The organism is Chryseobacterium camelliae (assembly GCF_002770595.1).
GTDB lineage: Bacteria > Bacteroidota > Bacteroidia > Flavobacteriales > Weeksellaceae > Chryseobacterium > Chryseobacterium camelliae.
In genome coordinates, this window is the sequence record NZ_CP022986.1 from 173015 (window position 1) to 288357 (window position 115343).

89 protein-coding genes (1 of these 89 cut by a window edge) are annotated in these 115343 nt (G+C 43.4%); 72 read left to right on the forward strand and 17 right to left on the reverse strand.

Annotation, left to right across the window (positions count from 1 at the left end; genetic code table 11):
• The 5 genes from gpmI to CGB83_RS00830 all read left to right on the forward strand — a co-directional run.
• Positions 1-917, forward strand: the 3' portion of a protein-coding gene (gpmI, locus tag CGB83_RS00810) for a 2,3-bisphosphoglycerate-independent phosphoglycerate mutase (RefSeq protein WP_100074058.1). It extends 625 nt beyond the left edge of the window; 917 of the gene's 1542 nt are visible here — the last part of the coding sequence; its start codon lies beyond the left edge, outside the window; its stop codon occupies positions 915-917.
• 132 nt (positions 918-1049) lie between these two features.
• Positions 1050-2027, forward strand: coding sequence for an acyl-ACP desaturase (locus CGB83_RS00815; protein WP_100074059.1), 978 nt, complete (start codon positions 1050-1052; stop codon positions 2025-2027).
• Between the two features lie 90 nt (positions 2028-2117).
• Positions 2118-2549: a BT0820 family HAD-type phosphatase gene (locus CGB83_RS00820; RefSeq protein ID WP_100074060.1), complete on the forward strand. Its 432-nt coding sequence runs from the start codon at positions 2118-2120 to the stop codon at positions 2547-2549.
• Between the two features lie 91 nt (positions 2550-2640).
• Positions 2641-3450 (forward strand): type I methionyl aminopeptidase, encoded by an 810-nt coding sequence (map, locus tag CGB83_RS00825; RefSeq protein WP_100074061.1) that lies wholly within the window; start codon positions 2641-2643, stop codon positions 3448-3450.
• Positions 3450-4232 (forward strand): class I SAM-dependent methyltransferase, encoded by a 783-nt coding sequence (locus CGB83_RS00830; RefSeq protein ID WP_100074062.1) that lies wholly within the window; start codon positions 3450-3452, stop codon positions 4230-4232. The genes map and CGB83_RS00830 overlap by 1 nt, the downstream gene beginning before the upstream one ends.
• Before the next feature lie 30 nt (positions 4233-4262).
• Here CGB83_RS00830 and CGB83_RS00835 read toward each other — a convergent pair whose 3' ends face one another.
• The 3 genes from CGB83_RS00835 to CGB83_RS00845 form a co-directional block, all read right to left on the reverse strand.
• Positions 4263-4970 (reverse strand): T9SS type A sorting domain-containing protein, encoded by a 708-nt coding sequence (locus CGB83_RS00835; protein ID WP_100074063.1) that lies wholly within the window; start codon positions 4968-4970, stop codon positions 4263-4265.
• 43 nt (positions 4971-5013) lie between these two features.
• Positions 5014-5340 carry a DMT family transporter gene (locus tag CGB83_RS00840; RefSeq protein ID WP_100074064.1) on the reverse strand — a complete coding sequence of 109 codons (327 nt, stop codon included), beginning with the start codon at positions 5338-5340 and terminating at the stop codon, positions 5014-5016.
• 168 nt (positions 5341-5508) lie between these two features.
• Positions 5509-6072 (reverse strand): Crp/Fnr family transcriptional regulator, encoded by a 564-nt coding sequence (locus CGB83_RS00845; protein WP_100074065.1) that lies wholly within the window; start codon positions 6070-6072, stop codon positions 5509-5511.
• A 337-nt stretch (positions 6073-6409) separates the two neighbouring features.
• On the opposite strand from CGB83_RS00845, the gene CGB83_RS00850 reads away from it, so the two are divergent.
• From CGB83_RS00850 to CGB83_RS00885, 8 genes are all read left to right on the forward strand, one after another.
• A complete protein-coding gene (locus CGB83_RS00850) occupies positions 6410-7408 on the forward strand; it encodes a LacI family DNA-binding transcriptional regulator (protein ID WP_100074066.1) in 999 nt (332 codons plus the stop codon).
• A 34-nt stretch (positions 7409-7442) separates the two neighbouring features.
• Positions 7443-8351: a carbohydrate kinase family protein gene (locus CGB83_RS00855; protein ID WP_100074067.1), complete on the forward strand. Its 909-nt coding sequence runs from the start codon at positions 7443-7445 to the stop codon at positions 8349-8351.
• An 11-nt stretch (positions 8352-8362) separates the two neighbouring features.
• Positions 8363-9610: an L-fucose:H+ symporter permease gene (fucP, locus tag CGB83_RS00860; RefSeq protein WP_100074068.1), complete on the forward strand. Its 1248-nt coding sequence runs from the start codon at positions 8363-8365 to the stop codon at positions 9608-9610.
• Positions 9611-9614: 4 nt separating this feature from the next.
• Positions 9615-11018, forward strand: coding sequence for a carbohydrate porin (locus tag CGB83_RS00865; protein WP_100074069.1), 1404 nt, complete (start codon positions 9615-9617; stop codon positions 11016-11018).
• A 36-nt stretch (positions 11019-11054) separates the two neighbouring features.
• Positions 11055-11894, forward strand: a complete 840-nt coding sequence (locus CGB83_RS00870) for a sugar phosphate isomerase/epimerase family protein (protein ID WP_100074070.1) — start codon at positions 11055-11057, stop codon at positions 11892-11894.
• Between the two features lie 79 nt (positions 11895-11973).
• Positions 11974-12849 carry a GTPase Era gene (gene era, locus CGB83_RS00875; protein ID WP_100074071.1) on the forward strand — a complete coding sequence of 292 codons (876 nt, stop codon included), beginning with the start codon at positions 11974-11976 and terminating at the stop codon, positions 12847-12849.
• Positions 12850-12915: 66 nt separating this feature from the next.
• Entirely contained in the window at positions 12916-13344 is a 429-nt protein-coding gene (locus tag CGB83_RS00880; protein WP_100074072.1) for a DoxX family protein, read from the forward strand.
• A gap of 243 nt (positions 13345-13587) precedes the next feature.
• Complete coding sequence (locus tag CGB83_RS00885) at positions 13588-15990, forward strand: alpha/beta hydrolase family protein (RefSeq protein ID WP_100077437.1); 2403 nt, start codon at positions 13588-13590, stop codon at positions 15988-15990.
• Between the two features lie 153 nt (positions 15991-16143).
• Here the strand turns inward: CGB83_RS00885 and CGB83_RS00895 are convergent, their stop codons facing one another.
• Positions 16144-16830 carry an HAD family hydrolase gene (locus CGB83_RS00895; protein ID WP_100074074.1) on the reverse strand — a complete coding sequence of 229 codons (687 nt, stop codon included), beginning with the start codon at positions 16828-16830 and terminating at the stop codon, positions 16144-16146.
• A gap of 88 nt (positions 16831-16918) precedes the next feature.
• Here CGB83_RS00895 and CGB83_RS00900 point away from each other — a divergent pair, with 88 nt between their 5' ends.
• A complete protein-coding gene (locus CGB83_RS00900; RefSeq protein ID WP_100074075.1) occupies positions 16919-17515 on the forward strand; it encodes a Crp/Fnr family transcriptional regulator in 597 nt (198 codons plus the stop codon).
• A gap of 38 nt (positions 17516-17553) precedes the next feature.
• Positions 17554-18057, forward strand: coding sequence for a GNAT family N-acetyltransferase (locus CGB83_RS00905; protein ID WP_172954669.1), 504 nt, complete (start codon positions 17554-17556; stop codon positions 18055-18057).
• Positions 18058-18440: 383 nt separating this feature from the next.
• On the opposite strand, the gene CGB83_RS00910 is transcribed toward CGB83_RS00905, so the two are convergent.
• The 8 genes from CGB83_RS00910 to CGB83_RS00945 form a co-directional block, all read right to left on the reverse strand.
• On the reverse strand, positions 18441-19808 hold the full coding sequence (locus tag CGB83_RS00910) for an MATE family efflux transporter (protein WP_100077439.1): 1368 nt from the start codon (positions 19806-19808) through the stop codon (positions 18441-18443).
• 150 nt (positions 19809-19958) lie between these two features.
• Positions 19959-21143, reverse strand: a complete 1185-nt coding sequence (locus tag CGB83_RS00915) for a sigma-54-dependent transcriptional regulator (RefSeq protein ID WP_100077440.1) — start codon at positions 21141-21143, stop codon at positions 19959-19961.
• Positions 21144-21200: 57 nt separating this feature from the next.
• Entirely contained in the window at positions 21201-21860 is a 660-nt protein-coding gene (locus CGB83_RS00920) for a YggS family pyridoxal phosphate-dependent enzyme (protein ID WP_100074076.1), read from the reverse strand.
• Positions 21861-22009: 149 nt separating this feature from the next.
• On the reverse strand, positions 22010-22231 hold the full coding sequence (locus CGB83_RS00925) for a hypothetical protein (protein WP_100074077.1): 222 nt from the start codon (positions 22229-22231) through the stop codon (positions 22010-22012).
• An 80-nt stretch (positions 22232-22311) separates the two neighbouring features.
• Positions 22312-23046, reverse strand: coding sequence for a DUF72 domain-containing protein (locus CGB83_RS00930; protein ID WP_100074078.1), 735 nt, complete (start codon positions 23044-23046; stop codon positions 22312-22314).
• A 34-nt stretch (positions 23047-23080) separates the two neighbouring features.
• A complete protein-coding gene (locus CGB83_RS00935; protein ID WP_100074079.1) occupies positions 23081-25933 on the reverse strand; it encodes a heavy metal translocating P-type ATPase in 2853 nt (950 codons plus the stop codon).
• Positions 25934-26038: 105 nt separating this feature from the next.
• Positions 26039-26599 carry a helix-turn-helix domain-containing protein gene (locus CGB83_RS00940; RefSeq protein WP_100074080.1) on the reverse strand — a complete coding sequence of 187 codons (561 nt, stop codon included), beginning with the start codon at positions 26597-26599 and terminating at the stop codon, positions 26039-26041.
• Positions 26596-26991 (reverse strand): acyl-CoA thioesterase, encoded by a 396-nt coding sequence (locus tag CGB83_RS00945; protein ID WP_100074081.1) that lies wholly within the window; start codon positions 26989-26991, stop codon positions 26596-26598. Before CGB83_RS00945 ends, CGB83_RS00940 begins: the two co-directional genes overlap by 4 nt.
• Positions 26992-27352: 361 nt before the next feature.
• On the opposite strand from CGB83_RS00945, the gene CGB83_RS00950 reads away from it, so the two are divergent.
• Positions 27353-27727, forward strand: coding sequence for an RNA recognition motif domain-containing protein (locus CGB83_RS00950; RefSeq protein WP_100074082.1), 375 nt, complete (start codon positions 27353-27355; stop codon positions 27725-27727).
• Between the two features lie 36 nt (positions 27728-27763).
• Here the strand turns inward: CGB83_RS00950 and CGB83_RS00955 are convergent, their stop codons facing one another.
• Both CGB83_RS00955 and CGB83_RS00960 read right to left on the reverse strand, forming a co-directional pair.
• A complete protein-coding gene (locus CGB83_RS00955) occupies positions 27764-28240 on the reverse strand; it encodes a BlaI/MecI/CopY family transcriptional regulator (protein WP_100074083.1) in 477 nt (158 codons plus the stop codon).
• Positions 28241-28249: 9 nt separating this feature from the next.
• Complete coding sequence (locus CGB83_RS00960; protein WP_100074084.1) at positions 28250-28852, reverse strand: phosphatase PAP2 family protein; 603 nt, start codon at positions 28850-28852, stop codon at positions 28250-28252.
• 125 nt (positions 28853-28977) lie between these two features.
• Here CGB83_RS00960 and pdhA point away from each other — a divergent pair, with 125 nt between their 5' ends.
• From pdhA to CGB83_RS01000, 8 genes are all read left to right on the forward strand, one after another.
• Positions 28978-29979 (forward strand): pyruvate dehydrogenase (acetyl-transferring) E1 component subunit alpha, encoded by a 1002-nt coding sequence (gene pdhA, locus CGB83_RS00965; protein WP_100074085.1) that lies wholly within the window; start codon positions 28978-28980, stop codon positions 29977-29979.
• 86 nt (positions 29980-30065) lie between these two features.
• Positions 30066-31685 (forward strand): pyruvate dehydrogenase complex dihydrolipoamide acetyltransferase, encoded by a 1620-nt coding sequence (locus tag CGB83_RS00970; RefSeq protein ID WP_100074086.1) that lies wholly within the window; start codon positions 30066-30068, stop codon positions 31683-31685.
• 176 nt (positions 31686-31861) lie between these two features.
• The gene (locus CGB83_RS00975) at positions 31862-32530 is read left to right on the forward strand and encodes an ABC transporter ATP-binding protein (protein ID WP_100074087.1); all 669 of its coding nucleotides are present in this window, start codon (positions 31862-31864) and stop codon (positions 32528-32530) included.
• A gap of 72 nt (positions 32531-32602) precedes the next feature.
• Complete coding sequence (radC, locus tag CGB83_RS00980) at positions 32603-33280, forward strand: RadC family protein (protein ID WP_100074088.1); 678 nt, start codon at positions 32603-32605, stop codon at positions 33278-33280.
• Complete coding sequence (locus tag CGB83_RS00985; protein WP_100074089.1) at positions 33277-34143, forward strand: hypothetical protein; 867 nt, start codon at positions 33277-33279, stop codon at positions 34141-34143. The genes radC and CGB83_RS00985 overlap by 4 nt, the downstream gene beginning before the upstream one ends.
• A gap of 77 nt (positions 34144-34220) precedes the next feature.
• Complete coding sequence (locus tag CGB83_RS00990; RefSeq protein ID WP_100074090.1) at positions 34221-34733, forward strand: DUF7935 family protein; 513 nt, start codon at positions 34221-34223, stop codon at positions 34731-34733.
• A gap of 16 nt (positions 34734-34749) precedes the next feature.
• Positions 34750-35361 (forward strand): inorganic pyrophosphatase, encoded by a 612-nt coding sequence (locus tag CGB83_RS00995; protein WP_100074091.1) that lies wholly within the window; start codon positions 34750-34752, stop codon positions 35359-35361.
• Between the two features lie 205 nt (positions 35362-35566).
• Positions 35567-38302 carry a sodium-translocating pyrophosphatase gene (locus tag CGB83_RS01000; protein WP_100074092.1) on the forward strand — a complete coding sequence of 912 codons (2736 nt, stop codon included), beginning with the start codon at positions 35567-35569 and terminating at the stop codon, positions 38300-38302.
• 75 nt (positions 38303-38377) lie between these two features.
• On the opposite strand, the gene CGB83_RS01005 is transcribed toward CGB83_RS01000, so the two are convergent.
• Positions 38378-39517: an aminotransferase class I/II-fold pyridoxal phosphate-dependent enzyme gene (locus CGB83_RS01005; RefSeq protein WP_100074093.1), complete on the reverse strand. Its 1140-nt coding sequence runs from the start codon at positions 39515-39517 to the stop codon at positions 38378-38380.
• Positions 39518-39605: 88 nt separating this feature from the next.
• Between CGB83_RS01005 and CGB83_RS01010 the strand changes: the two genes are divergently transcribed.
• The 29 genes from CGB83_RS01010 to CGB83_RS01150 all read left to right on the forward strand — a co-directional run bounded on the left by CGB83_RS01010 (position 39606) and on the right by CGB83_RS01150 (position 89064).
• Positions 39606-40646, forward strand: a complete 1041-nt coding sequence (locus CGB83_RS01010; RefSeq protein ID WP_100074094.1) for a M28 family peptidase — start codon at positions 39606-39608, stop codon at positions 40644-40646.
• A gap of 874 nt (positions 40647-41520) precedes the next feature.
• The gene (locus CGB83_RS01020; RefSeq protein WP_100074096.1) at positions 41521-42246 is read left to right on the forward strand and encodes an NUDIX hydrolase; all 726 of its coding nucleotides are present in this window, start codon (positions 41521-41523) and stop codon (positions 42244-42246) included.
• A 16-nt stretch (positions 42247-42262) separates the two neighbouring features.
• The gene (locus tag CGB83_RS01025; RefSeq protein ID WP_100074097.1) at positions 42263-43747 is read left to right on the forward strand and encodes a xylulokinase; all 1485 of its coding nucleotides are present in this window, start codon (positions 42263-42265) and stop codon (positions 43745-43747) included.
• A 121-nt stretch (positions 43748-43868) separates the two neighbouring features.
• Complete coding sequence (xylA, locus tag CGB83_RS01030; protein WP_100074098.1) at positions 43869-45197, forward strand: xylose isomerase; 1329 nt, start codon at positions 43869-43871, stop codon at positions 45195-45197.
• A gap of 78 nt (positions 45198-45275) precedes the next feature.
• Positions 45276-48170: a SusC/RagA family TonB-linked outer membrane protein gene (locus CGB83_RS01035; RefSeq protein ID WP_100074099.1), complete on the forward strand. Its 2895-nt coding sequence runs from the start codon at positions 45276-45278 to the stop codon at positions 48168-48170.
• Positions 48171-48181: 11 nt separating this feature from the next.
• The gene (locus CGB83_RS01040; protein ID WP_100074100.1) at positions 48182-50137 is read left to right on the forward strand and encodes a RagB/SusD family nutrient uptake outer membrane protein; all 1956 of its coding nucleotides are present in this window, start codon (positions 48182-48184) and stop codon (positions 50135-50137) included.
• An 88-nt stretch (positions 50138-50225) separates the two neighbouring features.
• Positions 50226-51404: a mannonate dehydratase gene (gene uxuA / locus CGB83_RS01045; protein ID WP_100074101.1), complete on the forward strand. Its 1179-nt coding sequence runs from the start codon at positions 50226-50228 to the stop codon at positions 51402-51404.
• A gap of 45 nt (positions 51405-51449) precedes the next feature.
• Positions 51450-52265: an SDR family oxidoreductase gene (locus CGB83_RS01050; RefSeq protein ID WP_100077441.1), complete on the forward strand. Its 816-nt coding sequence runs from the start codon at positions 51450-51452 to the stop codon at positions 52263-52265.
• 153 nt (positions 52266-52418) lie between these two features.
• A complete protein-coding gene (gene uxaC, locus CGB83_RS01055) occupies positions 52419-53837 on the forward strand; it encodes a glucuronate isomerase (RefSeq protein WP_100074102.1) in 1419 nt (472 codons plus the stop codon).
• A gap of 189 nt (positions 53838-54026) precedes the next feature.
• Positions 54027-55025, forward strand: a complete 999-nt coding sequence (locus CGB83_RS01060; protein ID WP_100074103.1) for a sugar kinase — start codon at positions 54027-54029, stop codon at positions 55023-55025.
• A complete protein-coding gene (locus CGB83_RS01065) occupies positions 55022-55660 on the forward strand; it encodes a bifunctional 4-hydroxy-2-oxoglutarate aldolase/2-dehydro-3-deoxy-phosphogluconate aldolase (protein ID WP_100074104.1) in 639 nt (212 codons plus the stop codon). Before CGB83_RS01060 ends, CGB83_RS01065 begins: the two co-directional genes overlap by 4 nt.
• Positions 55661-56932, forward strand: coding sequence for an MFS transporter (locus CGB83_RS01070; protein WP_100074105.1), 1272 nt, complete (start codon positions 55661-55663; stop codon positions 56930-56932).
• A 92-nt stretch (positions 56933-57024) separates the two neighbouring features.
• Positions 57025-59487: a glycoside hydrolase family 95 protein gene (locus CGB83_RS01075; protein ID WP_100074106.1), complete on the forward strand. Its 2463-nt coding sequence runs from the start codon at positions 57025-57027 to the stop codon at positions 59485-59487.
• 299 nt (positions 59488-59786) lie between these two features.
• Positions 59787-61505: a glycoside hydrolase family 43 protein gene (locus tag CGB83_RS01080; protein ID WP_100074107.1), complete on the forward strand. Its 1719-nt coding sequence runs from the start codon at positions 59787-59789 to the stop codon at positions 61503-61505.
• A 108-nt stretch (positions 61506-61613) separates the two neighbouring features.
• Entirely contained in the window at positions 61614-63236 is a 1623-nt protein-coding gene (locus CGB83_RS01085; protein WP_228420037.1) for a glycoside hydrolase family 43 protein, read from the forward strand.
• Positions 63237-63560: 324 nt separating this feature from the next.
• Positions 63561-65486, forward strand: coding sequence for an alpha/beta hydrolase-fold protein (locus CGB83_RS01090; RefSeq protein ID WP_100074108.1), 1926 nt, complete (start codon positions 63561-63563; stop codon positions 65484-65486).
• 208 nt (positions 65487-65694) lie between these two features.
• On the forward strand, positions 65695-68148 hold the full coding sequence (locus tag CGB83_RS01095; protein ID WP_100077443.1) for a glycoside hydrolase family 31 protein: 2454 nt from the start codon (positions 65695-65697) through the stop codon (positions 68146-68148).
• A gap of 9 nt (positions 68149-68157) precedes the next feature.
• Positions 68158-69537, forward strand: a complete 1380-nt coding sequence (locus CGB83_RS01100; protein ID WP_100074109.1) for a glycoside hydrolase family 43 protein — start codon at positions 68158-68160, stop codon at positions 69535-69537.
• Between the two features lie 133 nt (positions 69538-69670).
• Positions 69671-71689, forward strand: a complete 2019-nt coding sequence (locus CGB83_RS01105) for an NPCBM/NEW2 domain-containing protein (protein ID WP_100074110.1) — start codon at positions 69671-69673, stop codon at positions 71687-71689.
• 23 nt (positions 71690-71712) lie between these two features.
• Positions 71713-73671, forward strand: a complete 1959-nt coding sequence (locus CGB83_RS01110; RefSeq protein WP_100074111.1) for a glycoside hydrolase family 97 protein — start codon at positions 71713-71715, stop codon at positions 73669-73671.
• Between the two features lie 49 nt (positions 73672-73720).
• The gene (locus CGB83_RS01115) at positions 73721-75124 is read left to right on the forward strand and encodes a glycoside hydrolase family 43 protein (RefSeq protein WP_100074112.1); all 1404 of its coding nucleotides are present in this window, start codon (positions 73721-73723) and stop codon (positions 75122-75124) included.
• A 255-nt stretch (positions 75125-75379) separates the two neighbouring features.
• Positions 75380-76756 carry a glycoside hydrolase family 43 protein gene (locus CGB83_RS01120; RefSeq protein WP_100074113.1) on the forward strand — a complete coding sequence of 459 codons (1377 nt, stop codon included), beginning with the start codon at positions 75380-75382 and terminating at the stop codon, positions 76754-76756.
• Positions 76757-76758: 2 nt separating this feature from the next.
• Positions 76759-78699, forward strand: a complete 1941-nt coding sequence (locus CGB83_RS01125) for a glycoside hydrolase family 97 protein (RefSeq protein ID WP_100077444.1) — start codon at positions 76759-76761, stop codon at positions 78697-78699.
• A gap of 30 nt (positions 78700-78729) precedes the next feature.
• Positions 78730-80619, forward strand: coding sequence for a sialate O-acetylesterase (locus CGB83_RS01130; protein WP_228420039.1), 1890 nt, complete (start codon positions 78730-78732; stop codon positions 80617-80619).
• A gap of 247 nt (positions 80620-80866) precedes the next feature.
• Positions 80867-83395, forward strand: coding sequence for a glycosyl hydrolase 115 family protein (locus CGB83_RS01135; protein ID WP_100074114.1), 2529 nt, complete (start codon positions 80867-80869; stop codon positions 83393-83395).
• Positions 83396-83744: 349 nt separating this feature from the next.
• A complete protein-coding gene (locus tag CGB83_RS20560) occupies positions 83745-83867 on the forward strand; it encodes a hypothetical protein (RefSeq protein WP_257790667.1) in 123 nt (40 codons plus the stop codon).
• 77 nt (positions 83868-83944) lie between these two features.
• Positions 83945-84712 (forward strand): helix-turn-helix domain-containing protein, encoded by a 768-nt coding sequence (locus tag CGB83_RS01140; RefSeq protein WP_100074115.1) that lies wholly within the window; start codon positions 83945-83947, stop codon positions 84710-84712.
• Positions 84713-84742: 30 nt separating this feature from the next.
• A complete protein-coding gene (locus CGB83_RS01145; protein ID WP_100074116.1) occupies positions 84743-85129 on the forward strand; it encodes a VOC family protein in 387 nt (128 codons plus the stop codon).
• Between the two features lie 1211 nt (positions 85130-86340).
• On the forward strand, positions 86341-89064 hold the full coding sequence (locus tag CGB83_RS01150; protein ID WP_100074117.1) for a T9SS type A sorting domain-containing protein: 2724 nt from the start codon (positions 86341-86343) through the stop codon (positions 89062-89064).
• 559 nt (positions 89065-89623) lie between these two features.
• On the opposite strand, the gene CGB83_RS01155 is transcribed toward CGB83_RS01150, so the two are convergent.
• Complete coding sequence (locus CGB83_RS01155) at positions 89624-91342, reverse strand: S41 family peptidase (protein WP_100074118.1); 1719 nt, start codon at positions 91340-91342, stop codon at positions 89624-89626.
• 1107 nt (positions 91343-92449) lie between these two features.
• On the opposite strand from CGB83_RS01155, the gene CGB83_RS01160 reads away from it, so the two are divergent.
• The 19 genes from CGB83_RS01160 (at position 92450) to CGB83_RS01240 (ending at position 114415) form a co-directional block, all read left to right on the forward strand.
• Positions 92450-95086: a glycoside hydrolase family 3 C-terminal domain-containing protein gene (locus tag CGB83_RS01160; protein ID WP_100074119.1), complete on the forward strand. Its 2637-nt coding sequence runs from the start codon at positions 92450-92452 to the stop codon at positions 95084-95086.
• A gap of 68 nt (positions 95087-95154) precedes the next feature.
• Positions 95155-97143 carry an alpha-L-arabinofuranosidase C-terminal domain-containing protein gene (locus tag CGB83_RS01165; protein WP_100074120.1) on the forward strand — a complete coding sequence of 663 codons (1989 nt, stop codon included), beginning with the start codon at positions 95155-95157 and terminating at the stop codon, positions 97141-97143.
• A 150-nt stretch (positions 97144-97293) separates the two neighbouring features.
• Entirely contained in the window at positions 97294-99006 is a 1713-nt protein-coding gene (locus CGB83_RS01170; RefSeq protein WP_100074121.1) for a ribulokinase, read from the forward strand.
• Complete coding sequence (locus CGB83_RS01175; RefSeq protein ID WP_100074122.1) at positions 98993-99691, forward strand: L-ribulose-5-phosphate 4-epimerase; 699 nt, start codon at positions 98993-98995, stop codon at positions 99689-99691. The genes CGB83_RS01170 and CGB83_RS01175 overlap by 14 nt, the downstream gene beginning before the upstream one ends.
• 100 nt (positions 99692-99791) lie before the next feature.
• On the forward strand, positions 99792-101288 hold the full coding sequence (gene araA, locus CGB83_RS01180; protein ID WP_100074123.1) for an L-arabinose isomerase: 1497 nt from the start codon (positions 99792-99794) through the stop codon (positions 101286-101288).
• 23 nt (positions 101289-101311) lie between these two features.
• Entirely contained in the window at positions 101312-102472 is a 1161-nt protein-coding gene (locus CGB83_RS01185) for an aldose epimerase family protein (protein WP_100074124.1), read from the forward strand.
• Positions 102473-102475: 3 nt separating this feature from the next.
• Positions 102476-104203 carry a sodium:solute symporter family transporter gene (locus tag CGB83_RS01190; RefSeq protein ID WP_100074125.1) on the forward strand — a complete coding sequence of 576 codons (1728 nt, stop codon included), beginning with the start codon at positions 102476-102478 and terminating at the stop codon, positions 104201-104203.
• Positions 104204-104288: 85 nt separating this feature from the next.
• Positions 104289-104825, forward strand: a complete 537-nt coding sequence (locus tag CGB83_RS01195) for a hypothetical protein (RefSeq protein WP_100074126.1) — start codon at positions 104289-104291, stop codon at positions 104823-104825.
• Complete coding sequence (locus tag CGB83_RS20060; protein ID WP_157761261.1) at positions 104815-104979, forward strand: hypothetical protein; 165 nt, start codon at positions 104815-104817, stop codon at positions 104977-104979. The genes CGB83_RS01195 and CGB83_RS20060 overlap by 11 nt, the downstream gene beginning before the upstream one ends.
• 8 nt (positions 104980-104987) lie before the next feature.
• Positions 104988-105584, forward strand: a complete 597-nt coding sequence (locus CGB83_RS01200) for a Crp/Fnr family transcriptional regulator (RefSeq protein ID WP_228420041.1) — start codon at positions 104988-104990, stop codon at positions 105582-105584.
• A 64-nt stretch (positions 105585-105648) separates the two neighbouring features.
• On the forward strand, positions 105649-106005 hold the full coding sequence (locus CGB83_RS01205; RefSeq protein ID WP_100074127.1) for a DUF4260 domain-containing protein: 357 nt from the start codon (positions 105649-105651) through the stop codon (positions 106003-106005).
• A 161-nt stretch (positions 106006-106166) separates the two neighbouring features.
• Positions 106167-107711 carry a hypothetical protein gene (locus CGB83_RS01210; RefSeq protein ID WP_100074128.1) on the forward strand — a complete coding sequence of 515 codons (1545 nt, stop codon included), beginning with the start codon at positions 106167-106169 and terminating at the stop codon, positions 107709-107711.
• Positions 107712-107809: 98 nt separating this feature from the next.
• Positions 107810-109267: a hypothetical protein gene (locus tag CGB83_RS01215; RefSeq protein WP_100074129.1), complete on the forward strand. Its 1458-nt coding sequence runs from the start codon at positions 107810-107812 to the stop codon at positions 109265-109267.
• A 241-nt stretch (positions 109268-109508) separates the two neighbouring features.
• Positions 109509-110153, forward strand: a complete 645-nt coding sequence (locus tag CGB83_RS01220) for a 3'-5' exonuclease (RefSeq protein ID WP_100074130.1) — start codon at positions 109509-109511, stop codon at positions 110151-110153.
• A gap of 4 nt (positions 110154-110157) precedes the next feature.
• A complete protein-coding gene (locus CGB83_RS01225) occupies positions 110158-112062 on the forward strand; it encodes a DUF294 nucleotidyltransferase-like domain-containing protein (RefSeq protein ID WP_100074131.1) in 1905 nt (634 codons plus the stop codon).
• A 22-nt stretch (positions 112063-112084) separates the two neighbouring features.
• Positions 112085-112873, forward strand: coding sequence for a helix-turn-helix domain-containing protein (locus CGB83_RS01230; protein WP_100074132.1), 789 nt, complete (start codon positions 112085-112087; stop codon positions 112871-112873).
• A 58-nt stretch (positions 112874-112931) separates the two neighbouring features.
• On the forward strand, positions 112932-113090 hold the full coding sequence (locus CGB83_RS20065) for a hypothetical protein (RefSeq protein WP_157761262.1): 159 nt from the start codon (positions 112932-112934) through the stop codon (positions 113088-113090).
• Positions 113091-113123: 33 nt separating this feature from the next.
• Positions 113124-113594, forward strand: a complete 471-nt coding sequence (locus CGB83_RS01235) for a DUF6624 domain-containing protein (RefSeq protein ID WP_335621884.1) — start codon at positions 113124-113126, stop codon at positions 113592-113594.
• Between the two features lie 95 nt (positions 113595-113689).
• On the forward strand, positions 113690-114415 hold the full coding sequence (locus CGB83_RS01240; protein ID WP_100074134.1) for a DUF3108 domain-containing protein: 726 nt from the start codon (positions 113690-113692) through the stop codon (positions 114413-114415).
• Positions 114416-114622: 207 nt separating this feature from the next.
• Here the strand turns inward: CGB83_RS01240 and CGB83_RS01245 are convergent, their stop codons facing one another.
• Positions 114623-115309: an NUDIX hydrolase gene (locus tag CGB83_RS01245; RefSeq protein WP_100077447.1), complete on the reverse strand. Its 687-nt coding sequence runs from the start codon at positions 115307-115309 to the stop codon at positions 114623-114625.
• Positions 115310-115343 lie beyond the last annotated feature (34 nt).

The following is a 115343-nucleotide window of genomic DNA, read 5'->3' on the forward strand; positions in this document are numbered from 1 at the left end:
GATTGCAGACAACCGATGCCATTGCAGCCATCCAGGCTTCTTATAAGGATAATGTAACCGATGAATTCATAAAGCCGATCATCCTTACCAAAACAACAGCCATAGGCAATATTGTGCCGATGGCGAAAATTGATGACAATGATGTGGTGATCTGCTTCAACTTCCGTACAGACCGAGGGCGTGAAATTACCGAAGTGCTTTCCCAGCAGGATTTTCCGGAGTATTTCATGAGGAAACTGCCTTTGTACTATGTGACTTTAACCAATTATGACAAGACATTCAAAGATGTTCACGTGGTATTTGACGAAGAAGTGCTGAAAGATACCATGGGAGAAGTGCTGGAAAGAAACGGCAGAAGCCAGATCCGTATTGCGGAAACTGAAAAATATCCGCATGTTACCTTTTTCTTTTCCGGAGGACGTGAAGAGGAATTTGAAGGCGAGCGCAGGCTGTTATGCCCAAGCCCGAAAGATGTGCCTACCTATGATCTGAAACCTGAAATGTCTGCTTATGACATTACCAATGCCATCATTCCTGAAATTGAGCACGGAACAGCTGATTTTATCTGTCTGAACTTTGCCAATACGGATATGGTGGGGCATACCGGTGTTTTCTCAGCAGCGGTAAAAGCAGCGGAAACCGTAGATGAATGCATCGGGAAAGTAGCTACAGCTGCCTATGAAAACGGGTACGCCGTTTTCATCCTTGCCGATCACGGAAATTCTGATGTGATGATCAATCCGGACGGAACACCGAACACCCAGCATTCCACTAACCTTGTGCCGTTCATCGTGATGGATAAAGACCATACCTGGAACCTGAAACCAGGTAAACTGGGAGATGTGGCTCCTACCATTCTCAACGTTATGGGAGTGGAGATCCCGGCTGTCATGACAGGAGACATATTAGTCAGCTAGACCAACAATATAATCCGAAAAATACCGTTATTTAAACCATAACGGTATTTTTTTATGATGAATATCACAGGAATGCTTGTTATGCTTACAATAATAAGTTATATCTTTGTCAATTAAATCTAAATAGTAATAATGTATCAGCAGCTAGTAAGGAAAGAAGTAATGGGGATGTTGGAAAAGGAAGTAGGTTCTTTTCTTGAGAAATTTTTGACGCCCATTGAGAAAATATGGCAGCCTTCCGATTACCTTCCAGACCCGTCAAGTGCAGATTTTAAATATGACCTGGAAGAAATACAGACTTTCGCCAGGGAAATGCCTTATGATCTTTTTGTAACCCTGATCGGTGACTGTATTACCGAAGAGGCACTACCTTCGTATGAATCCTGGCTGATGGGCGTAGACGGAGTGAACCAGGAAGAAAAAGTAGGCTGGGTAAACTGGGTAAGAGCCTGGACCGCTGAAGAAAACAGACACGGTGATTTACTGAACAAATATTTGTACCTGTGCGGCAGAGTGAATATGAGAGAGGTGGAAATCACTACTCAATATCTTATTAATGACGGTTTCGATCTCGGTACAAGCATGGATCCGTACAGGAACTTTGTATACACCAGTTTCCAGGAAACTGCCACCAATATTTCGCACAGAAGGGTAGGAACTCTTGCCAAACAGTCCGGAAACGGAAAGCTGGCTAAAATGTGCGGGGTGATTGCTGCTGATGAAGCACGTCACGCAAAAGCCTACAAATATTTTGTGGAAAAAATCCTTGAAATAGATCCTTCTGAAATGATTCTTGCCTTTGAAGACATGATGCGTAAGAAAATCGTGATGCCGGCTCACCTGATGAGACAGTCCGGGCAGAAAGCCGGAGAGCTTTGGGGACATTTCTCTGATGCTGCACAGCGTTGCATGGTCTATACGGGACAGGATTACATCAACATTCTGAAAGACCTGCTGGACGAGTGGAAAATTGAGCACGTGAAAGGGCTGACGGAAAAAGCGGAAAAAGCACAGGAATACCTGATGAAGCTTCCCGGAAGACTGCAGAAGATTACCGACAGGGTATCTACTCCGGATCTTCAGTTCCAGTTCAGCTGGGTGAAAAGCTAATTCCCGTACAAGTAAATAATAAAACTGAGAGTGCCCATATATACATGGCACTCTTTTTTTGTATCTTTGCCCATCTAAATCATAATCGAAATGATGAACAATAAGAAAATCGCCGTAGACTTTGACGGAACCATTGTTGATGATGCCTATCCCGCGATCGGCAAGCCGAAAATTTTCGCTTTTGAAACATTGAAGAGATTACAGTCTGAAGGATACCGCCTGATCCTGTGGACCTATAGGCACGGGAAGACCCTTGATGAGGCCGTAGAATTCTGCAGAAAGAACGGTGTTGAATTTTATGCCGTGAACTCAAGCTTTGAAGGGGAAGTATTCGATTGTGAAACCCAGTCCAGAAAACTGGATGCAGACTGGTTCATTGATGACAGGAACCTTGGTGGTTTCCCTGGTTGGGGCGAGATTTACAATATCATTCAGGACAGGATAGAATTCCGTGTGGAAGGAAAAGAGGTCCTGGCATATTCCAAACTTAAAAAAGAAAAGAAAAAAGGATTGTTCTGGTAAGAATGATCTGACTATGGATCAGCGTAACAGGATATCAGATTTTTAATCTGTTATTGTTGCACTGCCATATTGATAAATTGTCACATTATTTATGATTCATTTAAAAACGATAGACGAACTTCGTCTGATGAAGCAGAGTGCCCATCTGGTATCCCGTACGCTGGGTATGCTGGCCAAAGAAATAAAACCTGGCATCACCACGTTGCATTTGGATAAATTAGCCTACGAATTCATTAAGGACAATGGCGGAGAGCCTGCTTTCCTGGGGTACGGAGGATTTCCCAATTCATTATGTATTTCCCCGAATGAGCAGGTCGTACACGGGTTTCCCAATAAGGAAGAGGTAAAAGAAGGCGATGTACTTTCCGTGGACTGTGGGGCTATACTCAATGGCTTTGTAGGCGATCACGCCTATACCTTTGAGATCGGTGAAGTGAAGCCTGAAGTGAAAAAACTCCTTCAGGTAACCAAGGAATCTTTATATAAAGGTATTGAGCAGTGTGTCCGGGGAAAAAGGATAGGAGATATCTCCCATGCCATCCAGTCATATTGTGAAGGCCATGGATACGGAGTAGTAAGGGAGCTGGTAGGCCACGGGCTGGGCAGGAAGATGCATGAAGATCCACAGGTTCCCAATTACGGAAGGCAGGGAAGCGGGAAAGTCATCAAAGACGGACTTGCCATTGCCATTGAACCGATGATCAATATGGGAACGGAAAAAGTAAAATTCCACAGTGACGGCTGGACCGTTACGACGCTGGATAACCAGACGTCTGCCCATTTTGAACATGATGTGGCCGTTATCAATGGAAAACCGGTGTTGTTATCTACATTCAAATACATCTATGAGGCTTTGGGAATCGAAAGCGATGAGGAAAAGCCTTTCCAACTGGATTTTTAATGAAAAAGTTAACCAGGCTACTGCTGAATAAAATTCCCCGACCGATGCTGATCAAAATGAGCATCTGGGCAAGGCCGATCATTTACCGCCTTTTCCAGGGAAATGAATTTTATGATCCTATTGATGGTAGGTCCTACCGGAAATTCCTGCCTTACGGATATGGAAAGCAAAGGGAAAACGCCCTTTCTCCCGGTACCCTGAGCCTGGAAAGGCACCGGCAGATGTGGCTGTACCTTCAGAATGAAACAGATTTTTTCATCAGAAACCATAAAGTACTCCATATTGCGCCTGAACAGGAATTTCTCAGGAAATTCAAAAGGATGCGTAACCTGAACTATATTTCGGCAGACCTGTATTCGCCGATCGTGGATGTAAAAGCAGATATCCTGGATCTTCCTTTTGAAGATAACAGCTTTGATATCATTTTCTGCAATCATGTACTGGAACACATTCAGGATGATGCAAAAGCCATGAGTGAACTGTACCGTGTGATGCGTCCCGGCGGATGGGGGATTTTTCAGGTTCCGATGAAGAATACTCTGGAAAAAACCTATGAGGATTTCACCATTACGGATCCTAAGGAACGGCAGAAGCATTTCGGGCAGTATGACCATGTCCGCTGGTACGGGATGGACTATTTCGACCGGCTCAGGAAAGCAGGATTCAAAACAGAACCCAATTATTACTCCCAGAAATTCTCAGCAGAGGAAATCAGGAAATATGGATTGAGGCATAGCGAAATCCTTCCTGTAGTATATAAAAATAAAACGTCTTCTTACTGAAGACGTTTTTTATTTTTAGCTGCTTGTATATTATTCCCTGATAAAAGTATACGGCATATAAGCATCTATTGTTATGATATATTGTCCCTTCTGAAGGTATCCGGTCTCAAGCTGTATCCTTTCACCGGCACTTTTGGATTCAGAAACCAGTTTCCCCGAAGCATCATAAATCCTAACATTAAGATTCTTTTGAATGCCTTCTATCGTCAGACTCTCTTTTACCGGATTAGGGTAGGCTCTGAATATTTTGTTCTGAGTTTTGATGTCCGTTGTTCCAAGGGTAAAGCTATTGTAGGAAATTGTATTTCCTGACGGAGCTGTTATAGTCAGCATTTTCCCGCTTCCGTACTGTATAACCTGATAAGAATAAACGGTTCCGGCAGGAGTATTTTCGAACATATCACAATTTTTCTGGTCATAACTGTTCACAGCCACCTGGTTAGTTCCCATATAATATGCCAGTGTGCAGCCTGAACCGTTTTTGGAAAAGGTATTGGTCCCGGGGATAAAAGTAATGGATGCCGGTGCCGAATTGAAATACCTGGAATTAAAGATGTAATTATTCCCGCTGCCGTTAGCCGAAAAGGAAGATGCTCCCACGCCTACATCCATGGCCGGAGTATTGGTGGATTGTCCGTTCACAGTAATATTGGAAATGTACCAGCTGGCAGAGGTAAGATCAGGAGTCTGGGCTTGGGATAATACGCCTATCATCATCAAAAATAAAGCTTTTTTCATAGGGATAATTTTTCCAAATATAGTGAAAAAAACATCTTGTTGCTTAATTTGAAACTGCTTTTAATCCTATGACGGAACCGATTAGCGTAATGATAAAAAAGATCCTCCAGAAACTCACCGGATCTTTAAAAAAGAAAATGCCCATCAAAACCGTTCCCACTGCTCCGATTCCCGTCCATACTGCATAAGCAGTACCGATGGGCAGCGTCTGGGTAGCTTTGATCAGCAAGAGCATACTGATCGTTAATGAAATCAGGAAGCCTGCAAACCAGCAGTACATTTCACTTCCGGAAGTTTCCTTTACTTTGGCCAGGCATGAAGCAAAAGCCACTTCAAACAATCCGGCAATGACTAAAATCAACCAGTTCATAATTTAATTTTCAGGCAAAGTTCAGGATTTTAGCGGCAATATTATTTTACAATTGTTAAAAAACAACCTATCTACCTATCTTACTCATCTGTAGAATTCCTAAACCCTAGCACTCTCCACTCTCTCACCCTCAAACTCTCAAACCCTCAGACATTCTCACTCTATACCTCATTTCATCTCCGCCCTGATCCTGCTCAGCGTCACCTGGCTGATCCCGAGATACGAAGCGATATGCCCAAGCTGCACGCGCTGTAACAGATCCGGCTTATCCTGCATCAGATCCCTGTAGCATTCGGCAGCGGTTTTAAACTGCCTGGATAGGATCATTTCTTCCGTTTTCACCAGTTCTTTTTCGGCAAATCTTCTGCCCCAGTTGGCCATATGGATGTCATCCTCATACAATTTTTTCAGCCGGTCTGTTTCTATACGATATAAGCTGCAGTCTTCCAGGAGCTCTATATGTTCATAGCCTGGCCGGTCTTCCACATAGCTTTTCATGGAAACCACCGGATCTCCCTCTTTGCCGAACCAGAATGTAATATCCCGGTCTTCTGTTGCGGCGTAGGCACGTACCATTCCTTTTTTGATAAAATAGACATAGGGAACAACTTTATTGCCTTCCATCAGTACAAAATTTTTGGGATATGAAACTTCAGCAACAGCTTTTGCCAGCCTGACTTTAGATTGTTCAGGAAGAAAATAAATCCGGTCCAGGATTTCTTCAATATCCATAATTTTTTATTTAAGTCAAAAATAGAGTTTTACGATAGAATACTATGTTCTTTGCTATATGATTGTAGCTAAATAAAGGAATTGTTAAAAATATTTGGATAAACGTTTAACCTAAATATAATACGGGTCAGGGGAATTTTGTAAAGTTCTTTGCAATATATGAACATACTTCTTACTATATCTGTGTTTATATATATGTAAATCAGTATATTATAATTATATTTCTGTTTTAAATAAAAAGCTGCGAAAATACATTTATTTTAGGAATCTGCAAAAAAATGTATGTATTGTTTTATTACCAATTTATGAAATATTTTTGCCCACTTGACTTCCCCAAATGAAAAGAGCGTCCATTAAAGATATAGCAAAACTGGCCGGTGTTTCCGTGGCAACGGTTTCTTATGTCCTGAATAAAAAGGAAGGGAGCAGGATAGGAGAGGCGACCAGGGAAAAAATTTTGGAAATTGCTGAAACGATTAACTATATTCCCAACAAAATGGCCCGAAGCCTGAAAACGAATAAGAGCAAACTGATCGGATTGATCGTAGCTGATATTTCCAACGATTTTTATTCCGGAATGGCCAGATATATAGAAGACGAAGCCATGAAACTGGGCTATACACTCCTGATCGGCAGCTCAGATGAAAATCCCGCAAAATTTAAAAAGCTGACGGAACTTTTTTCGGAGCAGCAGGTGGACGGAATGATCATCGCACCGGTAATGAATTCGGATGAGACCGTACAGAAGCTGATCAATGATCAGTTCCCGGTTGTCACTGTAGACCGTTATCTTACCCATACAGCGGTTGCCGGGGTGCGGGTTAACAATGATGAGGTTTCGGAAGAGGTATGCCGGTTCCTTGCAGGTAAAAAATTTAAGGAGATCGCGTACGTAGGATACGATACCCGTTTGCCTCATCTGCTCGACAGGCAGCAGGGATTCGAGCAGCAAAGTGAAAAAGAAAAAGTGCAGATACAGAAAATTTTGGTGGGATTAGACAATATTGCCGGCGAAGTACACCAGGGCCTGGATCTGTATTTTCAAAACAGCAACAACAGAAAGGCTGTCTATTTTTCAAGCAATAAGCTTGCTGTGGCAGGACTGGCCTATTTTATACAGAAAAATATACGGGTACCGGAAGATGTTTCCGTTATTGCATTTGATGAAACAGATGCCTATTCGCTTTTTCCTGTTGAAATAGATTATATTCAGCAGCCGCTGGATGAAATGGCGAAAACAGCCGTAAAATTGCTCGATGATCAGATCAATGGTCAGCCTTCACGAAAAAGCATGATTTTTCCGGCCCGCTTAATTCATAAAAAATCAGTACAATAAAATTTTTTTAATACTAAACTTAAACGTTTAACCTATGATAGAACAGAAACCATATGTCGTTTGTTTCGGAGAAGTGCTCTGGGACATCTTTCCTCAGGGATCGAGGGCAGGAGGAGCTCCTTTTAATGCTGCATACAATATCTATAAAAACGGAATTGATGCCACGGTACTCAGCAGGGTAGGGAATGATGCTCTCGGCGAAAAGCTGCTGAAACAGATCAGCGGCTGGAATATGACCACCGATTTTATCCAGAATGATACAGATCACCCGACCAGTACCGTTATTGCCAGTATAGATGAGCACAACGAAGCCAGTTATGAGATCGTTAACCATGTAGCCTGGGATTATATTGATTTCCTTCCTGAGCACAAGAAGCTTATCTCAGAGGCAGGAGCTTTTGTTTTCGGGAGCCTTTCAGCCAGGAATGAAAAAACAAGAAATACATTGTTCCGGCTTCTGGAGCATGCAAAGCTTAAGATTTTCGATGTGAATTTCAGGCCGCCTTTCATCGATATTACCGTTGTTAAAGAACTGTTGCACCGCGCAGATATTGTTAAGATGAACAAAGCGGAAATGAGGAAGATCATGCAGTTCCTCAGCGAGGAGTTTGAAAGTGAGGATGAAAGTGCATCTTACCTGCAGGAACATTTCAATATCCATGAAATCATTCTGACCAAAGGAAGCAAGGGCGCCAGGTACTTTAAAGGCAACAGGAATTACGGTTTTCCGGCGGTTCCCGTAACGATCACCGACACGGTAGGCAGCGGCGATGCTTTCCTGGCCGGATTTATATCCAAAAGAATCCGGAATGCAGGTCCCGAAGAGATCATGAATGAAGCGACTGCACTCGGCGCATTCATCACCTCCAAGCCAGGGGCTTGTCCTGATTATGAAACTGAAGAATTTCAGAAGTTTAAGGCATCAAACAACCTGTTAACCTAAAGGCTCATCCTATGAACTCAGCTAAATTTACCGAAAAAAAGTATGTGATCGTACTCGCGTTCGTTACTTCCCTTTTCTTTTTCTGGGCCATTGCCCTTACGATGGGAGATGTCCTGAACAAACACTTTCAGAATGTGCTTCATATTTCAAAATCGAAATCAGGGCTGGTACAGCTGTCGATTTTCGGTGCCTATGCCCTGATGGGTATTCCGGCAGGATATTTCATGAAGAGATTCGGATACAAGATGGGAGTGATCCTAGGACTGGTATTGTTTGCAGGCGGATGCTTCCTGTTTGTTCCTGCGGCCAACCACGCTTCATTTGATTTCTTCAGAATTGCCCTGTTCATCCTGGCCCTCGGGATGGCTACGCTTGAAACGGTAGCCCACCCTTTCGTCGCCGCCCTTGGAAATGAAAAGACCAGTGACCAGAGGGTTAATTTTGCACAGTCATTCAACGGTCTCGGTGCTATCGTAGGACCCCTTTTAGGAGGTGTGTTCATTTTCGGAGGAGCAGGTGACGACCGTTCATTGGATTCTGTGAAAAGCCTGTATACCTGTATCGGGATTGTTATCCTTCTCCTGGCCGTTACGTTTTCATTGATAAAAGTACCGAGCCTTAAAGATCCCCACGCTGAAGAGGCAGAATTGCTGGACCATGCCGCAGGTAATGATGCTGGTGCATCTGAAAGCAATCCTGATGCCCCTTTATGGAAACAGAGGCATTTTATCTGGGCCGTTATCGCGCAGTTCTTCAATATTGCGGCACAGGGCGGTACATGGGCTTTCTTTATCAATTACGGTGTAGAAAAAATGCACCTTCAGGAAACCCAGGCATCGTATTACTTTTCTTTAAGCATGGCGATGATGATGATCGGAAGGTTCATCGGGACATTCCTGATGCGGTATATTGCACCCAACAAGTTACTGGCTATTTTTACGGCCTGTAACATTGTCCTGTGCCTGGTCATTTCCCAGAGCTTCGGATGGGTATCGTTTATCAGCCTCATCATGCTGAATTTATTCCTGAGCGTTATGTACCCGACTATTTTCAGCCTTGGTCTTAAGAGGCTTGGCAACAAAGTCCAGCAGGCCTCCTCGTTCCTGGTGATGGCCATGTTCGGAGGTGCTGTTTTCCCGCCGTTGATGGGACATATTGCCGAAACTGATGTAGCGCATGCCTACCTGCTGCCGATCATCTGTTATGTCATCATTATCCTGTTTGCTTTAAAATATTACCGTCCCAAAACTTTAAAGTAATCCAATGAAACATATCACGCTGAAAGGCTGCCTGGCAATCGTATTGCTGATCAGCCAGGTTACATATGCCCAGATTGTTATTACCAATAAGAAGTTTTCTTTCGGAACAACTGGAAGAATTGGCGCAGGATACTCGCCTAATGCAGATGGCAAAACGGGACGCCAGCTAAACCTGAACAATCAGGGCTCTCTGGGCGGAAGGATGGATCAGGGCGATTATGTGGATTTTCTGCCTGCCTTCCATTTCACGCCGGTAGTCGGAGGTGACAGTTCCCGAAGTACAAAAATTGACATGCAGGCGAGGTTAAGCTTTTATTCCGGAGGAACATTTCTCGGAAATGTGGATACCAAGTCCAACCAGGGAATGATCGTGGCTTTGCCCGAAGCTTTCGTAGAAGCCAGGAATATTATGGGAAGCGACTGGGATGTATGGGCAGGTTCCAGATGGCTGAGATATGATGACATCCACATTGCCGATTATTTTTATTTTGATGACCATTCGGCGACAGGCTGGGGAGTAAAGCATAAAAATACACGGTTTTCCATGTTCTTCCCGGCAGTGATCGATACGGCATCGAGCAATTCAACACCGTATTCTTACACCAATATCATCAGTGGTGCCAAAAACCTGATCTACCGGCAACGGGAAGTTTTTGTGCTGGAACATACGATCCCGTTCAAAAATAACAGCCTGAAACTGATGGCCGAATTCCATCACGTGGATGAAACCGGAAAAAATGCCGTAGAACAGTATCCGGCGGATAACGGATGGGTGATCGGTGCGAAGCTCAATACAGGAATAAAAACTGTTCTTCCCGGTTCTTTCAATCAGTTTTCCGTGCGTTACGGCACCGGAATCGCCAATGGCGGCGATAACGGAAATACCCAGACCTGGAGGACTTACGGAGCTCCGGATGCACAGACCCAAACCTACAAAGGAGCCTATTCGTTTACTGCAGTCGAACATGTGCTGTTCAATATCTCAAACCGCTGGTCGCTGAACGGATATGCTGTTTTTACGACCAGCAAAGGAGGATCGGATAGTAATAATAAAGCTGTTGATTATTATAAAAGGGAGATCTTCAATAAAAAATCCGAATTCAATACCGGTGTCAGGGCAACGTACTACTTTAACAACTGGTTCCATATCCTCACTGAACTGCATTACGGAGTCAGGAAAAACGGCACCAAGGATCCGGCTTCCATGGTGAAGCTTGTGCTGGCTCCAACTATTGTTCCTACGGCTGAAAGAAGCGTCTGGGCCAGGCCGCACATCAGGCTGATCGCCGAGCTTTCCCGATACAACAACGAAGCGATGAATACCCTTTATTCACCGTTCCTTCAACATTCCGGCGCTAAGAGATACGGAACCTACCTGGGCGTAAGGACAGAATGGTGGGTGTTTTAGCAAACAGTAAATAACTAAACCCAAAAATGAAATAGTATGAATATACAATTCGGAGCTTCACTGCTCTCCTGGATCACACCGGTATGGACGCCTGAAGCCGGAAAATACGCGATAGAAAAAACAGCCCATGCAGGATTTGACCTGATCGAAATCCTGCTTCCGCCTTCCATGGATTTCAATGCAGTGGAAGTCAAAAAACAACTTGATCAGCATGGTCTGAATGTAGTCTGTTCCCTGAACCTCCCGAAAGAAGCCCATATTGCTTTTTATCCTGAAAACGCAGAACGCCTGATGAAAAAAGCCGTTGACATCACAGCAGCACTTGATTCCGATCTGTTGGGCGGAGTATTGCACGGAGGCATCGGTGTTTTTTCAGGAAATCCGCTCACGGACCAGGAAGCTCGGATCATTACCGAAGTCTGGAGTCATGTGGCAGATTATGCCCGTGAAAAAGGGGTGGATATCGCCATTGAACCCATTAACCGGTATGAAAGCTATGTCTGCAATACCGCGCAGAATGTCCTGGACCTGATCAAGGCTACCGGGAAAGACAATCTCTTTGTCCATCTGGATACCTTTCACATGAATATTGAGGAGAACAATTTTTACGATCCCATTATGAAAGCAGGAACCAGGCTGAAACATATCCACATGACCGAATCGCACCGCGGAATGCTGGGCGAAGGTACCGTCAACTGGAATGAACTGTTCAGTGCATTGAAAGCCATTGATTTTACCGGAAATCTGGTGCTTGAAAACTTTTCATCATCCGTTCCGGGCATGCAGCAGATGGTTTCCTTGTGGCAGGAATCTCCATATGATGCGGATGAGCTTGCAGCAGGCAGCCTGGAATTTATGAAATCACACGGCCTGTAGTTTTTACCCGGAAAACCGGACTTATTTCAGGAGACCAATTTTGTTTTTACTAACTTTGCAGCTCACAATATAATTTTTTATGCACAAAGCAGGATTTGTAAATATAGTGGGTAAGCCCAATGCCGGAAAATCTACCTTGCTCAACCAGTTGATGGGGGAGAAGCTGGCTATTGTTACACAGAAGGCCCAGACCACAAGACACAGGATTTTCGGGATTTATAATGAGGAGGATCTGCAGATCGTATTTTCTGATACACCGGGAGTGCTGGACCCGAAATACGGGCTTCAGGAAAAGATGATGGATTTTGTAAAAGATTCTTTGCAGGATGCTGATGTATTCCTTTTTATCGTTGATGTTACAGATAAAGCGGAGCCTTCGGAATTCCTGATTGAAAAGCTTAACAAGATCCCCGTGCCCGTGCTGCTCCTGCTTAATAAAGTGGATCAGACCGATCAGGAAGGTCTTGAAAAGCTGGTTGAAGAATGGCATAACAGGATTCCAAAGGCAGAAATCCTTCCTATATCAGCCCTGAATGCCTTCAATACGGATGTCATCCTTCCCAAGCTGAAATCCATGCTTCCTGAAAACCCGCCTTATTATGACAAAGACCAGTATACCGATAAGCCGGAACGGTTCTTCGTGAATGAAGCGATCCGTGAGAAAATCCTTCTGAATTATGAAAAGGAGATTCCTTATTCCGTGGAGGTAGTGACCGAGCAGTTTAAAGAAAAGGAAGGCATCATCTTTATCGATTCCATTATTTATGTTGAAAGAGATACACAGAAAGGCATTATCATCGGCCATAAGGGAGAAGCGATCAAGAAAGTAGGGACTGAGGCAAGAATAGACCTTGAAAAATTCTTCAATAAAAAAATTCATCTGAACCTTTTTGTAAAAGTGAAAAAAGACTGGCGGAAAAACGACCGTGATCTAAAGAATTTCGGCTACCGGTAGACTAAACCGGCTGATATCCCGTTCTGATAAAAGATTTTTCGTTATCTTTAATCAAATTTTAGCTTAATGAACTCTTTAAACACGGCAAACTCCAATTCAGTTGTAAAGGATATTGTATTATTGGCAGTGAGGGTATTTATCGGCTTTGCTATGCTCTCGCATGGATTCCCAAAACTCCAGATGCTTATTGAAGGTAAAACCGACTTCTATAATTTTCTGGGCATGGGACCGCAGATTACTTTAGTGCTTACGGTTTTTGCAGAGTTTGTGTGTTCCATCCTGCTTATTCTGGGACTGTTTTCCAGGATCGCACTGGGGTTTCTGATTTTTACCATGACCATTGCCGGATTCGTGATACACTTAAATGAGCCTTTTGAAAGACAGGAGATGAGCCTGGTTTATCTCTCGATCTATCTGATGCTTCTGGTATTCGGGGTCGGTAAGTTTTCAGTAGACCATTTGATCGAAAAAAGAAAAAGAGCCAATGACTGGTAATCAGTTCAACCATAATACAGGCAGCAGGAAATCCCTGCTGCTTTTTTTATGTTTTAAAGAAAAGAAAGTTTGAGGATTAATTTAATTACTTCCATATGTTTTATTTCCGGTTTGATTCCAGACAGTAATACACAGTGTTTAAACCCCGAGTCTTTCCCATCAGATTTTTATATCTGCTGAAAACTTTCCCTTCTTTTGTCATTCGCCGTAAAATTCATTAAATTCGTCGCAAAAGAGATTATAATGAAAATAAAACTAACCATCTGCCTTCTGGCTTTCCTCAACTTTTATGAGGCCCAGGAAAGTATTACCTATCAGAAACCTTCGGCAGAAATCCTGAAACTCGCCGATTACGAACGACCGCCAAGCGTACTGATGAACAGTAAAAAAGACTGGATCGTTTTTACATACCGTCCGACATATAAAACCCTGGAAGACCTCAGCCAGCAGGAAATGAAGCTGGGAGGATTAAGGATCAACCCCGTAACCAATATCTCGAGTACAGCGAATTATGCCAATAATCTGAAAGTCAGGAAACTGAATGATAAAACAGAAGTTCAGGTAAAGAACCTGCCTTCCAGCCCGAAAATCACTTATACTTCCTTTTCACCGGATGAAAAGAAAATGGCATTTACCCACACTACGGCCAAAGGTGTGGAACTTTGGATTGTAGACCTGGAAACGGCAACCGCAAAGAAAATTACTTCCGATAACCTGAACGCGAACCTGGGAAGCCCTTATGTATGGAATAAAGATTCTCAGAACATTCTGATTAAAACACTTCCTCAGAACAGGCCTGCTTTAATTGATGCCAGCAAAGACCTTCCTACCGGACCGATTGTTTCCACAGCAGACGGAAAAGTTTCCCAGAACAGGACTTACCAGGACCTCCTGAAAAATCCGCAGGATGAAAAGAATTTTGAAATACTGACCGCTTCCGAGATCTACAATGTCGATCTCAACGGAAACATGAAGAAAATCAAAGATCAGGATATGTATACCGGATTGAGCTATTCTCCGGACGGGAGCTACCTGATGGCCACCACTATTAAGAAACCATTCTCTTACATCGTTCCTCTGAGCCGTTTCCCGATGACCACCACAGTGTATGACTTAAATGGAAATACCGTGAAAGTTGTCAATGAAATTCCTCTGAATGAAATTATGCCGAAAGGGTTCTCTTCGGTAAGAACCGGAAAAAGAGATATGGGATGGAGAAGCGACATGCCGGCCAGCCTGGTCTATGCGGAGGCGCTTGATGGAGGAGACCAGTCCAAGAACGCGGATTTCAGGGACGAGATTTTCACCTGGGAAGCACCGTTCAGTGCAGCACCAAAGTCATTTTTCAAAACTAAGCAACGGTATGAAGATGTAAGCTGGACAAACGATCATTATGCGATCGTTTCCGAAGGATGGTACGACACCAGAAATACAAAATCTTACCTGGTAGACCTGAACAACGGCCAGTCTAAAGTTATTGACGACCGCAATTACCAGGATGTATACAGTGATCCGGGAAATTTCAATACGACGAAGAACCAGTACGGAAGATATGTGGTAGACATAAAAGGCGGTAAATCATACCTGATCGGAGCCGGATTTACCAAAGACGGCCAGCATCCGTTCATTGATGAAATGGATATGGGGAGCCTGAAGAAAAAAAGACTGTATACATCCAATATCAGGAATGCTAAGGAAGAAATCATAGACATCCTGAATCCATCCAAAGGGGAAATCCTGACGATTCAGCAATCTGCGAGCCAGTATCCTAATTATTTCAGGAAGAGCATCAAGTCAGGGAAAGCATCGGCTGTTACTGCTTTTGCCAATCCTTTTGAAAGCATTAAGGACGTATACAAAGAAGTGATTTCCTATAAAAGGAATGATGGCGTTACGCTGACAGGAACCCTTTATCTTCCTGCCAATTATGACAGAAAAGCCAAAACAGAAAAGCTTCCATTGCTGATCTGGGCCTATCCTACGGAGTATAAGGATAAAAACACGGCGGGACAGAATACCCAGAACCCGAATGACTTCACTTTCCCATATTACGGTTCTTTCGTGTACTGGACAACCAAAGGATATGCTGTGCTTGATGACGCTGCATTCCCGATCATCGGTGAAGGAAAGACGGAACCGAATGACACGTTTATCCCACAGCTGGTAGCCAATGCACAGGCAGCAATTGATGCGGTAGACCAACTAGGATATATCGACCGTAAAAAAGTTGCGGTAGGAGGCCATTCGTACGGTGCGTTTATGACCGCTAACCTTCTGACCCATTCCAAGCTTTTTGCCTGCGGAATTGCCAGAAGCGGTGCCTACAACAGGACGCTGACGCCGTTCGGTTTCCAGAGCGAGCAGAGGAATTACTGGGATGTACCGGAAATTTATAATACGATGTCCCCGTTCATGAATGCCGATAAAATGAAAACCCCATTATTGCTGGTTCACGGAGATGCCGATAACAACCCGGGAACATTCACATTGCAGACCGAAAGGTATTTCCAGGCCCTTAAAAACCTGGGGGCACCGGTAAAAATGGTGCTGCTGCCAAAAGAAGCGCATGGGTACGCTGCGAAAGAAAACATCCTGCACCTGCTATGGGAACAGGATCAGTTCCTTGAGAAATGCCTGAAAAAATAAGGAAAAACCGTTCATCTGAACGGTTTTTTCGTTTTACTTTGGGTTTCCAGACTGATTTCTATCTGATTTTACTGATTTATCTTTGTACACTTAAATTGATCTATTACAATAATGCTTTAACCCATAAAATCAGGTTAAAAGAAGGCATCAGTTTCATAAATAATCCAAAACCTCCCGGATATTTTTAAATTCCATAAACCGGTCAGATTCGGGCTTTTGCTCATGCCGTTCGTGTGCCCAGGTAACATGATAGGGTATATGTGCTGCATATCCGCCGGTTTCCAGAACGGGAAGGATGTCCGATTTGACAGAATTCCCGATCATGAGAAAATGCTCTGGCTGGCAGTCCAGATGCCTGATGAGCTTCTGGTAATCCGCATTCCTTTTATCACTCATAATTTCTATATGATGGAAATATTCCTGTAGTCTGGATTTTCTCAGTTTCCTTTCCTGATCCAGGAGGTCACCTTTGGTCGCTACAACCAGCCTGTACTTTCCTTTCAGCTCATCCAGCGTTTCAGCGACTCCGTCTAGGAGTTTGACCGGTTTCTGCAGTATTTCATGTCCGATCGCGATAATTTTATCCATTACCGGCAGGGAGGCGGCTCCGTTAGAGATCCTGGTTGCCGTCTCCACCATAGACAGCATGAATCCCTTCACTCCGTATCCGTACAGGTGAAGGTTCTTAATTTCGGTGGCCAGCAGCTGCTGGGCTACCGCTTCATGTGGAAGGTAGTCTTCAAAAAGCTGGCAGAATGCTGTTTCGGCTTCTTGAAAGTAAGGCTCATTGACCCAAAGGGTGTCATCTGCATCGAAAGCGATGGTAGTAATAGAATTCATACTGTGTTAAACTTAGATTTTGTATTTTTCAGGCACTAAATTCAGAATAAAAAACAAATCAGAAAAGGACATTTGTCCTGACAAGAATATGCTGCGAACCAACCAACCGTTTTTAGACTATCTGGAAGAGCTGTATCATCAGCAGGCTCATAAGGAACATATTGTGCTCAGGTCTTATGACAAAGGGGATAAAATCCTGACCCAGCACCAGGAATCCACGAAAATCATGCTGATTAAGAGCGGGATTACCAAATGCTATTTTGTAGAGGAAAATGATAAGGAATATATCGTTGAGTTTTTAGGGAAAGGTGAAATCATCGGAGAAATCGAGGTCATTAAGAATGTTCCCTGCCTATGCAGTATCGAGGCCATGACTGAAGTATCTGTGTATGCCATGTCGATACTGTACTTTCAGGCTTTGTTGAAAAAAGACCTTAGACTGAACAGTTTCCTGCTGGATGTCTTTGCCGAACGTATTGTCAACACTTCAAGCAGGGCTTCCTATCAGCAACTTCATACCACTGAGCATACACTCAGCCAGCTGCTCGACCTGAAGTCCCGTGAAATGGAAATTTCCAAAGAAGATATGGCGGCTTACTTGGGCATTACAGTAAGGAGCCTGAACAGGGCTTTAAGAGAGATTCAGGATAACAGCAGTGTTGAAGAAGAAAATGATAAAAAATAAAATCTTCTCTTATCTTTGCAGCAAAACTATTGCTGCTTATGAATGAATTGGTATTCAGGAATGCCATTCCTGATGACTTGCCGAAAATTATCGAAATCTACAATTCCACGATCGCTTCCAGAATGGTAACGGCTGATACGGAGCCCATAACTGTAGAAAGCAGGGTGCAGTGGTTTCATGAGCATAATATGGAAACACGTCCGTTATGGATCGTGGAAGATTCAGAACACCATACGCTCGGCTGGGTCAGTTTTTCCTCGTTTTACGGCCGTCCCGCGTATAGCGGAACTGTGGAGGTGAGCATTTACATGTCTGAAGACAGCCGCGGAAAAGGTTATGGAAAACAAATACTGCAGTATTGCATTGGCCAGGCCGCGAAATTCGGAGTGAAGACGCTCCTGGGATTTATTTTCCTGCACAATGAGCCCAGCCTAAAGCTCTTCAGGCATTTCGGGTTTGAAGACTGGGGCGTATTTCCGGATGTGGCTGTGCTGGATGGAGTAGAGCGTACGCTGGTCATTGTAGGGAAAAGAATCGGATAAATTAAATACTTCTGTCAATTCAAACAGAGGGTTCATCAGATCTCAGGAGCTGATTCCCGCTTTCACTACTCGCTTTTCAGCTTATTTGCGGCGGCAAAGCCGCCGCAAATAAGCTGAAAGAGCTCAGACAGGCCGTTCAATCGGGGCTAAGCTGCAGCCGTTACGATCACTTTCTCATTCAATCATCTAACTTCATCATATATCCTAATTGTACAACAGGAAGATGAACTGACAAAGCTTAGTCAATTCAGTTTTACGGTAAAATCTTTTCAATACAGCAATGCACCAGCATCAAAAAAAGGCAGCCACAAAGGCCACCTTAATTTATATCTTCTCAAATCCAGAAGCTGAAATCTATAATTTAAAATCTATAATTCAAAATTTTAAATGTCCTCCGCCTGCCTGATCTTCTTCTCAGACATATTCAGAAAGCGTTTTACGAGCATCACAGCGGAGATGGTCAGTCCGAGTCCCAGAGCGATCCACATTCCGAATGCACCCATCTTTAAGGTAACACAAAGGAAATAACCGAGCGGAATCGTAATGATCCAATATGCGATAAACGTGTAGATCGATGGGATTTTCACATCCTGGATGCCCCGCAGTGAACCCAGCGCTGTGACCTGGATGCCGTCTGAAAGCTGGAACAGGGCTGCAATAATCATCAGTTTGGAAGCCAGCGTAATGACTTCCACTTCCTCGCTTTTCGTAAAAAAGGTCGGAAGGACATGGCGTCCGAGAATGAAGGTGATACCGCAGATGCACATGAAGACAAAAGCGATTTTCAGGTTGTTGATGCCTACTTTTCTCAGCTCCACATAATTCTGTTCCCCGAGCTTTCTACCGATCATTACGGTAGAAGCCACACTGAATCCGACGCATAAGTTAAATGTAAAGGAAGCCATGCTCAGCGCGATCTGGTGGGACGCAATATCATGTGCGGAAATAAGCCCGCAGATAAAAGCGGCTCCGGCAAAAGCAGTTACTTCAAAGAACATCTGCAATGCAGTAGGCAGGCCCAGCCTAACCATTCTTTCAAACATTTTTTTAGAAAACATTTCAAGCTTAAGCGTGAAGTCTTTGATGTATCGCTGAGTTTTCTTCTCTTTCAACAGAACGATATACAGGAATACTACCATGAAAATCCGGGCAATCAGTCCGGCCAGTGCAGAACCCTTTACGCCCATCGGCGGAAACCCGAAAAGCCCTTTGATGAAAACATAATTCAGGACAATATTGATGATATTGGCAATGATAGTGGCTTTGGTTACGCCAATGGTATAGGATAACCCTTCCGAAACTTCCCTCAAAGTCTGGAAAGCCATAAACGGCACAATGCTGATGGCCATAATCGTAAGGAAGTCTACTGTACCCGGGACGATCTTTTCCGGTTGTCCGGAATGGTAGAGCAGAGGCATTCCTAACAATAGTACACCCATCAGCAGAATTCCAACGGTCAGATTGATAACAAACCCGTGGCTGAATACAGAATTGATGGTTGCATGGTCATGCTTTGAATGGGCCTCAGAAACAAGGGGCGGAATGGCAAAGGAAAATCCGAGCGCCAGGACAAACATGGAAAAGAAAACTGCGTTTCCCAGTGAAACGGAAGCCAGGGCATCGGCGCCAAGCAATTGCCCGACGATAATATTGTCAAAGAGATTCACCGAAACTTGCCCAACCTGGGTCAGCATAACGGGGAGGGCCAGGGTAAGACATTCTTTGGTATAGTTCTTATTTAAAAAGTTCATGATCATTTAATTCTTAATAATTTTAATCCAAACCCGGTTAAATCAGGTCATATATCATTGAGTGTTTTTTATTATAACAGGAAGTATCAATAAAAAAATTGCAGTAATCAATGATACTGCAATTTTATAGGGTATAGGAAAAAATATCTTCTACTTCCTTACAAAGCTTGCAACATCATCTGCTGAAACGGTAGCACCGCCCAGGATGATCAGTCTTTCCACCACGTTCCTTAATTCTCTGATATTTCCGGTCCAGGACAGTGCTTTAAGCGCATCAATGGCTTTATCATCAAATTTTTTCATCGCAGTGCCATGTTCATCGGCAATAATAGTGGAAAAATGTTCCACTAACAGTCGGATATCTTCTTTCCTATCGTCCAATGGCGGCACATAGATTTCAATAACGGATAGTCTGTGGTATAAATCCTCACGGAATCTCCCTGCTTCTATTTCCACCTGCATATTTTTATTCGTAGCGGCAAGAACCCTTACATCTACTTTGATCTCTTTATCGCTTCCTACCGGAGAAACTTTGCTCTCCTGCAGGGCCCGCAGTACTTTTGCCTGGGCAATAAGGCTCATATCCCCGATTTCATCCAGGAAAATCGTTCCGCCGGTCGCCTGTTCAAATTTCCCTTGCTTATCTTTGATTGCTCCCGTAAAGGAGCCTTTTACGTGTCCGAACAGTTCAGATTCGATCAGTTCAGAAGGAATGGCAGCACAGTTCACCTCGATCATCGGTCCTCTGGCACGGTCACTCTGGCTGTGAATAGCGTGGGCAACCAGTTCTTTACCCGCACCGTTCGGACCTGTTATAAGAACCCTTGCATCAGAAGCCGCTACCTTGTCGATCATATCCTGGATCTTCTTCAATGCAGGAGATTCGCCGATCATCTGGTATTTTTTACTGACTTTCCTTTTTAAGGTTTTGTTTTCGGTCTGTAGGTTTTTATTTTCTTTCTTCAGCGTTTCCTTAGCTAAAGCATTTTTAACACTGGTAATCAGTCGGTTGATATCAATTGGCTTGGAGATAAAATCATACGCTCCTTCTCTCAGACAGGATACGGCAGAATCGATGTCTGCATGCCCGGAGATCATGATAAAGGTACTTTCAGGTTTCAGGTTCAGGCTTTGCCTCAGCAGTTCAGTCCCGGAAAGTTTGGGCATTTTTATATCTGAAATAACAAGCGCAAAGTCTTCTTTTTCGATCTGTTTGTAGCCTTCAAGACCATCTTCGGCAATTGTAAACTCATAACCGCTAAGCTCGTCAGATAAAATGCTCTGGAGAACTCCGGAAATGGCTTTTTCGTCTTCTACGATAAGGATTTTTTGCATAGGTGCAAATTTAGAATTTTTTTCATTCATGAGCAGCAAAAACCATTCCTAAATATCTTATACGGAATAATCCCGCTGCCCGAAAATAGCTGAACCTACCCGTACGGAATTGGCACCACATTCTATGGCGACCGGGAAGTCATCACTCATTCCCATGGAAAGCGTCTCTAATGTTTTATCGTGGCTGAATTCATCAAAAAGCTCCTTCAGGCTCATGAATTCTTTCCTGACCTGCTCTTTGTCTTCCGTAAATGTTGCCATTCCCATCAGACCGCTGATGGCAATGTGGGGGAACGCACCGTTCAGGGATTGCCGGAACAGCTCACGGGATTCATCCTTTGTTAAGCCATATTTGGTATCTTCCTCAGCAATTTTTACCTGTAACAGGACTTTGATGGTCCGGTTATGTTTGGCTGCTTCCTTATCAATTTCTTTCAGCAGTTTTTCGGAATCGACACTTTGGATGGTATCTATGAAACCGGCAATATATTTCACTTTATTGGTCTGGAGATGGCCGATAATATGCCATTGTATATCCTGAGGAAGCTCCAACTGTTTTTCCGTCAGTTCCTGGACCTTATTCTCTCCAAATATCCTCTGCCCGAGATCATACACTTCACGGATGGCTGAAACCGGATGGGTTTTGGAAACGGCAACCAGCTGTACATGTGCCGGAAGCCGGTTTTTGATATAATGATAGTTTTCCTGAATGCTCATAGCGCAAATTTCCGAATTTTAAAGGCAAAAAACAACCGTTTTGCCATTTGTGAATATCAATTAACCAATACACCTTACAGGTTCGCATTCCTGTAAGGTGTATGATTTGGTCAGATGACCAGTCATCTGGCATTTTGTTAAAGAAACGATCAGAACTGTACCCTGAAGTCAACAGGCATGTCCATAGAAATCCTCACTGTATTGAAATCTGATTCAATATCACAGTCCATTTTAGCGTACGTGCCGTCTTCCTGTTTCAGCTGTACGGTAATTTCCCTGTCTCCGATCTCATCTTTCGGGATTTCGATGTAATAATTCTCTGATCCGTCATCATACGTCAGATGATCGGTCGTAAAATCAATAAATTGCATAATATTTTGTTTTAGTGTTTTGTTATCATAGCAAAAAGAGGGCTATTCTTAAATATTTTGCCTTTTATTGCACGTGAAATTTACAGCTGTCCCGTTATTTTTTTCAGATACAGCGCATTATGGATGGCAGCACTTCCCCAGGTATTGTTGAAGAATATGTAGGTCTTTTTATTTTGTGTCCTGATATCATCAGCCAGCTTTTCAATGACTGTCTCCGGATATTCTGATTTATACAGGACCGGCTTACCATGCAGGCGGTAATAGAGGACTTCAGGGTGATTGCTGATCACTTCTTCCGGTAAATTTCCCGGAAAGCTCACTCCTGAAACAACAATATCATGCTCTGCCAGCATGTTAAAAACTTCATCAGTCCACCAGGACTCATGCCTGAATTCAACAACATTCAGGTACTGATCATCGACGGTTTTTAAAATCAGATCCATATTTTGAGGGGTATTCCTGAACGATGGCGGAAACTGGTAAAGAAAGCCTGACAGTTTATTTTTAAGCCCTCCTGCAATATGGCTGCAGAATTCCTTTATTTCATGTTCACAGTTTTCCATACGGGCTACATGCGTTACCGTTTTGGGTATTTTAATGAAAAACCTGAATTCATCAGGGGTATCATCAGCCCATTTCTGCAATGTCTTTACAGTAGGTTTCCTGTAGAAGGTAGAGTTGATTTCAACAGCGTTAAAGGTATGCGAATATAAGCTTAAGAAATCTTTATTCGCAGCATCAGCGGGATATAGAACCCCTTTCCAGTCGGTATTATAAAACCCTGAACAGCCGATATAAAGGTGATTTTGCTCCATATGATATGATTTGATTGAATGCCCGAAGGCAGGTTTATGTGATCTGCTTTTTCCCGCTGCTCAAATCCACCGAATTCAGCCTTAAAGAATTCAGAATAACCGATAATGAACTGAAGCTCATTGCCGCAGCCGCTATCATGGGTGAGAGCAGAATTCCGAAAAACGGGTACAATAATCCTGCCGCTACCGGTACTCCAAGGACATTATAAATAAAAGCAAAGAATAAATTTTCTTTGATGTTTTTTAAAAGCTTTTCGCTCAGAAGCTTAGCTTTTGCCACACCCGACAGGTCTCCTTTCAGCAGTGTAATTTCAGCGCTTTCAATGGCTACACCGGTTCCGGTACCCATTGCAATACCTACATTGGCCTGGGCCAGAGCAGGAGAGTCGTTGATGCCGTCTCCCGTCATGGCTACGGTTTTTCCCTCTTTTTGCAGCCTTTTTACTTCATTCAGTTTATCCTCGGGACTGCAGCTGGCCTTGAAATGCCTGATGCCTAAGGCATCAGCCACTGCTTTGGCCGTATGTTCATTATCACCGGTCATCATGATGACCTCAACACCTTCCTGGAGCAGCTGATTTACCGCTTTTGCCGCGGTCTCTTTAATTTTATCCGTAAAGCTGATAAAGCCGATCACCTCCGTATCCTGAGCTACATAAGAAACCGTATGTGCTCTGGACTGTGCTTCCGAAGTTTTTTGTTTAAGCGCTTCAGGAATTTCAATGCCGTTTGAGGCCAGCAGGCTTTCATTGCCCAGATACATCGTTTTTCCGCTGATTTTCCCCTGAACACCTTTTCCTGAAATATTTTCAAAATCATCCGCTTTTTCTAAAGTGATTTGTTCTTCCTGAGCTTTTTTAAGGACAGCACTTGACAGGGGATGTTCAGAATTCCGGTTTAAAGCAGCAGCGATCGCAAGAATATTTTCACGGTCCGAGTGACTGACGGCCTCAACCGATGCTACAGATGGTTTTCCTTCCGTCAAGGTCCCCGTTTTGTCCGTTATCAGGACATTTACTTTATTCATATGCTCAAGAGCTTCTGCATTTTTGATCAGGATTCCGTTTGCTGCTCCCTTTCCGATTCCTACCATAAGGGACATGGGCGTTGCAAGGCCCAATGCACAGGGACAGGCGACAATAAGCACAGCTACGGCATTTACAAAAGCAAATAATGTCCTTTTGCCTTCAGGCCCGAAAAATTGCCAAAGGATAAACGTGAGCACAGATATCGCTATTACTGAAGGCACAAAAACCTTAGCTACCTTATCTGTCAGTTTCTGGATTGGTGCCCTGCTCCGGCTGGCCTCATGGACCATTCTGATGATATGGGCAAGAAGGGTTTCATCGCCAACCTTTTCGGCCTTCATTATGAATACCTGGTTCCCGTTAATGGTTCCTGAAGAAACCTGGTCACCGGTTTCCTTCTGTACAGGGACGGGCTCGCCGGTAATCATGCTTTCATCTATTGACGAACTGCCTTCTGTAATGATTCCGTCCACAGGAATTTTTTCTCCCGGCTTTACTTTCAGCAGGTCACCTTTTTGTACCTGGGAAAGAAGGACTCTTTTTTCTTCTCCGTTTACTATCAGGTGGGCTTCATCCGGCGACAGGCTGATCAGTTCCCGGATGGCATTTCCTGTTTTTTTATGTGCGGCAGCCTCCATGAGCTGGCCTAAAATAACCAGTGTTAAGATCACACAGACTGCTTCAAAATAAAGGGGGGTATCATGATGCTGAGTACTGATCTCATGGGGAATGACATCCGGAAAGAATAACGCTGTTATACTGAAGAGAAATGCAGCTGTTACGCCCAAGGCAATCAGGCTGAACATATTCAGGTTACGGGTTTTGAAGGAAGTCCAGCCCCGTTTCATCAGGAACCATCCCGAATAAAAAATTACCGGAAGGGTCAACAGCAATTCAATGTAGCCCTGCATGGTATAGGAAAAAGGAAAATCTATGACCATACCGCCCATTGAAAGTATAAATACCGGAATGGTAAACACCAGAGAGATGATCAGCTTTTTTTTAAGGATCTGATAAGTCTTATCTTCCTCATGATCATTCTGATCCGGGACTCTGACCAGATCCATGCCGCATATCGGGCAGCTTCCCGGCTCATTACGGATGATCTCGGGGTGCATTGGACAGGTATATTGTACCGTTTTCTTTTCAGGGTATTTTACCAGGTCCATACCACAGACCGGGCAGCCTACATTCGTGTCATAGATCTTATCTCCTTCGCAATACATCGGACAGTAATATTTTCCAGCCATATCATCCGATATTTCCGGTGCTTCATGGTGATGCGCAGGATGGTGGCTATGCCGGGAACCCGAATTCTGTATCAGTTCTTCCGTAATTTCTTCCAGATGCATATGGCAGACCGGACAGTCGGTTTTTTCTTCGTACACCTTGTCTCCTTCACAAAACATCGGACAATAATAGCTTCCTATATGATCTTTGAAGTTTTCCGGCAGGTTCGTTTTGGAAAAGGCAGGTGTATAATTCGGATCTTTTGATAGTTTTTCTTCGACGGGAACCAGGTACATATGGCAGACCGGGCATCTTTTGCCCTGCTGGAAGTATACTTTATCCCCTTCACATTCCATTGGGCAATAGTATACGGAAGATGGGGAAACCCTGTCCTGGGGTTTGATGAATTCAGGTTCAGGAATAGCGGGATCCGCCAATGTATAATTCCCGGCTTCCTGTAATCTTTTATTGATGGTGTCAAGATCTGTGTGCTGATCGGATTTCAGCATAACCGTATGGTCTTCCGGATGTACTTCTGCTTCTATACCTTCAATACTGTTCAGTTTTTCAGATACTTTTTTCCGGCAGCCGGAGCAGCTCATCCCCAGAATTTTATATTGTTTTTGCATTGCATTTTCAATTTACAACAAATTTCCAAAATGAATGCCGAATGCTGTTACAGATATTTGGATAATCGTTACAGAATTCTTCCTGATGCCTGAATTACCGGTAATTTAAATTTCATCCAGTGGTTGACGGTGGTGGTTTTTCAGTTTTCTGAACGTGGTCGGCGTAAATCCGGTGGTATTTCTGAACTGTGCAGATAAATGCTGAACACTTTTATAGCCTAATTTTCCTGCAATTTCCGTCAGGGTAAACTCATTGTACAGCAGGAGTTCCTTCACTTTTTCAATCTTCTGGAGGATGAAAAACTGCTCCAGTGTTGTGCTCTCATATTGTGAAAAGGTCTTCGACAAAGAGCTGTAGTCTTTATGAAGGGCATTGCTGAGAAATTCAGATAATACAAAGCCCTCCTCAATATCCAGTCCGCTGATCTTCATGATGACCAGGTTACGGATCTTCTCTGTAATTTGCCGTGCTGCATCTTTGATCCTTTCAAAACCTGCCTCGTACAGCTTCTTTTCAATGCGCATAAGCTCATGATCGCTCAGTTCACGATCTGTTTCTGCTTCACCCAGCGTTACCGATTTCATGGAGATACCGGACCCGCTGAAAACCTGTTCAACAGCAGATATGCATCTGTTGCAGACCATATTTTTAATGAAAATTTTCATAACCGTCCGTTGAGCCTGTCTTTTACAAACTCTACCTGGGTTTTTCCATGTGGGGCAGGAAGTCCGTCTTCGTCAAGGTTAACCATTACGATTTTCTCCACGGTAATAATCGTCTGATGGGTCATTTTGTTCCGCACTTCACATCTCAGGGTGATAGAGCTGGATCCGAATGAAGATACTTCAATGCCGATTTCAATAATATCACCCTGCTTGGCAGAACTGACAAAGTTGATTTCAGAAATAAACTTGGTTACCACTTTGGTATTTTCCAGCTGGATGATCGCGTAGAGCGCTGCCTCTTCATCAATCCACTGCAGCAGCCTGCCTCCGAACAATGACTGGTTAGGGTTGAGGTCCTCGGGTTTTACCCATTTTCTGGTATGGTAATTCATCTCGTATAATTTTCAGTGCAAATTTACTATTAATAATTTTTTAACCGAAAAAATAAAGATCAGGTAAACAGATCGGGATGATTAATACGGTCAATGGAGGATGAAATCGGATGATTTAGGTCCCTTTTGAGTGCCTTACTTTGTTCTTTATGCAATATTTTTCTTTCCGGAATGCCTTATTTCAGACCGTTTTACATCAGGAATACAAAATATATGGACTATTCGTAAAAAAATATTTTGTTATAATATTATAAATCGTATCTTGCACCTGTTTATATTTGGAATCAATATTTGTTCATTACGTTATGTTGTTTTTCTTTTATATACCAAATCGTTATTAATTTTTAATTTTTTATTCAAAATGAACATTTTTGTTTCTAACATCAATTACGCAACTAAAGAGTACGAGTTGCAGGATCTATTTTCAGAATTTGGAGACGTTTCTTCTGCTAAAATTATTACAGACAAAGAAACTGGTCGTTCCAGAGGTTTTGGTTTCATCGAAATGAGCGATGAAGAAGGGCAGGAAGCTATTGAAGCTCTTAACCAAAAAGAATTTAACGGAAAAGTATTAAACGTTTCTGAAGCTAAACCAAGAGAGGAAAAGCCTAGAAGAACTTTCAGCAACAATGGAGGAAACAACAGAGGTGGCGGAAGTTATGGTAATAACAACAGAGGTAATGGCGGTGGCTATGGCGGTAGTAACAACCGTAGCGGCGGCGGAAACCGTTGGTAAAATATAAAGCGGCTCAGGCCGCTTTTTTTATGTCTTTTAATTGATCTTTTTCTTTTTCTTCTTTTTCTCCTTTTCTTTTACCTTCTTGTTTTTCTTGGTCTTAAGGATTTCATTGGCAAATTCATACTCAGGCTCTTTATTCCTGGCGGGTTTAAGCTCAATTTTCAGATCGAGGTAATCGGCAAAATCATTCTTCGAAATCAGATTTTCTTCAAGCAGCAGTTCCAGCACATCCTTCCCGGAGTCATCAAAAAAATGTTGGCAAAGCTCTTTTAGCAGGAATTTCCTGTAGTCAGCGAAAGGGATGATCACCGTATATTTAAAGATCCTTCCTTCCTTTTCAGTAGCCAGGAAGCCTTTTTCAGTAAGGATTTTCAGGTAGGTAGACACCGTGTTCTGGTGGGGTTTCGGTTCAGGATGCCTTTCCATAGCATCTTTAAGGTAAAAAGAATCCAGCTTCCAGAATAGTTTCATCAGGTTTTCCTCCGCAGCGGTAAGATGGTTTATTTTCATAAGATTGGTTTACGGTTGAAGTTGCATACTGCAATATAGATAAATTAAAGATACCACGAAAGCAATTCCGGCTCCGGTTATTACTTCCCGTACGGTATGCCTTTTCAGAATTACCCTTGTTACTCCCACCAAAGCAGCAATTCCCAGCCAGATCATACCTGTTATCAAGCTCATGGGTACAAAGAGGGCCGCGACCAGTACATTAAATGCAGTGTGCATAGAACTTTTAATAAAGAAATTGCTGATCTGAAGTGCCAGCAGGAGGATCAGGATAAACAGCATTACCAGATCAATACTTCCATTGGTCAGGTATGCATATACCATATAAACCATCACGCATACCACAATAAAAATATACAGTGTCTTCCTTTGTACACGATTGGATACGTCCATATTAACATACCTTCCGGTCTTAACATTCCATAAAATCCAGATGATTACAGGCAGTATTACAATCAATAAAATAGGCAGGAAGTAAAATACGGAGTCTCTGAGCGAATATTTCCATATGCTCGTCAGGACGAAAAAAATAAACAGGGAAATCAGCGGATTAAAAAAATCTGAAATGATTTTTGATATTTTATGTACAAAAGACGGTTGCTTTTCCTGCATGCTTCAATTTAAAATCCAAAGATAATACTATAACCAAAAAAACAATTGACATCAATACAATAAAAACAAAGTTTTTTTTATAATTTTGCTCTACTATTTCATTACAAATAAGCAACAGCTAACACATGAAAGAATTTTCCAAAGAGGTATACCTGAAGTGGTATGAAGATATGACAATGTGGAGAAGGTTTGAAGACAAATGCCGTTCTCTCTATCTAAAGCAAAAAATCAGAGGTTTTTTACATTTGTACAATGGTCAGGAGGCTATTCCTGCCGGTTTCACCCATGCAATGGATTTAACCAAAGACAGTATGATTACTGCTTACAGATGCCACATTCACCCAATGGCGATGGGGGTAGATCCTAAAAGAATCATGGCCGAACTTTGCGGGAAAGCAACAGGTACGTCCGGAGGTATGGGCGGATCTATGCACATTTTCAGCAAGGAACACCGTTTTTACGGTGGCCACGGTATTGTAGGGGGACAAATTCCTTTAGGAGCTGGAATTGCTTTTGCCGATAAATACTTTGACAGAAAGGCGGTAAACATCTGTTTCTTCGGAGACGGTGCTGCAAGACAGGGATCACTGCATGAGACATTCAATATGGCTATGAACTGGAAGCTTCCTGTGGTATTTGTAGTAGAAAATAACCAGTATGCTATGGGGACTTCCGTTAAAAGAACGGCAAACCATGAAGATATTTACAAATTGGGATTGGGATATGAAATGCCTTGTCTTGCTGTAGATGCCATGGATCCTGAAAAAGTAGCTGAAGCGGCTTACGAAGCTATTGAAAGAGCAAGGAGAGGTGACGGTCCTACATTCATCGAAGCAAGAACATACCGTTACAGAGGGCATTCTATGTCTGATGCTGAACCATACAGGAGCAAGGAAGAAGTTGCTGTTCACAAAAATGATGATCCTATCGAACTGATCAAGCAGAGGATTTTAGCCAATAGCTGGGCTTCTGAAGAAGAGCTGGAAGCTATGGATAATCAATCAAGAGATTTTGTGGATGAGTGCATCGAATTCATGGAAAACTCTCCATACCCGGATCCGGAAAAAATCTATGAGTATGTCTATGCTCAGGAAAACTATCCGTTCTTAGATAAATTAGAAAACTAAAAAAATAATGAGTCAATTTGTTCATTTGAATTGTTTACTAGCATTTCAAATGAACAAATTACCACATTTTCAAATTAAAATAAATTATGGCAGAAGTAATTACAATGCCGCGTCTTTCCGATACAATGACGGAAGGTAAGGTGGCAAAATGGCATAAAAAAGTGGGCGATAAAGTAAAGGAAGGTGATATTCTTGCTGAAATTGAAACTGACAAAGCCGTTCAGGATTTCGAATCTGAGGTTGAAGGTACGCTTTTATATGTAGGTGTAGAAGAAAACGGCGCAGCAGCTGTGGATTCTGTACTGGCCATCATCGGTAATGAAGGAGAAGATATTTCCGGATTAACCGGTGGAAGTGCTCCTGCATCCGGTGACTCTGAAGAGAAAAAAGTGGATGAGGAACTGAAAACAGAACATCATGCCAGCAGCGTAGAGCAGACGGATGCCGAAGTGCCTGCCGGTGTGGAAATGATTACGATGCCAAGGCTTTCCGATACCATGACTGAAGGGAAAGTGGCTAAATGGCATAAAAAAGTAGGAGACCAGGTAAAAGAAGGGGATCTCCTCGCTGAGATAGAAACCGATAAGGCTGTTCAGGATTTCGAGTCTGAATTCAACGGTGTCCTGTTGAAGCAGGGTGTGGAAGAAGGCGGTGCTGCACCGGTGGATTCCGTACTGGCGATCATTGGCCCTGAAGGTACCGACATTTCTTCTGTAGGTGCTCCGAAATCTGAAACCAAAACGGAATCACAGAAGCCTGCTGCTGAAGAGAAAGCACAGTCTAAAGAGGAAAAAGCTGCTGAACCGGCTGCAGACCATGCATCTTCAGACCGTGTGGCTATTTCTCCGCTGGCTAAGAAAATGGCTCAGGATAAAGGGGTTGATATCAATGCAATCCAGGGTTCGGGTGAAAACGGAAGGATCGTTAAAAAAGATATCGAAAATTACCAGCCTTCACAGGCTCAGCCTACGGCATCCGCGCCTGCAGCCAGTGCCGCTGCTCAGGTTGCTGTAAACTTCGTACAGGGTGAAGATACCGAGACCCAGAATTCTCAGGTAAGAAACATCATTGCCAAAAGACTTTCCGAAAGCAAATTCTCTGCGCCTCACTATTATCTGATGGTGGAAATCAACATGGATAAAGCTATTGCAGCGAGAAAAGAAATCAATTCCTTACCGGATACCAAAGTTTCTTTCAATGATATGATCATTAAGGCAACTGCCGTAGCTTTAAGAAAGCATCCACAGGTGAATTCAAGCTGGGCCGGAGATAAGATCATTCACAGAGGCAATATCAATATCGGTGTAGCGGTGGCTATTCCGGACGGATTAGTAGTTCCTGTCCTTAAAAATACGGATCAGATGAACTATACGCAGATTTCTGCCGCAGTAAAAGACATGGCGTCAAGAGCGAAGTCTAAAGGCCTTAAGGCGAATGAAATGGAGGGGTCTACCTTCTCAATTTCCAACCTGGGTATGTTCGGAATCGAGACGTTCACCAGCATTATCAACCAGCCAAACTCTGCCATCCTTTCCGTAGGGGCTATCATTGAAAAGCCTGTAGTGAAGGACGGACAGATTGTTGTAGGTAATACGATGAAGCTTTCACTGGCTTGCGACCACAGAGTAGTGGATGGAGCTACAGGAGCTGAATTCCTTCAGACTTTAAGAACGTATCTGGAAAATCCTTTAACGCTGTTACTGTAATTCTTCAGATTCAAAATAACAGAAACCTCTCTTAACGGGAGGTTTTTTTGTGGATTTAACGGAAGCTTTAAACTTTCTGAAAGTATCAGGTTTAAAAAATTAATGGGTGGTATAAAATGATAAAATTTGGTGGTTTATATGCTGAAAATTCTGTTGAGATTCATTACTTTTGAAATATGATTATAGCAAGGAATATTCATAAATCCTACGGGAATCTGAATGTATTAAAGGGGGTTGATATCACCATCAAGACAGGTGAGGTCGTGTCTATTGTGGGAGAGTCCGGTGCAGGGAAATCTACATTGCTACAGATTCTGGGAACTCTTGACCAGCCTACCAGTTCTAAACAGTATGATACAGAGATAAGCATTGCCGGAGAGTCTTTCATCAATATGAATGACAGGCAGCTTTCCCGTTTCAGGAATCAGAATATCGGATTTGTATTTCAGTTTCATCAGCTTTTACCTGAATTTACAGCATTGGAAAATGTATTGCTTCCTACAAAAATTGCCGGAGCTCAGGAAAAGGATGCTTTGGAAAAAGCTTATGCCCTGTTTGAGGACCTTAAGATAGAGCAGAGGCTGCACCATAAGCCTAACCAGCTTTCGGGAGGCGAAGCACAGAGGGTAGCGGTAGCGAGAGCTTTAATCAACACCCCAAAAATTATTTTCGCCGATGAACCGACAGGAAATCTGGATTCAAAAAATGCAGATGACTTACACCGGCTTTTTTTTGATCTCAGGGATAAATATAACCAGACTTTCGTGATTGTGACGCACAATCCTAACTTAGCTGAAATTACTGACCGTAAATTAGTGATGAGAGATGGGATGATCATTGAATAATGGTGGACGCCCGATCATATTGTAAAAAAGATTTTATACATTTAAATTTATCATTATAAACAGCTGTAAACCATGACCATAAAATTTCTTGCAGAAGATGACCGGCCCAGGGAAAAGTTCCTGCTCAAAGGCAGGAGCTCGCTTTCGGATTCTGAGCTCCTTGCCATTATCATGGGAAGCGGAAGCAGGAATGAATCGGCAGTGGAGCTGGCAAGAAAAGTCCTGGCTTCGGTGAATAACAGTTGGCATCAGCTGAGCCTGCTTTCTGCAAAGGAGCTGATGAAATTCAAGGGCATAGGCGAAGTAAAAGCCATTTCCATCGCTACAGCTCTGGAAATCGGCCGTAGAAGGGCTCATCAGGAAATTCCGGACAAAGCAGTGATTGGCAACAGCGATGATGCCTACCATCTTTTAAAAACATACCTTTCGGATCTCCGCACAGAAGAATTCTGGGCTGTATTCCTCAATCAGAGCAATAAGGTCATCCATATTTCCAAACTTACACACGGTGGAATCAGCCAGTCTATTGTAGATGTCAGGATTCTTTTTAAAACGGCACTTGAACATTTCTCTACAGGGATCATTATTGCACACAACCACCCATCAGGCAGCCTGAAGCCCAGCCGTGAAGATATGAGCATTACAGCCAAAATCAAAGAAGCAGGAAGTTTCCTGAACATACAGCTGCTGGATCATCTTATTATCACCGAAAATGCTTATTTCAGTTTTTCAGACGAAGGATTAATATGATCAGGAAGATACGCTACAACGACATTGATTTTGAAAAATATTCCGCCTGTCTGCAATTTTCTGTACAGAAAAACTGGTATGCGCGTAAAGAAGTCCTTGACGAACTTTCCGGTAACTGGCATATTTTGGTGCTCAATGACTATGAAGCGGTTATGCCTGTCAGCATAAAAAAAAAGCTGGGAATCAACCTTGTATCAATGCCACTGTTCTGTCAGCAGCTTGGAGTCTTTTCCAAAATAGATAGTCCTGAAATCAATGAGCGATTTTTAAACTTTTTAAATACATATTATGTCGTTTTCTTCTATTCGTTTAATGATGTAAATGTCTTTTTACAGCCTATATCCAAAAGAAAAAATTATATAATCGGTAAGACAGAATACAGCATTTTGCGGCGGCAAAAATATTTTAAGGGAAGAAAATCCACTGTGAAATGGTCACAACATCTGTTTTATAAAAAAATAAGCGATTTTAGAGAAGTATTTTCGTTTATACAAGGTCATTTCAAAGGATTGCCTAAGAAAAATGATTTTGAAAAACTTATTCGTTACCTTAATTTTCTCCAGCAACATCAATCCCTTCAGTGTTGTGGCGCCTATAAAGGAGATCAGCTTATTAATCTTGCTATAATGGTAGCGGAATCGGATCAGTTATCGTTGTTGGCACTCATTAATGATGATACATTCAAAAAAGAAAACGGCGCATCATTTCTCATTGATAAAATACTGAATACCTACATTCATGAAAAATCATTCAATTTCATGGGCAGCAACCTGCGTGGAATTGAAATTTTCTTTAAAAGTTTCGGGGCAGAACTTCATGAATATTGCTACATTGAAAACCGCTTTCTCAAAAGATTTGCATAATTTATATCATAGACTATAAACAGCTGTGAGTGTAGGCCGTAATTCAGAAAATATTATTAATTTTGCATCCTGAAATGATGACAAGTTTTTCTGGATATCTGCCCTATGCATTTGCGCTCATTATTGCAATCCCTTTTCTGGTTTTGCTGAGGCAATTCGTACATTCCTACATCACGCTTAAAAATCAGGAGCTCAAACTTCTTACGATAAAATCAGGCTCAGAGAATAAGACGAATGCATATGAAAGGATGACGCTTTTTATGGAGCGGATCAAGCCGTCTAACCTGATCCAGAAATTTGACAGGGACCTTGCCGTTCACGAATTTATTTTCCTTACTGAGAAAGCCGTTACTGAGGAGTTTGAATACAATGCCTCGCAGCAGCTTTATCTGACGAAAAATGCATGGCAGAATATTACCGATTCTAAAACAGCGGTCATTGCCCTGCTTCACAAAACTTACGAAGACCTGAACAACAATCCGAGCCTGGAAGAGTTCAAAACGGTGTTCATTATGAACTACATCAATGGTGAAGATTATATTGCCGCCACGATGGAAGATCTGCGGAGAGAAATTTTAATATTAACTTAAAAATAATAAATAAATAATGATTCCAAATTTTAAAGCACATCCATGGCATGGAATTTCTGCAGGGGAAGATGCGCCGAATGTGGTGAACGTTTTTGTAGAAATCGTTCCTTCAGATACCATCAAATATGAAATTGATAAGGAAACCGGGTACCTTAAAGTAGACAGGCCCCAGAAGTTTTCCAATATCATTCCTGCTTTATACGGTTTCGTTCCGAGAACCTACTGTAATAACGAAGTGATGAGGCTGGCTGTGGAAAGAGGAGCACAGGATGTTACGATGGGGGATCATGATCCTTTGGATATCTGTGTATTGAGTTCTCACAACATCCATGCAGGCGGATTGCTTATGGAGGCGATTCCTATCGGAGGCTTTAAAATGATTGACGGAGGTGAGGCTGATGATAAAATTGTTGCTGTCATGATCAATGACCATGCATTCGGACATTTCAGAGATATTTCTGAACTTCCGCAGGCGGAAGTAAACCGGTTGATGCACTATTTCCTAACCTACAAAAACCTTCCGGATGAGCCTGCGAAATGCAGAATCCAGGAGATATACGGCGCTGAACATGCCAAGCTGGTGATCAAGGCTTCACAGCAGGATTACGCAGATAAGTTCGGGGGATAATCTGCTCCGGCATACCGATATAGACATAGGGATAAGCATTTTGTTTATCCCTATTCTGTTATATGAATTCATGAATTCTGAACCGGATCTGATACCTTAGTAACCGTACCGTATTGCTTTTCAGGATTCAGCGCAGAAATAATCAGCAGGATTTAATATTCTATGAGAATTATTCATTATATTTCTGTAACCAAAATATTAAACTATGAATCTATTTGCACTAGTACCCGTTTTCGGTATTATTGCTTTGGTTTACACATTTCTTCAGAGCAAATGGGTGAGCAAGCAAAATGCCGGGGATGAAAAAATGAAACTGATCAGCGGATATATTGCTGACGGTGCCATGGCTTTTCTAAAAGCCGAATACCGAATTCTTACTTATTTTGTTATTATTGTCGCCATCCTCCTTGCTGTAATGGGCATGACCAATCCCGATTCTCACTGGACGATCGGAATTGCATTCATTGTAGGCGCGGTGTTTTCTGCCTGTGCAGGTTTCATCGGGATGAAAATTGCCACCAAAGCCAATGTCAGGACGGCTGAAGCGGCAAAGACCTCATTGTCCAAAGCGCTGAAAGTATCATTTACAGGAGGTTCCGTAATGGGGATGGGAGTAGCCGGGCTGGCTGTACTGGGACTGGGAGGCCTTTTCCTGATCATCAAGCAGATTTTTGCTTCAGATGCCCCTGTGGATTCCCTGGAGATGCAGAGGACCATTGAAATTCTTACCGGATTTTCACTGGGAGCAGAATCCATTGCCCTGTTTGCCAGGGTGGGTGGTGGAATTTACACGAAAGCAGCCGATGTAGGCGCAGACCTAGTAGGTAAAGTAGAAGCAGGAATTCCTGAAGATGATCCGAGAAATCCTGCAACCATTGCAGACAACGTAGGGGACAATGTGGGGGATGTTGCCGGTATGGGAGCTGACCTTTTCGGGTCATATGTAGCAACCGTCCTTGCTACCATGGTATTGGGAAGAGAAACCATATCGGATGATGCATTCGGTGGTTTTGCACCAATCCTATTACCGATGCTGATTGCCGGAACCGGGATCCTGTTTTCGATTGCAGGTACTTTTTTCGTCAGGATCAATGATCACGAGGATTCCTCAACCTCCAGCGTGCAGAACGCACTGAATCTCGGAAATTGGGGCAGCATCATTATAACCGCTATCGCATCGTATTTCCTGGTCACTTATCTTCTGCCTGAAACCATGGTGTTAAGAGAATATGAGTTTTCAAAAATGGGTGTTTTCGGAGCTATTATTGTTGGCCTGGTGGTAGGAACCCTCATGAGTCTTATCACGGAATATTATACTGCTATAGGCAAAAGACCCGTATCCAGCATTATACGGCAGTCATCTACCGGGCATGCTACCAATATTATCGGGGGGCTTTCCGTCGGGATGGAATCTACATTGTTACCGATCATCGTACTGGCCGGCGGGATTTACGGATCTTATCTCTGTGCCGGATTATATGGTGTTGCCATTGCAGCTGCCGGAATGATGGCTACTACAGCCATGCAGCTGGCCATTGATGCATTCGGGCCAATTGCCGACAATGCCGGTGGTATTGCAGAAATGAGTGAACTTCCGAAAGAAGTTAGGGAGAAAACCGATATCCTGGATGCAGTAGGCAATACGACGGCTGCTACCGGAAAAGGTTTTGCCATTGCTTCTGCTGCATTAACTGCCCTTGCACTTTTTGCCGCTTTTGTGGGGATTGCAGGGATTGATGGCATTGATATTTACCGTGCCGATGTACTGGCAGGTTTATTCATTGGAGGGATGGTCCCGTTTATCTTTTCCTCATTAGCCATTACCGCCGTAGGACAGGCAGCCATGGCTATGGTGGAGGAAGTAAGAAGGCAGTTCAGGGAAATACCCGGAATCCTGGAAGGAAAGGCCCAACCGGAATATGAAAAATGCGTAGCCATTTCTACCGATGCTTCCATCAGGAAAATGATGATGCCGGGGGCAATCGCCATCATTTCTCCTTTACTGATCGGATTTATTTTTGGCCCTGAAGTCCTGGGAGGTTTTCTGGCAGGAGCAACGGTTTGCGGTGTGCTCATGGGAATGTTCCAGAATAACGCAGGAGGAGCCTGGGACAATGCGAAAAAATCTTTTGAAAAAGGGGTGGATATCAACGGACAGACTTATTATAAAGGTTCTGAGCCTCATAAGGCTTCTGTAACAGGAGATACGGTAGGAGATCCTTTTAAAGATACATCCGGGCCATCCATGAACATCCTGATCAAGCTGATGTCTATCGTTTCACTGGTTATAGCGCCTACATTGGCCGTGATCCATAAAGATAAGATTGAAGCGGAGCGAACCGCTAAAATAGAGCGGCTTACCGGAACTGTGGCAAGCCAGCCTGTTCAGGGTCCGGCCGGATCACCTGCCATTTCACCTGCCATACTGGAAACCAAAGGCCATTTAAATGAAAACGGTGACTTCGTATACGAAACAGGAAATGTACAGCAGGTTAAACTAAAAGGAGGGAAAACCATTTCCATTGGAGACGGTACCCAACTCTACCAGATGTATACCTTATTAAAACGTAAGGATCAGGCTCTTCTGAATCCTGATCAATGGTTTACGATTGAAAATTTATATTTTGAAAATGGTTCTAGTGATCTTAAGGCAGGCGCTGACGCACAGCTCCTGAACCTGGCTGAGATCATGAATGCGTACCCTGACCTGAAAATCAAGATCGGAGGCTATACGGATAATACCGGCAATGAAGAAAGCAATCAAAGCTTATCCAACCTGCGTGCTCAGACGGCTAAACTGAAACTATTGGAGATGGGCATTGCAGCAGACCGTATGGATGCAGAAGGTTACGGATCCCAGCATCCGGTTTGCGTTGCCAATGATACGGATGAATGTAAAGCCAGGAACAGAAGGATTGATATCCGTGTCCTTTCTTTCTGATTCCGGAAATCAGGAATTAAATAAATTTCAAGGTTTAACAATACAGCACTGTCTTTCGGCAGTGCTTTTTTTGATCTACAAAACTCTCTTAAGATGCTCTAAAGCCTGAATAATGGTTTCGTCTTTTTTTAAGAAACTGAAACGGATATAATCTGAGTTTTGCCTTAGATGGTAGAATGCGGATAAGGGAAGGCACGCTACCAACTTTTCAGCTGTGAGCCATTGTGAAAATTCCACATCAGTCATTGTCTTCGATACATTCCTGAAATTGACGGTCTGAAAAACACTTCCTTCACATGGATGATCCGTTTCTAAAGGAGTTTCGGCAATCAGTGTATTGAACAAATCCCTTTTATGCTGCATCACACTCTGATGCTGCTCAAAATCGAATCCATGCAGATACTTTGCCAGTGCATACTGTGCCGGAGCATTGGCTCCGTAGGAAAGATACTGCTGATGAGAACGGAATTGTGAGGTAAGGTCTTCCGGGGCCAGCATATAACTTACTTTCCATCCGGTACAGTGAAACATTTTCCCGAATGAGAATATGCAGAACGTTTTTTTCTTAAGCTCAGGATGAAGGAAAGAACTGTAATGCTCTGCGCCGTCATAACAGTACAGGTCATAAATTTCTTCTGATATCAGGTAAATATTGCGGTCGGAAATAAGATGATACAGCTGGTTCCAGTCGGACTGGTTCCACACTTTACCGGTTGGGTTTTGCGGCGAGTTGACAATAACAGCTTTGGTTTTTGACGAAATGCAGGATTTCAGCTGATCCCAGTTGGTGGAGAAATCAGGTTCAGGTTCATAATAGACAGGAATTCCGCCGTTCATCACGACTGAAGGGCCATAGGTATAATACGACGGCTGTATGATGACTACTTCGTCTCCGGGTTTCAATACAGATTTCAGTGCGGTGTGCAATGCAAAAGTAGCACATGGAATGATGCTGATCTCGTTTTCATTTATAATAATGCTGTTTTTCCTTTGCGCATTAAAACGTATGATATTCTGAATCAGCATCGGGCTTCCGGCAAGAGGTTCATACTGATGCACATCACATTCTACTGATTCTTTCAGATAGTATTTCAGGCGTTCATCAATATCAAAGTCGGGAAGTCCCAGCGAAAGGTCAAAACTATTGTTTTTACGAGCAAGTTCGGACATGTCCGAAAAAAAAGAATAATCACTGAACCGGTAAATTTTTTTCATCCGCTATGCATTTAAATCAAATATAATAAAAATACACATCCATTCAGGATTAAATAAATTTCTTTATTTTTAGGCAAATTATTTGAAAATGAAAAAACTGATCATCCCTCTTTTTTCCATGGCTTTAGCGGTAAGCTGCAGCACTACAAAGGTTTCTGACGGAAAAACTGCTTCTCAGTCAGCTTCCCCCGCTGATAAAGCTTTTATGGCTTCCTACAAAAGTATTAAAGCAGAAGAGCTGAAGAAAAACCTGTATGTGATTGCTTCAGATGAAATGGAAGGCCGCGATACAGGCAGCCCCGGCCAGAAAAAAGCAGGTGTTTACATGGTTGATTATTATAAAAGCCTTGGGATATCGTATCCTAAACCATTGGGATCATATTATCAGAAAGTACCCGCAGATTTTATGAAGGAGAGAGGAGCGTCCGGTCTCCCGGATTCTGAAAATATCCTGGCATTTATAGAAGGCACAGAAAAACCGGATGAAATTGTCGTGGTTTCTGCCCATTATGACCATGTCGGAACAAAAAATGGGGTAGTCTTTAACGGCGCTGATGATGATGGCAGTGGAACGGTAGCTGTAATGCAGATCGCAAAAGCTTTCCAGGCTGCTAAAAAAGCCGGTCACGGACCGAAAAGATCCATTCTTTTCCTTCATGTAACCGGTGAGGAGCATGGACTGTTCGGGTCAGAATATTATTCTTCCCATCCTGTCTTTCCGCTGGCCAATACGGTCGTGGATCTTAATATTGATATGATAGGAAGGGATGACCCCGAAAACAGGGGAAAACAGTACGTCTATGTTATTGGATCAGAAATGCTGAGCACAGAACTGAAGGTAATTAATGAAGCGGCCAATAAGAGGACCCATAATCTTGAATTGAATTATAAATATGATGATCCCAATGATCCCCAGCGATTGTATTACAGGTCTGACCATTATAATTTTGCGAAGAACAATGTTCCCGTAGCTTTTTTCTTTGACGGTATCCATGAAGATTACCATAAGCCTACGGATGACCCGGAAAAAATAGATTATCCGCTGTTACAAAAAAGAGCACAGCTGGTATTTACCACAGCCTGGGATATTGCCAACAGAGCAGAAAGGATAAAAGTCGATAAGAAATAACTGAATGAAAAGCCTGCAATTTCTTGCAGGCTTTTTAGCAGTAATCATCCTGGGAGAAGCAAAAATAAGTTCTGATATAAAAGGATCAGGGTGGACAAGAAGAATATTTAACAATTGGGAATTGCAGGATCCATGATCTCTTTAAAAGCTGGACCTGCTGTTCAGAGTCGTTTAATGGCGTTTATGATATATATCATGTGTTTATTATTTTTATTAATTCTAAATAAATATAAATTTGTACCAGTAATTTCAACAGAACCAAAAACACAATTATCATATCCATATCAATTTTTGTTTTTAACCGGTGAGGCTGTATCTTACCGGTTTTGTTTATACGCTTCTTAAGGCAGGGAAAAATTTGGTGGTAGACCATACAGCACGGGCTGGCAAAATACGGTATAGGTTTTGATCCAGTAATTTCATCATCAGCTCTGAGATCCTCATCTATGGGGTAACAATCCGCATAATTCCGGATCCTGGCAGCAGATTTCTTAAATAGAGTAAAATTATGTTCCTGACGTTCAAAAATTGTGAAAAATTATTGGATATTTAATCCGTAATTAACATTAAAACTGCGATTTTTTACACTATTTTCAAAAAATTATAATAAAATTTATAATTTTTCTTATCATTTTTTACTTCCTTTTTTTTGTTAAAATTTTTAAGTGTATTTTTTAAACTTATTTCCTGTTTATGAATGGGTTATCATTCTAATATTGTCAAAAATATGATAACCTTATCATATTTTGTATGTCATTGTTATCATCAAAAATCGATATGTAAAATATTGATTCGCAGGGAATAGAATTAAATTTATTTTTTTTTCTCGTATGAATTTTTATATTTGTGATGTTACGTAAATGTTAACAATCAAATGAGCCCAAGCTTTATTCATACGTATGTTTCTGTAGACTGTGTTGTTTTTGGATTTGACCACGAAAACAGGCTTAATATTTTGCTCGCACAGCGTCATTTTGAAAATGTACCGATAGAAAGGCAGAAAAAACTGCCGGGAAGCCTCATCCTGAGTGAAGAGGACGTTGACGATGCTGCACAGCGGGTATTGCACGAACTGACTGGTATCAAAAAAATGGTACTGAAGCAGTTTAAATGCTTTGCCGATCCTATGAGAGCCAGCAGCAAAGATGACATCAAATGGATGGGCGAGGAGTATAAACACAATATAGACCGAATTATTACGGTTGCCTATCTTTCTCTGTGTAAAATAGACCATAAGATCAACAGTACCAAATACGATACGGTAGACTGGTGCCCGATTGACAAAGTACCATTGCTTCCTTTCGACCATAATAAAATCATCAGCGAATCGCTGATAGAGATCAGGAAATGGATCGAGTCAGACTTCTCCATCATTTTCGAATTGCTTCCGAAAAGATTTACCATCAGGCAGCTGTACCAGCTGTACAGTGCCCTGAGTGAAAAGCGGATCGATATCAAAAACTTCCATAAAAAGATTTCTTCATTCAACTACATCATCCCTCTGGACGAGATAGAAACGAATGTAGCGCACCGTGCGGCAAGATACTATAAATTCGACGCCAAAGTGTTCAGGAAAAACAATACGAAACTTATAAAATAAATCACTTTTTGAAATTATGTACTTGCTAGGCTACGATATCGGCAGTTCTTCTGTGAAAGTTTGTCTCATTGAGGCATCCAGTGGAAAAATAATTGCTTCAGACTTTTCCCCTAAAAAAGAAATGAAAATTACTGCTGTCCATCCTGGCTGGGCAGAGCAGAACCCTGCAGACTGGTGGACCAACCTTAAGCTTGCCCACGAATCTGTGATGCATGAGTCCGGAGTGGATGCGGAAGACATTAAGGCCATCGGCATTACCTGGCAGATGCATGGGCTGATCCTGGTAGACAAAGACCAGAGCCTCCTGCGCCCATCCATCATCTGGTGTGACAGCCGTGCCGTGCCGTACGGTGAAAAAGCATTCCAGGAAATAGGCCCTGAAAAATGCCTTTCCCATCTTCTGAATTCTCCGGGAAACTTTACCGCCTCCAAACTGGCCTGGGTAAAGGAGAATGAGCCTGAAATTTTCGAAAAAATCGACAAGATCATGCTTCCGGGCGATTATATTGCCATGAGGCTTTCCGGACAGATCGGAATGACGGTTGAAGGTTTATCTGAAGGGATTTTCTGGGATTTCAAAAACAACTGTATTTCAGAAGATGTGGTGAATCACTACGGGATTCCTTCAAGCTTCTTCCCTGAAATCATCCCGACTTTCGGTATTCAGGCTGCCGTATCTGCAGAAGCAGCCCGCGAATTAGGGCTTAAAGAAGGTACCCCGATCTCTTACAGAGCCGGCGACCAGCCGAACAACGCCCTTTCACTGAATGTCTTCAACCCAGGGGAAATTGCCTCTACGGCGGGAACTTCAGGAGTCGTATATGGTGTCCTGGATAAGCTTGAATATGATGACCTTTCCAGAGTCAACACCTTTGCACACGTTAACCATACTGCAGACCAGACCCGTCTGGGCGTATTGCTCTGCATCAATGGAACAGGAATTCTGAATTCCTGGATGAAACATAATTTCGCCACTTCACTGTCGTCTTACGGGGACATGAACGATATGGCCTCTCTTTCTCCTATCGGATCAAAGGGGCTGAGCATTATTCCTTTCGGAAACGGAGCAGAACGAGTGCTGGAAAATAAAGATACGCACTGTTCTATCCATGGTATCAATTTCAATATCCACTCCAAAGGGGATATCCTGCGTGCAGCCCAGGAGGGAATTGTCTTCTCCTATGAATACGGAATGAACATCATGAGGAATATGGGAATGGAGATCAATGTGATCCGTGCCGGAAATGCCAATATGTTTTTAAGTTCAATCTTCAGGCAGTCCCTTTCCAGTGTAAGCAACGCCGTTATTGAACTGTATGATACGGATGGAGCGGTAGGAGCAGCAAGGGCAGCGGGAATCGGAATCGGGTTTTATGCCAATTCTGACGAAGCCTTTTCTTCATTGGAAAAAATAGCCGTGTTTGAGCCGGAAACCGAAAAAAGAGAACAGTATTTAGAAGCCTATTCAAGATGGCAGGAACATCTTAAAGAAATCGTATAAACCTGAATATTAAAAGCAAAAAACCTGATCCTGGGATAATGAAAAAATCAGCAGGAAAGGGGGATCATATGCCTGAAAACGGCATCAACATTAATCAATATAAAACAAAAAATAAATATATATGAACATTGTAAAAGAAACGAAAGAGTTTTTCCCTGGTATTGACGAAGTTAAATTTGAGGGCAGAGAAAGCAGGAACCCTATGGCGTTCCGCTATTATGATGCAGAAAGGATCGTTATGGGAAAACCGATGAAAGACTGGACGCGCTTTGCCATGGCTTGGTGGCATACCTTATGTGCAGACGGAAGCGACCCTTTCGGAGGGGCAACTATCCACCATCCCTGGAATATGGGAACTGATGCGGTTTCCAGAGCGAAATATAAAATGGATGCCGGTTTCGAATTCATGAAAAAAATGGGCTTCGGTTTTTACTGTTTTCATGATATCGACCTGGTAGAACCTGCAGGAAACTGGAAGGAATACGAAAGCAACCTTCAGGCTGTAGTAGAATATGCCAAAGAAAAGCAGCAGGAAACAGGAATCAAACTTTTATGGGGAACGGCCAATGTATTTACCCACGAAAGATATATGAACGGAGCTTCTACCAACCCTAATTTTGATGTAGTAGCCTGTGCAGGAACCCAAGTGAAAAACTCTATTGATGCTACCATTGCACTGGGAGGAGAAAACTATGTGTTCTGGGGAGGAAGAGAAGGGTATATGAGCCTTCTGAATACCGATATGAAGCGTGAAAAAGAACACCTGGCACGTTTCCTTACCATGTCCCGTGATTATGCCCGTAAGCAAGGCTTCCAGGGAGCTTTCCTGATCGAGCCTAAACCTATGGAGCCTACAAAGCACCAGTATGACTATGATGCGGAAACGGTAATCGGATTCCTGAGACATTACGGTCTTGATAAAGATTTCAAACTGAACCTTGAGGTGAACCACGCTACCTTGGCTGGACATACTTTCGAGCATGAATTACAGGCTGCTGTAGACGCAGGATTATTAGGAAGCATCGATGCCAACAGAGGTGATTACCAGAATGGATGGGATACAGACCAGTTCCCGATCGATTACTACGAACTGGCTCAGGCATGGATGGTTATTCTCCAGGGAGGAGGATTAGGAACCGGAGGTGTGAATTTCGATGCTAAAATCCGTCGTAATTCAATTGATGCCGAAGATCTTTTCATCTCTCACGTTTCCGGTATGGATGCTTTTGCCAAAGGTTTGATAGTCGCTGCCGATATCCTGGAAAATTCAGATTATAAATCATTGAGAACAGAAAGATATTCTTCTTTTGACCTTGGAAGCGGAAAAGCATTTGAGGAAGGTAAGCTTACACTGGAAGACCTTCAGAAAATTGCTCACGAAATAGGGGAGCCACAGCCGAAGAGCGGCAAGCAGGAATTATTCGAGGCCATTATCAACATGTATATCTAACCATGAATACAAAAAACTTTGGAATGAAGCCGTTACAGAACCCTTCATCCCGGATGTATAATTAAAATACGAGTAATTATGAAAGGATTTAAACCTATTAAAATTAATAAGGCAACGGTATTTTTTGCCATGGCATTATTGCCTTCCAGCCTTGCTTATTCACAAGCGAAGAGAGATACCCTGCCTAAAGAGAAAAAGATAGAGGAAGTTGTTGTCATCGGATACGGTACCCAGAGAAAAGAAGCGGTTACCGGATCTGTAGCCACCGTAAAAGGTGACGCTTTAAGAGAGGTTCCTTCTGCCAACATTACCCAGGCTTTACAGGGCAGAGCAGCGGGGGTGGACATATCACAGTCTTCCACAAAGCCGGGGGCTTCGATGCAGATCCGTATCCGTGGAACAAGGTCTCTTACCGGAAGCAATGATCCTCTGATCGTTCTGGACGGAATTCCGTTTGTGGGATCATTAAGTGACATCAGCTCCAGCGATATCAAGAGTATTGATATCCTAAAGGATGCTTCTGCAACAGCCATTTACGGTTCAAGAGGAGCCAACGGGGTTATTTTAGTGACAACCAACAGAGGTTCTAAAGGCCAGAAACCGCGTTTCACCTACAATAACTTCACCGGAGTTCAGACGCTGTTTTCTAAATACCCGATGATGGACGGTCCTAAGTTTGCGAAACTTCGTGCTTATGCTACTCCTTTTAACAGTGCGAATCCGTTGTATGCGACTACCGGAGACGAATCTGTAAACAACAATACAGACTGGCAGGATTTATATTATAAGCCGGCTATGATCACCAGCCACGATATCGGCGTATCCGGTGGAACGGAAGGCGGAAACTATAATGTTGGCTTATCTTATTTCAAACAGGATGCCTTGATTCCGCTTCAGAATTACGAGCGATTTGCCCTGCGTATGGCTGTTGACCAGCAGGTAGGTAAGAATTTCAAATTCGGTTTCACCACCAATACCAATTACTCGCAATCAGAAGGAAACGGGCTGAATCCCGGAGCTGTACTGGGATATTCTCCACTAGTTAATCCGTACAATGCAGACGGCAGCCTTAAGAGAACCATGATTACGGCCGGAGGAATCGACCAGACATGGATTTATACCCGTCAGTCTATAGAAAGTTTAGGTGATAAATATGTTGATGAAACCAAATCCTTTGCTTCCTACAACAATATGTACGGTGAACTTACTTTACCGCTGAACGGATTGAAATACAGACTAAACGTAGGATTGGATTACCGTACTTCCAACAGTGGCAACTATGCTGGAGTAGGGGTATTCAATACCAATCCGCTTGGACCTTCATCTGCCGGTAGAGGGAACAACCAGACATACCACTGGGTACTGGAGAACCTCCTGACATATGACCGTAATTTCGGGAAGCATAAAATCAATGCTGTTGCCTTATATTCTGCAGAAGATAATAAGTACACCAGTTCTTATATGAGTGCTAAGAATGTACCTGCAGATTTCTTCCAGTATTATAACCTGGGACAATCGCCCCAGGCAGACATTACCGTTAGGCCGGAAGATCAGGTATATACTAAAAACGGACTTCTGTCGGCTATGGGAAGGGTAATGTATACTTTCGACAATAAGTATATGATTACAGCAACACTGCGTGCTGACGGATCATCCAGACTGGCCCCGGGAAATAAATGGCATACCTATCCTGCATTATCATTAGGATGGAATGTAACGAATGAGTCATTCATGCAGAATATCAAAGCGATCAACCTGTTGAAGCTAAGAGCAGGATGGGGACAAACATCCAACCAGGCAGTAGCGCCATATTCCACATTAGGGCAGATGGCTGTGGCTCCGTATAATTTCGGATCCGGCAGCAGCACAGGGGTGTATGTAACTCAGGCTCCTAATCCGGGCTTAGGATGGGAATATTCCAAAACACAGAATTACGGTGTGGATTTCGGGTTATTTAACAACAGGCTTTCCGGTAGCGTAGAATATTATAAAACGCATACTTTCGACTTATTGACATCTAAAAACCTTCCGATGTCATCCGGTCTTGTCAATGTAATTTCCAATGTTGCTGAAACAGAAAACAAAGGATTTGAAGTAGCTTTGAACGGCGTTATTTTCGACAATCCTGAAGGATTTACCTGGGAAGCAGGCGTAAATTTCTATACCAACAGAAACAAAATCTTAGCGCTTGCCTCAGGAATTGATAAAGATGAATCCAACCTTTGGTTTGTAGGCCATAATATTAATGCTTTGTATGATTATCAATACATCGGATTATGGCAGGCCGGAGATCAGCACATGGGAATTCTGGAACCTGGCGATCCGAGAGATGTTGTAGGATCTATCAAGGTACTGTATACCGGAGGATATAATGCAGACGGAACACCGGTAAGAGCGATCGGCCCTGCAGACCGTCAGATTTTCGATACTGCTCCTAAATTCCAGGGAGGTTTCAACATGCGTTTCGCGTATAAAAACTTTGATTTAAGTACCGTTGGAGCATTCCAGCATGGCGGAATCCTGATCAGTACGCTGTACGGATCTGCGAGTTACCTGAACAGAATGACCGGTAGAGGAAATAACGTGGATGTTGATTACTGGACAGAAGACAATACGGATGCTTATTTTCCGCGTCCTGGAAGACACTTAAGCGGAGACAACCCTAAATATTCTTCCACACTGGCTATGTTTGACGCGTCTTATGTTAAACTGCGTACCATTACGTTAGGGTATAACATCAACAAAGATTTCCTGAAAGATTTAAAAATCAACAGCTTCAGGGTGTATTTTACCGTTACCAATCCGGTAGTGTTGTTCTCTCCGTACCATAAATTCTCCGGAATGGATCCGGAACCGAACTCTTTTGGTAATCAGAATCAGGCTGTCAACGGATACCAGTCCCGTCAGTTGGTAATCGGAACCAATAACCCTTCTACCCGAAATTATTTAATGGGAATTAACTTAACTTTTTAATACGTACAATCATGATACATTTCAATAAAAAATTGTTGTTAGGAGCGATATTTATGTCGCTGACATTTACCGGTTGTAATGAAATCCTGGATGAACAGCCCAGATCAATATACACTGTAGATTATTTCAGTACGGCAGACGGTGTTAATCAGAGTTTCACTTCACTATACAGACAGTTAAGGCTTTTATATGGTAACGGATACTTTATGAGTAACTGCCAGAACGGGACTGATGAATCCACGTTCGCACAGAGTGCTGACGGGAACTTCAAAGACCTGGATATGTCCGGAAACGGAAACATCAATGCTGCCACATTCCCTACGAGTATGGTATGGGGGTCTGTATTCCCTTATATCAATACGGCCAATGGGATTATTGAGAAAGGACCAGGTTTCGGTATTGCGGAATCCATGATTTCAGAAGCCAGATTCTTCAGGGGATTTGATTACTTCATGCTCGTGCAGACGTATGGAGGAGTGCCTTTGGATTTAGGGTCCGGTGAACTGAAATTCAACAGCTCACCAACGACAAGCTCAGTAAGAAATACAGTTCCGGAAGTATATACGAAAGCTATTTTTCCTGATCTGGTGAAGGCCGTAGACAATTTACCTGTAACACCTCGGGTAACCGGAGGCGTAACGAAAAATGTAGCCAGATTATTCCTGGCGAAAGCATACCTTACTTATGGCTGGTGGTTGCAGAACCCTAACAATATTCCTACCTATCCGGATGCACAGCGTGTGGATCCGGATGGTCATAATGCACAGTGGTATTTCCAGCAGGCATATGATGTCGCCATGACGGGAATCAGCAACCCGGGATCTTATGGTTTACAGCCTACGTTCTATGATGTTAATGCAGGAGCAAATGACCGTAACAGCGAGTGCATGCTGTATGCAGACCATACCCAGTCCAGTGTATTCTATAATGAAAGTGATCCTGTGGGATTCGGCTCAGGATGGGCTCCGGATAATTTTGCTGCATGGATGCAGACCTGGAACTATACGGCTATCAAAAGCAGCAAGACTACTTCATGGGCTTCAGCAGATGTGGTAAGTTCAGTACAGCGTGAAGCTGCACAATCTTTAGGGCGTCCTTGGGTGCGTATGTGTCCTACTTTAGGCGTGATCAAAAATACATTTGCAGATAAAACAAATGACTCCCGTTATGATGGTACCTTCGTAACTACCTACAGAGGAAACTGGCAGAAGCAGGGTACAGGTTTAACCGCTGTACCGGTATTATACAATGCCAACAACCTTCCTGTACAGCCGGGAGGCGCCATCTTAAGCTTCCTGAATGATGATTCTCAGGCACCGACTTATCCTACAGGATCCGGACAGAACGGTGTAGGAGCAGGTACATTGCCGGGAAGGGCGGATTGGGTCATTGCACCAAACGGGATCAACAGAATTGTATATCCTGGACTTTGGAAGATCGGAACTTACCGTACGGATGACCCGAACGGACTTGGATATCCTAATGCGGGTTTAACACGTCCGTTTAACGTTGCTAAATTCTCTGAATTCTATTTTATTGCAGCAGAAGCAGCCGTAAAAGGTGCCTCAGGATCTATGAGTGCCAGAGACCTGATCAACGTCATCCGTGCCAGAGCAGGAAAATGGAAATTCAACAATGCCCAGAATGTGGCCTATGTCGCAGATAATAGCGCTGCTATGACTGCCGCTACTCCTTCAAGCATTACGGTTGACTATATCCTTGCAGAGAGATCCAGAGAGTATTACGGAGAATTCTACAGATGGTATGACTTGGTACGTACACAGAAATGGGCTCAGTATGCAGCTACTTACCAGATTGGGGGAGCGTCTTACGGAGATCATACTCCGCAGACGGTAACCAGAACCATTCAGCCGTTCCACTACCTGAGACCAATTCCTCAGAGCCAGCTGGATGCAATGGAGGTTAGCGCTGACGTAAAAGCTAAATTCCAAAACCCTGGATATTAATTTTTAAGCACATTTACATTCATATCAACACAAAGTAGGTGCCTTAAACACCTGCTTTGTTTTAATGATAAAAACTTAACAGACGATTATGGAAAAAACATGGAGATGGTTCGGTAAAAAGGATAAAATACAGTTAAATATGCTCCGTCAGATCGGTGTGGAAGGCATTGTCTCCGCGCTGCATGACGTTCCGAACGGACAGGTTTGGACACTGGAAGCCATTCAGGAATATAAACAATACATAGAAAGTCACGGTCTTCGCTGGTCTGTAGTGGAAAGTCTTCCCGTAAGCGAAGCGATCAAATACGGAGGTGAAGACCGGGACTCTTTAATAGAAAATTATATTCTGAGCCTGGAAAATCTGGGAAAAGCAGGAGTAAAGACCGTATGTTATAATTTTATGCCGGTGCTGGACTGGGCAAGGACGGATCTCTTTCACGAATGGGAAGACGGTTCTTCGTCGTTGTACTTCGACAAAGCCAGATTTGCGTATTTTGAAATCCATATCCTGAAAAGGCAAGGGGCTGAAAACGATTATCAGCCGGAAGTCCTTCAGAAAGTTGAAGAACTGAAAACTACCCTCAGTGAGGAAGACAACAATGACCTGATTGATTCCGTGATTGTTAAAACACAGGGATTCGTAAACGGCAATATCAGGGAAGGGGAACTGAATCCGGTGGAAAAGTTCAATAACCTCCTGGCTTTATACGATGGGATCGATAAAAACCAGCTTCGGGAGAACATGAAGTATTTCCTGGAGAAAATAATGCCGGCATGCGAGGAATGGGATATCCAGATGTGCGTTCATCCTGATGATCCGCCATACTCATTGCTGGGCCTCCCAAGAATTGTAACCAATGAGGAGGATATCGACTGGTTCCTGAATGCCGTGGACAATCCACACAACGGACTGACATTCTGTGCCGGTTCCTTAAGTGCGAATCTTCAGAATGATGTTCCAGCGCTGGCGCAAAAATTTGCCGGCCGCACAAAATTCGTCCACCTCAGAAGCACCAATGTTTTTGAAAACGGCGATTTCATTGAAGCGCATCACCTGGGTGGCAGAGGAAAACTGATTGAGGTTGTCCGTGTATTTGAAAAAGAAAACCCGGAACTCCCGATGAGGATCGACCATGGAAGGCTGCTGACGGATGATATCGACAAAGGATACAATCCCGGCTACTCCTTCTTAGGCAGAATGCTGGCTTTAGGACAGATCGAAGGCGTAATGGCTGCCGTTCAAAATGAAATGGCAGGAAAAAGCTAAATTGCTCTTTCCATCAATTATCAATCATCAATGATCAACCATACAATGAACGAAATATTCAGTATAAAAGATAAAGTAGCTGTTATTACCGGAGCATCCGGTGTTTTGGGTGGCAGCCTTGCGAAAAGCTTCATAGAGGCCGGTGCCAAAGTTGTGGCGTTAGGAAGAAAACAGGAAACGCTTGACAGCAGGGTAGAGGAACTGATCGCCAATGGGGGGGAAGCCTTTGCTGTAGAGGCCAACGTCATGAGCATTGAAAGCCTTGAGAAAGCCGCAAAAAAAATCACAGAAAAATACGGAAGGATAGACATCCTCCTGAATATTGCCGGAGGAAATATTCCTTCAGCCACCTTATCTCCGGATCAGTCCTTCTTCGACATGAAGATAGAAGGCTGGAATGAAGTTACCGACCTGAACATCAACGGGACGGTTTATCCGAGCTATGTTTTCGGAAAAGTAATGGCAGAACAGGGAAGCGGAAGTATTGTTAATATTTCATCAATGGCCGCCTATTCGGCCATTACAAGGGTAGCCGGTTATTCGGCGGCAAAATCGGCAATCACCAATTTTACCCAATGGCTCGCATCCGATGTAGCCTTGAAATTCGGGGATAAAATCCGTGTCAATGCTGTAGCTCCCGGATTTTTTATCGGTGACCAGAACCGTGCCATCCTGTTGAATCCTGACGGCTCGTTAACAGACAGAAGTAAAAAGGTAATTGCTAAAACCCCAATGGGACGTTTCGGAGATGTAGAAGAGCTCAACGGAGCCGTACAGTTCCTGTGTTCGGATGCTGCGAGCTTCATCACCGGTGCCTTGTTGCCTGTGGATGGCGGCTTCAGCGCATTCAGCGGTGTTTAGCCGGATCAGAATTGAGTTAATTATTTCTTATATATGACAGGACCCTGTGAAATTGGTCATCCGGGTCTTGTTTTTAAGAACTCTGTTTTAATAATAATGTTGGCAGATAAGAGTACCTGAGGCACAAAGTCTGTCAAAAATAAAAAGAGACTAATGAGTAATTTCATTAACCAGAAAGAAGTTTTCGGAGATTCGTTTTTGCTGGAATCGGCAAAGGCGGAGAACCTGTACTTCGGATATGCGAAAGACCTTCCGGTGATCGATTACCATAATCACCTGGAACCGGATGTCATTGCTAAAAATCATAACTTCCGGTCACCGGCCGCGATCTGGCTGGACGGCGACCATTACAAATGGAGGGCGATGAGGAACTTCGGCGTTGAGGAAAAATTCATTTCCGGAAATGCAACGGACGAAGAAAAATTCCGGAAATGGGCGGAAGTGGTACCTTACACATTAAGAAACCCTTTATTCCACTGGACCCATCTTGAACTTAAAAACCCGTTCGGGATTACGGAATACCTTTCCGGAAAAAATTCGGCAGCGGTATATTCCAAAATGAACGAAGCGCTCCAGTCGGACCCGTTCCGGCCGCAGCAGCTCCTTCAGCATTTCAAAGTAGAAACGCTTTGCACAACGGATGATCCTTCAGACAGCCTGGAATTCCATCAGGCCATCAAAGCCTCTGATTTTACAGCCGGTGTATTCCCGGCATTCAGGCCGGATGTTTACATTGCTTTCAGTGATGCGGAAGCGTACTGGAACAATCTTCAGAAGCTTGAAAGAGCGAGCGGAATCAACATCAGGTCAGCTTCGGATCTTCTTGAAGCATTACAATCAAGAATCCATTATTTCCACGATAACGGAGCCCGTATTTCAGATCACGGCTTTGAGTTTTTCCCGGACACGCAGAAATGGAACAGCGCTTTGGATCAGGAATTCTCAGAATTTTTAAAAGGTGACCGCAAAACATTTTCGGATCCTGAAGCTCTATCCGGTTACCTGCTGAAAGAACTTTGCAAAATGTATGCAGCCAAAGGCTGGGTGCAGCAGTTCCATGTGGGGGCTACCCGGAACAACAATTCCAAAATGCTCCAAAGCATCGGGGTGAATGCAGGGTATGATGCCATCGGTGAGTCTTACTTTGCCCAGCGGATGAGCGTAATGTTTGATGAACTGAATGCCCAGCACAAGTTGCCAAAAACCATTATTTACACCCTTAATCCAACATTGAATGAAGTACTGGCTACCATGGCCGGAAACTTTAATGAGGAAGGCATTAAAGGAAAAGTACAGTTCGGGGCGGCATGGTGGTTTCTGGATCAGCTGGACGGGATGGAAAAACAGATGAATGCCGTTTCCAATTTAGGACTGATCAGCACCTTTATCGGGATGCTGACAGATTCCAGGAGTTTCCTTTCCTTCTCAAGGCACGAGTATTTCAGGAGGCTGCTGTGCAATATGTTCGGTTCCGAAATGGAGCGGGGACTATTGCCTAACGATGAAGAATGGGTGGGGAAAATCATTCAGGATATATGTTACTACAATACAAAAAACTATTTCGGATTCTAGCGTAGCCTCGTCAAGGTTCAAAACCTTGATAAGGCTCTAATTAAAAGGGTTTGGAATAAATCTAATGAAAGAAGTTATCCCGCAGGAGCTTTGAAAACGAAGCTCCTGCCGATAATGAAACTGAAAATTAATGAAAAGAATAGCCTTTACCGCGTGTAAACCGGAAAGGTTGGAAAAGAATATAAAACGATGGATTCAGGAAAAATACTTTGTTTCGGTGAACTGCTTCTCCACTTTGCTCCGGATTCCGCAGGAAACTGGCTTGGCGAGCAGTCCATGAAAATTTTTGTGGGCGGTGCCGAATACAATGTGGCTTCTGCACTCGCTCAGTGGAATCATCCGGTAAAACTGCTTTCGGCATTGCCTGAAAACTTTGTCGGAAAACACCTTGAAGCTCAGCTTCAACACAAAAAAATAGAAATTCTTGCTGAAAGAAGCAGTGGCAGGATCGGGACATTTTACCTGTCTTCTGATGGAGATATGCAGCATGCACAGGTCATCTACGACCGTTTTCCTTCCGTATTTACAGAATCAGACTTTTCCTCTTTCAATCCGGAGGAGATATTCGGGGGTGTTCAGTGGCTGCACATCAGCACCATTACGCCGGCTTTGAGCGAAAGTGCCTTTATGAAATGCCTGCAACTGATGAAAGAAGCGGCATCAAGGAAGATTACGGTATCTCTCGACCTGAATTACCGTGCTGCGCTTTGGCAGGGCAGAAATCCATCGGAAAAAATCCTTAAACTGATGCCGTATGTAAATGTGCTGATGGGAAATATATGGTCCATCCAGCAATTCCTGGACATTCCGGTTACCTGTGAACTGGACGGGACTTTCAATGATAAAAGCCTGCTGAAGCAGGCCGAACAGTCAGCACTGGAAATACAGAAAGCCTATCCCAATGTCGAAATGGTGGCCAATACCTTCCGTTTTACCCAGGGTGATGAAGTGAATTATTATGCAACACTGTATGCAAACCGTCAGCTTTACGTATCGGAACCGTATTATTCCGAAAAATTAGAGGAAAGAGTAGGCAGCGGTGATTCCTTTATGGCGGCGCTGATCCACGGAAAAATCAAAGGCAATCCCACACGCCAGATTTTAGAAGACGCCACAAAAATCGCTTTCAGAAAACTCTTTGTGAAAGGCGATACCATCAATGAAACCATCAATATAGAACAGTTATGAGCCAGTCAGTCATTCAGCAGATCAAAAACCAGAAAATCGTTCCGTTGTTTTACCATGAGTCCTTTGAGGTCTCAAAAAATACGGTGAAAGCTCTGTACGAAGCCGGAATCCGGGTCATAGAATATACCAACCGTGGCGTTCAGGCACTGGACAATTTCACTAAGCTAAAAGAAATTTCCGCTGAAGAATTCCCGGAACTACTGCTGGGAATCGGAACGGTAAAAAATACAAAAGAACTGGACGACTATGCAGAAGCGAAAGCCGATTTTATCATCACACCCGTCATCAGCGAAGAGCTGGTCAGCCATTCTGCGGATAAGAATATCCTGCTGATTCCGGGTTGTTTTACGCCGTCTGATGTCAATATTGCTTTTCAACATGGCCTGACCATGGTCAAAATATTCCCTGCAGATGCTTTAGGGAAAAATTACATCAAATCTATCAGGCCCGTATTCCCGGGAATGAACTTCATGCCGACCGGCGGAGTCAATGCCAATGCTGATGACATCCATGAATGGCTGAAAGGTGGTGCCGTAGCGGTTGGATTGGGAAGTGCACTGATCAGAGCAGATCTGGCTTCCGAACAGCTGACGGAAAAAGTAAAGGATTTATTACAACAACTTAACCAAAACTAAATGCAGGCTCCTAAAAACCAAAATATACGATGGTTCATGCTGTCCCTGGTCTTTCTGGCAACGACCATCAATTATCTCGACCGCCAGGTGATGGGACTTTTGAAACCCGTTCTGGAAAAAGAATTCAGATGGGACGAAAAGGATTACAGCTACATCGTCATGGCTTTTACCGCTACCTATGCCGTAGGCTATCTGGCGATGGGCAGGTTTATCGACCGGGTAGGAACCAAGATCGGCTATGCCGTTTCATTAATTGTGTGGAGTCTCGCCTCTATCGGGCATGGCTTCGTAAAAAGCACCGTAGGGTTTTTAGTAGCGAGAAGTACACTGGGAATCAGTGAGGCGGGAAATTTTCCGGCAGCCATCAAATCTGTTGCCGAATGGTTCCCGAAAAAAGAACGGGCTCTGGCAACCGGGATCTTCAATTCCGGAGCTACCGTAGGAGCCATCCTTGCTCCGCTTCTCGTGCCGTTTATTTTAGGCCATTACGGCTGGAGGCAGACTTTTGTCTGGATTGGCGCTTTGGGTTTGTTATGGATCATTTTGTGGTGGAGATTCTATTCCATTCCGGAGAAAACGAAAAAACTTAGCAGAGAAGAGCTGGAATACATTAAAAGCGATCAGGACGGGAAAACGGAGGAACAGTCAAAAGTTCCCCTCTCCGAAATCCTGAAATACAGAGTCACCTGGTCATTTGCCATCGGAAAAATCATGACGGATCCTATCTGGTATTTTTTCATGTTCTGGCTGCCGGCCTATTTTGCCGATGTGTTTAAAATGGATCTTACCAAGCCATCCATTCCGCTGATCATCATCTATAGCGGGACGACCATAGGAAGCATCGGAGGCGGGTACCTTTCCTCCATGCTGATCAAAAAAGGCTGGGACATCAGAAAGGCAAGAAGCCTTACCATGCTTCTGTTTGCCTTAATGGTCGTACCGGTGATGTTTTCAAAATATGTAGACAATATGTGGCTGATTACCATTATTATTGCTTTTGCTACTGCGGCGCACCAGGGTTGGGGAGCCAACCTGATGACTACGGTGGGAGATAAACTACCCAACAATTACGTAAGTTCCGTCATCGGTTTCGGAGGAATGCTGGGCTCGGCAGCAGGAATTATTTTCCCGCTTTTCATCGGGATTGTTCTGGACACCTTCAAGAAAGCAGGCAACATCAACGGCGGTTACAACATCATCTTTTTTATCGCCGGGATGTCCTACATTGCAGCCTGGGGAATCATCAGACTTATCAACCGAAAGAAATCATAACAGCCATATATCACTGGCAGAACTAAAAAAACACAAGAGAAGAATCATAATTTTAGTAAAAAAAGAAATATATAACTGAATATCTGAAAGTAATGATCTTTAAACCTTGCCTATTCACTTTCTGTCTTTTCATAAGCGGATCTTTCCTTGCCCAGAAAGGCTGGAAAAACAAGCTTTGGTACGACAGGCCTGCTGCCCAGTGGGTGGAAGCTCTGCCTGTCGGAAACGGGAGGCTTGCAGCAATGGTTTATGGAGATCCAAATAAAGAAAAGCTACAGCTCAATGAAAGTACCTTCTGGTCCGGTGGTCCTTCCCGCAACGATAACCCGGATGGCCCGAAATTTTTGGATTCGATCCGGTATTATTTGTTCAACGGAAATTACAAAAGAGCGCAGATCCTTGCCGACAAAAGTTTAACGGCAAAAACCCTTCACGGTTCAGCCTATCAGAATATTGGTGAGTTAACCCTTGAATTTAATATTAGTAATGATGTTAAAAATTACTACCGGGAGTTAGACATTGAAAAAGCAATCACAACGACTACATTTTCAGCCAACGGAATCAATTTTAAAAGAGAAGTTTTCGCTTCCATTCCGGACAATGTGATTGTTATTAAATTAAGTTCAGATAAAAAAAATGCGCTGAGTTTCTTCGCAGGTTTCAACAGCGAGCTCAAAAAAAACAGCAAAGCCATTGATTTCAATACCTTGCAGATGGACGGTTTGTCTTCAACTTTAGACGGCGTTCAGGGGCAGGTTAAATTTAATGCCATCGCAAAAATCCTCAACAAAGGTGGCAAAACAGAAGTTTCACAAAAAGGAATTTCAGTAAGTAACGCCAACGAAGTGATGATTCTCATTTCCATCGCCACCAATTTTACTGATTACAAAACTTTGAACACTGACGAAGTTTTAAAAAGCAAAAAATACATTTCGGAAGCAGAACCTAAAAGCTTTAATACCTTATTTAAGAACCATCTGAATGCCTATCAGAACTACTTTAAAAGAGTATATTTCGATTTAGGCACTTCCGAAGCGGCTAAAAATCCAACGGATATCAGGATTAAAAACTTTGCCACAACCTATGATCCGGAACTCATCGCACTATATTACCAGTTCGGGCGCTATCTCCTGATTTCCTCCTCACAGCCAAGCGGACAGCCCGCCAATCTTCAGGGCATCTGGAACAATTCCAACAAACCGGCCTGGGACAGCAAATACACCATCAACATCAACACGGAAATGAACTATTGGCCGGCGGAAAAAACCGGACTTCCGGAAATGCACGAACCGCTGATCCAAATGGTAAAAGACCTTAGCGAATCCGGACGAGAAACGGCAAAAACCATGTACAACAGCCGGGGTTGGGTTGTTCATCACAACACCGATATTTGGAGAATCAGCGGAGTGGTGGATTTCGCCAACGCCGGCATGTGGCCGATGGGTGGCGCATGGCTTTCCCAGCACCTTTGGGACAAATACCTGTACAGCGGAGATCTGAATTACCTCAGATCGGTTTATCCGGTTCTGAAATCCGCTGCACAGTTCTATGAAGACTTTCTTATTGAAGACCCGACCCATCACTGGCTCGTCGTAAGTCCGTCCATGTCTCCTGAAAACATTCCGCAGGGGCATCAGGGCAGTGCTCTGGCGGCTGGAAATACCATGGACAACCAACTGATGTTCGACCTGTTCACCAAAACCAGAAAAGCAGCACAGCTTCTGAATCTCGATGCAGATCAAATTCCGGTTTGGAACAGCATCATCTCTAAATTACCGCCGATGCAGATCGGGCGTTACGGCCAGTTGCAGGAATGGATGGAAGATGTTGACGATCCGAAAGACAATCACCGCCACGTTTCCCATCTGTACGGATTATTTCCGTCCAATCAAATCAACCCTTTCACGACACCGGAACTGACGGATGCAGCCAGAACGGTTCTTATTCACCGGGGCGACGTTTCCACAGGTTGGTCAATGGGCTGGAAGGTGAATCTTTGGGCGAAATTGCTTGATGGAAACCATGCTAATAAATTAATCAAAGACCAATTAACTTTAGTGGAAAAAGACGGCTGGGGCAGTAAAGGCGGAACCTATCCGAACCTGTTCGATGCCCATCCGCCGTTCCAGATCGACGGAAATTTTGGCTGTACTTCCGGGATTACCGAAATGCTCCTGCAAACCCAGAACGGTTTCATCGACATTCTTCCGGCCCTTCCGGACGAATGGAAAAACGGGAAAATTTCCGGGCTGAAAACCTATGGCGGTTTTGAAGTTAGCATCGTCTGGGAAAACAACAAAGCCAAAGAAGTCATCGTCAAATCAACACTGGGCGGAAATTGCCGATTGAGAACACCCAATGAAATGCAGCTAACTGGAAATGCAAAACTAAAAAGAGCGGAAGGCAAAAACCCGAATCTCTTTTTTGATACCCCGGAAATAAAGACACCGTTGATCTCAAAAGAGGCAAAACTGAATCCTGTTGAAATTAAAAACGAATTTATCTATGATTTTCCAACGGAGGCCGGAAAAATATATACATTAAAAATAAAATAATCAATAGGAACGATATCATCCTATTAACTATTAACGAGAAATTAGAAACCCTGAAAGGGTTGAACAACAATAGCCACAGGTGAAACCTGTGGGGAATGAATAGAAAAAATCACGAACCCTGAAAGGGTTCCACAACCATAATCACAGGTGCGGCCTGTGTAAAACCAAAAACTGATTCAAAATTTAAAATAAAAAATTAAGAAATTTATATATGAAATCGCCAGGGTTAGCAGCAAACGCAAACACCAATGAAGATACAGCGATTCCATATGACCTTTGAAAATAATCAATATCTACATATGAAAAAGAGACCCATGAATCCGAATTTTTTAAAGAACAAATTCACTCTGCTAACGGCAGCAGCGTTCTTAAGCGTGAGCAACATTTCTGCTCAGACCTTTTCCGATTTCAACTACCGTGGAAACGATAAAATATACAACGATAATCCGCTGAAACCGGACGAATTCTATTCGCCGATCCTTCAGGGGTGTTATCCGGATCCGAGCATTACGAAAAAAGGTGACGACTATTATCTGGTGAATTCATCGTTCTCCATGTTTCCTGGGGTTCCGATTTTTACGTCTAAAGATATGGTTAACTGGAAGCAGATCGGTCACGTGTTGGACAGGCCTTCTCAATTGAAAGTTGAAAAAGGAGGTGTTTCGCAGGGAATTTATGCACCGGACATCAAATACAACAAATACAACGACACCTTCTACATGATCACCACCCAGATCGCGGGCGGAGTAGGAAACATGGTCGTAAAAACCAAAGATCCTGCAAAAGGCTGGAGCGAAGTACAGAAGCTGAATTTCGATGGGATCGACCCTGCGATCTTCTTTGACGACGATGGAAAAGCGTACATCGTTCACAACGATGCACCGCCAAAGGGAACCGAGCAGTATCAGGGTCATCGTGTGATCAAAATGTGGGATTATGATCTTGAAAAAGACCAGGTAGTAGCAGGATCCGATAGAATTATTGTGAACGCCGGGGTGGATATTACCCAGAAACCGATCTGGATTGAAGGGCCGCATTTATACAAATACAAAGGGAAATATTACCTGATGTGCGCGGAAGGCGGAACCGGAGGATGGCATAGCGAAGTCATCTTCATGGCCGATTCTCCGAAAGGACCGTTTGTTCCGGCTAAAAACAACCCGATCCTGACGCAGCGGTATTTCCCGAAAGACCGCAAGGAAAAAGTAGACTGGGCAGGCCACGCCGACTTAGTAGAAGGACCGAACGGACAATGGTATGGTGTATTCTTGGCTATCCGTCCGAATGTCAACAACCGCGTGAACAAAGGCCGTGAAACATTCCTGCTTCCGGTGGACTGGAGCGGAACCTATCCGGTATTCCAGAACGGACTGGTACCGATGAAACCGAAACTGAAATTACCGGAAGGCACTCAAAACCAGACCGGACAAAACGGATTCTTCCCGAACGGAAACTTCACATATAACGATAAATTAACGGATAAAAACCTGGATTACCGTTGGATCGCTATGCGCGGGCCGCGTGAAAATTTCATCACTGCAACGAAAAACGGGGTAAAAGTGAATCCTATGGAAACTAATATCAAAGCCTTGGCTCCGGTATCCGCGTTGTTCCACAGGCTGCAGCATGAAGATTTTGAAACGTCTGTAACCCTGGATTTCAAACCGAAATCGGAAAAAGAACTCGCCGGGATTACCTGCTATCAAAGCGAAAGGTTCAACTATGTCTTCGGGATTACCAAAAAAGACAAAGACTACTATATCGTTCTCGAAAGAACCGAAAAAGGAGCCTCCAAACTGATTGCCAGCGAGAAAATTTCCCTTTCCAAAACCATTAAATTACAGGTAACCGGTGAGAATGATAACCTTAGCTTCAACTATGCACTGGACGGTAAAAACTTTAAAAACCTGGGCGGACCGGTTTCCGGAGACATCTTATCAACCGATGTAGCCGGCGGTTTCACCGGAAGCTTAATCGGGTTATACAGTACGTTGTCTAATGATATTGTACCGAATTAATCTGGCTCAATATCAATAGGAACGGGCTTTAGCCCGTTTTCACAAAAAAACAGCATCCATTTGGCTTTAGCCAAAACTTACCAAGCACCTAAACCACAATATCAAACCGTGAATATTAAAAAATCATTTTATATAGTTTCTTTTTTGGGATTTATCGGGCTGAATTCAATTTCAGCCCAGGTAAATCCTTTTCAGAAAGCAACGACAGCATTTACCAATCCCATCATCTGGGCGGATGCTCCGGACTTATCCATTACCCGGAACGGTGATGACTTTTACCTCATCAGCACCACGATGCACCTCATGCCGGGCGCTCCGGTCATGCATTCCAGAGACCTGGTGCACTGGGAAATGTCGAGCTATGTTTTTAATACCTTAAATGACAATTCCAAATACGATCTGCTGAACGGAACCGTTTACGGTCGCGGACAGTGGGCCTCTTCCATCCGGTATCACAAAGGGAAATATTACGTTTTGTTTTCCCCAAATGACGAACCGTTCAAATCATATTTTTACGTTACCGACAATCCCGAAAAAGGAAACTGGAAGCTGTTGACGAGAACAAGGCATTTTCATGATGCGTCTTTGCTGTTTGACGATGACGATCGGGTGTATGTCTTCACTTCCAATAAGGTTTTTGAACTGAGCCCGGATTTTAAAACCATTATCGGAAATCCTGACGGAACGGAAGTTTTCCAAAAGGATGCCTCGGAAACCGGACTGCTGGAAGGCAACCAGATCATTAAAAAAGATGGGAAATATTACATGATGATGATTTCCTGGCCAAGAGGCGGGAAGCGCCGTCAGGAAGTGTACAGAGCGGATAAAGTCACCGGGCCTTTTGAGAAGAAAGTCGTTCTCGAAGATAACTTTTTAGGGTTTTCCTACGCCGGGCAAGGTGCTCTGATTGATGATAAAAACGGCAACTGGTATTCCCTGATCTTTCAGGACAGAAATGGAGTAGGTCGGGTTCCGATTCTAATTCCGGTAAAATGGGAAAACGGCTGGCCGATATTGGGCGACAATGGAAAAGTACCTTTAAAAGGAGAAGTTCCTCTTCCGCCGTTTAAGCCGAAAAATCACCTGGTAGAAAGCGACGAATTTACCGATAAGAAAATGAAAATCCAATGGCAATGGAATCATAATCCCGTCAATTCAGCCTGGTCGTTATCCGAAAGAAAAGGATTTTTAAGACTAAAAACATCCAGGATTGTAGATAATGTATATCTCGCTCCGAATACGCTCACCCAAAGAATGGAAGGTCAGGAATGCAGCGGAGTTGTAGCCTTGGATGTTAAAGGAATGAAGGACGGTGATGTGGCAGGTTTCAGTGCATTCAATGGTGATTCCGGGATTCTGTCTATCGTAATGGAAGACGGCAAAAAGTTTGTCACTTTTGAAAGTAATGAAGTCAGTCTCGATAACAAAACCAAGGCGGTTACTGGGGTTAAAAAAGAAGAGAAAAAACGGATTCTGCTCAATTCAGACAAGGTTTATTTTAAAATTGATGCCGATTTTAACCTGGGGAAAGACCTGGCGGATTTTTATTACAGCACCGATCAGAAAAACTGGACCGAAATGGCAAAAGATTACAAAATGATTTTTGATTACCGGAGATTATTCATGGGTTCCAAGTTTGCGGTTTTCAATTATGCCACCAAAAGCCTGGGCGGTTTTGTAGATGTCGACTTTTTCAGGGTCAAAACAGATTTAGACACAATAGAGGAATAAAGCTCCGCAGGAGTAACCTGTTAATAGAAAGTAGTGATAATGACGGCAAGCATAGCTCCATGGGAGCGGCCTTATAATAGATTAATGATGGACAAGTAATTAGTATAAAGGTTCAAGCACCAAAAGAAAGCTCCATAGGAGCACCGTGTTAATAGCAAAATATTGGCAATACCAGCAAAATGAAGCTCCGTAGGAGCGACCTGTCAATAACAAGTCCGTTTATAAAACAACGGTCAACCCATAATAAAATGAAAAAAAATAAACCCTTGCCGGTCTTATTTTTTTGCCTAAATTAATAAGTGTAAAAATTACAAATAAAAACCAATGAAAATTACATCTCTACTCATTATAGGCGCATCGCTGATCGTAATACCGATAGCCGCTCAGAATACACAGCGCCAAGCACCTGCGGGATTTGATGTGGCAAATGCCGGGATTCCCCATGGCAAAATAGACTCTATACAATATCCTTCAAAAACGGTCGGGGTTACTAGAAAAGCATTGGTATATACGCCGCCGGGCTTCAAAAAGGGGACAAAATACCCGGTCCTGTACCTGCTTCACGGCATCGGAGGGGATGAAAAAGAGTGGTACAAAAACGGAACGCCGCAGATCATTTTGGATAACCTGTATGCACAGGGAAAACTCACACCGATGATCGTCATCCTTCCCAATGGACGGGCCATGAAGGACGACCGGGCGACCGGAAACATTATGGCTAAAGACAAAGTGGAAGCATTTGCGACTTTTGAAAAAGATTTACTGAATGATCTGATTCCATATGTAGAAAAGAAATTCCCGGTAAAAAAAGACCGGGAAAACCGGGCGATTGCCGGACTGTCCATGGGAGGCGGACAAACCCTGAACTTCGGACTGGGGAATATCGACAAATTTGCCTGGGTAGGAGGCTTCTCATCCGCTCCGAATACGAAAGAACCACAGCTTTTGCTGTCGAATCCTAAAAAGGCGAAAGAATTAAAGCTGCTCTGGATTTCCTGCGGTGATGCGGACGGACTCATGCCGTTCAGCAAAAGGACCCATGATTACCTGGCCCAGAATAAAATCCCGCACATTTTCTACATCGAGCCGGGCGGCCATGACTTCAAAGTCTGGAAAAACGATCTGTACATCTTTTCACAATTGATCTTCAAACCGGTTGATAAAACCACTTTTTCAGATTTTACCGTATTGGGTCTGCCCGCCGAAACCAACATCAGGAATGCGCAGTACCCGCAGATCATGCCCAACGGAAAAGCCATCTTCAGGGTGAAAGCGCCGGAAGCACAGAAAGTTCAGATCGATCTCGGGAAAAAATACGACCTGACCAAAGATTCGGACGGCGTTTGGAAAACCACCACCGATTCTTTAAGCGAAGGATTCCATTACTATTCGATGGTCATTGACAATGTACCTGTGGCTGACCCTTCAAGCAAATCCTTTTACGGAATGGGCAGATACGCCAGCGGGATCGAAGTGCCGTTTGCGGGTGATGGCTATTATGCGATGAAAGACGTTCCGCATGGGGACATCAGGATCCAGAATTTCTTCTCGAAAGTAACTAACTCCTGGAGAAGAGTGTTCATTTACACACCGCCGGGCTACGATAAAAATACTGCTGATTCTTACCCGGTGCTGTACATCCTGCACGGAGGCGGTGAGGATGAAAGCGGATGGGCCATGCAGGGAAAAACCAACCTGATTATGGATAACCTGATCGCCGAAGGCAAAGCCAAACCGATGATCGTTGTGATGCCGGATGCCAATATCGGACCTGCGGGCTTCGGAAGCTTCGGAGCGAGAAACCTGCAGATGTTTGATAAAGAACTGAAAGAATCGGTAATTCCATTTGCCGAAGCCAATTTCAGAATTAAAAAAGATGCGGCGAATAGAGCGTTGGCCGGACTTTCAATGGGTGGAATTTATACGCTGCATACGGGCGTTCAGAACTCGGAGATGTTTTCTTCTCTGGGCGTCTTCAGTTCTGGCTGGATCCTGCCGTCGCTTCAGGAAGTAGCGGATAGCGAATATAAATTTATGACGGATAACAAGTCGAAAATCAATTCCAACCTGAAAAACTTCTGGATATCGATGGGTGGAAAAGAAGACATCGCCTATAAAAACTGCCAGGTGATGATGAAAAAGCTGGATGATGTAGGCATTAAATACACGTACTCCGAATATCCGGGCGGTCACACCTGGCCGGTTTGGAGAAACAACCTGTACAACTTTGCCCAGCTGCTTTTTAAATAGCAATATACAAAATCAATATCCCTTGAATTTTTGACTAAATAAAGATTGAGATCAAATAATACATAACTTCATAGAAAACGTATACGGCGGCAAGTCTGTATACCACTCAAAAAAAACACCACAAGTCATTTGCAGCATTCTGCAGCGGACAACTTTGAAATTTGATGAAAAAAAGAGATCTGAACCTGATTTCAAATCCTCTTATGCCATGAAATACAAAGATATCAACCTTAAAAAAGCAACATTCACCGTAATAATGATCACGGCGGGATGGAGTCATTCGGTCTACGCACAGGCCTACGTTAAAAATGATTCGGGACTGAGCCTTACCGCTGACCGGATGGATGTAAAAGTAATGTTTTACGCGCCCGGTATCGTACGGGTAGTAAAATACCCTGCTGGTAAACCATTTTCAAAAAGAAGTCTGGCAGTGATTAAAAAAGAACAAAAAACCCAATTTTCCATTTTGGAAAAGGACGGTTCTATTGTATTAAAATCAAATGCTCTACAGCTTTCCATTGATGCTAAAACCGGAAAAATATTGTACCGGTCACCATTAGGACAGGAGCTTCTGAAAGAAACCGGAAGCGGTTTCAGGCCCTTTAATGATACCGGAAATCAAACCTATTCTGTGTCTCAATCATTTCAATTGGAAAAAGATGAACCGATCTATGGTTTAGGAATTCTTCAAAACGGGAAAATGTCCCAGCGGAATACGGATGTCAAGATGATCCAGAACAACACCTGGGATTTTGTGCCGTTTTTCCAGTCGGTAAAGGGCTACGGTGTCTTTTGGGACAACTATTCTCCTACGCAGTTTACCGATACCCCGCACAAAACCTCTTTCTCTTCAGAAGTAGGCGAAGGTGTGGATTATTATTTTATCTACGGGAAAAATGCCGACGGCGTGGTGGCAGGAATGCGGAACCTGACGGGAAATGTACCGATGCTTCCGCTTTGGACCTACGGCTACTGGCAGAGCAAAGAACGCTACAAAAGTCAGGATGAACTGGTAGATGTAGTGAAAAAATACAGGGAATTAAAAGTCCCTCTTGACGGAATTATTCAGGATTGGCAGTATTGGGGAAACAATTACCAATGGAACGCGATGGATTTCATCAGTCCCGATTTTCCTGATGCCCCAAAAATGATGAAGGATATTCATGACAGGAATGCACATCTTTCTGTTTCCATCTGGTCGTCATTCGGGCCGATGACCCATCCGTACCGGGAAATGGATCAGAAAGGAATGCTGTTCAACTTTAAAACCTGGCCGGAATCGGGAAGGGAAGTCTGGCCGCCGGATATGAATTATCCTTCCGGAGTACGTGTATACGATGCGTACAATCCCGAAGCCCGGAACGTGTACTGGAAATATCTGAACAAAGGTCTTTTCAGCCTCGGCATAGATTCCTGGTGGATGGATTCTACCGAGCCGGATCATCTCAGCCAGAAACCTGAAGATCTGGATACAAAGACTTATTTGGGCTCATTCCGAAAAGTGAGAAATGCGTATCCTTTAATGACGGTCGGCGGAGTGTACGATCACCAACGCGAAACAACGAGTGACAAAAGGGTTTTTATTTTAACAAGATCAGCTTTTGCCGGACAGCAACGATACGGAGCCAATACCTGGTCGGGTGATGTCAACTCTTCCTGGGATATGTTGCGCAATCAGGTTCCTGCGGGTTTAAATTTCAGCCTTACCGGAAACCCGAATTTCAATTCCGATATCGGCGGCTTCTTTTCCGGAGTCTATAAAAGAAACGGAGGTGCCAAAAACCTGCTGTTTCAGGAATTGTACGTGCGTTGGTTGCAGTACGGCACTTTCACTCCGATGATGCGTTCCCACGGAACCGATGTACCGAGAGAAATCTATCAGTTCGGACAGAAAGGTGATGTGGTGTACGATGTGATTGAGAAATTCATCAAATTGCGTTACAGTATGTTGCCGTACATTTATTCGACCTCGTGGGATGTTTCTGAAAATAATTCAAGTTTCCTGAGAGCTCTGGCGATGGATTTTTCTTCAGATCAAAAAACCTGGGACATAAACAATGAATATCTTTTCGGAAAGTCATTTTTAGTGGCTCCGGTTCTCAATGCCCAGTATACTCCGGAAAAAATCATCACCACCGATGAAAATGAGGGATGGAACAAAAAACAGGAAAGCGGGGAAAATGTTCCTTCCAAAGTAGATTTCACACAAAACAAAACCGTGAAAGTCTATCTTCCGGCTGGTGCAGAATGGTTCGACTTCTGGACGAATGAAAAACACAAAGGCGGCCTGGAAATTCACAAAAACGTTAATATTCAAAGTATTCCGCTATATGTAAAAGCGGGAAGCATTATTCCGTTTGGTCCTGACGTGCAATATGCAACAGAGAAAAAATGGGACCATCTCAAGGTAAAAATTTATCCGGGAACGGATGCAGATTTTGTTTTGTACGAGGATGAATTCGACAATTACAACTACGAGAAAGGTGCGTTTACCGAAATCCCTTTTCACTGGAACGAAAAATCAAAAACTTGTACTATAGAAGCCAGGAAAGGCAGATATAACGGGATGATTGAAAAAAGAAATTTCAGCTTAATCCTTCCCAATGGCCAACAGAAAACAGTGGAGTATTCCGGGAAAAAAATCAATGTAAATTTTAAATAATCTTAAGGTATGATAAAGAAATTTTTAAGTGTAACCATTGTTTTAGGATTTTTCCAGCTTTCGTTGGCCCAGAATCCCATCATCCAGACCAAATTCACTGCCGACCCTGCGCCGATGGTGTATAAAGACACGGTTTTCCTTTATACCAGCCATGATGAGGACGATGCTTTCGGGTTTAAAATGAAAAACTGGCTGCTGTACACTTCTACGGATATGGTCAACTGGACCGATCATGGTGTTATCGCTTCCCTTAAAGATTTTAAATGGACGGATCCGGAAAACGGAGCCTGGGCGCCTCAGGTCATCGAAAGAAACGGCAAATTTTATATGTACTGTCCGATGCCCGGACAGAGAGGGATCGGCGTCTTGGTAGCAGACAGTCTGTACGGCCCTTTCACGGATCCGATCGGGAAACCGTTGGTTAAAAATTCATCCGATGACATCGACCCGACCGTTCTGATCGATGACGACGGACAGGCATATCTCTATTGGGGAAATCCGAATCTCTGGTATGTGAAGCTGAACGAAGATATGATTTCGGTGAAAGGCGAAGTCGTGAAAGATCCGTCCATTGCCAAAGTAAAAGGGGCAGCCGATCCTTTTCATTATCAGGAAGGACCGTGGGCGTGGAAAAGAAACGGGAAATATTATATGGCTTACGCTTCGACCTGCTGTCCCGAAGGAATGGGCTATGCCATGGGAAAATCAGCGACCGGACCGTGGGAATTCAAAGGAATGATCATGGACAGCGACAGACGTTCCAACGGGAACCATCCCGGAATCATCGATTATAAAGGAAAAACGTATGTTTTCGGATTTAATTACAATATCGGAAAACAGACCATGAGCAAGCATTACGAACGCCGTTCCGTATGCATCAGCGAAATGAAATATAATGCCGACGGGACCATCCAGAAACTTCCGTTCTGGAATCCGGAAGGCGTAAAAAGAATAGGAACCCTCAATCCGTACAACCGGATAGAGGCGGAAACCATCGCATTCAGTGAAGGCTTAAAAACCGAAAAGATGACCGAGTGGGAAAGGAACAATCCGTATGACACCGGAAAAAAAATCACCGACCGGATCGTAGTTTCTTCCATCAACAACGGCGATTATCTCAAAGTTCAGGGCGTAGATTTCTCCAGGGGAGCACAATCAATCGAAGTTTCCGTAGCACCTTTGTATGGCGGAACGATCGAAATCCATACCGATGCGGTGGACGGACCGATTTTAGGAACCGTAAAAGTAATCGGTAAAGCGGAAGGCGATGTTTTCAGAACGATTAAAACACCGGTAAAAAATACCAAAGGCATCCACGACCTCTATTTTGTTTTCAAAGGAGATAAAGACCTTTTCTATTTCGATTGGTGGAAGTTTAATGCAAATTAAATTGGTTTGGATTTGAATTTAAGAATATCAATAGGAATGGGCTTTAGCCCATTTAACAAAGAGAATAAGGCGTGTGGCTTTAGCCAAAACATATTGTTATAAGTTATATTAATTATCAGTTAAAATTTTAAAAATGTCCAGATTTAAATTTTTTGTTCTCAGCTTTCTCAGTGCCGGATGCTGTTTAAATGCACAGTCAACCGTCTGGCTGGATCAACTGGACCTGAGCGTTGCTACGCAGGGAAACGGAAAACCGGGCGTCAATACTTCGGTGGACGGAAAACCTTTAATGGTTGCCGGCGAAGTGTTTAAAAGAGGTTTCGGAACCCACGCCGAAAGTTCTTTGCTGATTAAACTCAATGGAAAAGCCACAAAATTTTCGGCACTGGTCGGACTCGACGATGAAATGAAAGGCCACGATCCCGCGGTGGAATTTGAAATTTACGGCGACAACAAAAAGCTCTGGTCAAGCGGCGTTATGCATCTCGGCGACAAAGCCAAACCCGTTTCGGTATCGTTAAAAGGAATCAAACAGCTGGAACTGGTCGTTGCAGACGGCGGTAACGGTCCGTATTACGATCACGCCGATTGGGTGAATGCCCGGTTTGAAACCGCAGGCGTTTCCACATTGGAGACTTTCAATCCGATTGCTTCCGAACCTTATATTTTAACCCCAAAACCGGCAGCCACCCCAAAAATCAACTCTGCCACGGTTTACGGCGTTCGTCCGGGTTCACCATTTCTGTTCAGGATCGCAGCGACTGGCGACCGGCCGATGACTTTCGCCGCAAAAAATCTTCCGGAAGGATTAAAAATAGATCCACAAACCGGAATTATCACCGGAAAAATTGCTCAAAAAGAAACGTATGAAGTTGAATTAATGGCTAAAAATGCCAAGGGTTCAGCCTCGAAAAAATTAAAAATAGAATCCGCCGACCGGATTGCCCTGACGCCGACTATGGGATGGAACAGCTGGAACTGTTTCGGACACGAAGTTTCGGCCGATAAAGTGAAACGTGCTGCCGATGCTTTGGTTAAATCAGGACTTGTCAACCACGGCTGGAACTATATCAACATCGATGATTCCTGGCAGTACAACCGGAACGGAAAAGACCCGTCTTTCAATGGGCAGTTCCGGGATAAAGACGGGTATATTTTAACCAACTCCAAATTTCCGGACATGAAAAACCTTGGCGATTATATCCATGGAAACGGTCTCAAAATGGGGATTTATTCCTCTCCTGGACCGTGGACCTGCGGCGGATGTGCCGGAAGCTACGGCTACGAAAAACAGGATGCCGAAAGCTACGCCCAATGGGGTGTCGATTACCTCAAATACGACTGGTGCAGCTACGGCGGCGTGATCGACGGACTGCCGGATCACGATCCGAATAAAGTTCCTTCACTGGCATTCAACGGCGGTAGCGATTTGGATAAAGGCGTAAAACCTTTTAAACTGATGGGAAATTTACTCAGACAACAGCCCAGGGATATCGTCTACAACCTCTGCCAATACGGAATGGGCGACGTCTGGAAATGGGGAGATGAAGCCGATGCCCAATCCTGGCGCACCACCAACGATATTACCGATACCTGGGCCAGTGTAAAAAATATTGCCCTAGCTCAGGACAAAGCCGCTCCCTACGCCAAACCCGGCAACTGGAACGATCCCGATATGCTGGTTGTCGGCGTAGTCGGCTGGGGAAATCCGCACCAAAGCAAGCTGAAACCGGATGAACAATACCTTCACATCAGTCTTTGGAGCATCTTTTCCGCACCGCTACTAATCGGGTGTGACCTTGAGAAAATGGATGATTTTACCTTAAATCTTTTAACCAACGATGAAGTCATTGCCGTTAATCAGGATGCATTGGGAAAACAGGGCGTTTGTTTAAACACCCTTGGCGAACTGAAAATCTATGTGAAAGACCTTGAAGACGGCGGCAAAGCGATGGCCTTTGCCAATTTCGGAAGGGAAAAAGTAAAGCTCGCTTATAAGGATTTTAAAAAACTGGGAATTTCCGGAAATCAGACGGTGCGCGATCTGTGGAGACAGAAGGATATTGCGAAAATCAATACCGGTATGGGAAGCCTGGCACTGGATATTCCGGCGCACGGGGTAGCCTATTATAAATTCATTTCAAATCAATAATTTAAATAAAATTTGAAAATCAAATGAATATTATTAAAAACCATATTAATCCGAAAATCTTTTCAAAAGCAGCTTTATACCTCGTTTTTTTACTTGGAAGCATGTTGGTTTCTGCAAATAATCTGCTGGTCAAATCTCCGAATGGTAAGATTATAGTGAATGTTTTACATTCAGATCGTTCCGGGAACGGAAGATGGTTTTTGAATGTGAACTATAATGATAGCGGTAAATTGACAGAAGCCATTTCTACCATTGATCTGGGATTGATACTTTCAGACAATATTTCTTTTGATAATATCACTTTTTTAAAAGCTTCAAAACCTGTTCTGATCAGGGAAAGTTATACCATGCCCCACGGAAAATCTTCTCAGAGAACTAATCTGGGAAATGAAGTGGTTTTCACTTTTCAGAATCGGGAAAAGAAAAAAATGGAGGTCATCCTTCGGGTGTATAACGACGGGATTGCTTTCCGGTATTCACTTTCCGGAAAAGGAAATTATACGGTGATGGATGAATTGACTTCCTACACCGTTGGCAACGAAACCGCACGCTGGACTGAAAAATGGAATCCCGCCAATGAAGGCCTGTATTCCGCGATGGCGGGCGATACAACCCAGCAGGAAGAGTGGGGCTATCCGGCCTTGTTTCAGATCAAAGAGAAGAACTGCTGGTTTTTGCTGCACGAGTCGGCTGTTGACGGAAATTACTGCGGTTCCAAACTCAGCAACAAATCCGATAAAAATAAATATAAAATAACGTTTCCGGACCCGAAAGACGGTCGCGGAAAAGGAGACTCACTGCCTAAAATTACCTTTCCCTGGAAATCGCCTTGGAGAGTGATCATTATCGGGAGTCTCAATGATGTTGTCACTTCCACATTGGTTGATGACGTTGCGCCGCCTTCTGTCATCAAAAATACGGACTGGATAAAACCGGGAGCCGTTTCCTGGAACTATTGGTCCGATAACCATGGAACCAGAGACTTTAAAACGGTCTGCACATTTGCCGATCTGGCCGTCGCCATGAACTGGACGTATACCTTGCTCGATTGGGAATGGGATGCCATGGGCAACGGCGGCAACCTGGACGATGCTTTGAAATACATTCGTTCCAAAGGGATCAAACCGTTGATGTGGTACAATTCCGGCGGCGACCATACCTGGGTTTCTTCCACTCCGAAAGACCGGATGCTTACCCATGAAAACAGAGTGGAAGAATTTTCAAAGCTCAGAAAATTGGGCGTTGCCGGCGTAAAAGTCGATTTTTTTGAGAGCGAAAAGCAGGAGATGATTCAGTATTATATCGATATTCTGGAAGATGCGGCGAAGTTTGAAATGATGGTCTATTTTCATGGCTGCCTGGTTCCGAGAGGCTGGGCGAGGACCTATCCGAACCTGCTGACCTACGAAGCCGTTCGCGGTGCCGAATGGTACAACAACGGCCCGGAATTTACCGCCACGGCACCTGTTCACAACACCATTTTGCCTTTTACACGGAATGTGGTGGGTTCCATGGATTATACACCGGTCACTTTTACCAATTCACAGTTTCCGCATCTGACTTCATATGGTCATGAGCTGGCATTAAGTGTCCTGTTTGAATCTGCGCTTCAGCACTTTGCCGACCGGCCGGAAGGCTATTCCGACTTGCCGGATGCGCCGAAGCAATTTTTAAAAGAAGTTCCCACAAGTTGGGACGAAACGGTTTTGTTGCAGGGCTTTCCCGGAAAAGAGGCGGTGCTGGCAAGAAGGAAAAGCCAGAAATGGTATATCGGCGGAATCAACGGAGAAAATATCGAAAAGAACATTAAAATCACCTTTGATTTCTTAGAAAAAAATAAGAAGTATAAGTTAAGACTGATAAAAGACGGGAAGCACGATAAGCAGCTGGTGACCGATGATCTGGTAATCGGAAGTGCAGACTCCGTTACAGTGAAAGAGTTGAGGAGAGGAGGTTTTGCTGCGGTAATTTCACCGTTGTAATTCAGCAATCTTAAATAATCGTACAGTCAGAAAATTAAAATAACAGTTAATGAAAAATATAAAAACAATACTAGCCCTGATAGCCTGCAGTCTGGGATCTGCGGTTTCCGCACAGAACCCGGTGATCCAGACGCACTTCACACCTGATCCGGCGCCGATGATTTACAAAGGTAAGATGTATCTATATACTGGGGACGACCAGCCGGGATTCGATTTTTATACGATGACGAAATGGCATGTGTATTCATCGGATGATATGGTGAACTGGACCGATCACGGTTCTCCGGTTTCGCTCGAATCGTTCAGCTGGGCAAGAGACCGGGCATGGGCGGCACAATGTGTAGAGCGCAACGGCAAATTTTACTGGTACATCTGTGTCCAGACGGTGGACAACAATATGGCCATCGGCGTGGCGGTCTCCGATAGTCCGGCTGGCCCTTTCAAAGATGCTCTGGGGAAACCGCTGGTGACCACGGCAACCTGGGACAATATCGACCCAACGGTTTTTATCGATGATGACGGACAGGCCTATCTGTATTGGGGAAACAGCAAACTGTTTTATGTAAAGCTCAATAAAGATATGACTTCCTTCAACGGGAAAATCACGGAAATTCCGCAGTCAGTCGAAGCTTTCGGCGGGATGAGACGTCCCGGGAAAAGTGATGAGGTCCTGCAGAAACAGGAAAAATTCGACGACGTCTACGTGGAAGGGCCGTGGCTATACAAACGCAACAAGCAGTATTACATGATGTACGCAGGAATGACCAATAGAACGGAATGTTTGTCTTATGCAACCAGCGCGTCCCCAACCGGACCATGGAAATACCAGGGAAAAATCATGACCGACCAGCCCACCAACAGCTTTACCAACCACGGTGGAATTATTGATTACAAAGGAAAATCCTACCTCTTCTACCACAACGCTTTATTGCCGAACGGAGGCAGCTATGGGCGTTCAACGGCGATTGAAGAATTTAAATACAATCCTGACGGCAGCATTCCGAAAATCAAAATTACCAAAGAAGGCGTAAATCCTGTCGGTACCTTAAACCCATACCAGAGAAACGAAGCCGAAACAATGGCCTGGTCGGAAAAATGCACCACTTCCGAAAATAAGAAGACCGGCGTTTACGTTTCCGACATCAGGACCGGAGGCTACATCAAAGTCCGTGCAGTCGATTTTGGAAAAGGTGCATCTGAATTTTCCGCATCTGTAGCCGCAGGCATCGACGGCGGCATCCTGGAAGTTCATTTGGATGATGTAAAAGGCACTAAGATCGCCCAGATCGAAATCCCGAGAACCGGTGGCTGGGAAGAATTTAAAACCCTGACCTCCAAAATCTCAGAATCCGTCTCCGGCATCCACGATGTCTACTTTGTTTTCCAAGGAAAGAACATCACCGCCGGCAGAAAGCTGTTCAACTTCGATCACTGGAGTTTCAAGAAAAAATAGAAATTTAATCACAAAGCATTATTTAACCACAAAAGTTGCAAAAGATATTGATGCTGCATAGTAAAGTTAAATAGAAAACGTGAAACAAGTCCGCAAAAGCTTTTAAAAATCTTTGATTTTTAATCTCATGTGTTCTAAAAATATGCGCAATAATTAAAACTAAAAAAATCTAATGTGCCTCATGTGTTAAAAGCTTTTGTGACTTTTGTGGTTATATAAAACGCCCTTAGTACTCAAAAAAATGAAATAGAAAATATGAAAAAGACCTTACAATCCATACTCGGCCTTCTCCTGATCGGATGTTCAGCGAATTTGTTCGGCCAGAATCCTATCATTCAGACCAACTACACCGCCGATCCGGCACCGATGGTCTACAACGGCAGGCTGTACGTATACACCACGCATGATGAAGACGATTCCACCTGGTTTACCATGAACGACTGGAAAGTCTATTCCACCGACGATATGGTGAACTGGACCGATCACGGAACCATCCTTTCCTACAATGATTTCGACTGGGCCAAGCGGGATGCCTGGGCCGCGCAATGCGTTGAAAGAAACGGCAAATTTTTTATGTACGTTCCGATGTGGTCGAAAACCAATAACAAAGGCGCGATCGGTGTGGCGGTGGGCGATAGTCCGTTCGGGCCGTTTCACGATCCGCTGGGAAAACCTCTGGTGCAGAGCGAATGGGGCGATATTGATCCGACCGTTTTCGTGGACGATGACGGACAGGCCCACATGTACTGGGGAAACCCGAAGCTGAAATATGTGAAGCTGAATGAAAATATGATTTCCTATTCCGGCGATATCGTAGAAGTTCCGATGACCGCAGAATCTTTCGGCAAAAGGGACGGAAAAGAAAACCCGGAAAGACCAACGAAATATGAAGAAGGCCCGTGGCTCTACAAAAGGAAAAACCTGTATTACTTGTTCTGGCCGGGCGGTCCGCTTCCTGAATTCATTGGCTATTCCACCAGCAAAAGTGCGCAGGGACCATGGAAATACGGCAGAATTGTCATGCCAACCGAAGGGAAATCGTTTACCAACCATCCGGGAGTGATTGACTTTAAAGGCAAAACCTACTTTTTCTACCATAATGGGGCGTTGCCCGGCGGAAGCGGATTTACAAGGTCAGTGAGCATCGAAGAACTTAATTTTAATAAAGACGGTTCCATTTCGCCCATTAAAATGACGAATGGAATCATCAAAGCCATTGCAACTGTCAATCCGTACAGCTTCAACCACGCCGAAACCATCGCCTGGTCGGAAAATGTAAAATCTTATCAGAACAAAGAAGCCGGCGTGTTTGTCAAGGCTAAAAAAAGCGGCGCGTACACTAGCGTGAAAAATGTTGACTTCGGTAAAAAAGGACCTTTAAATTTCACGGCAAGAGTCGGAACCACGCACAACAGTGAGGTAACGATGGATGTTCATCTGGACAGCCTTACCGGACCGGTGGTGGCCACAGTAAAAGTTCCGCTAACCGGAGGCGACGATCGCTGGGAAACCGTGAAAGCCGAAGTGAAGGAAAAAACAACCGGGGTTCACGACCTGTATTTTGTGTTTAACGGAAAAGCCGCAAAAGATGTGATGTTTTTCGATTACTGGACCTTTCTTGAAAATAAATGATTATGAATAAACTATTTTTAAAACTATCAATCATCCTGGGTATTCTCCTCCTGAATACCGTTTTTGCCCAGGTCGCCGAAGTCTCGAGCCCTGACGGAAAGCTAAAGCTGAATGTCTTCTCAGAAGACGGAAAAGCACTGTACAAGGTGATTTTTCAGGGGAAAACCATGCTGGAAAAATCACCATTGGGCCTTGTTACCAATGAATCTGATTTTTCTAAAAATTTAAAATTTATCGACAGCAAAAAAGACCAGGTTTCCAAAACCTACACCAACGAGAAAATCAAAAAGTCGGAAGTCAATTATAAGGCTAATGCATTGACGGTAAATTTCAGCAATGCAGACCAGTACAACATCGGGATTGAATTCCAGGTGAGCAATAACAATATCGCTTTCCGGTACGATATTCAGCCGATGAAAGACCGTTTGAGTGCGGTCGTACAGTCGGAAATGACGGGATACCGGTTTCCTTCGCTGACCACGACCTTCCTTTCTCCGATGATGAAGCCGATGACCGGTTTTGCCAGAACCGCTCCAAGCTACGAAAGCGGCTACAAAGCCGATGCGGAATTAGGAATGAAAAGCGATTATGGCTACGTTTTCCCTGGACTCTTCCACGTTGGAAACAATGGCTGGATCCTCCTTTCCGAAACCGGCGTGAACAGCCTGTACTGCGCTTCCCATCTGGATACCACACCGGAAAAGACTCTTTACAAAGTCGCGTACCCGAATATGGCGGAAAATAATGGTTTCGGAAGTACCGGAGCGGCCATTTCACTGCCGGGAAAAACGCCGTGGAGAACCATCACGGTTGGCGAATCCTTAAAGCCGATTGTTGAAACCACGATTCCTTTTGATGTCGTAGATCCGATGTATGCGCCTTCGCAGAAATACAGTTTCGGGAAATCGACCTGGAGCTGGATCCTGTGGCAGGACAACAGCATGAATTACGACGACCAGAAAAAATTCATCGATCTTGCCGCGGCAATGGACTACCAGTTTATCCTGATGGATGCGCTTTGGGATAAAAACATCGGCAAAGATAGGATGAGAGAACTTGTTCAGTATGCAAAATCTAAAAACGTGGGCGTAATGCTCTGGTACAATTCCAACGGAGCGGCCAATGATGCACCGATGGGTCCGAGAAACAAAATGAGCTCGTCAATCGAACGTAAAAAAGAAATGAAATGGCTCAAAGAAATCAGTGTAAAAGGACTGAAAGTCGATTTCTTCGGCGGTGACAAGCAGGAAACGATGAAGCTGTACGAAGACATCCTTTCCGACGCCAATGATTTCAGATTAACAATAATTTTCCACGGCGCTACTTTACCGAGAGGCTGGGAAATAATGTACCCGAATTATGCCGGAAGCGAAGCGGTTTTGGCCTCCGAAATGCTGTATTTCTCAGAAGATGTCCGCAAGCAGGAAGCTTTCTTCGCCTCGTTGCACCCGTTCATCCGGAACACGGTCGGAAGCATGGAATTCGGCGGAACGTTTCTCAATAAATATTTAACCAAATCTAATACGGAAAAAAATAAACGGTACACGACCGACGGCTTCCAATTGGCCACGGCGGTGCTTTTCCAGAATCCGGTTCAGATGTTTGCCATCATGCCGAACAATCTTACCGATGCTCCGAAATTCGAGCTTGATTTTATGAAAGAAATCCCGACCTTGTGGGACGAAACGGTTTTCATCGACGGCTATCCCGGAAAATATTCCGTTATTGCCAGAAGACACCAGGACCAATGGTACATTGCCGGCGTGAATGCTGAAAACTCCGTTCAGAAACTGACTTTGAAACTTCCGATGCTGGCCGGAAAGACGGTAAAATTCATCAACGATGATGCAAAAGGGATAACTTCCGAAAAATCCGTGACAATCAATAAAAACGGGGAATTGAAAATAGAAATCCAATCCAAAGGCGGATTTGTGATTCATTAATCCTGATGTTAAATTTAAAATACATTCAACATGAAAACCGGGTACTTCAGACCATTCATTCTATTTAAACTGACCTTTCTGATGGTTTTTTTCAGTCATCAGCTCTCGTTCGGGAAAATAAAACTTCCGGATCTGGTCGGTGACAAAATGGTTCTGCAGCGTGATGTAACGCTCAACATCTGGGGCTGGGCGGATCAGGGCGAAAATATTACGATCAGATTCCGTAATGAAACCTACAATACTTCACCCGACAAAAACGGAAAATGGTCTGTGCAATTGAAACCGCAGAAACCGGGAGGCCCGTTCGTGATGGAAATTAACGAAATCACGATCCGGGATATTCTCGTGGGCGACGTCTGGCTCGCTTCGGGACAGTCGAATATGGAAACGCCGATTGCCCGGTTAACCGACCGTTTTCCGGAAATCAATGTTTCGGATTTCAATAAAATCCGGTATTTCAAAGTGCCTACCCAGAACAGCGTTGAATCCGTTAAGGAGAATATAGCACCTGGCGGAAAATGGTTTACCGGAACGGCTTCCGAGGTGATGAACTGGACCGCTTTTGCGTATTTCTATGCGCTTGAGGCCTACGAACATACCAAAATTCCGCAAGGTATGTTGGTTTCCAGTCTGGGCGGTTCGGCCATTCAGAGTTGGATCAGCCAGGAGCACCTCAGGGATTTTCCTAATGATCTTATCGACAAACAGGCATTGTCTGCGCTCAATGCTTCCAAACTGGATAAAGGAAGGAATCTTTGGAATCAGAAGGATTTTGATGACGCAAACTGGCAAAAAGCAAAAGTGCCCGGAAAATGGAAAGACAACGGAATCCAGGCCAAAGGGACGGTCTGGTTTAGGAAAAATTTTGACCTTCCGGCTTCTATGGACGGAAAGTTTGCCCGGCTTTACCTCGGCGTGATGGTCGACAGCGATTCGGTTTTCGTGAACGGAACATTTGTAGGTTCGACCTCATATACTTACCCGCCGAGAAAATATGATATTCCGGGCGGCATTTTAAAACAGGGGAAAAATACCATTGCCATCCAGCTTACGTCCAACTTCGGAAACGGTGAATTTGTCGCCGACAAGCCGTATAAAATCGTAGGAGACGGCGTTGTCGTTGATTTGACAGGTGAGTGGAAATACAATATCGGTCAGGATACGAGTAAAGATGAAGACTACAAATCGAAGCTGAAAAACCTTCGGAGCACGCCTTCCGGACTGTACAACGGGATGATTTATCCGATCTGGGATTACAAGGTTCGCGGTGCGATCTGGTACCAGGGCGAAAGCAATGCCGGCCAGTCGGAGAATTATGCCGGTCTGCTGAAAAACCTGATCGAAAACTGGCGGGAAGTATTTCAATGGGACCAGATGCCATTTTTACTGGTTCAGCTTCCCAATTTTATGGAAAAAACAAGCGATCCCAATGCACCAAGCGGATGGGCAGGAATCCGTGAAGCTCAGTTTAAAACCTCACAAACGGTTCCATACACGGCGATGAGCGTGAACTATGATCTCGGGGAATGGAATGACATTCATCCGCTCAATAAAAAAGATATGGCCAAACGCCTGTTTCTGGCTGCCCGCAAACTGGTGTATGGTGAAAAGCTGGTCAGCAGCGGTCCTGTTTTCAGTTCGATGAAAGTGGAAAATTCAACGATTATCCTTTCATTTGACAATATCGGAGGCGGCCTGAAAAGCAGAAACGGAGCACTGAAACATTTTGCCATTGCCGGAAGCGATAAAAAATTTGTCTGGGCCGAAGCAAAAATCAAAGGCAATAAAATAATTGTCAGCAGCAAAGAAATCAAAAACCCGGTGGCCGTCCGGTATGCATGGAGCAATAATCCCGAAGATGCGAATCTTGAAAACACAGAAGGATTGCTGGCATCGCCGTTCAGAACGGATGACTGGTAAGCTTTGATTTACCTAATCTATTATACATGTTTAAACTAATTTCAGAATTAACCGCAAAAGTCACAAAAGATAATTATACCGCAGTGATTGGAATATTGAAAGTTCTCAAAAGAATAAAAATCTTTGATTTTTAATACTTTAATCTGAATCTTATATGACTCATGTGTCTAAAAAAAGCTTTTGTGAAATTGCTATTAAATAAAAAGTTTAAACGACCTATTAAATAAATACGCATAAAATAAATATTATGAAGACGATATTGAATTATTTTTCTCTTTTAATACCGCTGGTTTTTACAACCCTTGTAAAAGCGGCCGATCCTTTTATTTCTTTTGTGAAGGCAGAGAATTCGGTGGTATTGAAGGAAGGCAATTCTGGGCTGACGCTGTTTTCGGACAGCGATTCAGATAAGGGAATTCTTCGCGCAGTGGCGAACCTTCAGTCCGATTTCCGGAAGGTAACCGGCATTCAGCCCAACCTTATTTCCCAAAATTCCGGGGTAAATGGAATGCTCATTATTATTGGTGAAGCTGGAAAAAGCAAAACCATTGATGCATTGATCAAGGCTAAAAAAATCGATGGGAATTCGCTTAAGGGCAAGAATGAGAAATTTATCATCCAGAACATAAGCAATCAGTTTCCCGGCGTTTCCGAAGCGGTGGTCATTGCCGGAAGCGACAAGCGGGGAACCATTTACGGAATCTACGAAATGTCGCAGCAGATCGGCGTTTCGCCCTGGTATTACTGGGCGGATGTTCCGGTTGAGAAAAAGGAAAATGTATACTTTAAAAAAGGGATTTATACCGACGGAGAACCTGCCGTGGAATACCGCGGAATTTTTTTAAACGATGAGGAACCTTCCCTGGGAAGCTGGGCGAGGGCGACTTTCGGAGGGATCAATTCTAAATTTTACGAAAAAGTATTTGAGCTGATCCTGCGGATGAAAGGCAACTACATCTGGCCGGCCATGTGGGGAAAAGCTTTCTATGACGACGATGCTTTAAGCGGACCGCTGGCTAATGAAATGGGCATCGTGATGGGAACTTCACACCACGAACCGATGGCTTTAGCACAAACCGACTGGCACCGGTACATCAAAAGAAACAACCTGCCGAATATCTGGGATTATTCCAAAAACGCTGAGGTTTTGCAGAAATTCTGGAGATCCGGATTGGAAAGAAGCAAAAACTGGGAAAAGCTTGTGACCGTAGGCATGCGTGGCGATGGTGATGAAGCGATGGGAGAGGGCACCAATATTGCCCTGCTGGAAAAAATCGTAAAAGACCAAAGAAAGATTATTGCCGATGTCACCGGAAAAAAAGCGGAAAGAACACCGCAGGTCTGGGCGTTATACAAAGAAGTTCAGGACTATTATGATAAAGGGATGCGCGTACCGCATGATGTGATCCTGTTGTTCTGCGATGACAATTGGGGGAACGTGAGGAAGCTTCCGGATCTTTCCAAACCTTTGCACAAAGGCGGTTACGGGATGTATTACCATTTTGATTACGTAGGTGGACCGAGAAACTCCAAATGGATCAACATCAGTCCGGTCCAGCGCGTTTGGGAACAGATGAACCTTTCCTACGAACATAAGGTCGATAAAGTTTGGGTAGTGAATGTCGGTGACCTGAAACCGATGGAATTCCCGATCAGCTTTTTCCTGGACATGGCCTGGAACCCGAAACAGTTTAATGCGAGTAATTTATTCCAGTACACTGAAAAATGGTCGGCGCAGCAGTTTGGTGAAAAACACGCCAAAGAAATCGCGGAAATGATCAACACCTACGCAAAATACAACCGCCGGGTAACGCCTGAAACCCTGAACTGGAATACCTACAGCCTGGAGAATTACAACGAATTTGAAACGGTTCTCAATGATTACCGGGCTTTGGCCTTGAAAGCACTGCGTCTGAAGGAAGATATTCCGGCAGAATATCAGGACGCGTATTACCAGTTGGTACTGTACCCGATTGATGCGTGCAGCAACCTGTACGAAATGTATTATGCCGTTGCTAAAAACCGGGAACTGGCGGCTAAAAAAGATCCGGAAGCGAATAAATATGCTGATCAGGTAAAACAGTGTTTTGAAAGAAATGCTTATCTGGACAACTATTATAATAATGTGATGGCCGGCGGAAAATGGCAGCACATGATGGACCAGATGCGCATCGGATACAAAACCTGGGCCGACGGAAAAGAAAACATCATGCCTGAAGTGACCTACATTTCCGAAGCGGATTTTCCGAAAGAAAAGATATTTCAGGAGAAGAACGGCTATGTTTCCATAGAAGCGGAACATTTTGCCAGGATGCACAATTCGGACCGGATCCATTGGGAAGTGATTCCTGATTTCGGGAAGACCAAATCCGGCGTGACGACCTTTCCACAGAATGCCTATCCAAAACCGGATGAAAACATCTACCTGGAATACGACATGAATTTTGAATCCAAAGGCGAATTTGAAGTCCGGCTATTACTGGCTCCGACATTGAATTTCAATCACAACAAAGGACTGTGCTACGAAATTTCATTCGACGGGCAAGCGCCGCAGGTGGTGAATTTCAACGGCCATTACAAAGGCGAGCTGGGAAGATGGCAGTCGGAACACATCATCCGATCCATCACCAAACACCAGATCTCCCAGTCAGGAAAACATACGCTCCGTTTCAGGGTGCTGGAACCAGGCATCGTACTGGAGAAGATCCTCATCAATACCGGCGGGCTGAAACCGAGTTATCTCGGTGCGCCGGAAAGTGATTATACCGGAAAATAATTTTGTTACCTCTTAAAACCATCGGATTTTTCCGGTGGTTTTTCTTTTGGTATTTTTTGATCTGAAATTTAATTCAACCATAAAATTCGGTAATTTTATGGTATTAACTTCAAATTGCATAAGTTCAATGTTGAAAATGATTTTAGGTATTTGGTAGTCAATATATTAGATGGGTTATCAATAGCGTCGGGCTTTAGCGCGATGTCATTATAGCAATCTAAAATCCGGCTTTAGCCAAATTATGATAGGTTTTGGCTAAAGCCGATTATTATCCTTCATAAGGTAAATGGGCTAAAGCCCTTCCTATTGATAATACCCACATCAACCTATTAAAAATAAATAAAATAAAATGAAACGAAACGTAGAAAATAAAATTCAAATCCTGAAAGATGCAATTCAGGAAGGAATTAATAGTGGCATTGCAAAGGATTTTAACGCTGAAAAACATCTTCAGATTTTAAAGTCAGAATGAAAAGCAACCATTAATTGTATTAACAATAAAGCGATTAAGCTATAGTTTATCCATAATTCGGTAAAATCAGTCTTGTTATGATACACTCTCAAAAAAATCAACTGGAATACCTCTCGCTGAAACCTGATGGAATCTTACAGGATCTTGTGGAAAGCATCTGGATGATGAGGTATCATTCGGATGAAACGGCAGAAAGCATCATCGTTCCGGACGGAAAATTAGATATTGCCCTTTTGGCCGTGGAAAACGGAAGTTTTGAGATATTTATATCCGGAATATCGACCGGCCCGGTCATCAAACCGCCGTTTCCGAAATCCAAGATGTTTGTCATCAGTTTTCACCCGATCGCGGCGGAATATATTTTCAGCCAGTCTTTTGCGGATTTAAAAAACGACAGGCAGAAACTTTCTGAAGGTTACTGGGGATTTTGCAAAGATGATCTTGCGGATTTTGGTTCTTTTTATGAAAAAGCCTGCCACATGATTGCCTCCAAACTGACTCATGAAATTGATTTCCGGAAAAAGCACCTTTTTGAATTAATTGATGCCTCAAAAGGAGCCATTACGGTAAAAGAACTTTCCGAAAAGGTCGGATGGAGCAGCCGGCAGATGAACCGGTATTTCAACAGCTGGTTGGGCGTATCCTTAAAATCGTACCTCAACATCATCCGCTTTTCCCATTCACTGAAACAGCTGAAAAACGGGGACTTTTACCCGGAACTCAATTACGGTGACCAATCCCATTTCATCCGGGAAATAAAGAAATTCGCCGGTGTGAAACCTACCATTTTAAATAAAAACGAGAACGACCGATTTATCCAATTGAGCATGATGCCGGAAGACTAATTTTGTCCTGTTAATCAAACAAAAAATACGATGGGTTTAAATCATATCAATCTGGTAATAAAAGAAGTAGATCAGGCAGTGAGCTTATTTGCAAATCACTTAGGCTTTAATTTAATAACCAACCGCAACGGTAAAATGGCAGTTCTGGAAAGCAGTTATCAATTTGTCCTTGTCATCTGGGGCCAGGAACTGAACAGGAAAGATAAGATACCGGAATACCCGGAGAATTTTCATATCGGGTTTTATCAGGAGGATGAGAATGCGGTCCGGGAAATATATAACAGGCTTAAAGAGGTAGAAGGGCTGAAACTGGATTCCGAACCGAAAAAAATCAGGAATACCCTTGGATTCTACTTCTATTTTGAAAAGCTGATGATCGAAATCAGTGTCAATCCGTTTAAAGAAAACATCGCATAACCGTTGTAGTAAGTGCTGTTTCAATCGATTAAAATAACTTCCGCTAAAGTAAATTTGATGGAAGTTTCTTTTTAGGATTAATTAGGTGAATTTGACAGGATTTTTAACTTGAACTCGAAGTAGAAACCGGATTACGGGCTGGAAGATGGAAGCTGGAAGTTCCCTTTGTCAACATTACGATCAAAGTATTAATTTCAATGTTTATTATATGTGAATCCAAACTTTGTTAAAATCCCAACTCATTAAATTGACTCCAATTTATTATTTAGATAAATAACTGAAAATAAATTAAATACGGTCGAGTTTACGTTAATTTAAATCGGATGCAGAGCTTATCCAAGCCCTGAAAGGGCGGTATCAATAGCCCCGGGCATCGCCCGGGGTTAAATTATGAAAGAATACATTTGAGCCCTGTAGGGGCGCAATCATCAGATACCATCTGCTCTTATGATTATTAATAGGTAATACCGACAGCAACTACAGAATAAACTTCCAGCCTCCCGCTTCCTTCTTCCAGCCTTTTAACCTTCCCGTCCGATTTACGGTGGCAGACCCCTGTTTTTGGTTAAATTTTTTTCTTCAGAATAGGGCTTTTGATGATGAAAATGACCTTTTTTATCCTTTTAAAATCGAACCGCATAAAACGTAAATCATTAAATATATGATATTTATATTTTTGATTATCATATCAATAAGTGCTCGTTTGTATTGGATTAATATCGGGGGTGAACGGTTTTGAAAAAATAAAGTGTATTTTATACATTTATTTCAAATAGAATGTTATATTTGTTTGTAACGGAATATGAAATTTTGTTCATAAAGGAACATCATTTCAGATTTATTGAATTTTTTGGGTTAGGATGTGTTTTTTCACAGATGATTTAGAATCATAGTGAGCATCCAATAATGAAGGGCTGCATTCAATAATCAGTTCCGGGAATAAAATGCTTCACTGAATAATAAAATAGGCCAATACAACCCAAATCTATAATATAATATGAATACATAATTCTGCTTTGCCTTTTGTATTAAAATGGTTTCAACAGATCATAAGAATACGAAAGGAACATTTCCAACAAATTTGTGTACCGATTTTAGCCTGACTATCCAACAGTCAGGAAGGTTTCTTAGTGACAAAACCTGCTCATTTTGAAACGGATATGAAATACTCTTCAGCGGCTTGCTGGAGCTTAACCTAAAACAACAAGACTATGAAAAAACTTGCTCAGCGCATTGCCCTGGCTGCCGTCTGTTTACTTACAGGCATCAGCGGGTCCGGGCAGCTTACTACGGTAAGAATCAACAAAAACACAACCTACCAGAAAGTCACCGGCTTCGGCGGTTTTGTGTGCAGCCCTCAGTTCGGGTACAACCACATGACGACTTCCGAAATCCAGACCCTTTGGGGAGCCAACAGTCAGGCAGGCTATAACATCATGAGGCTCTATATCCCGGAAGACAGCAACAACTGGAGTTCCGTACTGGCTACGGCGCAATTGGCAAAATCCATGGGACTCACCATCTTCGCAAGTCCGTGGACCATGCCGGCTGCCTGGAAAACCAATAATCATGTGAATGCGGTGTATACCGACGCCAATGGCGTACAGCAGATCGGTTCCCTGAAAACGGCCAATTACCAGGATTATGCTCTGTATCTTAACAGTTTCGTTACCTATCTGCAGAGCAACGGGGTAACGCTGGATTATATTTCCATCCAGAACGAACCGGATGAAATGGCGCAGTACCAGGGATGCATCTGGACACCGGCGCAGATCGCTACATTTGTACGTGATTACGGTCAGCTGATCAACTGTAAAGTCATCGCTCCCGAAAGTGTAGGCTTCACGGATAATTTCGCCAACGCCATGCTCAACCAGCCTACCATGGATAATTTTGAGGTCTATGGCGGACACCAGTACGGCCTGATGCAATCTGCCTACAAACAGTTCCAAAACAACAACAAAGAAATCTGGCAGACGGAATACCTCATCAACTGGAACCCTTCTACCGGGACGCCACGCGACTTCAGCTGGAACCTGGATGCCTTTAACTTTGCTTCCAGCATCAACAATGCCATGCTTGGCAATGTGAATGCCTGGATCCATTATGCCGCCAAGCGATATTATGCGCTGATGGGTGACGGAACCAACGGAACAACCACCGGGGTCATGACCAAAAGAGGCTATATTCTTTCGCATTACGCCAAATATACCACTGGAAAAACGCGTATCGCCGCAACATGGGGCGACACCACCGGGATGCTTCAGGGGTCTTCCTACATTTCCCTGGATGGCAATCAGGTCGTGCTGATGGTCATTAATCCTTCAGCCAATTCGTATAATCTGAAAGTGGATCTGCCGTTTTATTCTACATCAGGAACCAAAGTGCTGACCGATGCACAGAACAATATGGCCACGACACCGATCACGATGGCGCAGACCTTCCGTCCCGGCGTAACGATCAACGCCTCCAGTGTGATGACTTTCGTATTCAATAAGAGTGGTGACCGTCCCGTTTCGGCGATGACCGGAAGCGATATCCGTTACAACAAGATTGAAACGATGGCGCCGACCAATTCCGCTTTCGGAACAGGGTTTAACATCAGCAATACAACGGCAACATTCTCCAATGCCAGTCCGCTGATCAGTACCAATACGACTTCCGCTAACGGCTATTTACAGCTGAATGACCGTTACAACAAAATGGTTCTTCACGTAAACAGCTTTACCACAGCGGGGCAAAGCTATTCCGACAATACCACGTTGTATTACATCAACAGCCAGGGACTCACAAAATCTTACAACTACGGAAAAATCACTTTCCCGGCAGGAGGAAACTTTGATATTACTTTGGATATTTCAAGACAGGTTCTGACGGACGGCTGCAAAGGTATTTTAGGACTACGGAATTCCAACTACGGCTCTGTGCTCACCCTGAATTTAGGCGATGTGTATTTCAACGTAGGTAACGAAGTGGCTTCCAAATTTGCAGGCTCTTATTCCGACGGCGACAGCAATCTGATGGATGCCCTGGAAAACGGCTATTACACTTCAGTAGATTTCAGGAATACGACCGGAACAACTTCTGCAAACAACTGGCAACAGGGAAGTGCCAATTCCAACAGCATTTATTATGTGCCATCCACGGTAACTTCTTCCAGCAACAACGTAATTTCGGGAACCAATGCTGCCAATCTTGTCCTTTCAGACCAGGGGAAAGATTTCCAGGTTCCGTTTACCTTCAGTGCATCAGCTGCATCGTATTCCCGTACATTCAACGGATTTGAAATGCTGCTTTTGCCTTTTACGGCAACGATTCCATCCGGAGTGAGTGTTTATCAGTTAGCATCAGGTTCTACCGGAATCAGCTGTACCGCTATTACGAACGGAACCATTCCTGCCAATACACCGGTATTGGTGAATGCCACAGGAGCCGTTACCTTCCAGGGAACCGGAAATGTTTCCACGCCGAAAGCCATCACCGTCAACCAGATGAACGGGGTGTACAACACCTTAAAAGTTCCGGCCAACAGCTATGTTTTACAGACCGTTAACGGAACTCCGGCCTTTTCTAAAGTAGCAGCAGGAAGCGAACCGATGATCAATCCTTTCAGAGCGTATCTGACCGAGGAAAATACCTACACGGCATCAGTACTTCCGTTAAGCTTCACGACACTGGCTGCCGAAAATCTTCTTGCCGATAAGAATGAATCGAGCCTCTATCCAAGTCCGGCAAAGAATGAAATCTTCATCGACCTGAAAACTTCCGGTACCGCTTCGGTATTCGATGCTAAAGGAAGTCTCATCATTAAAGATCAGCCATTACGCTCGGGTAAAAACCGCATCGACATCGGACATCTTCCTGCAGGAATGTATCTGGTGGAAATCTCCCCATCCGGAAACAAATCCGTTCAGAAAAAGTTCATCAAGCAGTAACTACTCCTGAACGATTATTTAACCATTTTATATGACAAAGCCACCAAATTTGGTGGCTTTGTTGTTTATCAATAGGAGCGGACTTTAGTCCGCTTTACAAAACAAATGCAAAAACGGCTTTAGACTAATTTTAAATCAGATCCGGCCTTAACATCATCTTATTTAATTTATTCCGGCAGATTTTCGGATTTGCAAAGATAATTGCGCTTAAATAATGCAGTTTAGATCCTTTCAGGATGACAAATTGAGCGAATAGAATAAGCATGAGAAAGAAAATCTCTGATTTTGCCTCGATAATCTGTAAGATATGATAGATGAATCGGCGAACCTCTTCGAGGTTTCATCTTATGTGTTCTAAAATATACGCAACGTAAGCAACTAAAAAATCTAATGTGGCTTATGGGGTAAAAGCTTTTGTGACTTTTGTGGTTACATTTTCTCCTATAGAATAGACGATAACGCATAAATCTGCTCAATCTGCGTGCGATTCACTTATTTGCTATTAATAGTAAATGAATTATTGTTTGAATATAATATTATGCTTGTTAATATAGCGAACCTACTTCTTCTGATCAATCAGTTCCAGAGCTTTCAGGAGCAGAAGGTCTTCTTTATTGCGGATGCTCTCAACCGTAGGACGCACCACGAAATCCGGTTTTATCCCGATGCGCTGTGTTTCCCCTCCGTCCGGATAATAAATACCCAGCCCTGAAAAAATGATCTTATTACCATCCGTCAGTCTAATGGAAGTTTTATTACCATCGGCGCCGGCGGTCTGGCTGCCTACAAAAACGATATTTGGGATTTTCTTGAAAACCATGGCCCACATTTCCTCCGCACTTTGGGTGTGTTCATTAATAAGAACGACTACCTGTCCTTTATACGGATCAGGATTATCTTTTCCTGCGAATTTATATTCTTTATTCACAATATTGTCTACAAAACAAAATCTACCCGGCTGGCTGAAGTTGGGCTGGGTTTTTATTCCGTATACAACGGGATGGGCTAATAAATAATCAAAAACTTTAAGCAGGGAAGCATTATCATTGTAGCCGCGCAGGTCAAAAACCATCCCCTTTGTATTTTTGTATTGTTCCATCAGGGCAGGGATTTCTGCTCCTTTCAATGATGCAAATTCGAAATACACCTTATCATCTATGGGAAAACTTGGGTTTAGACGGCTTTCTTTTTCATTGTACGTTAAATAATTATAGGTTTTTCCCTGGTATACCAGGTGAAGATCCGGGATGCCGTCTTTATCCCATTCCTGATCGAAAATACGCTTTGTCCGTTCCACGGTGGTCCGGAACTTTTCTCCATTGTTATGCAGTCCTTCCACTATGAAAGTTTCTTCATCTCCGCTGAACAGGTAACTGTATGCCTCGCGCAGTTCGACGGATCTATTGGAAAAGGCAAAATATTTCGATTTTTCTTTTATATTTTTTAGAATAGATTTGCCGTTAATTTTAGTAATCAGGTCGCCCATTTTCAGGTTTGCTTTTTTCATCTTAGCCTCATCCTTACTTCCTGTGATAAGCACAGCATCGTCAACCATTTGAAAAGTAAACGGAGAAGACAGCTTCCCGACTACATCATACTGATAGGTCTTTTCAATGCTGGTATGGGTATCCTGCAGCTCAGCAGCCAGTTGCATCACTACCGACTCATAATCTTTCTCATTGTTGATCTTTTTAAATAAGGGAATGTATTTTTTCAGGATATCATCCCACTGATGATCAAGCAGGTACTTATAAGGGTAAAAATACTCAATGGCATTCCAGATCCTGAATAAATCCAGCATTTTAACTTCCTTTGAAAAACTTTCATAAACTTTTTCATTGGCACTGCTGAAATAAATACCGCTTTTAGCCGTATTGGAATAAAACGAACCGACATTCCCTGGTTGATTTACCAATTTTAACAGGCGATTTTTGTTTTCAGGCGAAATTTTTAATTTTTCAATCCATGAAACATCAAAATTACGCAGCGTAATGCTGTCGCATTCATTATTAGTTCCTGCGATCTTGTCAAACTTCTGTTGGTCTGCCTTGCTAAGCCAATTTTTAACAAGGCTGTCAACTCCTTCTTTTGAACCGGAACGGAAACTTTCCAGCAGAACACCATCCCAGTCTGTTTTTCCCTGCGATACGGCAGGATGGTAATATTTCATCAATCCCCAGACTTTTCCGATCTGATATAATTCGCGGTCAGAAAATGTACTTAGTTGGGCAGACAGAGCAGAAGCCGTAAAAAAGCAGATGAGAATAATGGATTTCATAGTTGGATTTGGTTTTTGCTATTGGTATATAATTGATAACAATTTTTAAGGCTTTAATTTACTGTATTTTGTGAGATTATAAGTATTTATTATTTAAATAAATTGGATTCGACGAGGAAATGAATTTAAAGGTTGGAGAAAGGGAAGCTGGATGTTAGAAGTTTCTTCGGTTAACATGTCGATAACAGTCTCAAATATCAGATGATCGTGCTTGTACTCCGTAAAAACAAACTCTATTTTAACGTCAGTTCGAGTGTTTTTGCAGCTCAGCGGAGAAAAATGTATCGAGAACGTGTAAAGCAGGACTTCTGGTTTGTAGCTCAACAACTTCCCGATACGATTTTTTCAAAATCTACTCGGAGCGACGATAGTTAAATATCGAAGGTACTCTTCGTTGGTAGCTATTCTGTTTTTAAATCCGGAATTATTTAAGTCTGTTTTATATTAAATGATTGATATTTAAATGAATATCATCGAGTTCACGTTATTTTAAATTCCCTATCATTTCCTAGCTAAAAACAAATTAAATATCACCGAATTCACGTTAAGTAGCTAATAGCAATTAGCTTTTTGCCATTGGCTTTACATTCAGGATTTTAAAATTCAGAAACGTATTATAAATTATTTCAGGTACTTAAATTAAATAGAGCCATTGCCCATATTGATTGAAATATTTCCCCGCAAATTGTACGGATTTTCACAATTTGCATAACTGCTTCTTTACTCAGTTTGCATAAGTTTGGTTATTCGGACTGAATAATAGATGAATGGAACGCCCGCTTCATCAGATCAGCCTGCTGATCAAATCTTTGCTCCCTTAATGTACACCCAAAGAAAATAAAACCTTTGCGTTAAAGAAATCTTCCTAACTGAAAATTACACCGAATAATTACAAGTTCTTATGTTTAATTTCTATGTCAAAAGCTTTTATCAATTAAAAACGACCACTTGAAATTCAAGCCATCAGCAATATTCTGAAAAATTAAGTGTTAATTAAACATTTATTTAAAAGAGAATCCTATATTTGTGCTTCTCACAAAGATTACCAGAAACCATTGATGAATTAAATGATGAAAAGCATAAACATGTGACCATTGATATTCATATATGAAAAAGATAACGTTAGGCATCAGCCTCCTCATCAGCACTGCATCGGCAGTATCGGCACAGACCGCCAAAACGGAACCGTTCCGAAATACAAAACTGCCGGTAGAACAGCGGATTGAAAACCTCCTTAGCCTTCTTACAGTAGATGAAAAAATAGGCATGATGATGGATAATTCCAAAGCCGTTCCGCGATTAGGCATTCCGGCATACGGCTGGTGGAACGAAGCGCTGCACGGGGTGGCCAGAGCCGGAACGGCTACCGTTTTTCCGCAGGCGATAGGACTGGCAGCGAGCTGGGACGTAACTGAACACCTGAAAACCTTTGAAATGATTTCCGATGAAGCCCGGGCCAAATACAACCGGTCTTTTGACGAAGCCGGCAAAACCGGACGCTACGAAGGACTCACGTTCTGGACGCCCAACATCAATATCTTCCGCGACCCGCGATGGGGAAGAGGTCAGGAGACTTACGGGGAAGACCCGTTCCTGACGGCTAGCCTGGGCGTAGCAGCCGTAAAAGGACTGCAGGGAAATGATCCCGACTATTTCAAAACCCACGCCTGCGCCAAACATTTCGCCGTACACAGCGGCCCGGAATGGAACCGGCATTCCTACAACGCCGAGATTTCGCACCGCGACCTTTACGAAACCTATCTTCCGGCGTTCAAGGCTTTGGTGATCGAAGGAAATGTAAGGGAAGTGATGTGTGCTTACAATGCTTTCGACGGCCAGCCTTGCTGCGCCAATGATTTTCTGGTCAGCGACATCTTACGCGGAAAATGGAAATACGACGGCATGGTGGTGTCCGATTGTTGGGCACTCGCCGATTTCTACCAGAAAAAATACCACGGCACCCACCCGGATGAAAAATCCACAGCAGCCGATGCACTGAAACATTCCACCGACCTGGAATGTGGCGATACATACAACAACCTTAATAAATCTCTTGCCAGCGGACTGATAACAGAGAATGACATCGATGCCTCCATGCGCAGGATCCTGAAAGGCTGGTTTGAATTAGGCATGCTCGATCCGAAATCGGCTGTACATTGGAACAACATTCCGTACACGGTAGTCGATTCTGAAGAACACAGGCAGCAGGCACTGAAAATGGCCCGGAAGTCGATTGTGCTTATGAAAAACGATAAAAATGTTTTACCATTAAACAAAAACATCAAAAAAATCGCCGTCGTAGGGCCAAATGCCGATGACGGACTGATGCAGCTCGGGAATTACAATGGAACACCTTCTTCTACCGTAACCATTTTAGACGGGATCAGAACCAAGTTCCCAAATGCGGAGATCATTTATGAAAAAGGTAGTGAAGTCACCGATCCGGCTTCCAGAACTTCACTGTACCAGAACTTTTTAAGCCAGAAAAACGGGGAGAAAGGCCTGAAGGTAGTGTTTTTCAACAACAACGAATTCAAAGGATCACCGGCCAATATTTCCGTCAATAAAACCGGGATCAGCTACAACAGTTTCGGCGGCACCCAGCTTGCCCCGAATGTCGGCAGGGAAAATACCTCTGCAAAAATTTCAGGAATTTTTAAAAGTACCTACACGGGCGATGTGATTTTCTCAGCATCTACTTCGGATGTGTACACGCTCTCTGTAGATGGCAAAGAAGTGGCTACCCGAAAAGGTCCCGATGCAAGGCATCCTTCGGAATTTCCTGTGAAAATGGAAAAAGGAAAAGAATATAAGATTGAACTTCAGCATAGGCAGATCGGTAAATACGTGAGCATCACCTTTGATGTGTACAGAAAAGATCCTGTCAATTTCGCTGCCGTAAAGGAAAAAGTGAAAGATGCGGAGGTCATCATTTTTGCAGGTGGACTGTCCCCAAGCCTGGAAGGAGAGGAAATGATGGTGAATGCAGAAGGCTTCAAAGGCGGTGACAAAACCAATATTGAGCTTCCGAAAGTGCAGCGCGAACTGTTGGCCGAATTGAGGAAAACCGGAAAACCCGTTGTTTTCGTGTTGTGTGCCGGAAGCGCCCTTGGATTGGAGCAGGATGAAAAAAATTATGATGCCCTGGTCAACGCCTGGTACGGCGGACAGTCCAGTGGTACGGCTGTAGCGGATGTCCTGTCCGGTGATTACAATCCGTCCGGAAAACTGCCTATTACCTTCTACAAGAGTATTGAGCAACTGGATAACGGGTTGTCCAAAACCAGCAAACATCAGGGATTTGAAAACTACGATATGCAGGGAAGGACCTACCGATATATGAAAGAAACGCCGTTATATCCATTCGGTCACGGATTAAGTTATTCCACTTTCTCCTACGGGAATGCGACACTCAGTAAAAACAGCATCAGTGCTAACGAAAACGTAATCATTTCCGTTCCTGTTACCAATACTTCAGGAAAAAACGGGGAGGAGGTCGTTGAGGTGTACATCAAACGCAACAATGATCCACTGGCTCCTGTAAAAACACTCAGGGCATTCCAAAGGATAGCCGTTCCGTCCAAGACCACTAAAACCGTTCAGCTGACCCTGTCTCCGGATTCGTTTATGTTCTATGACGAAAAAGCGGATGACCTGGTATCGAAACCCGGCGATTACACCATCCTGTATGGCGGAACATCAGCCGATTCGGGATTAAAAAGCCTTCTTTTGAAGGTAAAATAAGAATTAAACTTAAACCTTACAAAACCTCATAGATTTCTAAAACCTATGAGGTTTGATAAACAGACTTCATGAAAACAAAAAATACAATCTATGCCGCCGCCCTTTTCCTGACGGCCACTTTCTTTTCCGCTCAGTCTCAAAAGTCTAGTTTCAGCCTTGATCTGAACGGAGCTTCCACCGGTATTAAAATCCAGCCTACGATGTACGGGATTTTCTTCGAGGATATCAACTTTGCAGCCGATGGCGGATTGTATGCGGAACTGATCAAAAACCGCAGCTTCGAGTTTGACGAACCGCTGACCGGATGGAAGCAGCCCAATACGAAAACATTATCTCCAAACCTGGATTCCGGGTTTTTGACCATCATAACCGATAAGTCTAAACCTAATAAGAATTACGCAAGAGTTACGGTTTCGAACGACAAAAATTATCTGCTGGAAAACGAGGGATTCAGAGGAATCGGCCTGCATCAGGGTGGTAAATATGATTTAAATTTTAATTTGGAAAACGTTTCAGGAAACATTTCTGCCATCAACATCAGTCTTGTCGACGAAAACGGAACGGTAGTTTCTTCAGTTTCCAACATCATAAAAGGTAGTGGCTGGCAAAAATACAATGCGGTTTTCAATCCTTCCAAAACGATTGAAAAAGCAAAGCTTCAAATCACCTTTACCGGAAATGGAGTAGTAAATATGGATATGATCTCCCTGTTTCCCCAGGATACCTGGAAAGGAAGAAAAGGAGGTTTACGAAAAGATCTAGTGCAGAAATTATATGATTTACAGCCGGGATTTTTACGTTTTCCGGGTGGCTGTATTGTCGAAGGGAGGACGTTGGCAGAGCGTTATCAATGGAAAAAAACAATCGGTAAAGTAGAAGACCGGGAAAATTTAATTAATAAATGGAACAACGGATTCGCGCACCGGCTCACCCCGGATTACTGGCAATCCTTCGGGCTTGGCTTTTTTGAATATTTCCAACTGGCAGAAGATCTGGGGGCTGAACCGCTTCCGATCCTCAGCTGCGGGATGGCGTGCCAGTTTAATACTGCCGAACTCGTCAAAATGGAAGATCTGGATCCGTATGTTCAGGACGCTTTGGATCTGATAGAATTTGCCAACGGGAATTCCAACTCAAAATGGGGAAAAATTCGTGCTGAAATGGGACATCCGAAACCCTTTAATATGAAATTCATCGGGGTTGGAAACGAACAATGGGGAGCAGATTATATCGAACGCTATAAAGTTTTTGAAAAGGCCATTCATACCAAATATCCGGATATTAAGATCGTTTCCGGAAGCGGGCCTTCTCCCGACGGCGAATTCTTTGATTACGGATGGAAAGAGCTGAAAAAACTCAATGCCCAGATCGTCGACGAACATTACTACAATTCCCCGGAATGGTTTATGAAAAATGCCGGAAGATATGATAAATACGACCGTTCCGGACCTAAAGTTTTCGCCGGGGAATATGCCGCACAATCGGTGGGTGTCGTAAAACCGGACAATAAAAACAACTGGCTGACCGCACTTTCTGAAGGCGCTTTTATGACCGGACTGGAACGTAATGCAGATGTGGTGACCATGACATCTTACGCACCGCTTTTCGCCCACGCAGACGGATGGCAGTGGACGCCGGATTTGATTTGGTTTAATAATCTGAAATCTTACGCGACCCCGAATTATTACGTTCAGAAACTTTTTTCCAACAACAAAGGAACGGAAGTCCTGAAAATTACTGATCATGGCAAACCCATAACCGGTCAGGATCAGTTGTATGCCACGGCGGTAAAAGATGCTGATAGTAAAGAAACGATCATCAAACTGGTGAATACGGATGCTAAAAGTAAATCCGTAACCATCAATCCGGCAAACCTGAAACTTGGGAACACGTTGACCAAAATTACCCTGACGGCCCCTCAGCTTTCTACCGAGAACAGCTTTGAAAATGAACCCATTCAGCCCAAAGAAGAAACGGTAAGTCTCAAAAAAGGGAAAATGACGGTGGAAATTCCTTCGCAATCTCTCATAATTTTAAAGGTAAGTAATTTTAAATAATTGATAATCAATTATTAATAAAAATTAAGTGTATTTATTACATTTAATTGAAAAGAATCTTATATTTGTTTAAATCTCTGGAATGGAAAAGCTATAAAGAAGTTCAGACCGATTTTTTAGAAAGATTATCAAAAATCAAGCATTACGTTAATGAAAAAATATGTTATAGGATTAGACTACGGAACCGATTCCGTCCGGGCAGTCCTCATCGATACCAAAAACGGATCGGAACTGGCTTCCTCCGTAAGCTATTACCAACGCTGGAAAGAAGGCCTTTTCTGTAGTCCTGAAAAAAACAGATTCAGGCAGCATCCTTCAGACCATATCGAAGGGTTGGAAAAAACCATTACCGAAGTGGTCCGGCAAAGCGGGGTACAGCCGGAAGAAATCGTCAGCATCTGCATCGATACCACCGGATCATCTCCGCTACCTGTAACTCAGGAGGGAATAGCTCTTTCCTTAACGCCGGGCTTTGAAGAAAACCCGAATGCCATGATGGTGCTCTGGAAAGACCATACTGCCATCCGTGAGGCCGAAGAAATCAATACTCTTGCGAGAACATGGGGTGGCGAAGATTACACCCGTTTTGAAGGTGGCATCTACTCCTCCGAATGGTTCTGGGCCAAAATTTTGCACATCAACAGGGCAGATGAAGAAGTGAAAAATGCAGCGCATAGCTGGATGGAACACTGCGATTACATCACTTTCCTGTTGTCGGACCATAAAGATTTAAAAACATTCAAGAGAAGCCGTTGCGCAGCCGGACACAAAGCCATGTGGCATGAAAGCTGGGGCGGACTGCCTTCCGAAGATTTCCTCAACAGATTCGATCCGTCTTTGGGAGAACTGAGGGAACGGTTATATGATAAAACGTATACTTCTAACGAAATCGCCGGCCACCTTAACGAAGAATGGGCGCAGCGCTTAGGCTTAACGACTTCTACCGTCATTGCCGTTGGAACTTTCGATGCCCATTCCGGTGCCGTCGGTGCTAAAGTGGAGGAGAACACCCTGATCAGAATTATGGGAACCTCCACCTGCGACATTATGGTTGCCCCGAATGAAATCATTGGCGACAAAACCGTAAAAGGCATATGCGGCCAGGTAGACGGATCCGTGATCCCGGGAATGGCCGGGCTCGAAGCGGGACAATCTGCCTTCGGAGACGTACTTGCCTGGTTCCGCGACATTCTGATGTGGCCAGTGAACAACATGCTGCAACATTCCGAGATTATTTCTCCGGAACAGAAAGCGCAGCTTAAAGAAGAGTTTGAAAACAATTTGATTAAAAATCTAACCCTGGAAGCAGAAAAAATTCCGGCCGATGAAGCTTTACCGATAGCCCTTGACTGGGTCAACGGAAGAAGAACCCCGGATGCTAACCAGGAACTGAAAGCCGCCATCAGCCATCTTTCCCTGGGAACCAAAGCACCGCATATTTTCAAAGCTTTGGTCAATGCCATCTGTTTCGGTGCTAAAAAAATTGTAGACCGTTTCGAGGAAGAAGGCGTTCCTATCCATAAAGTGATCGGAATCGGGGGCGTTGCCAGAAAATCACCGTTCATTATGCAGACGTTGGCCAATGTGCTGGATATGCCGATCATCGTTGCCGCTTCAGACCAGGCTCCGGCGTTGGGTGCCGCCATTTATGCTGCCGTTGCCGCAGGCGTTTATCCTGATGTGCAGGAAGCCAGCCGGAAAATGGGCTCCGATTTTGAAGCCGAATACCATCCGCAGCCGGAACGTGTTCAGCAGTATGCCAGGTTGATGGAGCAGTACCAGCAGCTGGCTGATTTTACGGAAAGCGCTGTTAAGGTTAAAACCTTAACAGGGCTAAAAAACAAACAACATGAAAAAATATAAAGAACTTCAACGGGAGTGCTACGAAGCCAATATGCAGCTTGATGCGTTGAAGCTCGTGGTTTACACCTTCGGCAATGTAAGTGCTGTTGACCGCAACGAAGGCATTTTCGCCATCAAGCCAAGCGGTGTTCCATATGCGGATCTGAAACCGGAAGATATGGTGATCCTCGATTTCGATGCGAATGTCATTGAAGGCAACCTGAGACCGTCTTCCGATACCAAAACCCATGCGTACCTTTATAAAAACTGGGAAAACATCGGTGGAATTTCCCATACCCACGCCATTTATTCCGTAGCATGGGCACAGGCTCAGATGGACATTCCGATTTTCGGGACGACCCACGCGGATCACCTGACGTCAGATATTCCGTGTGCGCCTCCGATGGACGACAGCCTGATCGAAGGCAACTATGAATACAACACCGGCATCCAGATCCTCGACTGTTTCAGGGAGAAAAACCTTTCTCCTCAGGAGGTGGAAATGGTCCTGATCGGAAATCATGGTCCGTTTACCTGGGGGAAAAATGCCGAAAAGGCGGTGTACAACAGCAAAGTTCTGGAAACCATTGCTGAAATGGCCTATCTCACCCGGCAGATCAACCCGGACGCGCTCCGGTTAAAAGATTCTTTAATCAAAAAGCATTACGAAAGGAAGCATGGCAAGGGTGCTTATTACGGACAATAATTCTGTACAATGTACAATGTAAAAATGTATAGTGTACTTTTTACATTGTACGCCGATACATTTTACAATAAAAATAATTATCAATCATCATTTATAAACTATGTTAACACCTCTCAATACGAAAGAAATCTGGTTCATTACCGGAAGCCAGCATTTATACGGTCCTGAAACACTGGCACAGGTTGCCGAGCACTCGGCGAAAATCGTGGAAGCGTTCAATGCTTCGTCACAGATTCCTGTAAAAGTGGTTTTAAAGCCGACCGTAAAAACCACGGAAGAAATTTTCGAAACCCTGGTAGCTGCCAACCATACTGCCGACTGTACCGGCGTAGTGACCTGGATGCATACCTTTTCACCCGCAAAAATGTGGATCCGTGGACTGACCGCTTTGCAGAAACCTTTATTGCACCTTCACACCCAGTTCAACCAGGACATTCCTTGGTCAACGATGGATATGGATTTCATGAACCTGAACCAGGCTGCACACGGCGACCGTGAATTCGGATTTATGGTGAGCCGTCTTCGCAAGAATAGGAAAGTGGTGGTAGGATACTGGGCGGAAGAAAGGGTACAGAAGCAGATCGGCGACTGGAGCCGCGTGGCTGCCGGCTGGGACGACTGGCAGGGTGCCAAGTTCGCGCGTTTCGGAGATAACATGAGATATGTGGCCGTTACCGATGGCGATAAAGTGGAGGCAGAAACCCAATTCGGATTTTCCGTAAATACTTGGGGAATCGGGGATTTGGTAAGCGTGATCAACGGCGTCGGGGAAGGTGAAGTAAAAACCCTGATCGAAGAATACGAAGCCTCTTATCGGATGGCAGAATCCCTGCTTTCCGGCGGTGCCAACAGAAAATCTCTGGAAACGGCTGCAAGAATTGAATTAGGATTGGAAAAATTCCTGAAAGACGGAAATTTCAAAGGCTTTTCTGATACTTTTGAAGACCTTCACGGGATAGAACAGCTTCCGGGAATCGCCGTACAAAGGCTGATGGAAAAAGGGTACGGTTTTGCCGGCGAAGGTGATTGGAAAACGGCAGCCCTGGTAAGAGCTATGAAAACAATGGGCCAGGGCTTACAGGGCGGAAACGCATTCATGGAAGATTATACCTACCATCTGAATCCATCCAATCCATCCATTTTAGGTTCCCACATGCTGGAAGTGGATCCGGTACTGGCAGCCGATAAACCTTCGTGTGAAATTCACCCATTGGGAATCGGAGGAAAGGCCGATCCGGTCAGACTGGTTTTCAATTCAAGAGGAAATACCGATTCGCTGGTTGCGGCTTTGATGGATTTCGGAAACCATTTCAGATTGCTGATCAATAAAACAAAATCCCTGGATATTACTGAAGAACTTCCGAAACTTCCGGTAGCAAGAGTGCTCTGGAAACCGCTTCCTGACCTGTACACGGCTGCTGAAGCGTGGATCCTGGCCGGCGGTGCACATCATACGTGCTACAGTGAAAACCTGACGGTGGACCAGCTGGAAGACTTTGCAGAAATGGCGAATATTGAGTCGCTGGTCATCGATGAAAACACGAAAATCCGTGATTTTAAAAACACCCTTCGCTGGAATGAAATCTATTACCGTTAATTCTTCAACAAATATCGTTTATTATGAAAAAAATAGGAGGTTGTGTATTCATTTTATTGGCAGTTTTATGTATTTTCGGCTGCAATAAAAAGGAAAACAACAATAAAACGAACTCAGATACCATGGAAAATGTACAGGTTTCAGATTACGGGGTTACCGCAAAAGGGGATTCCATCAAAAAATATACGTTGAGCAATAAAAACGGGATGAAAGTGGAGATCATCAATTACGGTGGAATCATCACTTCCCTTACGGCTCCCGATAAAAACGGGAAATACCAGGATGTAGTGCTGGGTTTTACCAAACCTGAAGATTACTTCAATGGAAATCCGTATTATTTCGGCGCACTGATCGGAAGATACGGAAACCGGATTGCCAATGCTAAATTCACATTGGATGGCAAGACCTATGACATCGATAAAAATGATGGCCCAAATAGTCTCCACGGAGGAAAAGAGGGATTCCATACTAAAATTTGGACCGTCGAACCTGTGAAAGATGCGAAGTTACCAACTTTAAAATTAACCTATGTAAGTGCTGACGGTGAAGAAGGATATCCGGGAGAACTTACCACTACAGTTCTGTACACCCTAACCGACGATAATGCCCTGGAAATTTCTTACGAAGCGGAAACCGATAAAGCGACTGTCGTAAATCTGACGCAGCATTCATATTTCAATCTTTCCGGAAACTTTTCCAACCTGATTACCGATCACGAATTGCAGATCAATGCCGATACATTTTTACCGGTGAACAAAACGCTTATTCCTGTAGGAGAGCAGAAAGAGGTTAAAGGAACTCCGTTTGATTTCACGGCTGCCAAAGCCATCGGAAAAGATATCAATGCAGAAGACGAACAGCTGAAGCTGGGCGGCGGTTATGACCACAACTGGATCCTGAACGGAAACGGAATGAGAACCATTGCAACCGTATACCAGCCGGCCAGCGGAAGAGTGATGGAAGTAATGACCGACCAGCCGGGCGTTCAGTTTTATTCCGGAAACTTTCTGGACGGAAAATTTGATACCAAAACCGGTGGCAAATACGAAAAGAGAAGCGGATTCTGTTTGGAAACCCAGCATTATCCGGATTCTCCGAACCAGCCGGCTTTCCCGACCACGGAACTGAAGCCCGGACAGAAATACCAGACTAAAACCATCTATAAATTTTCAGTTAAAAAATAAACTATGGGACAACTAGCAACCATTGATATCATCATATTTCTCATTTATTTTGTGGTGGTAGCCGGATACGGACTCTGGATTTACAAAAAGAAAAAATCCGAGTCTACCGGAAGTAAAGATTATTTCCTTGCCGAAGGATCGCTCACATGGTGGGCCATCGGTGCCAGTTTGATCGCCTCTAACATTTCGGCGGAACAATTCATCGGAATGAGCGGTGAAGGATTCTTCGTGGGAGTGGCCGTTGCCGCCTACGAATGGATCGCAGCCGTAGCCTTGATCATTATCGCCGTATGGTTTATTCCGATCTATCTTAAAAACAAGATTTATACGATGCCGCAGTTCCTGGAAACTCGTTATAACAAATCGGTTTCCCTGATCATGGCCGTGTTCTGGCTGTTTTTATATGTTATCGTAAACCTGACTTCCATCCTTTATCTTGGAGCTTTGGCGATTGATACCTTATTGGGCGGTGAACACCTTCACATCATTATGATCGTCCTTTTGCTGATGGCTTTGCTCATCGGTCTGGGAGGAATGAAAGTAATCGGGTACACCGATGTAATCCAGGTAGCGGTACTGATCATCGGTGGTTTTGCTACCGTGTATATGGCCCTGCAGATCGTTGACCAAAGAATCAACGGGGTAGCGGTAGGAAATGCATTTGCCGGATTCAATACTTTGATGAACGAAGCGCCGGGTCACTTCAAGCTGATGCTTGATAAACCGACAACGACAACGACAACTTTGGGAATGCCACAAAATCTGGAAGTTCAGAAATATGTCGTATTACCGGGACTGGCCATGTATTTCGCAGGACAATGGATTGTAAACCTGAACTATTGGGGCTGCAACCAGTACATCACCCAGCGTGCTTTGGGGGCAGACCTTAAAACAGCGAGAACCGGGATTCTGTTTGCCGGATTTTTAAAGCTTTTCATGCCGATCATTGTGATGCTTCCGGGAATTGCAGCGTATGTGCTGTATACCAAAGGACAGCTTCCCGGATTCAACGGCGTAAAAGACGGTGCCTATTCTGCAATTCTTACTTTCCTTCCTTCCGGATTGAAAGGTCTGGCGGTGGCGGCATTAACAGCAGCCATCGTAGCTTCCCTGGCCGGAAAAGTAAACAGTATCTCTACGATTTTTACTTTAGATATCTATAAAAAATACCTGAAAGCAGATGCTACCGAAATCCAGATGGTAAGAACCGGAAGATGGGTCATCATCATCGCAATGATGGTCGCGCTTGCCTTTACCTGGACCGACGTTCTGGGCATCGGTGGAGAAGGCGGATTCACCTTTATCCAGAAATACACCGGATTTATCAGCCCGGGGGTTTTCGCCATGTTCTTACTGGGAATGTTCTGGAAGAGAACAACCGGAACGGCTGCTTTGGTGGGAGTCATCTTAGGTTTTGTATTGGCGATCTTCTTCAACAGCTTTGCCATCGGCATCTTTGGAAAAGAAACCTGGCTGTATACGGCATTCACCTATGAAAAGCTGGAAAACGGCGTGGTGCATACCATCACCGAAATTCCATTCCTCATCAATATGGGATGGTCGTTTTTCATCACCATCGTCGTGATGGTACTGATCAGCTTAGCTGGTCCGAAAGTTAACCCGAAAGCTTTTGCCATCGACAGCAAAATGTTCAAGGTAGATCCAAGAACGATGATACTTATTGTAGTTACTTTATTATTGCTTACCGCTATTTATGTAAGATTCTGGTAAGTTTTAATGACAAGATAAATAAAAAACAGGATGCCATCGGTGTCCTGTTTTTTTGTATAAGGGCATTTTTTCGTATATTCACTTAATGAAACAAAGGCAGGGAATAGGTCTTGAATTTGAGATTGATAAGCTTACAAATTCGATTCAGAATATGATTACCGGTGACAGTTTTACAACAGAAGTAATTCTGGTGAATTCTATTTCTGAATTGAAGGTTGTTTTGAAAAAGAATGGTTGGCAATTTAATTGGAAAAACGAATTGAAGCAACCGCAAAGGGAAGTTTATAAACTTTCAATAACAAATAATCAGAATATAATTCAGGGTTTGATCAGCTTAGAAGTAAAATCAGATCATGTCTATATGCATTTAATCGAGAGTGCGCCATTTAACAAAGGAAAAGAAAAGGTGTATGCTGGTGTTCCGGGAAATCTGGTTGCTTTCGCTTGTAAATTATCTTTCCAGAGAGGCCATGACGGTAATGTTTCATTTGTTGCCAAAAGCCAGCTGATTAAACATTATGAGGAATCTTTGGAGGCGGCTCATATAGGTGGTAGAATTATGATCATCGGTAGAATTGCTGCTTTAAAACTAACGAATAAATATTTTCCTAATGAAAAATAAATCAAAAGAACTGGATGTAGACTTCATTGGTGATGGAAAGCCCTTAACAAAACAGGAAGAACAAAGAATAAGCGATTTTATAAGGAACCATAAGAGAAACAGTCCTGCCAAATCTGCTGAGAAATTAAACAAGAAGACTGAAAAGATGAATTAATTATTTAATTGAATATAGCTCCTGAAGTGAACGACTTTACAGCATTCATCCAACAGTATTTCGGGCTGCTCGGCACTGAGGATTTAAATACGATCCGTCATTATTTTCGGGAAGAAAAGCTTTCAAAGAATGAATTTTTCACAAAGTCGGATCAGGTATGTAACCGTTTGAGCATGGTGAAATCCGGAATATTGCGGATCTATGCGCTTTCAGACGGTAAGGAAATTACTCAGTGGCTTTCTGTTGCCGATACCTTTATTACGGAAGCGGTGGGTTTCTTTTTCAATCAGCCCAACCGGTGGAATATACAGGCTTTTACAGAGGTAGAATTGCTCACCATCACCAAAACCGATTATCATAAGCTTTGCAAAGAATTTCCGAAATGGAATGAAATTGAGAAACAGTTCATTATCAAATGTTTTATGATGATGGAAGACCGGATCTTTTCCCATCTGTCAATGACCGCGGAAGAACGGTACAACAGGTATTTTGAACATCATAAAGAACTCTTTACCCAGATTCCATTGCAATATATCGCGTCCGTTTTAGGCATGACACCCGAAACATTCAGCAGGATCAGAAAACGGCAGGCAGAAAAATCTTGATTTTTGTCAAGCGAAAAGGTCTTAGGGTGGCTGATATTTGTATGATATAAATATGAGCAACCCAATGAAAAACCTTTTAACCCTCGAAGAAATAGCACAATTTACTTTATCGATCTTCCTTTTCAGTATCCTCAAATTTTCCTGGTGGATTTTCCCACTCTGCATCCTGCTCCCAGATGTTTCCATGACCGGTTATCTCTTCAATCCTAAATCAGGAGCATGGCTCTACAACTTTTTTCATCACAAAATGACAGCTGTCTTCGTTCTGGTTGCCGGATTTTTCCTTCATCTTCCGGAAGTGGAGTTGGCAGGAACCATTCTCTTGGGCCATTCTTCCATGGACCGGATTTTCGGGTATGGATTAAAATTCAGTGATGATTTCAGGCATACCCACCTGGGCCGGATCGGTAATAAAAGCTGATAGGCGTAAACTTGATCATTAATCAGGATTAGATTGTTTATTTTTTTTAATCAAAAATAACATTCAGGAGAAATATTTACCATTTAATGTTGATTTACAGTTACTTATGTATGGATAAAGGCTTTTATCTTATATTTGTGAATAAACATTGATTATTTGTGATGAAATTAGTCCTACTGCTTGCATTGGTTATATTCCCGTTGGCGTCTGCTCAAACCCGATTCGACAGCATCCTGGAAAAAGGATTTTCAGACGATCAGTGTAACCGTCCTGAAACAGCCATACAGAATGCCAGAAAAATTATTTCAAGTTCAGGTGCTACTTCCATGCAGAAAATGAGGGCGTATCAGCTTATGAGCGGATCTTACGCTGTCATGGGTAAAAACCGCTTATCCATCAATTCCTCTTTTAAGGCTAAAGAAATTGCAGACCAGCTTAATGATCCTTATATTTCAGCATTATCCCTATGCTGGGTAGCAGAATGCTACAGGCGGCTGGATCTTAACCATGAATCCCTGGAAAACTATAGCAAGGCATTGGTATTACTGGACCGGCTTCCGGCAACCGATAAGAGCCTCCATACAAAAGCCATTGTCTTTTATGAGATCGGGAATGCAAAATATAATGAAAACCAGTACCGTTCTGCAGCAGACAAGTACAGGAAATCCCTTACGATCCTGAAAAACATGAAGAAGAATGCCAAAAGAGCCACGGCAGAGACCCAGGATTATTTATTGCTGGGAGGATGTTATCTGTTTATGAAAAAGTATGATTCTGCTGAGATATGCTTTAAAAAGACAAACGATATTGCTGTCGCCTATAAAAATACATTCATCATGCCTTACCTGATGGAAAGCTATGCCAAGCTTTATGACAAACAGGAAAACTACAGGAAGGCCGTTGATTATGCTGAAAAAGGCATACAGCTGATGGATTTTCAGGATACCAAGCTCAGACGTTCACTGCATGAATTACTGGCTAAATGCTATGGTGAATTGGGGGACGTTAAAAACGCCAGAAAAAACTACAGCACCTACATAAAACTCAATGATGATTACACCACTGAAAAAAACAATGCGGTATCTCTGGCGTTTAAACAGGCTAAAACAGGACTGAAAAAAGAAATCGCAGATCAGAAAAATGACAAAATGCTGTTGGGATACGTATTGATATTCGCTGTAATCACCTCTGCAATTATTATTATTCTATACAGGCAGAAAGCCCGTAAAAACAGGTTCCTCTACACGCAGGCAGTGGACCGGCTGGTTCATCATTCCTTTGAAAATACAATTACTGCCAGGGAAACTTCTGCTCCTGCTGTGTCAATTTCAGAAGAAAAAGAACATGAGATCCTGCAGAAACTCGAGGAATTTGAGAAATCAGATAGGGTTACCCATAAAAAACTGACGATTGCTTCCCTAGCCGCCTCTCTGGGGACCAATGTCACCTATCTTTCGACGGTCATCGGCAGGCATAAGGCTGCCAATTTCAATTATTACATCAACAACCTGAAAATTACCTATATCGTCAATAAACTGTATACCGAACCCAGTTACCGCAATTACAAAATTACCTATCTGGCAGAGGATTGCGGTCTGCCGTACAGCACATTTACCTCTGTTTTTAAGATCATAACAGGAATGTCGCCCTCTGCATTCATTAAACAGATGAATGATGATAAAGAGATGATTGTTAAATCATTATAAACCTTGTTTTTTTATTTGAGCTATGAAATAACGTATTTCAGAGGTATGATTCTTTTTTTGCTGATCCGGTAGGTCGTTATTTGCTGTAAAATAGAATTATGATCAAAAATTTAACACTTACAGCCGGAGTTCTGTTCAGTTCCCTTCTCCTTTCACAGGTGGGTATCAATACAGATTCCCCAAAAGCAACACTGGATGTACGGTCTGTACCGGCAGACCTCAATAAAACAGACGGTATTATAGCCCCAAAGCTGAAAGGTACAGAACTTAAAGCTAAAGATCAGTTGTATGCAACCGATCAGACGGGAGCGGTAGTCTATATTACCGAAGTCCTGGATGCTTCCAATGCTACAAGCTCTACAGCCGATGATGTTACTGCAAAAACAGCAGAGGTTACCACTATCGGATACTATTATTTTGATGGTAGCCTTTGGAAAAAGATAGGAGGAGCCGGTCCGTGGAATATTTCAGGAACCAATCTGCCTGCATCTTCTAATACACAGAATATTTACCAGAAGGGCAGGGTAGGAATAGGGCTTAATCCCGGCACAAATCCCATTACCAATCTGTATGTCAACGAAAGTACGGCCTCGGGCGGATCCGGAGACTCTTTCGGCATACAGAACAGGCTGACTTCAAATAAAGAAGGAGCCAAAACAGGGATGTATAACTACGTGCTGGACAATTCTGAATCCGGAACCGGAGGTGTCGTCGGGCTGGATAATACAGCTGTTGACGTATCCAAGGTGGCAAGAGGAGGCCAGAGTGCCAATTTCTCTTATTATCTTACCGGGCAGAAAGACAATTCATCCAAATCAGTCTCCGGAATTGCTTCACTGGTTTCCGTAGCAGCCGTGGGAGGAGAGTTGAAATCGGGTACGGTATCAGGAAATGCTTCCACTACCCTGGTGAGCGCCAATACGGGAAATTTAAGCTTAACAGGAGACCTGTATGGGTATAGTGGTAACGGTACTCTCAGTGCTCTTCCGGGATATGTGCTGAATGCCTCAGGAAATGCTTCAGGAAGTAGATCTCTTGCTCAGGCAGATGTTAGAGGTGGAACGGTAAATACCGTTAATATGACAGGGACAACCTCGGGTATGGAAGTGACAGGAACCTCAGGAACTGTAAATATATCAGATTATGCAGCACCGTTAAGATCCTATATCAGCTTTGCTTCTGCAAATACGATCACGGCCAATATCAATGCTTTGTACGGATTACTAATTGACGGAACAAGCGGACAGTCACAGAATACCATCGGGAAATCATACGGGATTTATATTAAACCATTCCGGTTTACCGGGGATACGGAAGCCAATGCTTTTAACCTGTATTCGGAAGGTGAAAACACAAAAAATTATTTCCAGGGCAGGGTAGGTTTGGGAACCAATGCACCGGCAGCAAAACTGCATGTGGTTAAAAGTTCCTCAGATCTTACCCCGGCCATTATTTCAGGCTGCAATGAGTATGCTGATAATGCAGCGGCGTTGGCAGCCGGATTGCCAGCAGGGGCATTGTACCGTACAGGAGACATCCTGAAGGTGGTTCATTAAATCCCGGATGTCCCGGTAACTTTTCTTTTCATTTGATTTAAGGAAAGCTGCTTAACCAATGTTAGGCAGCTTTTCCGCAATACAGCAACCGAAAAAATTATCGGCAGATTTCTGCCTGCTTCACTAAAACAAAACCGTATAACGGTATGATCGTTATAAATTAGTATTAAAGTATCGATTAAGGATTTACCTGGGTGGCAGACTGTATTTTAATACTTACATTTGCAGTCAAACATTTCCCGTGAATTCTTACCTTTTATTTATTGATACGGAAACCACCGCCGTTCCCAAACGCTGGGATCTGCCGTATTCCGATACCGGAAACTGGCCCTCTGCGGTTCAGGTGTCCTGGATCATCTGTTCGGAAGACGGAACGGAGATAAAAAAGGAAGACCGGTACATCTTTGAAGAAGATCTGGTGATTAGCGAAGGCTCCTTCAGGGTGCACGGCATTACTGAGGAATTCCTGAGATCAAGAGGGAAAAGCAGAAGGGAAGTGCTGAATGATTTTGCCGGAGATCTCGTAAAATACAATCCATTAATTGTAGGCCATTTCCTGGAATTTGACCTTCACATCCTGTCAGCTGATTTCCTGAGAGCACAATTGCCAAATCCTTTCGGAAACAGCCGGTTTTACTGTACGATGCTGAAAAGCCGGCAATATACTTCCGGAACTTCAAAAGCAGGTCTGCGTTTACCGGAACTCTGCTGTTATCTTTTGAAAGAAGCTACGGAACCTTCCCACAATGCCATTGTAGATGCAGGAATGACGGCCCGCTGTTTTTTTGAAATCCGGCGTCAAAATCAAATTACTGAGAAAGATCTTGAAGAAAAAAACCGTATGATCGCCGATACATTACATTTTTGCGTTTTAAAATCCCAATAAATTTATGGAACATCTGATCCCGCTTTTACAAAGAACCCCGCCTTTCAGCCTTTTGCCGGAAAGCGTGTTGCAGGAAGTCTCCGAAAGCATGCAGAAAAGAACTTTTCCTAAGGAAACACTGGCCTATCGCCAGGAAGTTACGGAAATGGAGGGCGTGGATGTGATTATGGAAGGCGAATACGAAACCTTTTTCTTCGATGCTTCCCAGAATAAAAGATGTATCGAAATTCACCATTCACCATATTGCTTCGGAGGAATCTCAGTAGTGCTGAACAGGGTCCGTGCCTTAAAATCGGTAATAGCTAGGAAAGGAACCGTTGTGTATACGCTTCCTAAAAAAGAATTCACCGAACTCTGTAATGCGTATGAAGACTTCTTCCATTATTTTACTTCGGATTTCGGAAAGAAAATGCTGGATGAGGAATTTGCGCACTTTGTGAAGACCCCGGCGTCGTTTGAGGAAAGTTATTTTGCGGCGGACCAGCTGTATTCCAGGAAAATAGAAAGCATTGCTTTTAAAGATATCGTTTCATGTGCTGAAAACACGCCGATTTTTGAAGCGGCCCGGATCATGGCGAAAAACAAGGTAAGCTGTCTGTTCATCAGGCAGGAAAACAGCCGGAAAATCATTGGTTATGTAACGGATATAACCTTGCGCGACAATGTGATTGCCCAATGTATCGATCCTCAGAAAGCGGTGAAGGAAGTAATGGATAATCCCATTGTTTCCATTTCCAGCGATGCCTATCTCTACGAAGCGGTACTGATGATGTTCAAAACCAAGACCCGGTATTTACTGGTGGAAAAAGACGGCGAGATGGCAGGATTTCTTAGCAGAAATAGGTTGCTGAGCGAGCAGGCACAATCGCCGCTGGTCTTTATTCAATCGGTTAAGCAGGCCGGAACTCCGGCAGAACTCCGTAAAAAATGGCTTCAGGTTCCGGATATGATCAATCAGCTGTTGGGCCGTGGCGTTCACGGGGAAATTGCCAGCCAGATCATCACCACCATTGCCGATACCATCACCATAAAAGTAATTGAAAATGTCATTCGCCAGATCGGGAAGCCACCGGCGAAATTCGTTTTCATGGTTACAGGAAGCGAAGGACGGAAAGAGCAGACGCTGAGCACCGATCAGGACAACGGCATCATTTACGAAGACAAGGCCAACGAACAGCGCGAAATGGTACGCGAGTACTTTCTCGATTTTGCCAAGAGGGTTTCCGATGACCTGAATACCATCGGTTTTGTATACTGCAAAGGCGAATTCATGGCCAGTAATCCGAAATGGACCCATTCGCTGTCCCACTGGAAAAGGAATTACGAAGAATGGATCAATGAAACGATTCCTGAAAATGCAATGAAATTTTCTACCCTTTTCGACTGCCGTTATATCTACGGGGAAGAATCCATTATCAACGAATTGAAAGATTTCATACAGGACCAGCTTCGCGTTCCGAACGAAAGGTTTTTTACCTTTATTGCCAAAAATGCCCTCCAGTACGAAGCGCCTTTGACCTTTTTTAAAAGAATCAAGACGCAGACCATCGGTAAAGCGGAAGTTTTCGACATCAAAACAGCCATGAGCCCGATTGTCGACCTGCTCAGAGTATATGCGTTAAAGAATGGGATCAATAATGAAAATACCGGCGAACGGATGAAGGAACTTCTTAATGCAGGAGTCTTTACCAAAGAACAGTACCAGGAGCTTCACCATTCGTATTACTACCTGATGGCACTGCGTCTGAAAAACCAGGTGTATCAGATCAACATCGAAAAGAAAATGCCGGACAATTATATCGAGATCAGCCGCCTCACCAAAATCGAACGCGTGACCCTGACCGAGATTTTCAAAACCATCAGCAACTTCCAGCAGGGCATCCGGATGAAATTTACCGGAAGCCTGTAAAGTTCCGATAATTAAAAATATAATGATGGATGTATATTTTAAAAAACCGGACAGCCAATTGCTGTCAGATTATATTGAAGGCTTTTATCTGCTGATGAATGAAAAGGAAGATTCCGGATTTTCGTACCATACATTCCCGAATAACTTCCAGATAGTCACCTTTCTCCTCAACGGTACAGCAAGCAAAGAAGGTAATCTGATACAAGTGATGCCTTCAGGCAATCCTGTATTGGCTTATTTTACCAATCATTATACCTCGCCGATGAAGATCGAATACTTAGGAAGGGTAAAAGAACTCACCATCTATTTTAAACCGTTAGGATTGCATCAGTTTGTGTCTCACATCGAAGATTATGAACAGTTTGAAAACTTCAACCTGTTCCATGATTTTGAATCAGGTGTCCGGAACATTCTAAGTGCTGACAATCCGGGAGAATCTTTATCAGAACTGGAAAATTATTTCATGAACAGATTTGTTTTTAAAAGATTAGATCTGATTGGAAATCTCATCAGGGAAATTGAATACCTCGATATGGCATCCCTGTCGCTGAAATATAATATTTCAAGGCAATACATCAATAGTTTGTTTCACCGCTATCTGGGAAAGTCTCCGCGGGATTTTAAACGGGTCCAGAGATTCATACAGTCTGCAAAGAGCAAAGAAATAAATTTAACTCATAAAGGACTCGATGCCTCTTTCTATGACCAGTCGCATTTCTCAAAAGAAATCAGGAATATAACCGGTTATCAGCCCAAATTATTCTTTAAAAATATACATTTTATGACCTCCAATCCATGGATGCTGGTCTGAGTTTACATGTATACAATTTTCATTATACCATTTAAAGCAATTTTGCATAAAAAATCTTATGAAAAAATTACTGGCCTTTATTATTTGCCTCACCGTTTTGGGTTGTGCTTCCCGTAATATGTCTGAAAATGAAAAGGCGTCTGTGCTGAAAGAACTGAAATATATCTCTGAGATAGATCAGAAATATTCAGGAATTCCGCCTAAAGAACTTATGTAAAAGTATGGTGAAGAAAAAGGATGGCAGGTTTTTATCAGCAAAAGAGATAGTGTAGGGAACAATAATCAGGAGAGAATCAAGAAACTTTATGACCGTTACGGCTATCTGGGCTTTGATAAGGTAGGATCAAACGAAACCGACTTCTGGATTTCAATACAGCATGCGGATAATGATGTTGAATTCCAGAAGAAGATGATGAAAGCTTTAAAAAAAGAAATCAGGAGAAACAATGCCCCCAAGTTACATTATGCCATGCTCGAAGACCGGATTGCCATCAATACCGATCAGAAACAGAGATTCGGTTCGCAGGTGGCCTATAACAAATTAGGACAGGCCGTTCCTAAAAACGGACTTACCGACAGTGCCCATGTAGAGCAGCTTAGAAAAGAATATGATATGCCGTCCTTTAAAAAGTATTACAATGATATGACCATCATGCATTATGAAATGAATAAAGAGAGCCTTAATAAAAAGGGGATTCATGAGCCTCAGCTTTATAAATAGCTGGGTTAAAATATTCAAAGCACTTTAATTATAATTCCACAATATCATCCTGTAACAATTCAAAAGGTTTCTTCACTAATCATTAAAACAAACCTATGAAATTGTTAAAACTCCTTCCTCTATTGCTGTTTTTGCAGCCGGCCTTTTCAAATGCCCAGCAGACCCTTCAGACCCCGGAAAAAAATGAGGTCGATCGCACTTTGATCAAAAACGAAAACTATTCCATGGTTTGGTATGCGATGAAAGATACGGCAAAAGTGGAAATCGGAAAAGTAGATATCCGGATTCTGAAGTCAGGCAAGAATATTACAGTCAGTTCCACGGTTAAAATGAAGGATATGCCGGACTGGAAAGATGAAACCATAGCGCAATTCTCGAATTTTGCCCCGGTGAAACATACGTCTTTCAATGTTCAGCGCGATATGCTGCTGGATTTCGAAAAGAAAAACACCGTGACAGGTTATTACCTCGATAAGACGAAAAATAACCGTACCGAAATCAATGAAACTACAGAAGGAAAATTCTTCGACAGCAATCTGTATATCCAGCTGATCCGCTGGCTGCCGCTGAAGGAAGGCTATACCACCGAAATGGCCATCTTCGATTACAATCCGGCCTCGGGAAAAGGCATTATGAAAGCTTATGTTACCGGAACAAAAAAAGGAACGTATAAAAACAAGCAGGTCTGGATCGTTTCCGTAACAGATGATATCTCTCAGAAAAAAGCAGTAAGCACCTATTTCATCGACAGCAAAACCCGTGAACTTCTGAAACAGGAAATAGACATGGGGGCGAGAAAAATGGTAATGGAAAGATTATAGTTCCTTATTATTAATACAAAACCCTTTTAGCATTCAAAATGTTGAAAGGGTTTTTTATGGTAAGCTTTTCAAATAAATCTGAATGAAGTTTGAAAAAACCTAAAAGCTTTTAATTAAGCAATTTGAAAATCAGAGATTGTACAGACTTCTATTTTATGGTTTTATTATGCAGGATAAAGATCTTTTGTTTCTTTTGTGGTTAAAAAATTACATTTTAAACATAAATCCCTGGGAAATATTTTTGTTGTATTTTTTCTCATCGAAACGGTAAAGGAAAGACCCTTTTTTGGAAGACGTCATATCTTTTTCGTCCGTTTTCACCAGGATATCCATTCCGTTGATCTTGCTGGTAAAATTCCGTTTATCGAAGGTCTCACTGAAAATCGCTTCATAAAGGTTCTGAAGGTCTTTCATGGTGAACTTTTCAGGCAGCAGCTCGAACCCGATCGGCCGGGTGGAAGCCCGCCTTCTCAGCCTTAGGACCGCATCTTTAACCATTTCGTTATGGTCGAAAATAAGATTCGGTGCGTTCTGGAGTTCAAACCACTGGGCATTGTAGTTTTCATTGATGTGGAGGTCTTTTTCAATGTGGATGAGAGCATAATAGGAAATTGAAATGATACGGGCTGTTGGCTCTCTTTGGACTTCAGTATAGGAATTCAGCTGTTCCAGATAAATATTTTCCAGGCCGGTAAGGGTATGAAGGACCCTTTGAGCCGCATCATCAGCGGTTTCTTCGTTCCCGACAAACCCGCCCATCAGCGACCATTCTCCCAGCTGGGGTTCAAAATTCCTCTTGACCAGCAGAATTTTGAGATCCTCACCGTCAAATCCGAATATAATACAGTCTACAGCGACCAGATGTCTGGGATATTGGGAATAATCTTGTTCCATCATATTATTTTATACAAAGATAAAGCTTTTGTAA

Excerpts from the sequence above, each read along its gene's own strand:
- CGB83_RS01195 (WP_100074126.1), top strand. The coding sequence starts at position 104,289 with ATGAAACAAAGGCAGGGAATAGGTCTTGAATTTGAGATTGATAAGCTT.
- CGB83_RS00930 (WP_100074078.1), bottom strand. The coding sequence starts at position 23,046 with ATGGAGCAAAATCACCTTTATATCGGCTGTTCAGGGTTTTATAATACC.
- CGB83_RS00835 (WP_100074063.1), bottom strand. The coding sequence starts at position 4,970 with ATGAAAAAAGCTTTATTTTTGATGATGATAGGCGTATTATCCCAAGCC.
- CGB83_RS01130 (WP_228420039.1), top strand. The coding sequence starts at position 78,730 with ATGAAAACCGGGTACTTCAGACCATTCATTCTATTTAAACTGACCTTT.
- CGB83_RS01190 (WP_100074125.1), top strand. The coding sequence starts at position 102,476 with ATGGGACAACTAGCAACCATTGATATCATCATATTTCTCATTTATTTT.
- CGB83_RS01095 (WP_100077443.1), top strand. The coding sequence starts at position 65,695 with ATGAAATACAAAGATATCAACCTTAAAAAAGCAACATTCACCGTAATA.
- CGB83_RS01150 (WP_100074117.1), top strand. The coding sequence starts at position 86,341 with ATGAAAAAACTTGCTCAGCGCATTGCCCTGGCTGCCGTCTGTTTACTT.
- CGB83_RS00995 (WP_100074091.1), top strand. The coding sequence starts at position 34,750 with ATGATTCCAAATTTTAAAGCACATCCATGGCATGGAATTTCTGCAGGG.
- CGB83_RS01025 (WP_100074097.1), top strand. The coding sequence starts at position 42,263 with ATGTACTTGCTAGGCTACGATATCGGCAGTTCTTCTGTGAAAGTTTGT.
- pdhA (WP_100074085.1), top strand. The coding sequence starts at position 28,978 with ATGAAAGAATTTTCCAAAGAGGTATACCTGAAGTGGTATGAAGATATG.
- CGB83_RS00945 (WP_100074081.1), bottom strand. The coding sequence starts at position 26,991 with ATGAATTACCATACCAGAAAATGGGTAAAACCCGAGGACCTCAACCCT.
- CGB83_RS01000 (WP_100074092.1), top strand. The coding sequence starts at position 35,567 with ATGAATCTATTTGCACTAGTACCCGTTTTCGGTATTATTGCTTTGGTT.
- CGB83_RS01185 (WP_100074124.1), top strand. The coding sequence starts at position 101,312 with ATGAAAAAAATAGGAGGTTGTGTATTCATTTTATTGGCAGTTTTATGT.
- uxaC (WP_100074102.1), top strand. The coding sequence starts at position 52,419 with ATGAGTAATTTCATTAACCAGAAAGAAGTTTTCGGAGATTCGTTTTTG.
- map (WP_100074061.1), top strand. The coding sequence starts at position 2,641 with ATGATTCATTTAAAAACGATAGACGAACTTCGTCTGATGAAGCAGAGT.
- CGB83_RS01125 (WP_100077444.1), top strand. The coding sequence starts at position 76,759 with ATGAATAAACTATTTTTAAAACTATCAATCATCCTGGGTATTCTCCTC.
- uxuA (WP_100074101.1), top strand. The coding sequence starts at position 50,226 with ATGGAAAAAACATGGAGATGGTTCGGTAAAAAGGATAAAATACAGTTA.
- CGB83_RS01205 (WP_100074127.1), top strand. The coding sequence starts at position 105,649 with ATGAAAAACCTTTTAACCCTCGAAGAAATAGCACAATTTACTTTATCG.
- CGB83_RS00915 (WP_100077440.1), bottom strand. The coding sequence starts at position 21,143 with ATGCAAAAAATCCTTATCGTAGAAGACGAAAAAGCCATTTCCGGAGTT.
- CGB83_RS00865 (WP_100074069.1), top strand. The coding sequence starts at position 9,615 with ATGAAACATATCACGCTGAAAGGCTGCCTGGCAATCGTATTGCTGATC.
- CGB83_RS20060 (WP_157761261.1), top strand. The coding sequence starts at position 104,815 with ATGAAAAATAAATCAAAAGAACTGGATGTAGACTTCATTGGTGATGGA.
- CGB83_RS01240 (WP_100074134.1), top strand. The coding sequence starts at position 113,690 with ATGAAATTGTTAAAACTCCTTCCTCTATTGCTGTTTTTGCAGCCGGCC.
- CGB83_RS01005 (WP_100074093.1), bottom strand. The coding sequence starts at position 39,517 with ATGAAAAAAATTTACCGGTTCAGTGATTATTCTTTTTTTTCGGACATG.
- CGB83_RS01145 (WP_100074116.1), top strand. The coding sequence starts at position 84,743 with ATGGGTTTAAATCATATCAATCTGGTAATAAAAGAAGTAGATCAGGCA.
- CGB83_RS00815 (WP_100074059.1), top strand. The coding sequence starts at position 1,050 with ATGTATCAGCAGCTAGTAAGGAAAGAAGTAATGGGGATGTTGGAAAAG.
- CGB83_RS01140 (WP_100074115.1), top strand. The coding sequence starts at position 83,945 with ATGATACACTCTCAAAAAAATCAACTGGAATACCTCTCGCTGAAACCT.
- araA (WP_100074123.1), top strand. The coding sequence starts at position 99,792 with ATGTTAACACCTCTCAATACGAAAGAAATCTGGTTCATTACCGGAAGC.
- CGB83_RS01245 (WP_100077447.1), bottom strand. The coding sequence starts at position 115,309 with ATGGAACAAGATTATTCCCAATATCCCAGACATCTGGTCGCTGTAGAC.
- CGB83_RS01070 (WP_100074105.1), top strand. The coding sequence starts at position 55,661 with ATGCAGGCTCCTAAAAACCAAAATATACGATGGTTCATGCTGTCCCTG.
- CGB83_RS20065 (WP_157761262.1), top strand. The coding sequence starts at position 112,932 with ATGAAAAAATTACTGGCCTTTATTATTTGCCTCACCGTTTTGGGTTGT.
- CGB83_RS00955 (WP_100074083.1), bottom strand. The coding sequence starts at position 28,240 with ATGAAAATAAACCATCTTACCGCTGCGGAGGAAAACCTGATGAAACTA.
- CGB83_RS01230 (WP_100074132.1), top strand. The coding sequence starts at position 112,085 with ATGATGGATGTATATTTTAAAAAACCGGACAGCCAATTGCTGTCAGAT.
- era (WP_100074071.1), top strand. The coding sequence starts at position 11,974 with ATGCACAAAGCAGGATTTGTAAATATAGTGGGTAAGCCCAATGCCGGA.
- fucP (WP_100074068.1), top strand. The coding sequence starts at position 8,363 with ATGAACTCAGCTAAATTTACCGAAAAAAAGTATGTGATCGTACTCGCG.
- CGB83_RS00855 (WP_100074067.1), top strand. The coding sequence starts at position 7,443 with ATGATAGAACAGAAACCATATGTCGTTTGTTTCGGAGAAGTGCTCTGG.
- CGB83_RS00820 (WP_100074060.1), top strand. The coding sequence starts at position 2,118 with ATGATGAACAATAAGAAAATCGCCGTAGACTTTGACGGAACCATTGTT.
- CGB83_RS00990 (WP_100074090.1), top strand. The coding sequence starts at position 34,221 with ATGACAAGTTTTTCTGGATATCTGCCCTATGCATTTGCGCTCATTATT.
- CGB83_RS01080 (WP_100074107.1), top strand. The coding sequence starts at position 59,787 with ATGAAAAAGAGACCCATGAATCCGAATTTTTTAAAGAACAAATTCACT.
- CGB83_RS01090 (WP_100074108.1), top strand. The coding sequence starts at position 63,561 with ATGAAAATTACATCTCTACTCATTATAGGCGCATCGCTGATCGTAATA.
- CGB83_RS00900 (WP_100074075.1), top strand. The coding sequence starts at position 16,919 with ATGCTGCGAACCAACCAACCGTTTTTAGACTATCTGGAAGAGCTGTAT.
- CGB83_RS01050 (WP_100077441.1), top strand. The coding sequence starts at position 51,450 with ATGAACGAAATATTCAGTATAAAAGATAAAGTAGCTGTTATTACCGGA.
- CGB83_RS00885 (WP_100077437.1), top strand. The coding sequence starts at position 13,588 with ATGAAAATAAAACTAACCATCTGCCTTCTGGCTTTCCTCAACTTTTAT.
- CGB83_RS00975 (WP_100074087.1), top strand. The coding sequence starts at position 31,862 with ATGATTATAGCAAGGAATATTCATAAATCCTACGGGAATCTGAATGTA.
- CGB83_RS01075 (WP_100074106.1), top strand. The coding sequence starts at position 57,025 with ATGATCTTTAAACCTTGCCTATTCACTTTCTGTCTTTTCATAAGCGGA.
- CGB83_RS00895 (WP_100074074.1), bottom strand. The coding sequence starts at position 16,830 with ATGAATTCTATTACTACCATCGCTTTCGATGCAGATGACACCCTTTGG.
- CGB83_RS01155 (WP_100074118.1), bottom strand. The coding sequence starts at position 91,342 with ATGAAATCCATTATTCTCATCTGCTTTTTTACGGCTTCTGCTCTGTCT.
- CGB83_RS20560 (WP_257790667.1), top strand. The coding sequence starts at position 83,745 with ATGAAACGAAACGTAGAAAATAAAATTCAAATCCTGAAAGATGCAATT.
- CGB83_RS00845 (WP_100074065.1), bottom strand. The coding sequence starts at position 6,072 with ATGGATATTGAAGAAATCCTGGACCGGATTTATTTTCTTCCTGAACAA.
- CGB83_RS00925 (WP_100074077.1), bottom strand. The coding sequence starts at position 22,231 with ATGCAATTTATTGATTTTACGACCGATCATCTGACGTATGATGACGGA.
- CGB83_RS01160 (WP_100074119.1), top strand. The coding sequence starts at position 92,450 with ATGAAAAAGATAACGTTAGGCATCAGCCTCCTCATCAGCACTGCATCG.
- CGB83_RS00910 (WP_100077439.1), bottom strand. The coding sequence starts at position 19,808 with ATGAACTTTTTAAATAAGAACTATACCAAAGAATGTCTTACCCTGGCC.
- CGB83_RS01110 (WP_100074111.1), top strand. The coding sequence starts at position 71,713 with ATGAATATTATTAAAAACCATATTAATCCGAAAATCTTTTCAAAAGCA.
- CGB83_RS00840 (WP_100074064.1), bottom strand. The coding sequence starts at position 5,340 with ATGAACTGGTTGATTTTAGTCATTGCCGGATTGTTTGAAGTGGCTTTT.
- CGB83_RS01215 (WP_100074129.1), top strand. The coding sequence starts at position 107,810 with ATGATCAAAAATTTAACACTTACAGCCGGAGTTCTGTTCAGTTCCCTT.
- CGB83_RS01040 (WP_100074100.1), top strand. The coding sequence starts at position 48,182 with ATGATACATTTCAATAAAAAATTGTTGTTAGGAGCGATATTTATGTCG.
- CGB83_RS01065 (WP_100074104.1), top strand. The coding sequence starts at position 55,022 with ATGAGCCAGTCAGTCATTCAGCAGATCAAAAACCAGAAAATCGTTCCG.
- CGB83_RS01135 (WP_100074114.1), top strand. The coding sequence starts at position 80,867 with ATGAAGACGATATTGAATTATTTTTCTCTTTTAATACCGCTGGTTTTT.
- CGB83_RS00830 (WP_100074062.1), top strand. The coding sequence starts at position 3,450 with ATGAAAAAGTTAACCAGGCTACTGCTGAATAAAATTCCCCGACCGATG.
- CGB83_RS01170 (WP_100074121.1), top strand. The coding sequence starts at position 97,294 with ATGAAAAAATATGTTATAGGATTAGACTACGGAACCGATTCCGTCCGG.
- CGB83_RS01225 (WP_100074131.1), top strand. The coding sequence starts at position 110,158 with ATGGAACATCTGATCCCGCTTTTACAAAGAACCCCGCCTTTCAGCCTT.
- CGB83_RS00920 (WP_100074076.1), bottom strand. The coding sequence starts at position 21,860 with ATGAGCATTCAGGAAAACTATCATTATATCAAAAACCGGCTTCCGGCA.
- CGB83_RS01020 (WP_100074096.1), top strand. The coding sequence starts at position 41,521 with ATGAGCCCAAGCTTTATTCATACGTATGTTTCTGTAGACTGTGTTGTT.
- CGB83_RS01060 (WP_100074103.1), top strand. The coding sequence starts at position 54,027 with ATGGATTCAGGAAAAATACTTTGTTTCGGTGAACTGCTTCTCCACTTT.
- CGB83_RS00985 (WP_100074089.1), top strand. The coding sequence starts at position 33,277 with ATGATCAGGAAGATACGCTACAACGACATTGATTTTGAAAAATATTCC.
- CGB83_RS00960 (WP_100074084.1), bottom strand. The coding sequence starts at position 28,852 with ATGCAGGAAAAGCAACCGTCTTTTGTACATAAAATATCAAAAATCATT.
- CGB83_RS01175 (WP_100074122.1), top strand. The coding sequence starts at position 98,993 with ATGAAAAAATATAAAGAACTTCAACGGGAGTGCTACGAAGCCAATATG.
- CGB83_RS00940 (WP_100074080.1), bottom strand. The coding sequence starts at position 26,599 with ATGAAAATTTTCATTAAAAATATGGTCTGCAACAGATGCATATCTGCT.
- CGB83_RS00950 (WP_100074082.1), top strand. The coding sequence starts at position 27,353 with ATGAACATTTTTGTTTCTAACATCAATTACGCAACTAAAGAGTACGAG.
- CGB83_RS00850 (WP_100074066.1), top strand. The coding sequence starts at position 6,410 with ATGAAAAGAGCGTCCATTAAAGATATAGCAAAACTGGCCGGTGTTTCC.
- CGB83_RS01010 (WP_100074094.1), top strand. The coding sequence starts at position 39,606 with ATGAAAAAACTGATCATCCCTCTTTTTTCCATGGCTTTAGCGGTAAGC.
- CGB83_RS01115 (WP_100074112.1), top strand. The coding sequence starts at position 73,721 with ATGAAAAATATAAAAACAATACTAGCCCTGATAGCCTGCAGTCTGGGA.
- CGB83_RS00970 (WP_100074086.1), top strand. The coding sequence starts at position 30,066 with ATGGCAGAAGTAATTACAATGCCGCGTCTTTCCGATACAATGACGGAA.
- CGB83_RS01210 (WP_100074128.1), top strand. The coding sequence starts at position 106,167 with ATGAAATTAGTCCTACTGCTTGCATTGGTTATATTCCCGTTGGCGTCT.
- CGB83_RS01100 (WP_100074109.1), top strand. The coding sequence starts at position 68,158 with ATGATAAAGAAATTTTTAAGTGTAACCATTGTTTTAGGATTTTTCCAG.
- CGB83_RS00870 (WP_100074070.1), top strand. The coding sequence starts at position 11,055 with ATGAATATACAATTCGGAGCTTCACTGCTCTCCTGGATCACACCGGTA.
- CGB83_RS00880 (WP_100074072.1), top strand. The coding sequence starts at position 12,916 with ATGAACTCTTTAAACACGGCAAACTCCAATTCAGTTGTAAAGGATATT.
- CGB83_RS01105 (WP_100074110.1), top strand. The coding sequence starts at position 69,671 with ATGTCCAGATTTAAATTTTTTGTTCTCAGCTTTCTCAGTGCCGGATGC.
- CGB83_RS01120 (WP_100074113.1), top strand. The coding sequence starts at position 75,380 with ATGAAAAAGACCTTACAATCCATACTCGGCCTTCTCCTGATCGGATGT.
- radC (WP_100074088.1), top strand. The coding sequence starts at position 32,603 with ATGACCATAAAATTTCTTGCAGAAGATGACCGGCCCAGGGAAAAGTTC.
- CGB83_RS01165 (WP_100074120.1), top strand. The coding sequence starts at position 95,155 with ATGAAAACAAAAAATACAATCTATGCCGCCGCCCTTTTCCTGACGGCC.
- CGB83_RS01035 (WP_100074099.1), top strand. The coding sequence starts at position 45,276 with ATGAAAGGATTTAAACCTATTAAAATTAATAAGGCAACGGTATTTTTT.
- CGB83_RS00935 (WP_100074079.1), bottom strand. The coding sequence starts at position 25,933 with ATGCAAAAACAATATAAAATTCTGGGGATGAGCTGCTCCGGCTGCCGG.
- xylA (WP_100074098.1), top strand. The coding sequence starts at position 43,869 with ATGAACATTGTAAAAGAAACGAAAGAGTTTTTCCCTGGTATTGACGAA.
- CGB83_RS00905 (WP_172954669.1), top strand. The coding sequence starts at position 17,554 with ATGAATGAATTGGTATTCAGGAATGCCATTCCTGATGACTTGCCGAAA.